Genomic DNA, 115,343 nt, shown 5'->3' with positions numbered 1-115,343 from the left:
AGCGTCGGGATAATTCAACCTATTAATATTCTTCATCAATTTCCTTTAGCATAATCCCCAATTCGTCAAATTCCTTGTCAAATGCTATCATAAAAATTTCAGCATCCTTTTTGCCTAAAAGTTCATTGTTTTCATACCAATTTCCCATCTGTTCTAAAATGTAATAAATATTGCCTAATGTGTATTCCACACTTTCAGGTATTGAGCTTCTGAACCTTTTTTTTAGTTCTTCTTCAACTTCTTTCATTTTTGAAGTGACTATTTTAATATTTCCTTCTGCTTGAAATGCTCTTTGCGTATCTGAATAGCCCCTTTTAATCAACTGAATTGAATAGTTTAGAGTAGATACAATTGAGTGAAGACTTTCGCTTTTATGTTTTTCTTTATGTTGGTTTATCTTTTCGTTAATCATTTTAATTACTTTAATTAATACGTTATTTGCCAAGTTATTTTGTTCGTCAATAATTTTCTTTAAGTCTACTTTTTTAACTACGAAATCTGGCGAATAACCTGCATAACTGAATTTATATTTTGAATTTGGTCCCTTATCAATGAAATAAAATTCTGGTTTACCATTTACTTTTCTTGTAGATGGATGACCTACAATATCATTTCTTATTTCTCTGTTTTTATTATCAAAGTCAAATTGGGTAAAGAAGTCACTAATACTTTTGAATTTCTTTCTTGAAATATTTTGGTACAAGCCATATAGACCATCTTGTTGACAAAATGTAGCTTGCAGAACGCCATAAATATTTAAAACAGAACGGTTCGGTATTTTAGTCTCTGGAATTGCTTTGAATTCATCTATTGCATCTTGACAATCTTCTATTAAGTCTAAAGACGTAAAGCACTTTTCATAATCACCAAAAACTTCTTTAAAGTGATTAGGTTGAAACATTCTGTTGTGAATGTCATTATTTATTTTTCTACTTAACTCCTGAACGGTCATACTATCTCAATTTCATCAATCTCCTTCATCAATCGGTCTGTTTCGCATAGCGCCACAATGATTTTTTGATAGTGCAGAATATCGTCAAACTCTAATTTGCGGCCTTTACGGTCTTTGAGCCATTTTTGAGCGGGTTGATAACCGCCAATATAAAACTCCCAAGCTACTTGCGGAACATTGTCAAAATATTGCGTGTCGTTGATGTAAACTTTACCGTCTTGATATTTGAGTTTGCCAACCACATTATCGCCATCTATAGGATATTGCGTAATATATTGCTCAACGGTTGGACTTTCTAACAAATGAATTTGGCGAATTTCTCCGCCTAATTTTACCAATTGCCAAAACGTGTCTTGGTCTTTTGGATATGGCACTCTTGGAAAATCTATTTTTAAAAACTCTTTGTATTTCTCTCTATAACTTGGCGAATGCAAAACCGCATAGATGTAGTCTAAAATGTCAATTGGGGCAAAAGTGTTTTCGGTGGTTTCTTTCTCGTTGGTGAAAGTTAAAGCCAAATTATCTGCAATTTGCCTTACAATTTCAGCTTTTAGATTTGGTGTTCTTTCTGTTGATTGGTCAATGGTTTGTTGTCCGTTGGTTTCGGGATAGATATAAAGTGGGAAAATAGCCGATTGCGTAGTTCTCTCACCGCATTTGGTTTCCATTATATTTTTTGAAATATAAAAATGGTCACAACTTTCAGATTTATTGCTTCTTGCAGTAACTAAGCCAATATTTTCACCATTGATAAAGTGTTGCATGACCTTTCTTACTGTTCGCCAAACCAATTTATCTTCATAAAAAACAAAGCGGTTATCAAAAGGTCGATAAGAAATAGGTTCGATATACTTACTTAAATCAGTTTCATTTTTTATGTTGTCATATCCTTGTAATATATCCCAACCTGTCTTTTTTCTTACGTTGAATTCTTTATGCAAAAATTCGGCATCTCTTGGTGAAGATTGGAATCTTTTATAAAATTCTAATAATTCTGCTTTGTTTTCTTGTATAACAAAATCATCGTGTGCAGTGGTTAATCCAACTCCATTAATTATAAATAAATCATTAATTGAAAATCCCTTGTCATAAGCTGCTTTTGCTTCAAAATCCTTTTGCACCATAAAATACATTGGTGCTACATTTGGTAATTCATTAAATTCAATAGATTGGATGGAGTTTTCATTTAGAAAATCGTACTTAAAATCACGTTTTCCATAAAGGTCATAATGGAGCACTTTACCTAATTCGTTAGCTTTCTTTTTTCCTGTTTTTACAAAAACATTAATAGACACGCCTTGTTGAATATCAAAAACATTAATGTCTGCACTTCCGTCTGGTGCAGTTTCTTTTTTCTTGCTATTCCCGTGTAAATCTATTGTATAAATTTTGTCATAGGTTTTCAGTAAATTCCAACGCATTCCCCTAAAAGTTGGATTGTCTAAAAATCCGTGTGGATTGATAAAAGCCAAAACACCGCTTCCATTTTTTTCAATAAAATGCTGACCATATCTCAAAAACTTTACATAATCATCATTTATCCATTTTGGGTTTCGTTCTTTTAATTTTTCTTTTCCACCTGGTTCTTTTTTGTAATCATCCATTAGGCTCATAATCCATTCGCCTTTATTGGCACTTTCTCCGCTATATGGCGGATTTCCAATCACACACATTACAGGTGTATCTCGTTTGATGTGGTTGGCTTCATTGGCTTCTGTACTCAACCAATTTGCAAATAGAGTTCCTGTGTCTTGGTGGTGTTCTTCTAAACTATTTGTTAGGTAAACTCTAAATCTTTGGTTGGTGGTAGGTTTGTAACCTGTTTCGGTTAAAAGCAAATCCAATTTCAAATGTGCCATTGCATAACTAGCCATTAGCAACTCAAAACCGTTCAAGCGTGGCAATAAATGCGTTTCTACATAGTTGCTCCAAATGCCTTGTTGTCCTTGAAATTTTTTGTGAATGTGTTTTACTACTTCTGCCAAGAAAGTTCCCGTTCCTGTGGCAGGGTCAAGAATTTGTACTTTGTGTACTTCTTGTTCCATTTGTTTGTAACCTGTTGCTGAACGCTTGTCTGCGGTTTGGGTGTTTACTTTTATGCTTGTTTTGCTAGTGTCAGCAAGACCTTGCGGTAAATCAAATTCCGTTTTCAGAATGTCGTCAACTGCCCGAACAATGAAATTTACAACGGGTTGCGGTGTGTACCAAACGCCACGAGATTTACGCAATTTTGGGTCGTATTCGCTTAGAAATGTTTCATAAAAGTGAATAATCGGGTCTTCCATTTTGGTGGCTTTCCCGTAGTTCTTTAAAATGTCGCTGACGTTACAAGCCAAGAAGATTTCTGAAAGGTTTTCTACAACCCATTTAATTCGGTCGTCAATGTCTGGTCCGGCAATGTAACCAAAGAGTTTTCTTAAAAAAGGATTTGATTTTGGAATCAGTTCAGCCGCTTCTTGTCTGCTAAAATTATCCAAAGTTGGGTCGTGCAAACGAGCTGCAAACATTCCGTAAGCAATGGTTTGAGCGTAAACGTCTGCAAAACCTTGTGGTGTAATGTCGTGAATCAGAATTTGCTTGAAAGCCAACATTTGCTCTTTTAGCGTACTGTTCTCTTGATTTTCTTCATCACTGGTCAACGACTTTTCAATAATATCAGAAAGAAGGCGGGCTTTGCCCGCCATCATTTCTGCTAATTTTTTTGAACTTTTTATTGTTTGCCCAACGTGAACGCAAAAGTCTTTGATTAGATTTTCAAAGTTTACAAAGTTCTCTGGCAAAGGTTTTATGCCTTTGTCGGTTATTTCAGCAATGGCAATTTTTGTAATGAATTCGCCTTCTCGGTACAGATGAAAGTTGATGTAGTCCGTAAAAATCAAATTGTTTAGAGAAGCTTTGTATCGGTCAAACTGCTCTTTGTTTCCTGTTTTCTTTGTTCCGTCAAGGTCTTTGTCCCCAATGTCTTTAGCTTCTATAAATCCAACAGGAATATCTTTTTTAGTCAAAATGTAGTCAGGTGCACCGCAACTCTGTCTTTTCGGTTCGTTGGTTGCTCTGATAGTCGGCACCAAACTTTCCAAAAGTTGTTGTAAGTCGCCACGAAAAGTATGTTCGGTTGCGTTTCCGAGTCTGTACCTTTTGTCTAAGTTGTCAATATATTGTTCTAATGTCATTTATTCTTTCAATTTCTGTCAGAGCGTTGGCAAAAAACAGCTCTTTTGGTTTTTTTAGCGTTAGCTCTTGTGTCGGCAAAAACCAAATGTGCTGTTTGTGCGGTGGGCTTTTTGTATGTTGCCCAACTAGTAAATATCCTCAACCACTTGTACTTTTTTATAGGTTATCATAAAAGATTGCAGTAAAAAGGCCAGTTGAATTGGTTGGTCGGTATAAACATACACATTTAAATCCTAATATATACGGTTGAGGATAAACTTATATGGATGTGATTGGAGTCAACAAATGTCCACCACCTAAAGCTTTAATTTTTTTCTTTTTCAGTTTTAAGTAACGAGAGGTATGCTTTTACAAGAATAAACGTATTTAGCAGCCAAAATGCCGTGTAAAACCAAATACTTATAGAATAGCCGAAAAAAGTTTTAGGATCCGTTTCGCTAAGCATTCCAATAAAAAGTAGCGCCGATACAATTGCACAGATTAGGAATAAAGTCTTTCTTTTCATAGTTTTTTCTCGCTCTCGTTTAATTCTATTTCAACATTCAGATTATCTCTTGTTAAAATCACAGAGTTTGGTTTTCCATCTTTTATGTTGAATGTTAAGAAATTTGGATTAAAAAAGATGATGCGATTACTAAAAATTTGCCAGGACTATAATAATACCCTCTGAATCCTTTCCAATAATTTAGTATAAGTTTTTGTGGTCTTAATAAAGCAATTTTAATGTTCTTAAAAAACGATTTTTCTAATGAAAAAAGATTGCCAAACAAATCTTCTAAAATCGATTTGGTAGAAATCCTTTCACTTTTCAGATGCTGCCGACATTTGAAACAATATTTCTCATAAATTTCATTGGAGCATATCAAACATTTCATTTTCTTTTTTTTCGTCCGGAAATTATTTATAACAGCGTTATGTATGTTTAGTTGCGTGGTTAAGCACTTAATTAAGTAATTCCAAGTATTTACCTGTCAGCAAACAGGGATTCGAACGTTGTCGAATCTGCCGTGATTGCGGTTATAATTTGTTATAGGCAGGTTTTAGTTTATAGTTAAATTTAAAATATTTAGGTAATTCTAATTTAGAGTTGAATTTCTCTCTTAGATTTGATATAAATTAATTACCCTGTACATCAAATACAGGGTAATTTTAGGAATAAATATTAGTCAAGAAATTCAATCACTTGTGCCGAAACCGTCACAGTTTTCTTTCCCACAAAAGGGAAACTTGTCCCTTTAATTTCAACCGTTTCATTTATAATTGCTTTAGCACTTCCTTCTAAATTTGCTTTCTCAAGCATTTCTTTTCTTGCTTCCGCTATTAATGCTTTTTTAGATAAACCACCGATACCAAGAATATATGTAACGCTTGCGTCACCAGATACACTGCTAATAACTTTAAAGTTATTATCTGCTAAAACAACCTCAGTTGTATGATTGTTAATATTGGTTGTTAAACCATAATGCCCCGCGCAACTCGTGAGAAGAACTGTGCTTACTAAGCCAGCGATAATTGTAAATTTTTTAATCATTTTAATTTATTAAATTTTTACCTACTCCTATTTTTAGTCTTTTTTCGGTTTATTCAGACTTTAATTGTTATTATATTTCAACTTGCTTATAACTAATAATATCCTCAACCACTTGTTCTTTTTTATAGGTTATTATATAAAATTCCAGTAAAAAGACCCGTTATGTTGATTGGTGGGTATAAACATACACATTTAAATCCTAACAAATACGGTTGAGGATAAACTTATGTAAATTTAAAAATATTAATATTCATAAAAGCTACAAGCCATCTTCTCCACTTCAGTTGCCTCGCCGATCCCAACTGGATCTTAAAGCTTCCTCAATTGCTTTAAGCAATGTATCTCAGGGCGTCAAGTTTACGTAAGCAAATTCAGTATAAATTATTCACTAGCCAGTGCAGGTGGTTTTAAAAGGGGTCTGTATTTATTTTTTAAAATAATTAAAACTAATTTCTATTTTTATCCAAAATCAATAGAATGAAAATAGTTCTCAAGTTACTGAAATGGTTGGCGGGTATCCTCATCCTCATCGTTATTGGACTGTATGCCACAGGCTATGGCTATGTGCTTAAAGGCGTTCGCGTGGTTTATCTCACCGGTCATGATACTGCCTTTATTGACGATTATCCCTATTTTGATAACCGGACAGTGGCGAATGCCAATCCACAGCCCCTAGCCAAGCATGAAGATTACAAAAGCGTTGAAATGCCAGAAGAGCTGAAACAGACGCATGAGACCTATGGCAGCATCGCCTATTTGATCTTTAAGGACGGGCAGCTGTGGCATGAATATTATACTGAAGGCTATGGCCCCAACTCGCATACCAATTCCTTTTCTATGGCTAAAAGTATTACCACTTTGCTTTTAGGTAAAGCCATTGAAGAAGGCCACGTGGAAAGTTTGGACCAAAAGGTCACTGACTTTTTTCCCAACCTGAAAGGGGAATATGCCGAGCAGGTCACTGTAGGCGACCTGGCCTCGATGGCCTCTGGACTCAATTGGAATGAAAATTACTACTCTCCTTTTTCGGTTACTGCCCAGGCTTACTACAAAAGCAATGTAAGAGAGTTAATCCTGGACTTATCTGTAGACGAACAACCGGGAGAAGCATTTAAATACCTCAGTGGCAATACCCAGCTTTTGGGGATGGTGATAGAAAAGGCGACTGGTCAGCATTTATCCAACTACCTTAGCGACAACTTCTGGAAACCCATGGGAATGGAAGAGCCTGCCTACTGGCAGCTCGACAGTGAAGAAAGCGGTATGGAGAAATCCTACTGCTGCCTGGCCTCCAATGCTCGCGATTTTGCCAGAATGGGATTACTGGTCATGAATCAGGGCCAATGGAACGGAAAGCAGCTGCTTAACTCCAATTTTATAGAAAAAAGCATACAACCCCGCTTTAAAAATGATCCTGAATACGGGTATGGTTTTTGGCTGGAGGAAATTGGCGGTAGGCCTTTTTTCGTAATGCAAGGCGTTCTAGGACAGTACGTTATTGGCGATCCCAAAAATGATGTGTTAATCGTTCGCTTAGGCCATCATCGAGCGTCTAAAACCGATAAGGCTGTGTTTCCCGCCGATTTTTATAAGTACCTGGAAGGGGCTTATACAATGCTGGAAGACGCTGACTAGTTTTTCTGGTTCTGATTCACCAAATCCATTAGATCAACGTCATTACCTAACAAAACCTCCTGAGAATTGATTCGCCCAGCTGGGGTGTCGTTTTCTAATTTTAAAACGCCTCTTGGGCACACTGAAGCGCAAATGCCACAACCCACACAAGAGGATCTGACGATATTTTCTCCTTTTTGGGCGTAAGCTCGCACGTCGATACCCATTTCGCAGTAAGTCGAACAGTTGCCACAGGAAATGCACTGCCCGCCGTTGGTCGTGATTCTAAATTTTGAAAACAAGCGCTGCTGAAAGCCTAAAATCGCGGCCATGGGGCAACCAAATCGACACCAGACCCGATTTCCAAAAATAGGGTAAAAGCCAACGCCTACCACCCCAGAAAATATCGCGCCAATCGCAAACCCGTAACTAGACCTTAAAGTTTCTGCTTCAAACACAAAGATTTTATCGGTCATTCCCGAAAAGTGTAAACCGATTAAGGCTAGAATCAACACCAAGAATCCGATAGCAGCATATTTGGCATCCTTTTGTAATTCTTGGCGTTTGTAAATCATCACCCAACTGAAAACTATCGTCAATAAAGTAGCGACGCTAATTAAAAACGCCGTTCCTGATAACCAGTACTGATCGGTCTTAAGATAAGAGTATACCACAGCGGTTGTCGAAATCACCACAAATACCACCACGGTATGCACCAGCCAACGCTCGAGTTTCCAGGCGTTTTGTGACTTGTCACTCAAATGACGGAAGGGATCGCCAGCAGTTTCAGCCAGACCTCCACAGCCACAGACCCAGGAACAGTACCAGCGTTTACCGTATTTGTAAGTTAATATAGGGGTAATCACCAAAATCGAGAGCACTCCAAAAATCAGTAAGCCAATGCCTACAGAACCAGCGCTGATGAATTCATCGACCCGGTATTGCTCGAAGTTGTAATAGTTCAAAGGCCAGATGTTGACCAGGTTATAATAAGGCAAAGAAAAATCGTCTCCATTGAGTCTGGCCATAACTTCCGGAATGATAAAGGCAAATCCCAGCTGAAAAAACATCACCGAAAAGGTCCTTAGGCGCTGGTAGCGGTTATGTCTGTATTTCCAAAGAAACTTAATTCCAAAACCAAGGATAGCCAGCGTATACAGAGTCCCATACACAAACCACTGGCTGGCGGGATTACCGCTCAAGGCTTGACTTAACGGATCGAACAATGCCACGATTCCCGTATTCTCCCCTTCGCTATTAAGCCCCAATAAACTCGGGTAAAAGTATAGCACCACGTAAAATCCTGTGAGAAGTAAACCTAAAATATAGGCCCATAATCCCCGATTGGTCAGGGACTTAAAATACACCCCATCATTTTTAATGCCTTCAGGCAAATGCGCATAACTGGCTTTGCTGTACCAAACAATTCCCGCAGCTACCATCCCTAACGACAGACTTAACCAGAGCGTTTTGGGCTGGAAACCGATATCGGTTATAGACAGACTCATGATCAAAAGTCCTGCAAGACCAAGCGCACTAGATAGTTTTTGTTGAATAGACAAAGCCTCTGGAGCATTCCCGGTGACCGACATGTTTAAATTTGCACTCATAATTTTAGTTTTTAGACCTCACAGGTTTTGGATGCTTGTGAAGTTTTGTTTTTTTCGAGACCTCAAAGTCCCCAAAGCTTTGGGGACTTTGAGGTCTGGTTCATATATTATACTTCAGCTTTTTGTGTTCTAAAGACGTTGATAATCTCATTCTCATAATGTTTATAAAACTCGGGATCAAAATTAGCTAGCTTCAAGTTGTCAATCACCTCATCTACCGTCGCCTTTTGGGTTAGCCAGTGGTCAAACACCTCATGCCGAAGTCGTATTCCAAAGGTATTGATACCCTTAAACTGTCGTGATCCTTTTTCGTATTGGATATGGATGCATTTTTTGCCATCCTCGTGTTCCCAGTAGAAATCGGTATGTCCTTCGGGAGGTTTGGGAAATACCCAGCCGTAAGTCTGGTACTCGATATCAAAAAACTTAGCAGAGTTAAACCAATGTCCCGGTTTGTACTCCATAGGATTGCCACAAAGCGTCTGCGCCAAAGTTTCTCCCATCATCCTTCCGGTGTACCAAACAGCTTCCACCGCAGGTCTGTTGCCGATAGGTTCGCGTTGCTCGGCACAATCACCAATAGCGTACACATCAGTCACGCTTGTTTCCAAATGTCTATTGACTAACACCCCTCGATTCAATTCGATGGCACTGTTTTTCAAAAACTCAACATTGGGAGAAACTCCGGGGGTTAGGCCTACGACATCACAGTCCACAACTTCGTCGGTTTCTTTGATTTTCACCCCTTTCACTTTGCCCTGTTCGTCGGTTAAAATCTCATCGAGATTGGAACTTAAACGAAGATCGATGTGATGCTCTCGGATGTGCCTGTCGATGAGCTTAGCTTCTTCATCTGGCAGGACATTATTCCAAAAATGAGGCTCACGGACTAGAAATGTCACGGGTATATTTCTGGTGGCCAGCATTTCGGCTAACTCCACACCAATTAAACCACCACCCACAATCACAGCACGTTTGCAGACTTGGTTGTTGGGAGCCAATTCTTCTAGCTCTTCCAGATCCTGCTTGCTTACAAGCCCAAGGACTCCTTTAGCGTCCTGTCCCGGCCAGCCAAATTTATTGGATTTGGAACCACAGGCAATCACCAGTTTATCGTAGGCAAACAGCTCCCCGGACTCCAGCTTTAGTCGTTTTTGGTCGGTGTTGACCTCAGTGACATAAGCCTGTTTTAACTCTAATCTGTTTTTTTTCCAGAATTTATCTTCATAAGGCTTCAGGTGATCCCATTTCATATGTCCCATGTACACGTACATAAGCGCCGTACGTGAAAAGAAATGTTCACTTTCAGAAGAAATCAAGGTGATCCGTTTATCGGATAGCTTACGGATATGTCTGGCCAAAGTCACTCCAGCAATTCCATTTCCGATGATGACGATGTGTTCTTGTTTCAAACCTTTTAATTTTAGTTAGGGTAATCTGCAGATGAATGCTGAATTTACTAAAGTTTATCCAATCCGATCATGGTCAATGACTTTTTCATTAAAAGTCATTGAACTTAACCTCTGTTTTTATTAGATGTTTTTGATACTGAAGTCATTACTTTCAAAACTATATCAAAACCTTTGTATGGCAGACAAACGATGCTACTGCCCGTTTAGCTCCCAAGAATAGGTTAAGTAATCGATAGACGCGTCTTCATCGATGCTTGTGTCTGCATATTGATTGATGAATTGGATGACTGATGTTCCTTCAGATTCAAAATCGGAAGCATACCACTTAAAGATTTTTGATAATTTGACTTCTGAAGCAGATAATTGGTTTTTATCAGAATTGACGAAGTCATAAGCAGCCTGATCTAATTGCTGGTCTAATGTAGTCGCCAGAAAAGCTTCATCGGCCAGTTTTGGACAAGACTCTGAGGCGCAGTTGACAGCAAAATGCACTCTGGGATCCCCCATTTTCAAAAGCAATCCTTTTTCGATATCGTCTAATGAATATGCTTTATCCCCAATTTTAGCAAAAGCCGTTGTAAAGGGTTTACTAAAACGGCCATCGATCGCTCTTATGCTCTCCACCGGATAATGCTTCACGATCAGTTTTACGGTAAAAGCATTATAGGCATTGATCAAATAAGCTTTCTTTTGATTCGTGGTCCAGGACAATTTTGGAGGGTTTTGTTCCAATACCCTTAAGTAAGCATCTAAGGCCTTTTCATTGCTTTTAAAAGCCTTATAATCAACGTTACCTTCGTTATCGACGTGAGATTTCACCAGCTGATCCCATTGCAGATGTTGATGAATATCTTGAGCAAATCCTGTAGTTCCTAATGACGAAAGAAGGCATATAATGAATAAATGTTTTAATGTTTTCATGTTGTTTTTTATTACTTACGATAATTGAAAAGGCGAAGTTCATTCATCGTCGACAAACATCGTTCAACTTATATCAAAGTCAGGAGAAATTTAACAGAGAATTCATTGGATTCAAAAATGAATAGTCTACCAGATTGGTAGAAATTATATACTTTTGCCGAATATTTATATTAAAAACTACAACTACTTGACTTATAGGCTAAAAAGTCGATTTTAAACCATATAACCAACCCCATCATTGATGAACGAAAACCAAATAAAAGCCATTGAAGCTTCCATAAAAGGAGGGGAAGCCATCATGGAAATTTATAAAGAGGATTTTGATGTAGAATATAAAGACGATGCGTCTCCATTAACTCTGGCCGATAAAAAGGCAAACGCCATCATCATGTCGTTTTTGGAAACCACCTCTTTCCCCATAATAAGTGAAGAAAATAAAGAAATTGAATACAATGACCGTCAATCCTGGAGCCAGTGCTGGATTGTAGATCCGCTGGATGGCACCAAGGAATTTATCAAGAAAAACGGCGAATTTACAGTGAACATTGCTTTGATAGATCAGCAGCGACCTGTGTTTGGAGTCATCTATGTCCCAGCTCAACGCTTGCTTTATGTCGGAGATGTAGCCTCTAAAACCACGTATAAAGTAGAAGTTCCACATCAGGATTATACGGTTGAAGCGCTGCTAAAAAACGCTGAGCTTTTGAAACCAAGTCAGAATTCTAATCCTATTCGGGTGGTAGGTAGCCGATCTCACATGAATCAGGATACTCTGGATTATATTAAAGACCTCAAAACGAAATACAGCAAACCGGTGGATATTGTTTCTAAAGGAAGCTCCTTAAAATTTTGTTTGGTCGCCGAAGGAAATGCCGATGTCTATCCTCGCTACGCGCCTACGATGGAATGGGATACAGCCGCTGGACAAGCCATCTGTAAAGCGGTTGGATTGGACGTGATCAGCTTAGATACCAACGAAGAAATGCTTTACAACCGGGAAAATTTACTAAACGGATACTTTCACGTTAAAACTAAACTATGAGCGAAAATATAGTCATTCACGATTATGAGATTTCCAGAGCTAAGCGAAACAAAGTCAACGGACACGAGTCCTTTGTACTTTGGTTTACAGGACTTTCTGGGTCTGGTAAATCCACTATTGCTAACAAAGTGGAAGAAGAGTTGTTCTATAAAGGCATCAGCACCTATGCCCTGGACGGAGATAACATCCGCAGCGGAATCAATAAAGGACTTGGGTTTACCAAAGAGGACCGACTGGAAAACTTAAGACGTATTGCTGAGGTTGGGAAATTATTTATCGACGCTGGCATAGTGACCATCGCTGCATTCGTTTCGCCTTTGATTTCTGATCGAGAGCAGGTGAAACAAATCGTTGGCGAAAAGGATCTGATTGAAATTTTCGTGGAAACCTCCCTGGAAGAGTGCGAAAAACGAGACGTTAAAGGGCTCTATAAAAAGGCCAGAGCTGGAGAAATCAAAAATTTTACGGGAATTGATGCACCATACGAGGCTCCAGAATCTCCAGAACTTCATATCAAAACTGAAACCACCCAAGTGGACGAAGCCGTCCAGCATATCATTAGCTATTTAGAAGAAACCCATAGAATATAATTTCATGAGCACGTATTATTTAAATTATTTAGAAGAGCTTGAGTCTGAAGCCATTTTCATCTTAAGAGAAGTCTGGGCTCAGTTTCAAAACCCAGTCATTTTATTTTCTGGTGGAAAAGATTCTATCCTGGTCACGCATTTGGCCAAAAAAGCCTTTCATCCAGCCAAAATCCCATTTGCTTTGATGCATGTGGACACTGGCCATAACTTTCCGGAAGCCATTCAATTTAGAGATGATTTAGTGGAGAAACTAGGGGTGAATCTTATCGTAGGCTCAGTTCAAAAATCGATTGACACGGGACGGGTTGCCGAGGAAAAAGGAAAAAACGCCACCCGTAATGCACTGCAAATTACCACCCTACTAGACACCATCGAAGAGCATAAAATCGATTGTGCAATTGGCGGTGGACGAAGAGATGAAGAAAAAGCTAGAGCTAAAGAGCGCTTCTTTTCTCATAGAGATGAATTTGGACAGTGGGACCCAAAGAACCAACGCCCGGAACTGTGGAACTTATTAAATGGAAAGTACTTTGAAGGCGAGCATTTTAGAGCTTTCCCCATCAGTAACTGGACCGAAATGGACGTGTGGAATTACCTCACTAAGGAGGGTATTGAAATCCCTTCACTTTACCTGGCTCATGAACGTGAGGTCGTAAAAAGAAACGGCTCTTGGATTCCTAATTCTGAATTTCTTGTTCTGGAATCTAACGAAGAAATTGTCAAGAAAAAAATACGCTTTAGGACCCTTGGGGATATCACCATTACTGGAGGTATAGAATCTGAAGCGGATACTATGGAAAAGATTGTCGAAGAAGTGTCTACCATGAGAGAAACCGAACGCGGCAACCGAAGCGATGATAAACGTTCTGAAACCGCCATGGAAGACCGTAAAAAAGACGGTTACTTCTAGACTTTTTTCAATTCAATATTTTAAATTCTGATTACAAAACTGACTCATACGATGAAAATAGATACAAATCAATTGCTAAGATTCACTACTGCAGGTAGTGTAGATGATGGAAAAAGCACACTTATAGGACGATTACTTTACGATTCCAAGTCCATTTTTGAAGACCAACTGGCAGCGGTTGAAAATTCCAGCAAGCAAAAAGGAATTGAAGGCGTAGACCTGGCCATGTTTACTGATGGGCTTAAGGACGAAAGAGAACAAGGTATTACCATAGACGTAGCCTACCGTTATTTTACCACTCCCAAACGAAAGTTCATCATTGCCGATACGCCTGGTCATATTCAGTACACTAGAAATATGGTGACCGGCGCTTCTACAGCCAATGCGGCTGTAGTGCTCATCGATGCCAGACACGGCGTTATCGAGCAGACGAAGAGGCATACCTTTATCGCCTCCTTACTGAATATTCCTCACATTATTGTGTGCGTGAATAAAATGGATTTGGTAGATTATTCTGAAGAGGTTTTTAATTCTATTATTGAACAGTTTGAAGAGTTCTCCTCTAAGTTATTGATCAAAGACGTACGTTACATTCCTATCTCTGCCCTCAATGGTGACAATGTGGTGAATCGGTCTGAGAACATGTCCTGGTTTCAAGGATCTCCAATGCTTCACGAATTAGAAACCCTTCACATCAGCAGTGATATCAATAAAATCGATGCGAGATTCCCAGTGCAAACTGTGCTAAGACCTCAGCGTCCTGGCTTTGAAGATTACAGAGGTTATGCCGGCAGAATTGCCAGCGGCATTTATCGTGTTGGTGACGAAGTATCGGTCTTGCCTTCTGGATTCAATTCAAAAATCAAAAGCATAAATGCTGGCGAAGCAGAAGTTGAAGAAGCCTTTGCACCAATGTCTGTGGCTATGACGCTGGAAGATGATATCGACATTAGCCGTGGAGATATGATTGTGAAGAAGAATAACCAACCTGAGCTTTCTCAGGAATTTGATGTGATGCTATGCTGGTTGAATAATTCACCAGTAAAACCAAGAACCAAGTATAGCATCATGCACACCTCTAATGAGCAAAAAGCCGTGATCAAGGAAGTGGTGTACAAAATGGATGTCAACACCTTCAAAAGAAATGATGAAGACAAGGATCTAAAAATGAATGATATTGCTCGCATAAAACTAAAGACCTCACATCGTTTGATGCTGGACAGCTATAGAGACAACCGCAATACTGGTAGTATTATTCTTGTTGATGAGTCCACTAAAGAAACAGTTGCTGCAGGAATGATTGTGTAAATTCAAAGTATAGTCTTGTTATTTTGAAAAAGACCTCACAGTCCCGAAACTTTGGGACTGTGAGGTCTTTACTTTTTTTATAAATAATTGAGAAACAACAATTAGTTATTCCTTAACAAAGTCCTACTTTTGCAGCATCTAAAAACGTATCTCAAAAATGGCTCAAGACAAAGGAATTAAATCAGCTTTGATCTCTGTTTTTCACAAAGATGGCTTACAACCAATTGTTGAAAAGTTGGATCAGCTTGGTGTGCAAATTTACTCCACTGGTGGAACAGAAAAATTTATAAAGGATCTTGGAATTGACGTTATTCCTGTAGAAGATATTACCTCTTACCCATCCATTCTTGGAGGACGCGTCAAAACCTTACACCCTAAAGTTTTTGGTGGGATTTTAAATCGTGGCGATAACGCTCAGGATCAGGAAGAATTGAAGTCATTTGACATCCCTCAAATCGATCTCGTTATCGTAGACCTATACCCGTTTGAAGATACCGTAGCTTCAGGGGCAGATGAACAGGATATCATCGAAAAAATAGATATCGGTGGGATTTCTTTAATCAGAGCTGCGGCCAAAAATTTTAAAGATGTGCTTTGTGTCTCTTCCAGGGCAGATTACACTCCCTTTTTAAATATTTTGAATACCTCCAAAGGAACAACTACACTTGCCGAGCGAAAGAATTTTGCAGCCAAAGCTTTTCAAATTTCGTCGCATTACGATACTGCTATTTTTAATTACTTCAATACTTCGGAGCAGATTCCGATCCATAAGCAAAGCTTTGACAAAGGCGTTGAACTGCGTTATGGAGAAAACCCACACCAACAAGGCTTTTTCTTTGGAGATTTTGATAAGGTGTTCGACAAGCTTCATGGCAAAGAATTGTCTTACAACAACTTATTGGACGTGGATGCCGCCGTCAATTTAATGTCTGAGTTTACCGATGAAGCTCCCACGTTTGCCATTTTAAAACATAACAATGCCTGTGGCCTGGCGCAAAGAGAAACTATACATCGAGCTTACTTAGATGCCTTAGCCGGAGATCCCGTTTCAGCTTTTGGAGGAATTCTCATCGCTAATACTGAAATTGATAAAGCGACAGCCGAAGAGATTCACAACTTGTTTTGTGAAGTGGTCATCGCCCCTGGCTTTAGCGAGGACGCCAAAACTATTTTGACTCAAAAGAAAAATAGAATACTACTGGTTCAAAAGATCACTCAATTTGACGATAAAATCGTCAGAACCTGTCTTAACGGGGTCTTAGTTCAGGACCGCGACATTAAAACTGATGCGAAAGCTGATCTTAAAACAGCAACGACTTTAGCGCCAAGCGACGAACAAACGGAAGATCTGTTATTTGCTTCAAAAATCTGCAAACACACTAAGTCCAATACTATCGTCTTAGCGAAAGATAAGCAACTTCTGGCTAGTGGTACTGGTCAAACCTCCAGAGTAGATGCCTTAGAACATGCTATTGAAAAAGCGCTCAACTTTAAATTCGATCTTAAAAATGCGGTCATGGCCAGTGATGCTTTCTTTCCATTCCCAGATTGTGTAGAAATTGCAGGTAAAGCTGGAATCACTTCTGTCATCCAGCCCGGAGGCTCTATTAAAGACCAGTTAAGCATCGATTATTGTAACGAAAATAAAATTTCTATGGTAATGACAGGAACACGTCATTTTAAGCATTAAATAATTAACTTTATCCTTCATAAATAATACGCACATGGGATTTTTTGATTTTCTAACTGAAGACATCGCTATCGACCTTGGAACCGCTAACACTTTGATTATTCATAACGATAAGGTAGTCGTAGATAGCCCTTCCATTGTGGCCCGAAACCGCTTAACCGGTAAAATCATTGCTGTAGGAAAAGAGGCCTCTATGATGCAGGGTAAAACCCATGAAAATATAAAAACGATTCGTCCCTTAAAGGACGGAGTTATTGCAGATTTCGATGCGAGCGAGCAGATGATCAGTATGTTCATCAAGGAAATTCCAGCGCTTAAGAAGCGCTTATTTACACCCTCGCTTAGAATGGTGATTTGTATTCCGAGTGGAATTACCGAGGTAGAGATGAGAGCGGTAAAAGATTCTGCAGAACGTGTGAATGGAAAAGAAGTGTATTTGATTCACGAACCAATGGCGGCGGCCATAGGTATTGGAGTAGATATCATGCAGCCCAAAGGAAATATGATCGTTGACATCGGGGGAGGAACTACCGAAATTGCAGTCATTGCTTTAGGAGGAATTGTTTGCGACAAGTCAGTAAAAATTGCAGGAGATGTTTTTACCAATGATATCATTTATTTCATGCGTACACAGCATAACCTATTTATTGGAGAACGTACAGCAGAAAAGATAAAAATACAAATTGGTTCGGCTACAGAAGATTTGGAAACCGCTCCTGAGGACATGAGTGTTCAGGGAAGAGATTTGCTCACTGGAAAACCAAAACAGGTGGATATTTCTTTTAGAGAAATAGCAAAAGCACTGGATAAATCTATTCTTAGAATCGAAGATGCGGTCATGGAGACGCTCTCTCAGACCCCACCAGAATTAGCTGCAGATATTTACAACACAGGAATCTATCTCGCTGGCGGTGGATCCATGCTAAGAGGTCTAGATAAACGTTTATCTCAAAAAACAGATCTGCCTGTCTATATTGCTGAAGATCCTTTAAGAGCTATTGTAAGGGGAACTGGAATTACTCTAAAAGATTTGGTAAGATATAAAGCTGTCCTTCTAAAATAGAATTAAGCTATGCAGCAAATCTTATTATTTCTTATCAAAAATAAGACGGGTTTGGTGTTTATCGTATTGATGACTGTTGCCTTAGGCCTTACCTTCAATGCTCATACGTATCATAATAGTAAATTCATTTCTTCAGCAAATTTTATAACAGGTAATGTCCTGGGGACTTCTGAAAGTGTTTCTCAATATTTCGATTTAAAAACCCAAAATGAAATACTTTCTGAAGAAAATAAGACTCTAAGAAATATTCTTTACAATTCTAAATCGGTTCAGGATTCATTACCGAATGATTTAGAGTTTATTGAGGACAGCCTCTACAGAGTACAGAAATCGACGGTAATTTCTAATAACTACGATAAAATCGATAACTTTTTATTGATTGAAGGAGGACTCAAAGACAGTATTAAGCAAGACTTGGGTGTAATTTCCAGCAAGGGTGTGGTTGGGATTATACAGGATGTGAGCCAGAACTTTTCGAGAGTGATCTCCATCTTAAATACAAATACTTCAATCAATGCTAAATTGAAAAAGACATTCCATTTTGGAACCTTAACCTGGGACGGAAAAGATCCAAATGTAATGAAACTTGTGGATGTTCCTCGATCTGCGCCTGTTAAGAAAGGAGACACAATATCGACTGGTGGGCGCTCTCTGGTGTTTCCAGAAAATATACCTATTGGTATAATAGATGAATTTGAACTTGATGAAAACGTTGGCTACTATTCGATTTCAGTCAGGCTTTTTAATGACATGACCAATCTGAAGCATATCTACGTCATTGAAAATACCAAACAAGATGAAGCCTTTGAACTATTAAACCAAGAGCAGCCTTAGATGAAGACGTATTTGATTAATATCATTAGGTTTATTGTTCTGGTTTTGGTTCAGGTATTGATCTTAAGCCACTTTGAAATTTTTGGTTATATCAACCCTTATATTTATCCCCTGTTAATTATCCTATTGCCCTTCAATATTGGTTCCGTTCAAAAACTATTTCTCGCTTTTGCCTTAGGAATTTTTATTGATTTTTTTGAAGATAGCGGAGGCATCCATGCCGCTGCAACATTAACTATTGCTTACATAAGACCAATTTTACTTCGAAATGCCTTCGGTTTGAGTTACGACAATCAAACCTTAAAGTTTTACGATGCCCCTTTTAAGTCTCGATTAGTTTACGTTACCCTAATGATCTTTATACACCATAGCGTTCTTTTCTTACTAGAAATCTTTAGCTTTAATCATTTAATTTATTTGATAGAAAAAATTATTTATTCTTCAATTTTCAGTATTCTATTAAGTATAATCACCTTAAATTTGATTAGAAAGAACAGTAAATGAGAAAGTTGCTCCCTATCATACTTGTAAGCTTTACCGCCTTCCTCTTCTTAATTCGATTGTTTTATCTACAAATTCTTGACGAAAGTTATGATGAAGTCTCTACCAATATTTCGGTAAGAAAAGTTTATGACTACCCCCAACGAGGCTACATCTACGATCGTAATGGGGAACTGATGGTTGGAAACCAGCCGGCCTACGATGTGATGGCTGTTCCGCTTGAGGTTAAAGAATTTGACACTCTGGAACTAGCCAGCTTGTTAAAACTTTCTCCAGATCGCCTTAAGACTCAGCTCGAAAAAGCCTGGCGATACTCACCTAGATTAGCCTCGGTTATCACACCGCAGCTTACCAAAAAAGAATACGCCTTTTTACAGGAACGAATGCATAAGTATCCCGGCTTTTATATTCAGAAACGAGCCCTGAGAGATTATAATGTCGATCATAGTGCCAATATTTTAGGTTACATCGCTGAGGTTGGAGACAGGGAAATCGCTCAAAACCCTTATTATCAATCCGGAGACTTGAGAGGTAAACAAGGCGTCGAGGAACAATATGAAGAAGAGCTGCGAGGAGAGCGTGGTGTAAAACATTACTTAAGAGACATCCACAACAAAAACATCAAGCCTTTTAAAGAAGGGAAATTTGACACCCTATCTAAAAAAGGAAGCGACCTGCAATTGACAATCGATTCTAAGCTTCAGGCTTATGGTGAAAAATTGATGCAAGGAAAACGAGGGGGCATCGTAGCTATAGAACCAAGTACTGGAGAAATACTGACCCTGGTAACTGCTCCTTCTTACGATCCCGATTTATTGGTGGGTAGAAAGCGTTCGAGAAATTTTACTGAATTATATTACGATACGATTCAAAAACCACTTTACAACAGAGCCTTGCAGGCCATTTATGCCCCTGGCTCACCCTTTAAAGCCTTAACTGGGCTGGTGGCTCTACAGGAAGGAGTGGTTGGTTTAGAAGAAAAATTCAGGTGTAACGGGGGTTATACTTATGCCAGGGGAAGACGCATGGGCTGCCACCATCATCCAAGTCCAGTTCAGATGATCACAGGTATTGCCCACTCTTGTAATTCTTATTTTGCTCAGGTGTATAGAAGAACCATTGAAAAATACGATACTCCACAAAAAGGCATAGATGTATGGAATAAACACATGTCTAGCTTTGGCCTTGGGGACTATTTAGGTTATGATTTACCTGTAGGAAGGGCTGGACTCTTACCCGATGCTGAGTATTACAATAAGGCTTACGATTTTCCTACTTATAAATGGTACGCCAGTGCAACCCTTTCTAATGCCATAGGACAAGGAGAGGTGCTCACCACTCCCATACAATTGGCCAATGCTACCGCAGCCATTGCTAACAAAGGCTGGTTTTATCGCCCCCATATCATCAAATCTATAGATGACCAACCAGTTCAAGAGGAAAAATACACCACTAAGCAGGTGACGACTATCGACAAAAAACATTTTGAGCCCATCATACAGGGAATGCACGATGTATTTAATTATGGAACCGCATCCTTTTTAAGAGTACCAGGAATAGAGGTTTGTGGAAAAACGGGGACTGCAGAAAATTACGTTAAAATTGATGGAGAGCGTATGCAACTTACCGATCATTCCATCTTTGTGGCGTTTGCCCCCAAAGAGAATCCAAAAATTGCCTTAGCCGTTTTTGTAGAAAATGGTTACTGGGGCTCTAGATACGCCGGACGTATTTCTAGCTTAATGATTGAGAAATACCTCAAAGAAAACATTGAGCGTAAAGATTTAGAGCGCTGGATTCTGGACCATACGCTTGAAGATGAATACGCTAAGCCTTACTCTGGAGAACCTTTTAAAATCAACCAGTAAATATGCCTAAAACCTTAGTGCAAGTTGATTGGCTAACCCTTCTTATCGTAGCAGTTCTCATAGGGTTTGGCTGGGCTAATATTTACTCCACAACCTACATCAGTCCGGAAGAACCCGTCCTGGATTTTACTAAGATTTATGGAAGACAACTGCTTTTTATAGGCTTGGGAATCATCATCTCAGTGGTTGTTTTAGCCCTGGAGAGTAAGTTTTTTGAACGCTTTGCCAGTGTGTTTTATGTTATAGGAATAGTGTCTCTTTTAGGTCTTTTTGTATTTGGAAAAACCATTGCAGGTCAAACCGCCTGGTATTCTTTCGGAGCCTTTGGTTTACAGCCTGCAGAATTTGTTAAGACAGTCGTCGCTCTTGCCTTAGCCAAATACATCAGTGATTTTGGGAGTGATTTAAAGAAAATTACAAATCAACTCAAAGCCTTTGCTATTATTGGCCTTCCTCTATTACTCATCATGTTACAACCCGATGCGGGAAGTGCTCTCATCTATTTATCCTTTGTCATTCCGCTTTACAGAGAAGGTCTACCGCATGCCTATATCAGCACAGGATTTATGGCAGCAGCTGTGTTTATGCTAACACTAAAATTTGGGTTTATAATTTTTGCACCCATTTTTACAGTCTTATTGATTATCGTGTATCTGTTCAATAGGAGAAAAAAGCCAAAGTTGTGGAAGTATTTCTTGGCCTTTTTCTTTGGAGTGGGATTTTCTTATTCTGTCAATTTTATTCTGAATTCGGTATTGCTGCCGCATCAAAAAGAACGATTTGATGTCCTCATCGGGGAAACCAATGACATTAAAGGTTCTGCCTTTAACCTTTATCAAAGTGAAGTAGCCATCGGTAGTGGCGGCTGGACTGGCAAAGGCTGGTTAAAAGGATCCCAAACTCAGGGGCGTTTTGTTCCAGAACAACATACCGATTATATTTTTAGTACGGTTGGTGAGGAATGGGGATTTATAGGGACTAGTCTGGTAGTTATACTATTCACCTTATTAATCCTAAGGCTATTCCATCTGGCCGAGCGTCAAAAAAGTCAGTTTAGCAGGGTGTATGGCTACTGCGTCATGTCAGTGATTTTCGTTCACTTTTTTGTAAATGTTGCAATGGTGATAGGTTTATTCCCAACTGTAGGGATACCCTTACCTTTTTTTAGTTATGGTGGTTCTGGACTTTGGGGATTCCTAATCTTAGTTTTGGTGTTCTTGAAACTGGACGCAAAGCGGAATAGCTTGAACTGACAGTTGAGAGCAAATAAAGAAAAGCAGTAGAAAAAAAAGAGCTTAGAAAAAAGGACATAGAAACAAGAGTCAGGAATCAGGAATAAAGACAAGCTGAAATATTGGGACTTGAGAATCTATTTTCTCATTAGGATAATATGATTTAAATCAATTTTAAATTCAAAATTCCTAATTTTTAATTTATTCCTCCAGATACATATCGATAAGGCCTTCTGGCGTTTCAAAATAGATAATCTTCTCGTCCTTGTCTACTTTGGTAATGAATCGATCATTGACAGGGATAATGATTTCTTTGCCGTTGAAATCAATAAAGAAAAGTGCCTGCATAGTCTGATCGTTCACAAACTTAATCTCACCAATTTCACCTTTGGAAGCATCAATAGCTTTATAGCCGATGATTTCGTGATAGTAAAACTTGTTCTCACCAAGTGGCGGTAGTTCTGTAAGAGGTAAGTAAACATCCCTTTTGAGAAGATCATCCGCATCAGCTTCTTCATCGACTTCTTCAAGTTTGACGCGGAGTAGATTGCTTTTCTGCAGGTTAGATTTTTCCACAAAAAAAGGAATCAATTTATTGCGGTAATCCACAAAAATTGATTCCAGATGTTCATAGAGTTCAGGTTCGTCGGTATCGAGTTTGATTTGCAACTCCCCCTTGAAACTAAATTTACTCACGATGTGACCTAAATAAAAGCACTGGTCTTTCGTCATCGTAATCTAAACTTGATTAGTCCTCTTTTTTAGTGTCTTCTTTAGAAGCAGCTTCATCGGTAGCTTCTTCTTCAGTAGGAGCTTCGGCTTCCGCTTCTGCAGCAGCTTTCGTCTCTGCTTCTTCTTTTGCTTTTGCTTCTTCCTCTTCCTGTGCAGCTTTCGCTTCAGCTTCACGCTTCGCATTCACTTCGCGTTCTGCTTCTAAGGCTTTTTGTTTTTCTGCTTCTTTAGCTTTAGCAGCTTTATCAGCAGATGTTGATATTTTATCTTCCTTTTCAGATAACCAAGCTTGGAATTTCTTCTCTGCTTCTTCCTCCGTTAGCGCTCCTTTGTCCACACCTGCAAGCAAGTGCTTTTTCATCATAGCGCCTTTGTAAGATAAAATACGTCTTGCAGTATCTGTAGGTTGTGCCCCGTTTCTTAACCATTTTACAGACGAATCTACGTCTAGCTCAATGGTGGCAGGTTGAGTTACAGGATTGTAAATCCCTAATTTCTCCAGGTATTTACCATCTCTTTTTGCACGTACGTCTGCAGCAACAATCCAGAAGAAAGGTTTTCCTTTCTTACCGTGTCTTTGTAATCTTATTTTAACTGGCATAAAAAATTAAATTTTGGAGTTCCCGACTCCCGTTATTAATAATGAGGTGCAAAAGTAAGTTTATTTTTTGAAATACAGAGGTTTGGGTTGAGGATAATTGATCTAATCTTGAAATTGACTAGAACAATCGTTTAGAGTACAATTTAAATTCCAATTTCTTCAAATAATTCCTAACTTAGTTATCCTTAAATTACATCCTAAGTATGCTCCACCAACTCAACTTAGAACACATTCTTTTTCTGGACATAGAAACCGTCCCGGAAGAGGACGCCTTTGAAGACTTGTCTCCGGTCAAACAAAAACTTTACGCCGATAAAACGCAATATCAACGCAAAGAGGAATTTACTCCAGAAGAGTTTTATGATCGGGCGGGCATCTGGTCGGAGTTTGGGAAGATCGTGTGTATATCAGTGGGTTACTTTAATTTTAAAGGCAGCGAACGCAAATTCAGAACCACTAGCTTTTTTGGTGAAGAAGAAGATTTATTAAAACGCTTTAAATTCCTTGTAGAAGATTATTTCAGCTTACCTCAACACCTCATGTGCGGGCATAATGCCAAGGAATTTGACTTCCCCTATATCGCCAGGCGTATGCTTATTCATGGAATTTCGCTGCCAGAAAAACTTCAACTCTTTGGGAAAAAACCCTGGGAAATTCCTCATCTCGATACCTTGGAATTATGGAAATTCGGGGATTACAAACACTACACCTCCTTAAAGTTGCTCACCGAATTGTTTAATATTCCTTCCCCTAAAGACGATATAGACGGTAGCCAGGTCCGGGATGTGTATTATAAAGAAAAAGACATCGATAGAATTGTGACCTACTGCGAAAAGGACGTTATTGCGGTAGCGCAGGTGATTTTAAAACTGCGTCTGGAACCACTTCTGGAAGACCATGAACTTATCTCGGTGTAATGCTAAACATTAAAAACCTTCACATTCACTTCGGTGATGCCCATGTCATCAAAAACCTCAACTTTGAGTTGCAGCCCAACCAAATTCTGGGAATCGTAGGGGAGTCTGGCTCAGGAAAATCAGTATCTACCTTATCCATTTTGGACTTATTAGGTGAGAAAGCAAAAGTAGAGGGCAGCATTATGTTTCAAGACCAGGAGCTTATCACCTGTAGCGAAAAGCAATTTCAACAGATTCGAGGGAATGAAATTTCGATGATATTTCAGGAGCCTATGAGTTCGCTGAACCCCTCCATGCGTTGCGGCACTCAGGTCGAGGAGGTTTTGATTCAGCATAAAAAATTGTCCAAATCACAAGTCAGGCAGGAGGTGTTAGATCTCTTTAAAAAAGTTAAGCTTCCCAGACCAGAAGCGATATTCAAAAGTTATCCACACGAGATTAGTGGCGGCCAAAAGCAACGCGTGATGATCGCGATGGCCATTGCCTGCAAGCCCAAAATTCTTATTGCCGATGAGCCAACCACTGCGCTAGATGTAACTGTTCAAAAAGACATTTTGAAACTGCTCAAATCCCTTCAAGAGGAAACTGAAATGAGTATCATCTTTATCTCTCATGATTTGGCTTTGGTTTCAGAACTAGCAGATCGGGTGGCAGTGATGTATCAGGGAGAAATCGTGGAGCAAAACGATGTCGTTTCTATTTTCAAAAATGCCCAGCACCAATACACCAAGGCTCTTTTAGCCTCTAAGCCTTCTACTAGACATCGGCTTAAAGCTTTGCCTACGGTTAAAGATTATATGCAGGAACTTCCAAACTCTGAAGTGGAAACTTCAGAAGAAAGACAAAAAAGACACAAACTCATTTACTCCAAACCACCTTTGCTTGAAGTAAGAAACGTGAAGAAGACCTTTATTTCCAAAGCGGGTTGGTTTGCAAATACTGAAAAGGTGAATGCGGTAGATGATGTGAGTTTTAAACTCTATGAAGGTGAAACTTTAGGACTGGTTGGTGAATCTGGCTGTGGAAAATCCACGCTTGGGAACGCCATCTTAAGGCTGGATGACCCGACTGAGGGCGACATTTTATATCAGGATAAATCGATTACTCAATTGAAAGGTGAGGCATTACGTCAGTTGCGAAAAGACATTCAACTGATTTTTCAGGATCCGTTTTCCAGCTTGAATCCCAGGCTTTCGGTAGGCAAGGCCATCATGGAGCCCATGAAAGTTCATGGCTTGTACGGTAATGCTGAGTCCAGAAAACAAAAAACCATCGCGCTATTAGAGCGGGTAGGTTTATCAAGCGCGCATTTTGATCGCTATCCCCATGAATTTAGTGGAGGCCAGCGCCAACGCATCGGGATTGCGAGAACCATCGCCGTGGAACCTAAATTGATTATCTGCGATGAGTCGGTATCAGCGCTGGATATTTCGGTGCAGGCGCAGGTATTGAACTTACTCAACGAATTGAAAACTGATTTTGGATTTACCTATATTTTTATTTCTCACGATTTGGCGGTGGTCAAATACATGGCCGATCAATTACTGGTTATGCATCAGGGTAAAATCGTGGAACGTGGCGAAGCCGATGCGGTTTATGCCCGTCCTCAAAAAGACTATACACGACAATTGATCGAAGCCATCCCAAAAGGAATTTAAATTCAACGCAATTTCTTGGTTATTTTAGAGTAGCTGTAATAAAATAGAATCACAAAGTCACAGAGGGCACTAAGCAATTTTTGCAGTGCATTCCCTATTTTTGTACATGGATTTTCGAGATCATCTCCGCAAAATTATTCACGTCGATATGGATGCCTTCTATGCCTCTGTAGAGCAACTGGACGATCCCAGTTTGCAGGGAAAAGCCCTGGCGGTTGGCGGTAGTTCCAAACGCGGTGTGGTAGCGGCTGCCAGTTATGAGGCCAGAAAGTACGGCGTCAAAAGTGCCATGAGTGGTCGACAGGCTGCTCGTCTATGTCCGCACTTGATTTTTGTGAGGCCTCGTTTCGACCGTTACAAAGAAATTTCACAACGCATTCGTAAAATCTTCTTTGAATACACCGATTTGGTAGAACCGCTCTCCCTGGATGAAGCTTATTTGGATGTGACCGTCAATAAATTTGACTTCCCCAGTGCAACGGTCTTGGCCAGGGAAATTCGAGAGAAAATCAAAACTAAAACTGGACTCAATGCTTCGGCGGGCATCTCCATCAATAAGTTTATCGCAAAAATCGCTAGTGACATCAATAAACCTAATGGGCAAAAGACTATTCCGCCCGAAGAGGTAATCGAGTTTTTAGAAGAATTGGATATTCGTAAATTTTATGGCGTTGGGAAAGTGACGCAAGATAAAATGTACCGTTTGGGTATCTTTACGGGTGCTGACCTCAAGTTAAAATCGCTCGAGTATCTTCAGGAGTATTTTGGGAAGAGTGGTTCTCATTACTACAACGTGGTTCGCGGCATTCATTTAAGCGAAGTGAAGCCAACCCGCATAAGGAAATCTCTCGGCGCCGAGCGCACCTTTTCTGAAAATATCTCTTCGGAAATATATATGTTGGAAAAGCTGGAAGACATTGCCGAGGAAGTGGAACGCCGACTTCAAAACAGCAAAGTCGCGGGAAAAACCATCACTTTGAAACTGAAATACAGCGACTTCAGCGTACAAACCCGAAGCAAAACCTTAAAGCTGTTTATCGCCTCTAAGGCCTTGATCATGGAAGAAACCAAAGCTTTGCTTTATCAAGAACCTATCAAAGATTCCATAAGATTGTTGGGGATTTCATTATCTAATCTTAACACAGAAGATCAAAAAACAATTAATTCAACATCTATTCCTAAAGAGGAGCAACTGAAACTGCCGTTTTAAACTTAACATAAAGATTTTCTCTGTGTCCTCTGTGACTTTGTGGTGAGTTTTTCAACCACGGAGGCACAAAGAACACGAAGAATAAAGAAATTTAAACTAGTAACATCCAAATTGCCATCACCAGCATGATGGTGTTTTCTATAAACGTGGCTTCTGTCATCGGCAAATTTAGCGCCGTTCCCAAACAGGCACATTTGATCACTTTTTTGGAAAATAATGATCGAGTTACTCCAATGGTAGTGATTCCTAAAACGACAATGGTAGCCACCAAAGCAATATCAATTTCGAACCTTAAAAGGAACATCAAACCCAAGGCTGTTTCTATAAAAGGATAAATCCAACCGTAGGCTGGTAAGGCTTTGGCCAACGGATCGTACATTCTAAATGAATCGGGAAATCCAGTATAGTCCAAAAATTTAAAGAAGCTGAATACAATGTAGAACAGACCCATAAAATCGAACATAAAGCTACTGAGTTCCCAGTTACTATAGTTCAAGAGGACAGAAGCAATAGTGATATAGCCAAAAATTAAAAACAAAGGAAACAGCTGCTGAACTTTGGATTGTTCCTGAATGTTTTCTCCGGATTTGGTCTCAAAATCGGATTGCTTGGAAATGGTATATTTATCTTTAAGAGCCTCTTGAAGGGTCTCAACGTCGATATGTTGTTCCATATCAATTTTGGCCTCTTCCGCCTCTAAATCAACACTCACATAGGTGACATTTTCTAATTTTTTTATGCTGTCTTCCACACTGGCTCGGCAGTGCTGACAGGTCATTCCCGAAACTTTATACGTATGCGTCATCATCCTTCAATTTTGATATAGATTGCAAAGTTACTTATTGTATAGAATCTACAACACTTCCACATTTCAACATCGCATCACCATAGTAAGGGTTTTTAATCTGATTGGAAAAACTCAACCATCGGGCGCCTTCTCCTCTATCGGCCATAGGACATCGCTGTACATAAAGTTTGCTACCGGTTGGATTAGACGTCTGGGCAATGGCAATCATTTCTTCAGAAAGCAAAATGAATTCTTCTCGAAGTTCATCGATAGTTTTGATCTGTTCTGTAGCCTTAATGTCATCGATATTCAATTCTGCTAGCAATGAATTCACTTGTCTATAAGCTGAAAGCGAAGCCTGAAAATCACTTAAAACCAAAGCCTCTTTTAAATTCGTATAGCGATTGATGAGTTGTTTGACTACCTGTGTTTGTTCTGAAACACTTTCCTCTGAAATTTTAATTTTCTGAGGTTCAACTTTTGGATTCATCATGCTAGGCTTGCCTGCGAGTTGAGCTTCAGAATCTATACTGAAGGCGCCCTGAGATACGATCTCATCTCCTGATTTTAAACCTGATGTGATTTCAATATAATCTGATGAAGTTTTGCCGGTTTCAACTTCTATCATTTTAAAATAAACCCCGCTTTTATTGTCCAGTTGAAGATAGACAACTGAGCGTTTCCCGGTCCAAAGCAATGCCGATTTTGGAATCATCAGCGATTCCTCAGTTGCAGTTTTAGATGTTGAGTTGTACAAGTCTGCCGTTATGAATACACCCGGTTTTAAAGTGCGATTCGGGTTCTGAATCACTACTCTTGCTTTGGCTGATCTGGAATTCTCATCCAAAACTGGGGAAAAAAAAGTGACTTTTCCTGTGACATTCTCCTCGTTAGGAATAGTAATGTTGAGTTGATCTCCTACCTTAATGCTTTTTAGGCTGCTTTCATAAACATCAAGAACCGCCCAAAGTGATGACAGGTCGGCGATAGTCATGAGGTTTTGATCGGCACTGACATTATCCCCTTGTTTCACCTTCAAAGCAGTAACGTATCCACTAACGGGTGAGGTCAACTTCAACCTTCCATTCTTCATCGACTGAACATCATTAATAGATAATTCGTAGTTTGAAATTTTAGTAGCGATACTTTCAATAAGCGCTTCATTCTCTTGACTGTTCGCCAACTCCAATTCTTCCTTGAGGATTTGAATTTCAGGCGCATACAATTCGGCAATCACCTGGCCTTTTTGGACCTGCTCACCTTCATCATTGACGTAAAGCTTTTCAATTCTGGCTTTAAAATTTGCCGTCATTGTTGAAGTTTTATCTTGATTGATTTCCAAACGACCAGATAAGTTTAAGCTTGACCCGCTAGTTTGACTTCCCACCACTATGGTTTCCACCTGAGCCAGTTTCCTGGCTGTTTTACTCATTTTGATGGCATTTGGGTCTAGGGTTTCGTCCATTTGACTAGCGGGTATGAGGTCCATCCCACAAATAGGGCAATCGCCTGGTTCTTCATTTCTAATCTGAGGATGCATAGAACAAGTCCAAACCTGTCCTTCAGCCTGTAATTGTGAGTGATCGTGAAGTTTTTCTTTCGAATAATCGTTTGCAAATGATGCACCTATTAGTACACCTATGATAAATAGTAGTAAAAATCCTAAATAATATTTGTATTGTGTTTTCATAAGTCTGTATTTGAAGTGAGGTAACGTATAGTTTCGCTGGTCTTTAAAAGGTTTGCTAAAGTTTTGGTTCGTTGCTTCTCGTAAAGCAACCGCTCTTCCTGTAAGTCTAATAGTTCTTCTATTCCCACAGATGCATTAGATAAAGCTACTTCTGAAAGCCTTAAAATGTCCTCTAATTTCAGCAGTTGCTCATTATATAAATCCAGAAGGCTTAAAAGTTCATGTTGTTTATATTGAGCCACCTGAATTTCGGTTTCAAGTTTAGTTCTCTCGTGTTCCAACTGAAATTGCAGAGATTCGCCTTGAAGCGAAGCTGCTTTTTTTCTGGATGCATTCTTCTTTCCAAAAATAGGCAGACTTAAAGAAAGCATAGGCATGAGCGCATCTTGTCCAGCATCTGCATTCATCACATTGCGATCTTGAATGATGGCATAATCCAGGCCGAGACCAAATTGTGGCAGGGCTTGTTTCCGAGCAAGCAGACGTTCAGCTTTGTTAGATTTCTGAAGCTTCCGAATAGATTCCAGTCGCGGATGATTTTTAGATATCGTATCGATGGGCTGAAATTCCTTTTGTTCCAGAATATACTGTGGATCAGAAATTAGGATAGGCGTGTTTAGCGCTCGGTTCATCAACTGGTTAAGTTGAACTACCATAGCCTGGTCTTGGTCATCCAAAATCTGAATGACGCTCATTTGTTCGTCGATTTGGAGTTCAACTCTCAAGACGTCAACCAAATTCGCCTGATTGTTTTCATAATTCGCTTCTACAATCGATTTCAACTCATTCAGAATTTGAAGCTGTTTGGCTTCAAGTGCTTCGATGTGTCTTAAAGCCGAAAGATCGTAATACTGCTTGGCGACTTCTAAAAACAACTTCAATTTTTGATCCTGGAAGTTTTCAAATTCAGCTTCTGCTCTGTAAGCTGCGATGTCACCTTTAGCTTTGTAGGTGCCAAACCAGGGTAGCATTTGTGTGAGCGAAAATCTGGCGATTTGCGGACCTACTCGGGTTTCAATAGGGCTGATGAAGTAGCCAAAACTCAGATTGGGGTCTTGCCAGGATTTGGCCTGCGTCACCCCTTCCATTTCGGCTTCAAAAGCTTTGAATTGGGCTTTCAGTTGTAAATTATTTTCCGCAGCTATCGTTTTTAATTCTTCAAGGCTTTGTGCTTTCAGGTTGATTCCAAAGCATAGCATAACGCCAACCAACAAAAGTTGAGTTGAGCTTCCAATGGGTGTTATATGTTCTGTTTTAAACATAGATGTATCTTTTATGAAATTCAGTTGAGATCAATTTCAGACCTGTTTTTTAAGGCTCTGCTGTAAACGATGTAAAATAAAATCGGTAGTAAGAAGTAAGTCAAACTCGCCATCAACATGCCTCCAAAAGCTGGGATCGCCATAGGCACCATGATGTCTGAGCCTTTACCGGTGGACGATAATACGGGTAAAAGAGCAATCACGGTAGTGACTGAAGTCATGACGGCAGGTCGAATCCTTTTTAGCCCGCCTTCCATCACGGCTTCACGCAACTCTGCCTTGGTTTTGGTGGGGTTGGCTTTAAATGATTGCCTCAAGTAGGTTGCCATCAATACGGCATCATCGGTGGCAATTCCAAATAAAGCAATAAATCCCACCCAAACGGCCACACTTAAATTGATGGTTTTTATTTGAAAAATATCTCGAAGGTTTTCTCCAAACCAGCTTAGATTAAAAAACCAATCCTGACCGTAAAGCCACAACATGATAAATCCACCACTAAAGGCTAAGGCGATAGAAGAAAAGACCATCAAACTGATGCGCAACGACTTAAATTGAAAATACAGAACTAAAAAAATCACCACGAAAACCACTGGTATGATAAGTGACAAGCGTTTTTCAGAACGGACTTGATTTTCAAAACTTCCTGCAAATCTGTAGCTGACACCACTTGGCACTTTTAGGTTGCCGTTGTTGATTTCAGTAAGAATGGCGTCTCTCGCAGACTCCACGGCAGTGACTTCGGCAACGCCCTCGGCGCGATCGAAGAGCACATAGGAGTTCAAGAACGTATCTTCGCGTTTGATCATTTGAGGACCGGGTTCGTATTCAATATCGACAAGCTCTCCCAAAGGAACCTGAGTGCCAGAAGATGTGGAGATTAGCATGTTTTCAATAGCATCAGGGGTATTTCTTAACTCTCGAGGATAACGAACACGAACGGCATAGCGTTCTCGGCCTTCGACCGTTTGAGTAAGGGTTTGACCTCCAATAGCAATTGAAATATAATCCTGAACCTCATCGATGCTCAATCCATATCTCGCTAAAGCTTCCCTATTGAGATTGAGGTGTAAATAAGGTTTAGCTACGACTCTATCTGCAAAGACGGCTTGGGTTTTGATATCGGGAACTTGTTTCAAAATTTCTTCTAATTTTTTTCCAAAGGCTTCGATGGTTCGCAAATCGGGGCCAGACACTTTTATGCCCATGGGCGCACGCATCCCCGTTTGTAGCATAATTTGACGAGTTTCAATTGGTTGTAATTTGGGGGCAGAGGTGATTCCAGGAATTTGTGTGACCTCAGCAATTTCAGTCCAGATATCGTCTGGCGACTGGATGTGTCGTCGCCAATTTCTGAAATAATTTCCATCGTCATCTTCGATCATGAAATTTTTGAAATTGTGTTCAGTTTCATAAAACAATTCAGACTGAATTGAATCTGAAAATACTTCTCCTGAAGCATCCAGAAAAACATATTCAGACTTATCGAACCAAATTATATCGTTTGCATTTTTAGTGATTTCAATCTTATCGTTCTTAATTTTTAAGCCCTGAATCTTGAAGTGCCCCTCCTCATTCACTTCGAACGCCTGGCGTTCACCCTCTGCGTTTAAAATAAATTCTGTTTTATAGGTAATCAGGTTTTCAAACATGGAAATAGGCGCGGGATCGATCGCTGATTCTACTCGACCTAACTTTCCGACTACCGTTTCGACTTCAGGAATTTGCTTTACCAGCATATCCATCTGCTGAAGCTTTTCTTTATTGAATTCGATACCAGAATGCGTCATACTGGTCGGCATCAAGATAAAACTACCTTCGTCTAAACTGGGCATAAATTCTTTACCGATGCCAGGAAACGTTTGATCCATCGACTTCCAGAACCCTGTGTCTTCAATTGCGAGGCCAACAGTATTAGAGGCTTGTTTTGGCCAGTGAAATAGGTTTGAAAAACCAAGCCAAATCAACAACCCTGTAAAAATCGCCAGCACAGGTAGGACTAAAAACGCCTTAACGTGTTTTATAAAGAAGGTCAAAATTTGAGCGTAATAGGTTTGGAGCAAAAGATAAAATGCCAATAAAACACCCACTAAAATCCCAACAAAAATAACATTAGATACCATGGATTGTTGAGGTCCTAAAGGCAGCCAGAGATTGGAAAGCAAGACCAAAACGCCAGCCACCAACACATAAAAGTGCAGGTTTTTGAAGCGTAATCTTTTGTTGAAAGATTGGTAAGAACTAAAATAACTGATGGCATAAACGAGAATAAAGAAGCCTAACCAGAATTCATTGAATATCGTCCAGATTCCTAAAAAACCAAGGAAAGCATTAAGGTAGTAAGCCGTTTTTTCTTTTTTTATTTTTACGTTGAATACCACATACATCAAAGTGGGTAATACCAGAACAGTGACCAAAAAGGCTGCGATGAGCGCAAAAGTTTTGGTGTAGGCCAGAGGAATAAAGAGTTTCCCTTCGGCAGCTTCCAAAGCAAACACAGGCACAAAACTGATGACGGTGGTCAACACCGCCGTCAAAATCGCTGAACTGACTTCTGAAGACCCTTCATAAATAGTTTTGACCAATGATGTATTGGGAGAGTCTTCCAGTTTCTTAAGTACATTTTCAGAAAGAATAATGGCCAGATCGATCATGGTACCAATAGCAATCGCAATGCCCGATAAGGCCACAATATTCGCCTGGATATTAAAAAATTTCATCGCTATAAATACCAGTAGAACAGAAATGGGTAATACGGCAGAAATGACTATGGAAGCCCTTAAGTTGAACACAATAATAATTACCACTAAAAGAGCGATGATCAATTGAAGACTGATGGCGTCTTCCAGAGTATTGATAGTCTCATTAATCAATTTGGAACGGTCGTAAAATGGAACAATTTTCAACTGACTTTTGGTCCCGTCTGCTAGCGTCTTACTGGGTAAGCCTGGAGAAATTTCTTGAATTTTTTCTTTGATGTTGGTAATCGCTTCCATGGGATTAAAGCCATCTCGAGCCACTACCACTCCTCCAACAACATCTGCTCCGGCCTTGTCGAGTATTCCTCGTCGCTGAGCTGGTCCGGTTTTGATTTTGGCGACATCTTTGAGGTAGATAGGAACGTTTTGAGACTCCTCTACCACAATAGATTCAAAATCCTCGAGATTTTCTAGATACCCCAAACCTCTTACGATATATTCAACCTGGTTGATTTCTAAAGTTTTGGCACCAACATCACGATTGCTTTCGTTGACTGCTTTGGCCACTTGCATTAAGGAAATACCGTAAGATTTAAGCGCATCTGGATTCACATCAATCTGGTATTCCTTCACAAATCCGCCGATAGAAGCAACTTCAGAAATGCCCTGGGCACTGCTCAGACCATACTTGACATAAAAATCCTGCACGCTTCGGATTTCATCTAAACTCCAGCCACCAGTAGGTTCATTATCTTGATCTCTAGGTTCTAAGGTATACCAAAACACCTGACCTAAAGCGGTGGCATCTGGTCCCAAAGTAGGCTTAACTTCGGCAGGTAAAAGTCCTTGGGGAATGGAGCTGAGCTTCTCAAGAATACGTGAACGCGACCAGTAGAATTTCACATCTTCCTCGAAAATGATGTAGATGCTGGAAAATCCAAACATAGAATTACTTCGCACTGATTCTACTCCTGGTAAGCCTAATAGGTAAGTCGTGAGCGGATAAGTAATTTGATCGTCTATATCCTGAGGCGAACGGCCAGGCCATTCAGTAAATACGATTTGCTGATTGGCCCCCGTATTGGGAATAGCATCTACAGAAATTGGAGTTCTAGGTAACAGATTATCTGCCCACTGGAAAGGGGATACCATCAAGCCACCAATCACAATACCAGCTAAAAGGATAAACGAGAGCAGTCGCTGATTAAGAAAAAACTTAATAATAGTATTCAACATAACATTTGATATTAAAACATACACATTGGTTTTGATGTCAGCCTGAATGACATTCAGATTGAATCAATGGAGGTAAGTTTTAAAGTATCAAATGAGAAACACCTGGTGAAGCACCAGTAAATCCTGGAAATATTGGGGTGGAACGTATAATTCAGTAGAAGCGGCTTCTTTAGCAGAAACATTAGATGAACTAAAATGTATAAAGCTAAATACTGCTAACTCATAAGGCATATCGAAATCGAATTCAGCCTTAGACAAGTGTAGGATATCCTGACCTTTTATGATGTCTAGTTCGTCATCACAGCAATCTGACTTTTCATCTGATGGCATTTCCTGATGCATGGCACAGGTTTGCGCAGGAGATAAAATGGCTTTATCAACCATAATGTTACCACAGTAATGGGTTCCCACCGTGAAGGACATGGTTGAGAATAGCACAAGCAATGCTAGAGAAAGGGACGCTATTTTTGAGATAACTGAATTCACTTTACAAAAGTAAGCAATTATTTGATGTGCTGAATTTTCTTTTGGTAGTAAAAAGCTGGAAGTAAAATCAATACGAAAATGGGCTGTATTAAAAATCGCCTAATGTAAAATATAAAAAGATGAACTTCTGAGGTCATATCTGAAATAAAATACCAGAACAGTGAGATTAAAACGACGTAGGCAAAACCGAAGAAAGCAAGGCTAAATAACAGGTTTTTTTTGGCTGGAAAAGCTATCCAAATTATCAGTATTGAAATTGCAGAATTGAGGAAGTATCTCCATGAGGTAGTCCTTAAAACTTGTATAATGTTGAATTCTGGCGCATCAACCTGATTAAATTCTGTCTTGAAAAACGCCAGTAATGGATCCGAAAAAAGATCCTGCTCAAAGAAACGCACCATAGCTAAAGCTATAATGAGTAAGCCAATTAGACAAAATCTTAAATATCTATTCATTTACCCGTTTTGGCTGAATTTTATAGCTTCGAATCCAAAATATCCAAAGTAGAAATACAAATCCATAGATGAATAAAGGAAAGAGCGTACCGTGCATCAATTCCAAGTGCTGAGGTATTTCATAAATACCGATGGTAAGCAGCGCAATCCTCAACACATTAAACGCATAAATCAATACGCTTCCGGCAAAGATAAAGAGAAGAGTTGTTTTCCAATCTTTCTTAAACGCCAGAATGAATGACAAAAAAAGTATGATGACACTCATTGCGTTACAACCTTCTATGACTCTAACAAGGTAATTTCCATTAATACCGATACGCATAGAGGGGTCATACTGACTAGGAATCATTTTTGTGTCGTAACCAAAAAAGCTGATTAAGCTTTCTGTCTGTAAGGCTACGATATGGGTTATAGGCTCCGGATAATAAACCTGAGAGTCTGCTGTGTTTAAGTATACCTGATAAAGTAGAGTCAAGAGGATATAAGTCCCGAAAAAAATTCCGAGAAAACGAAGGACAGCTCTGTTTTTTTTTAATAATTCCAAATGATATCAGTAATGGGCCTGAGACACGGGCAGATGTAACTCTATTTTTAACAAATTTATAGAAATTGGATTATCTATAATGCTTTTATAATAAATACTTTTACCCCAAAATTAATACCATGAATTTAGAAGATTTAAAACCTCGTTTAAAAGAATTAATTACACAAGAAAATCTAGATATCAATCACAGATTGACAGAGGTGTGTGATCTTCTTCAAACCAAAGTTGATACTTACGACTGGGTTGGTTTTTACTTTAAAAATGGCGATAAACGAGAGTTAATTCTTAAAGCCTTTGCCGGTGAACCTACAGACCACACCACCATACCGTTTGGTAAAGGAATTTGTGGACAGGTGGCAGAATCCAACCAAAACTTTGTGGTAGATGATGTCACTGCTCAAGACAATTATATCGCTTGCAGCATTCATGTTAAATCTGAAATCGTGATTCCTCTATTTGTTAAGGGTGAAAACATTGGCCAAATCGATATTGACTCTCATACTAAAAATGCGTTTACCCAAGCAGATGAAGATTTTTTAACCTGGATTAATGCGCAGGTAAGCGGGCAGCTAGAAGCCTAATTTAAACTACGTTACGTTGCTCGCTGGTCTCAGTAAGTGGCTTAAATTCTGGCACAAGCTCTTTGAGTACTTCAATAGACTTGAGCTCGATGTTGTTTTTGATTTGATTTTGAAGATTTTTAAGTAGAATTAATTTTTCTGCGTCAAACTCATAGCTAGCTTTAGCAATTAATATTTTTTGATGGTGAGTGGGTAGGGTGTTTTCCTTGTCTGCTAAGAGTTCTTCGTAAAGCTTTTCTCCTGGCCTTAAGCCCGTGTAGATAATGTCGATATCTTTAAAAGGAATAAATCCAGACAGTCGAATCATTTGTTTGGCTAAATCCGTAATCTTTACTGGTTTTCCCATATCAAAGACATAGATTTCACCTCCGTTGCCCATAGCTCCAGCTTCTAACACTAGTTGACAGGCTTCGTCTATGGTCATGAAATACCTGGTAATGTCTGGATGAGTAACTGTAACAGGACCAAGATTTTCAATTTGTTTTTTAAAATGTGGGATCACAGAACCATTAGATCCCAAAACATTCCCAAACCTGGTGGTGATAAAACGCGTTGATATTGACTTATTTCTTGTGAGTGACTGAAGGTAAATCTCTGCACTTCGTTTGGAAGCCCCCATGATATTTGTAGGGTTTACCGCCTTATCTGTTGAAACAAACACAAATCTAGATATCTTAAATTTTAATGACAGATCGGTTAGATTTTTCGTCCCCATAAAATTGACGTCTAAGGCTTCAATAGGATTGGCTTCCATCATTGGCACATGCTTATAAGCAGCACCATGAAATACTATTTCAGGCAGGAAGTGTTCAAAAACAAATTCTAAACGTTTTGAATTTCTAACATTTGCAATAACGGCTTCAAAATTTAAATCCGGATGGTTTTTTGATAGTTCCAGACACAACTCGTGCAAGGGGGTTTCTGCCTGATCCAGCATCAAAATTTTCTTAGGCTCAAAACGAATCAATTGCCTTACAATATCGCTTCCAATAGATCCTGCGGCTCCTGTTACTAAGATGGTCTTTCCTTTGTAAATCGATCTCAGTTTTTCTCTTTGTAACTTGATGGGTGTACGTTGTAATAGGTCTTCTAAATTTACTTTTTTTATCTCAGACGCAATAGATTCACCACTCCAATCCTGGAGCTCGGGGAGTTTATAAATTTTAAAATTAAGCTCTAATAATTGATTTAAAATGTTAGAATCTGCAGTAGCAAGTTCTCTCAATTTCTGACTGGAAACAATCACAGATGGACTCTCTAGCAAGGCTTTATTCTTAATTTGTTCAATTGTAAAAATAGGAAGAGTCAGTATTCGTGTGCGCTTTAAATTGTCTGTTTCGCTGATGAAACCTATGATGTCGAAACTGGTTCTCGTATCAGAAATAATACTTTCTGCTAAGGCAACATCCGTCAAGCTTGTGCCTAGCAAAAAGGCCTTTGTGGATGAAGACTCCGCATTGATAAGTTGATAAGCTCTTTTGACTATTACTCTAAACAAAAATAAAAGGGAAAAAGCGATAAATCCGTAAATGATTGCTCCCCCATTCACCAGAATTTTAACCTGGTAAATGTTATAAATGAGTTCGTTGATTAGCAAGAGAGCTGCCACCGTAGAAATTGTGGTTTGTAATTGCTTTATAGAATCTTTAAATCCAGTATACCTTACCACTCCAGAGTAGGATTTGAAAATAATAAAGAACAGAATTTGAATGGTCACCAGGCTTACAAATTCCCAATTGAGATGAATGAATTTGAGTTTACCTTCACTTACAGAAGAAATTAAAAAGAAAGTAAATTGAGCGGCGAATATTGAAATCGCAACATCGATAATGAAAATGACACCCCTCGGCACATAGTTGCTGGCCATCTGTTTAATGAGCCTTAAAGCATAACGCTTAAGAGATAGGATAGTCATCATTTCAATTGGTTAAGATTCAAATGGATAAGCAAATCTAAGGATTTAATCAGTAATTAAATAAAATTGTCAACTATTTCAAGACTAAATACGTATTTACGGTGTTTAAGGAGTAAAAGTTTTTTGATTTGAAAAAAATTTATGCTTCTTTGTATTAAATTTGATTAACAAAATTTTAAATGAAAAAATTCGTCCTGCTGCTTTTTTCGTTCCTGCTCTTAAGCTGCGCTAGCAGGAAAGATATCGTCTATTATCAAGATATTGATCAAAGGGAATTTTTGTCGATTGAGGAGATTAATTCTCATCCAAAAATACAAATCAACGATATTCTTAGCATCTCAACGGCCGCTTTAAACCCAGAGAGCGTCATCCCCTTTAGTTTCAATACTGGGGAAAACAACAATCAAAACAGACAGGTAGAGTTATTGAAGCTTACAGGCTATCTAGTGAATAGTGAGGGTGAAATCAATTTCCCTCAACTTGGAAAAATTAACGTGAAAGGTAAAACCACTCAGGAAGTACAGACTATTCTTGAAGAAAAATTATCTATTTATATCAAGGACCCTACTGTGAATATCAGAATTATCAATTACAAGTTTACGATACAGGGTGAGGTAAAACAGCCGGGCACTTTCGAAATCATAGAGGAAAACATGACTCTCCCGCAGGCCCTCGGTCTTGCTGGGGATTTAACCATCAATGCTAGAAGAGATAATATCATCATTTACCGACAGGAGGGAGAAGAACGAGAGGTGAAACGTATCGACCTTACCCAAACCGACTGGATGAATACAGACTATTTTTTTGTCAAACCGAATGACATTATCTATGTTGAACCAAACAATCCTAAAGTGAAATCTGCAGGGTTTGTAGGAAATGTCGGCACATTATTATCTGTCGTTTCCATTTTGTTTTCTACAATTGTATTATTGGTTCGTTAATCAACACCTATGGAAAATCAGAATTCACACCTCAATGTTAATTCCACCTCAGAAGATAGTAGTGAAGATCTTAAGAAGATTGTACTGCAGTATCTCAAATACTGGCCCTGGTTTATTATTTGTGTGATCATATCGGTATCGATAGCTTTTATCTATTTACGCTATTCAACCAATATCTATCAAACCAATGCTCAGGTTAAAATATTAAAAGATCAAAGTGGGCTCGATCTTTCTGGATTAAGCGGTGGTTCTCCTCTCATAGATATGAGTAAAGTCAATCTTGAAAATGAGAGAAGTGTACTGAAGTCAAGGCGAATCGCTCAAAAAGTAGTTGAAACCCTGAATCTAACCAGCAGTTATTATAAATCTGGAAGCATAAAGTCCTTAGAAATTTGGGAAGCTGAACGCCCTTTTACTGTATCCTGGATTGAAAATGACAGTGTTTTTGATGTTCCAACCCCTTTATATTCTGTTGAGTTTAGATCCATCAACGAATTTGAAATTCAAAATCCAGAAACTAAATTTTCAAAAGTATTTACTGTTGGAGAGCCTATGCTAGTAGAAGGTTATCCTCTTATCTTAAGCTTTAATCCTGACTATAATGGGGACATCACCCAACTTCAAGGATCAACTTTTAATTTTAAATTTCGATCACTATCCCAAGCCGTGAGTTCACTTTCTGGGAGAATCAGTGTTGAGCCTTTAGGCGATCGAAGTGAAATTCTTGACATTTCCATCAAAGGGCAAAACAAGCAAAAAAATGAAGATATTTTAAACGCCCTAATCGAACAGTTCAACTCCGATGGGATTGACGACAATCGGTTAGTCGCTAAGCGAACTGAAGAGTTTGTGATTGAACGTTTAGAATTCCTGGTGAGTGAACTCGATACTGTGGAGGGTGGATTAGCTACTTTTAAAAGTGAAAATGATATTGTTGAAATCGAAAATAACGCAACTGCCCTATTTAGCAAAAGCACAGAAGCTGAGTTGAGGGTTTTTGAAATAAGTAATCAATTGTCTTTGACCAAAAACTTTAAAGACGAATTGCTTGAACAAGAAAAATACGAACTGCTTCCCGCCAGAATTGGGATCACCAATGATAACATCAATAGCTTTACTGATACCTATAACGAAAAGGTCTTAGAACGTGAACGGCTGTTGATTTCTTCGACCTTGGAAAATCCTAGCGTAAAAGAAATAGAAAAAATTATTGAGCAACTGAGAAGGAATATCCTAACCACCATTGATAATTACATCAAAAGCCTTGAAATCTCCCTCAGGGAAGTAAAGCGACGTGAAAACGAGTTCGACTCAAATATTGGTAAGCTTCCACAGCAGGAAAAAGAGATTAGGAATATTAAACGCCAACAGGCTGTAAAAGAAAAACTATACCTGTTTTTGCTTCAAAAAAGAGAAGAAGCTGCTCTGTCCTATGCGATTACAGCACCAATAATTAAGGTGGTGGACTATGCCTACACCCAACCTTCACCAGTGAGTCCAAAGTCACAAATTATACTGTTATCAAGTCTTGTGGCTGGTCTTGTTGTTCCTTTAGGTGTACTTTACATTCTATTTTTATTTGATACCAAAATCAAAACAAAAGATCAAATCAAAGCATATTTGCCTAATATGCCTATCGTGGCTGAAGTACCTCAGCATCAGGATAAGCAAAATAAAATTATTCTGCCCAATGACAGATCTTCACTGGCTGAGTCCTTTAGGATTATGAGAACTAATCTCAATTTTATGCGTCTAAAGGACCATGAACATTCCTCGGCAAGTTCTGAGGTTGTATTTATTACTTCAACCACAAAAGGAGAAGGAAAAACCTTTGTCGCCATCAATTTGGCCTCTACTTTGGTAACGGCTGGAAAAAAAGTCTTACTAATGGGCTGTGATCTTAGGAACCCACAGATTCATAATTATTTGAATTTAACAAAGGACAGAGCTGGTGTGTCTAATTACCTTTATAGTGATGAACTCAGTTTTGATGATCTTGTTATCAGAAATTCTATTGAAACCTTAGATCTAGATGTTGTCCTATCAGGAGATATTCCTCCAAATCCAGCTGAAATGCTCATGAGTTCAAAATTTGATCAGCTGCTTCAGGAAGCTAAAAATCAATATGATTATGTGATTATAGATACGGCACCTACCATATTGGTGACCGATACTATTTTGATATCTCACCATGCTGATATTACCCTCTATATTACCAGGTCTGGATATACAGATACTCGTTTATTACCTCACATCCGTGATATACAGGAACAGAAGAAATTATTAAATATGGGGGTTGTCATTAATGGGCTTGATGAAAGTGGCATCAATGCTTATAATTATGGTTATGGCTATGGCTACGGAGAAAAACATCAAAAGAAAAAATCCTGGAAGTTTTGGTAAATCAAATGCAAACTTACTCTGTTAGATTACTCAAGCTATCGACTATAGTACTTGTCTTGTTACTCGTTTCTTGTGGCAGTTCTAAAAGAGCTAAGGAAGCACAACTGAAAAGAGAAAATACTGTAACCAGTATTGTTAACTATTCTAAGACATATCTCGGTACCCCATATCGATATGGAGGTATGAGTCCATCTGGTATAGACTGCTCTGGATTATTACACCTTTCTTTTATACGCTATGGAGTTGAATTACCAAGAACGGCAAGAGCCATGTCTAAACAAGGGGATAAGGTGAACTTAAAGCAAGTGGATGTTGGAGATTTGGTCTTTTTTAGAACCTCCAAAAGCAGTAGAAGAATCAATCATGTAGGGCTTGTGGTTCACAAAACCAATAAAACCATAGATTTTATTCACGCCAGCACCTCACAAGGTGTCATGATTTCCTCCATCAACAACCCCTATTGGAAGAAAAACTACGTAAAAAGCAGGCGTGTGATTAACTAATCTTAGCAAACATATCATGAAGTATGTAAACCACCCTTTATTACAAATCTGTTTGGTGTTCATACTTGGAATATGGTTTGGTTTTACAGATTTCAACTTCGAGTTTAGGCTATATGTTTATGTTAGTGTAACTATATTCTTACTTTTCTCTATTTCCCTCTTACTTGCTCGTAGATTCTCCTCATTTAAGATTGTTTACACCGTCATAGCCATTTTACTTGTCTTTAGCCTGGGAGTGTTTAATACTAAAGTGCATGAACCCGAGAACCAACCTAATCATTTCACGCAACAACTAGAGGAAGAAGCTTTGGATGATAATAGCTTAGTAAGCTTTAAAGGTAATGTAGTACGCCGCTTAAAATCAAATGCCTTTAAAGATAAATATGAGCTCAGTTTAGTCACTTTAGAAGGAAGAAACATAAAGGGAAAGCTTCTGCTTCAGGTGGAGGCTTCCCAACAGGTGGATATCAGGTCTAATTCTGTAGTTTTTGGTTTGGGCACCATAAAAGCATTTCAAGACCCATCCAATCCTCAACAGTTCAACTATAAGGACTATATGGCTACTTTACAGATGAGTCATGTAATAGATACAGAGCGGGATTTTATTCAAGTAGAAGATCTGGTGAGTTTTAGTATGATTGGGTTTGGTGAAGCAGCAAGAGAAGAAATTATATCAGCTTTAGGTCGACACGAGTTTTCTCAAGAGCAATTAAGCCTAATACAAGCGCTATTGTTAGGTCAAAAACAAAATATAGATCCAGACACATACAATGAATTTTCAAAAGCGGGTGTCGTTCATATATTAGCAGTATCTGGGTTACATGTGGGTATAGTTTTAATCATTCTTCAATTCATCACAAAAGCTTTGCTTCGAGTTAGAAACGGTAAAATAATTAGGACTATACTGGTTGTCATAGGGATTTGGGGGTTTGCAGCTCTCGCCGGTTTCTCAACTTCTGTACTTAGGGCTGCGGTGATGTTTTCTTTATTAAGTATTGCTCTGAATAGCAGAAGGAAAACCAGCACTGTCAATACACTTGCAATTTCTGCGGTAATATTATTAATCTATAATCCCTACTTTATTTTTCAGGTGGGTTTTCAGTTGAGTTATCTTGCGGTGATTAGCATAGTTACGCTTCAGCCAAGACTTTTCAAATTATACAAACCAAGGTATATCATCGATAAAAGAATTTGGGAGATTGTAACAGTAACTGTAGCAGCACAGGCAGGGGTTTTACCTTTGAGCCTCTATTATTTCCATCAATTTCCTGGATTGTTTTTACTTAGTAATTTAGTAATTTTACCTGGTTTAGGACTTTTGCTTGGTGGAGGAATACTCATCATCTTCTTAAGCTTGGTTGGCCTTTTACCTGATCTACTAACAAAAGCCTATGGGTTTCTATTAGATCTTTTAATCGCCTTTGTCAATTGGATAGGTTCTAAAGACGACTTGATTTTTTCAGATATCTTTTTTACCAAACCCATGCTGATATCGAGTCTAATGCTGCTGCTTAGCTTGTTTGTTTTTAACTCGAAACGCAAGGGGGTGAGCTATGTCTTTCTGAATTTATCATTGCTGGCTTTAATGCTCTGTATGTTTATAGAAAAGCAAAATCAGCTTCAACAGGAAGAAGTAGTAATATTTCAGGCCTATCAACAGTCTCAATTAGGAATAGTAAAAGGAAAACAATTGCAATTATATACAGATCAGCCTTTACTTAAAGATTCAATCATGGAGCAATACCACATAGCTAACTATAAAACTCTAAGGGGTATTAAAACAATAAGTATTAGTGATTTTGAGCCTGTCTATGAGTTGAACCCTAAAGAATATTTACTGGTACTCGATAGTTTACCTGCATATCCAAAAAACTCATTTCAACCTGCCTACCTCTTGCTGAAAAACTCTCCTGATATCAATTTAGACCGTGTCATTTCTGACTTAAAGCCGAAACAAATCATTGCGGACGCCAGTAATTATAAATCGGATATAGACCGCTGGAAATGTTCAGCAAAAAAAGCAGGAATCTCCTTGCACTCCACCTGGGAAAAGGGTGCTTTTAAGCTCGTAAAGGATTAGTTGGTAAAGCTACCTTCAAAATTAGACTTATAGTCCTGCCAGGCTTCTTGTGTGGTCAATCGCTTGTACTCATCAGAAGCAATCATTTTAAGAAAGATTTCCAGCTGCTCTGCGGTTCTATAACCAACAACAGGAGAAATAACATCTGCATTCTCATCGAAAAAAACGACTGTTGGATAAGCCGAAACCTTTAATGCGTTAGCAAAAAAATGCTGTGCATTTCGTTTTCCTTTGCGCTCTGGTTTATAATTGGGGTTCGTATACTCAAAACCTTTATAATTAACGATTTCGGTACCTTCTGCATTGAATTTTACCGGATAATAATGTTTGTTGACGTATTTGACTAAGTCTGGATTGGTAAAGGTGTTTTTATCCATCATTTTACACGGTCCACACCAGTCTGTATAAATATCAGCAAATATTTTTTTTGGCTCCTTTTCTTGTGCTTCTAGAGCTTCATTCATGGTCATCCATTCAATTTGAGCTTGAATGGAATGCACCATAAAACAAAGCATTATGACATAGGTATACTTCATACTATTTTTTTACTTCATCATCTGCAAGCTCGAAGCCTTCTGCTTCCAAACCTTCAATTTCTTTTTCTTCGGCTCCATGCGTTAATCGTTTCAATGGTTTGAGAAGTAATATCACAAGAACACCGAAAGCTACAGTAAAGACAATAATCCCAGAAAAGGTCTTAAATTCTAAATCTGTCTGAAACTGATCTACATCTACTCTACCTACATAATTCCCTTCTTTATAATCGAATTTTAGAAAGGTGAGTAATTTGTCTTCTTCAGAGGGTGAATAAGTGTCAATTCTATCTCTAAGCTCTTGTTGAGCATTTTCTCCCTGATAGGTAAAAAGCGAATTTATTTTTTCACCTGTAGTTACTTCCTCAAAAATAAGTTCATCTGAAGCATTAATGTAAAGCTTGGTATCTAGCGTAAAAGCTTTATTACTGATGAAGGTACTATCAGCTTCATGATTCGGCACAAAACGCTTAAGTTCTTCTTGAGTGGAAGACAACTCGATGTTAATTCGTTCGGCTTGAGATGATTCTCCAATAATACCGGCCACTTTATTCCCTAAGCCGGTTGCAGCAAAATACAGTCCCATCATTAAAGCTCCATAACGCAGTGGCGCAAGTTTAGTGATAAATGAAAGGGCTACTGGTGAGGCTGATAGTTCCCCGATAGTATGTAACAGATAAGCAAAAATGAGCCAGTAAATTGCAGATTCACCGTTGGCTTCATAATCCATAGTCGCAAAGACCATAAACACAAAACCCAGTCCCATGATAATAACTCCCATCGCCATTTTAAAAATGGAAGAGGCTTCTTTACCGTTACGCTTCATCCAGGCCCAAAATCCAGCTACCGGAATACCAAAAATGATGATATAAGACGGATTGAGCGATTGGAAAAAGGCTGCTGGAACTGTATAATCAAAGGCTGGTAAAAAGCGATCTGTTTTTTGTTGAGCATAGATGTTTAGCAAACCTCCTGCCTGTTCAAAAGCTCCCCAGAATACAATCACAATTAAGAAAGAAAGCAACAGAACTATAAAACGATCTTTCTCTACTTTACCATTCAAATCTTCGAAAACCGTCATCATAAAGCCAACGACAACTGATAAGAAAATAAAGAATATAATATAGGCGGTCACCTCGGTTTCCATGAATTGAATAGGAATGACAAAAGAAAGTGCCACTAAGAGAATAACCACTGCTAGTGACTTTTTGGTAGACAGCATGCGTTGGAAAATTTCTTTAATAGAGACCGATTGTTCGTCTGCGTCGATCAGGCTACTAGGCTTATTGCCTACATGCGTTAAATACCGCTGACCAAAGATATAGACCAACTGGCCTAAGACCATACCAATGGCAGCCAGTCCAAATCCGTAATGCCAGCCATATTCTTTAGCTACAAGACCTACTAAAATAGCAGCTACTGCAGCACCAACATTTATACCGATATAAAAGATTGAGAAGCCTTTATCTCGTCGGGGATCTCCCTCTTTGTAAAGTCCTCCTACCATCGTAGAAATATTGGGTTTCAACATCCCAACCCCTAAAACGATGAGTAAAAGCCCGCTAAAAAAGGCCCAGTCTTGTTCGATCGAAAGCACACCGTGACCAGCCACAAGCAACCAACCACCAATCATCACTGATTTCTTTTGTCCTAGTATTTTGTCGGCTATAATCCCTCCGGGAATAGATACGACATAAACCAACATGGTATACCAGCCGTATGTGGCTAAAGCTTTACCCTCTTCCCAGCCAAGGCCAGGATTATCTGAGCTTACTTTGGCTAACATATATAAGGTAAGAATAGCACGCATTCCATAGTAGGAAAAACGCTCCCATAACTCTGTAAAAAATAAAATATAAAGACCTGCTGGATGGCCAAATAGCTCTTTTTGATATGCTGGTTTAACTGTGGCTTCCATAGAGTCTATAAGTTTTCTTTAATAAAATTAGTCATTAATGTATAGAGGTGAAGACGGGTATTACCGCCATAGATACCGTGATTTTTGTCTGGATAGATTCTCCAGTCAAATTGCTTGTTGGCCTGTACCAAAGCTTCAATAAGCTGCATGGTATTCTGAACGTGCACATTATCATCTGCACTACCATGAATCAATAAATAGTTGCCTTTATCGAATTTATCGACGTGTGTAATTGGTGAGTTATCGTCGTATCCAGAGGCATTTTCCTGAGGCGTGGTCATGTAACGTTCGGTATACACCGTATCATAAAATCTCCAGCTCGTGACAGGCGCCACAGCGATAGCTGTTTTGAAAACGTCATTGGCCTGAAACATGGCATTGGAAGCCATAAATCCGCCATAACTCCAACCCCAAATTCCTATTCTGCTAGCATCAATAAAGGGCTTATTTCCAAAATATTTCGCAGATGAAATTTGATCTTCAAGTTCATATTTACCAAGTTCTTTTTGCGTTACTTTTTTAAAGTCCCGGCCTTTATAACCTGTTCCTCTTCCGTCTACGCAGGCTACGATATATCCTTGCTGTGCAAGCATCTGGTACCAGTAATCATTGGTGCCAAAAAAGGTGTTAGAAACCGACTGAGAGCCTGGTCCAGAATACTGAAACATCAATAATGGATAGGTGTTCTCAGGATTAAAGTTGGGTGGCTTAATCATCCAGGTGTTTAACTCATTGCCATTAATTTGAATGGTAGATAACTCTTTTTTAGAAAGCTCATAATTGTCAAGCTTATCTAGCAAAGCTGAATTATCCTTGATCTCTCTTACCAGTTCTCCGTTGCTGGCTTTATGTAAAGTGTAGACCGCTGGGGTTGATGTATTGGTAAAGGTGTTGACGAAATAGGTGAAGTCTGCACTAAAATCTGCACGGTGGGTTCCTGTTTTACGGGTTAGTCTTAGTTTGTTTTTACCATTAGCCAAAACAGAGTAGACATCTCGGTTAACACTTCCGTTTTCTGTACTTTGGAAATAAATTCTTCCAGACGTATCGTCAAAACCATAGTAATTGGTAACCTCCCAGGCTCCATCCGTAACCTGATTGATCAATCTACCGTCTTGTGCATAATGGTAAATATGCTTCCAGCCATCCTTTTCACTGGTCCAGATAAAGCTATTATTGTTTAAAAAGGTTAAATCGTCTGTCACATCGACGTAGGCATTATCCTTTTCAGTTAAGACAAGCTCAGGTGTTTTGGTGTCTGCATTAACAAGAAATAATTTTAACTCGTTCTGGTATCTGTTTAAAGTTTGAACACTGAAAAGGTTTTCATCCTGAGTCCAGTTTAATCTTGGAAGATATTCGTACTCTCCTAAGTCAATCTTTGAATTTGTTTCGGAGTCAAAATCAAAAAGATGAAGACTTACTTTGGCGTTATCCTCCCCTGCTTTGGGGTACTTGAAAACCTCCTGAGTAGGATATAAATCTCGGCCATATGAACCATAGAGATCCATTGAGAACTCCTTTACTTCGCTTTCATCAAATTTTAAATAAGCAATTTTATCGCCGCCTGGACTCCATTCAAAAGCTCTTACAAAAGCAAATTCTTCTTCATACACCCAATCCGTTACTCCATTGATGATTTTATTCTTCACTCCATCGGTAGTGATTTGGACTGTAGATTTGGTGTCCAAACTCATTACAAATATATTATTATCCTTTACATAGGCTACTTTATTGCCTTTAGGTGAAAAACTCGGTGACTGAATTTTAACCTCATCAATTTTAACTAGAGACTTGTTATTCAAATCATACACATAATACACCCCTCTTCTGGACCTTCTAAAAATTGATTCTACTTCGGTGCCTAAGATGACCTTTTTCTCATCTTCACTTAGTTGAAAGGTCTGAAAAATCGAAAGACCAGGAATAGATTGACTGCTAAACATGGTCCCAGTTTTTTCGCCAGTTTCATAGCTGAAAATATCTACGCTCATGTTTTGAGATGCTCTGTCATAGTCCTGTACGATGTAGGATTTACCGTCTTTCAATGACTGTAAGTTTTGCATACGCTCCTGGCTAAACTCTCCACTCCAAATATCCTCAAGGGTAATCTGTTTGGTTTGAGCATAATTTGGTGATGCTAGACTTATGAATAAGATGACAATGAAACTAAATACAAGGTTCTGACTTTTCATGGTTTTCAATTTGAGGGTCAATTTTACTAAAAAAAGACCAAAAATCACTTACTTTTTTTATTAAAACTCCAATCTATATTTGATTTGAAAGGTCATAAGGTGCAAAAGCTGCCTAAGCGATATCAGAAAATTGAAATCTGAGATTCAAGTTTGTTATTAATTATGAAGTGTATCTTTGTTATTCATCTTTTAAAAGATTCTAATGTCACAAATTTCTGGCTTCTCAAAGTTGTCCAAACCTGAAAAAATAGACTGGCTCGAAGAACACTATCTATCGGATTATCCTTCTGCTAAAAGAATTATTAAGCAGTACTGGAATTCAGATGAAAAACTTCAGAAACTCCACGACGAGTTTACAGAAAACACCATATCCAATTACTACCTCCCATTAGGGATCGCACCTAATTTCAGCATCGATGGAGATCTTTATGCCATCCCTATGGCTATCGAAGAAAGTTCCGTTATCGCTGCAGCAAGTAAGGCTGCAAAGTTCTGGCTGGATAAAGGTGGTTTTAAAACCAAAGTTATAGGAACAACCAAAGTGGGTCATGTTCATTTCAATTTTAAAGGAGAGCCTAAAGATCTAGAAGCCTTCTTTGAAAGCAATAAATCTAAATTTTTAACAGAGACGGCTTCCATTACTAAAAATATGGAGAAGCGAGGTGGTGGTATTAAAGACATCGTGCTTATAGATAAAACCAATGAGCTGGATAATTATTACCAGCTGTATTGCACCTTTGAAACTGTAGACGCCATGGGAGCCAATTTCATCAATTCGTGTCTGGAACAATTTGGTCAAACTCTGGAAAAAGAGGCGACAACTTATGAAGCCTTTGCAACTCGTGCGATTTATCCAGAAGTGATTATGTGTATCTTATCTAATTACGTTCCAGAATGTCTGGTGAGAGCGGAAGTATCCTGTCCTGTAAGTCAGCTAGGTGAAACTGAAAAAGAAGCGCAAGAATTCGCGAAAAAATTTTCCCAAGCTATCAGAATTGCAGAAATAGAACCCTACAGAGCAGTCACTCATAATAAAGGCATCATGAACGGAATTGATGCAGTGGTTTTGGCCACGGGTAATGATTTTAGAGCTATAGAAGCAGGCGTTCATGCTTATGCAGCAAGAAACGGACAGTACAGTAGTTTAACTCATGTAACTGTTAAAGAGGATGTATTCAGGTTTTGGATCGAGCTTCCTTTAGCATTAGGAACCATCGGCGGCTTAACAAGCTTACACCCACTGGTGAAATTATCTCTAGGCGCTTTAGGACATCCATCGGCAGAAAAATTAATGAAAATCACTGCTGTTGCAGGATTGGCCCAAAATTTTGCAGCTGTCAACTCGTTGGTCACCACCGGGATCCAAAAAGGACATATGAAAATGCATCTGATGAATATCTTGAATCAGTTTGAAGCCAATGAAGAAGAACGTAACAAAGCTGTAGACTATTTTAAAACCCACACGGTTACTCATTCAGAAGTCATTCAATTACTTGAAAAATTACGCTCCTAGTGCACACAGAAACCTTTTACAGTCACGGAAAATTATTGCTAACCGGAGAGTATTTGGTATTAGACGGAGCCAAAGCCTTGGCCATACCTTGCAAGTTTGGGCAGACCTTACATGCGACTGCCACCCAAAACTTAAACTCCAGTTGGACCAGTTATGATGATAAAAATCAAATTTGGCTGAACTTAGAATTTAAGATGCATGAGGTCCTTTCTAAGATGAATATAGGGAAATCTGAACCCGAAGCTCGATTATTCGAAATCTTGTTGGCAATAGATCAATTAAATCCAGAGGCTTTAAAATCAAATTTTGACTTCGAAACCAGACTTGAGTTCCCAAAAGAATGGGGACTTGGTAGTTCCTCAACGCTTATTTCAAACCTTGCTCAATGGGCTAATGTGGATGCCTATCAGCTGTTGAAACTCACTTTTGGTGGAAGTGGCTATGATATTGCCTGTGCCATGTCAGCTTCTGCACTTTGCTTTCAACTGGTAAAGAATAAGCAACCTAAAATTGAATCTGCCTCTTTTCCAGATGCCATCAAGCCTTACACCTATTTTGTACACTTGGGACAAAAGCAAAATAGCAGATCTGCCATTATACATTACAGAGCTAATCCCCCTAAGGATCTAAACGCTATTATTTCTAAAGTAGATCAACTTACTCATCAGTTTCTACAGGTCTCATCTTTGGAGGAAGCCCAGTATATTTTGGAACAGCACGAAAACCTGCTTTCAAAAGTGTTACAAATGAATACTATCAAATCCTCTAAGTTTTCTGATTTTGACGGCGCTATCAAAAGCCTCGGGGCCTGGGGTGGAGATTTTATCATGGTCTTATCTCAACACAACCCAACATCTTATTTTGAAAAAAAGGGTCTTGAGACCATACTTTCTTACCAGCAAATGGCCTTGTAATCGTTGGTCTAATATGCCTTCAAAAGCTTATTCTAAAACTCATCATGCTTAAGGTAATGTTCTTCACTTAATTTTAAAAATGAGGTATAAAAAAACCGATGCTATACGAGGTACAGCTCCGGTTTTAAAAATCATATAGTTGGACCCTTAATAAATAAGGTGTCTGTTATCTTCTATCTCCTTGCTGTTTTTCAAAGCTTCAATGATAGGACTTGTTCTAGGATTCATCAGAGAACGTGTTCTCTTTTCGGTTTCTTCTTTTGCTACACCCCTGTAAGATGGAAGCGGCTGTGCTTCATTCTTTTCTAAAAGTTGAATGACATACACCCCTGTATTCCCCTGTAAAGGCTGAGAGGTATTTCCCTCTTGCATTGCAAAGGCAGCTCCAACTATTTTAGGCTCTCTACCAGCACCTGGAACAATAGGGTTGCTCATGTTAATTGAGCTAGCCTTTTGTTTAGTGACTCCAAAACTTGAAGCAATAGAAGTCAAGTCTGTACCTGTAATCTCAGATTTGATCTGTTCAGCTTGTTTCTGTTTTTTTAGAATTGGTGTGACTACAGCAGAAGCTTCTTCAGGACTCATTAATCCTTTCTTGCTTTTCTTAGTTACTCTGGCTACAATATAACCACTTCCAGTATCAAAGCTTTTGACGTCACCTACTTTAGTTTCTTCTTCGAAAGCCCACTTTACGATGGATCGTTGTCTGCCTGCACCTGGAATACTTTCGTCTAGCTTATTGATACCATTAACAGGTTTCACTGTTTTATTAAGAGAATCTGCTTCGGCGCGGAAATCTCCTTCCTTAGCAGCTAGCTCAAACTTACTAGCAGCACGATATAATTCGTTTAATGTTTTTTCTGAAGGCTCAACAGTTTTTGTCACTGTCGCCAACTTAATCACATCTTTAGGTGAAGTTCTATCTTCCACGTAAATTACGTGATATCCGAAATCTGTTTCAACGACCCCATAACTATCAACTCTAGCTTCGTCAAAAACATAATCATTAAATGCTGGCACTAAAGCTCCATAAGTAATCCAATCTAAATCTCCTCCATTGGCCGCACTTTGTCGATCTGAAGAAAATTCTGAAGCTAATTCTGAAAATTTACTAGGATCTCTTTTGATTACTGTGGTAAGGCTATCAGCAAGACTCTTAGCCTCTTCCTGTGTTCTGGTCACTGAACCATCTACCCGAGTCCCATCATAAGTTACTAGTATGTGACTAGTCTTTACAGAATCTGGTTTTTGGGATCTTTCCAGAAGTTTTGTCAACTTATAGTTTTCGTTTTCAAAATAAGGCCCATACACCTCATTAAGATCTAAATTGAGAAGTTCTTCAGCAAATTCTCCTTGCACGTTGTATTCAAAAATATAGTTATCGTTGAAGGGAGTTTCAGAATTAACTGCTAAAAACTCTTCAACGTTATCTGTTGTATTGAAATTTTGTTCTTCGCCAGATATCAATTTTTCAATTTCAGACTTTACAGCTGCATTATCATCTTCAGAAGGCTCTTCGTTAAAAGAAACGTATTCAATGTTTCTTTTAGCTTCTTGCTGAAAACGTTCTTTATGAGCATTGATGTAATCTTGAATATCTGCTTTAGAGATTTCAACATCATCAGCTTTGTTAAAAGGAATTTTTACGAATTCAAAGGTCAGGTTATCGTTTTCCTGATGGTACACCTGCTGTCCTTCTAAAAGGGTAGCCTGAACACCAGCTCTTACCATATTGAAGTAAAGCTGAGATTTGGCATTCACCTCCATAGATTGTTCGAAATTCATCCATTGTTGGTATTGCTCTGGTGAAGTCACCTTTAATTCTGCAATAAATTGCTTCAATTTTGCTTCATCAAAAAAGCCAGCTTCATTAGAAAATCTAGGATCTCCAGCAAGTTGTTCTGCCATGGCATCAGTTATTTGATCGGCACCAACTTCCAGACCTAACTTTTCAAACTCCTGCTTAAGCAGTTTTCTTCTTAAGTTATTTTCCCACGCTTGCTTAGCAGCTTGTAGTGAACTCACTCTTCCCTGGCTTTGTTGTACAATAGTTTCAACTTCGGCAGCAAATTCTTCTCTACCGATCTCTTCATCACCAACTACACCCACAGTATTTGACGCTTTATCTGAGGTAAAGCCACCGTTTCTAAACAAGTCTGTCAACACAAAAGCAAAAAGTGCTAAAGCGATGATAACTATAAGAAAAACTGTACGTTCTCTAATTTTACTAAGTATTGCCATTTTAGGATATTTTAAGAAATATAGGGGGCGAAAATAAGATAATTAGCCCATATATAAAACCTTGTTGTTCAAAATATTTATTTCAATTAACAAAGTAGAAAAACACATCTGGACAAGAGGAAAAGACTTCTATTTTGAACGCTATTCACCGGTGTCCACCTTCACAGATACGAGTTCAATTTTTTTATTAGAAGCCTCAATAATTTTTATGGTGAAATGATCTATGCGCACCTCTTCGCCTTCATCGGGAATTTCTTCTGTGGTGTTAACGATCATCCCTCCTAAAGTTTCGTAGTTTTCACTTTCAGGAAGGTTTAAATCATATTTTTCGTTGATGTAATCCACATCCAGTCTTGCAGAAAATTTAAACACATTATCTCTAATAATTTCTTCAACCAAAATAACGGAGTCGTGCTCATCTTCAATCTCCCCAAAAAGTTCTTCAACAATATCTTCTACGGTCATCATACCACTTGTTCCACCATATTCATCTACCACTACAGCAATACTTTTTCGCTTTTTGATTAACGAATTTAAAATCTCTTTCACCAACATGGTTTCTGGTACAAATACTACTGGCATTAATATACTCTGTATATCTTTAGGTTGTCGAAACATTTCGAAAGAATGGATGTAGCCAACGATATCATCGTTGCTTTCTTTGTAAACCAGAAGCTTAGATAGCCCGGTTTTTGTAAAGATTTCAGTTAGATTTTTGGTGTCTTCAGATATATCTACAGCAACAATCTCATTACGAGGAATCATCACTTCACGAGCTTTCACATCTGAAAACTGAAGAGCGTTTTGAAAGATTTGGATCTCAGAATCAACATCCTCTTTAGACTCTAAGGTTTCCATTTGTTCATTGATGTAATCCCCAAGTTCAACCTTACTGAAATTGAGCTGAACTTTATCGCCTTCAATCTTGAAAATATTTTTAAGAATTATATCAGATACCCAAATCACAAAGCTGGAGACAAAGCTAAAAAGGTAATAAAATACAAAGGCAGGAAGACTAAATACCTTTAGCAAGACGTTAGCGTAAATCTGGAAAAACACTTTAGGAAGAAACTCTGCAGTAAAGAGGATGACTAATGTAGAAATTAAAGTTTGTGTAAATAGGCTGGCATCCGTGATGAGATAACTTAGAAATTCATTTTGAACTGGCTGCATAGTTGTAAACCATTTCATAATGAGGTCTCCCATAAAAAACCCGTAAACAACTAAAGCTATATTGTTACCAACAAGCATCGTAGCGATAAACTTTGATGGCTTTTTGGTTAAGGTTTTGAGAACACTCGCAATGAGGTCTGTCTTGTTTTTCTGAAGCTCAATATGAACTTTATTGGAGGAGACAAAGGCTATTTCCATTCCAGAAAAAAAAGCCGAAAGGAGTAAACACAAGATAATAATGAGGACTTCAGAGCTCATTACTTGTTGTTTTTATTTTCAATTTTTTTTCGAAATCTTCTTTTGAAAAAAAACATAAACACAGCTATTACAGAGAAGAAAAGGTAAAGATAAGCTCTGCTTTCGCTTTCTGCCCATACGCGAATAGCTTCTATGATAAAAAATATAGCAAAGGCTATATAAGCAAACTCAAAATATTTGAAAAACTTCATTACTCTTCTATGTATTGGATTCCTGTATTGGATCTGGAATTAAAAGTACTAAATTTCTGATCGGAATCAAACCCTTCGCCCTGGTTTCTAGCTCCGTTAGGAAGTTGTAAATTATAAGAATAGTCGGTAAATAACCATTCCTGCTGTTGATCCCAATATAACTGAGGTCCTGTTAAGATTGTACTGTCTGAGGTGACGATTTTCACATTGGTTCTCAGGTCAATGAGGCCAGTTTCTAAATATTGAACGGCATAATCTGAATACACCGTATTTTTACTAGAGTCGGCTTCAAAAAAATCCAACTCGATGCCTTTTGGAAATTCTCGAAAGGGAAATGTTCTATTGGAATAATCCAGCATGACGGGACTTCTTAAGTTGGCTTTCACAGCTCCACTGTCTGTATAGAACAAATTAAGATCGTAAACTTTAGATTGGGGCTCAAGAAAGTCTTTCTCCATGTCTTTAACGTTCTGGAGATTTCCTTCACAAGCAAAAAGCATTGCTGTAAATAAAACTACAGCAATGCTTTTTAAATAAACTGAGTGATTCAATGTCATTTTAAAGGTTTGGAACCGTCACGCTCTCACCAATCCAACAGTTTGAAAATGATATTTTCTTACCTGCAGCATCTTCCTGGAAGATGTCAGATTTTTGTGGCGCTCTACCTTGATAACTTTCTACAGTTGCAGATACAGTTGAACTTAGAGAAGGATCTACACGACCAGCTCTTTTCGCATAATCTGCTGCCAACCAGTACACCGCTCTTTTCTCGAAGACAGATGTTCCACAATTGTTGGCACTTTTCGCATACATTTCTGCAATTTTTAAATAAGCTACACCCATAGATGGCTTGTTGTCCAATGCTCTTCTGTAGTAAGATCTCGCCTGAGAATAACTTCCCTGAGCCTTATAGTTATTGGCGATTCTATAGTAAATTCTAGATTTTCTAGATTTATCTTTAGCTAGCTCTGCTGCCTCGTTTAAGTATTTTAGGGCTTTAGCTCTATCACCCTCAGCTTCTGCTAACTGACCTAAAGAATAAGCAGAGTTTGCCGATGGCTCCATTTTGTGAAGGGCTTCAGATACTTTGAAGAACAAAGGATCTTCTGTACAGTCTTTTGCCGATAATCTGGCGTTAGCATTTCTTAACCACTTGACATCAGACTTCTTCTCGTCAAAATCTTTGTTATATAGAGGGATTAAGTTATCACAATCGGCTTTAGATCCTAATAAAGAATTCACACTGCCTTTAATCTTAGTGTAGTTTCTCAAGTAGATCTCAGAATTCTTAAGGATTCTAGATTCTCTTGAGGTCAACTCTTCCTGTGCTTCTTGCTTTTCGATAAGTGGTCTGGCTTCAGCAGCCTTTTCGTTCTCTTGAGTTTCGATCAAGTCGATTACCTCGTCATACTTATCAAATAAGAATTGAATATCTCTTTTACCTGCATCATTAAGCTCATTGGCGATTCTAAAATAAGCGTAAATGGCAACAGGAGATGCAAAATTCGCTTTGTCCGCCTCCGTAACATCTTCAAACGCTTTTAATCTGTCTTCCAGAGTTCCAACTTCATTTTTGTACTTGATCATGGCGATGTCAGAATAGACATCTCCTTTCTTTGTTTTTTGTGGAAACTTTTCCAGACGCATCATTTGGTTATCGATGTATTCCTGAACCAATTCCATTTTTCGTTCTTTAGTTTCAGCATCATCAATCATTCCTTCCAGCATCTTCTCTCCGCGTTGATAAATCAAAATGTTGGCATCTGAGCAGTTTTCTAACAACTGCTTATATTTAGGGTAAGCATCGCTAAAGTTATTGACTTTGGCACTTTCGTTAAACAAACTCAGTGTCACATTACAATCTTGAGCACTAGCCACGTTGAAAGCGAAGCATACTCCTAAAAGTGTAAAAGCAATTTTAGACTTCATAATTTTAAGTATTTAATTATATTTAGATTTAATGAACCATTTGTCGTTAAAAGAGAAACTCATGAAAACGCTAATAAAGTTTTCCTGAATTAACCCGTTATCTGTTGTCCCTCTTTCAAAATATTCAACTCCTATGTTGGCATTGGTAAATACCCGACCGGCAGGTAAACCTAAACCAAATGATATGCCAAACTCGTTTATATCCTGTCCCTGATACTCCAATCCTGTTTCTTCATACCTCATTCCTGCTCTGTAAACGATTCGTTTAAAGTAACTTACAGGGTCGTTATACCTTGGAATAAAATATCCTCCAAATTTAAACACATTGGATTCGTTTTGGACTACCTCGGGACCAAAATTGTAAGCTAAAGCTGAAAAATCACCTGCGGAATAGTTTTCATACTCCAGTCCTGCATACCATTTTCTATCCTGACCTATTCCAAGACCAAAGGCATACATCTCTGGCAATTCAATTTGAGAGTCTTCTATTTCTGCTTCAAATTGTTCAACTACAAGCTCTGCTTCATTTTGCCCAAATTGAATAGTCGCTAGTTCTCTCCTCCTGCTTACATCTAGAGATGAACCTGCTTCATACCTCCCCGAAGCTTTAAGCGTTAGTTTATCAGTGATGTCCAAATCGTAAAGCGCACCTGCATCAAAAGAAAGACCGCTGATATCGGTAAAATTTGTTTCCCTGGAAGAAAACTGAACGCCATCTCTAATCAGAAGGGCCTTATTTTCTATATCTCCAAAATTATAATTTGCTGTGGCACCCAGCCTTAAGTTTCTAAGAGGCTCAAAGCCTACAGAAAAATAAACCGTATTGACCCCACCCCTTCCATCAAATCTGGAAATTCGGGTAGTCGTTACCTCTTCTAATTCGTATCCTACTGCACTTTTTGGCTTCACACCAAAACCTACGCCTAATAAATTAAAAGGAAGGCCTATGGCTACATAATCTAGGGTTATATAATCTAAGTTGGAAGAAGCGGACTCTGTCTCCAAGTTTACATTATTGTAAGTACCTCCGGCAGTAAAAGTAGTCAGTTTCAAGTCTGAATAGGCCGCAGGATTTCTTAAATTAAGGTGAATAGAATCTCCCAGTGTAGAAAGGCCACCCATGGATCTGTTTTCTACAGTTCCTCTAAAGGCTTTGGTACCTATTCCTAAAAAAGAGTAGGGTGATGATGAGCCTTCCTGTGCTGATACAGAAGTGACACCAAATAAAATTATCGAGACAAATAGAGTAAACCTTGTGAACATTAATTTGAGTTGAGTTGTAGAATTTTATTTAATCCTTTCAATAAAAAATTAGGAGTCGCAAATATGCTATTTTTTATAGATGCTGACAACAAATAATAATCCCCACCTGTTAAAACCACTGTTAAATCTTCATAATCAGCAAGATAATCGTCAATATATCCATCTATTTCATAGCAAATGGATTTAAAAACTCCAATTTGCATCGCTTTTTTAGTCGATTTACCAATGTAATTAGAGTCTTGAACGCTTTCGGTGATCAAGGGTAATTTTCCTGTAAAGGTATGCATAGCCTTAAACCTCATTTGTAAACCAGGAGAGATCGCTCCACCATGGTATTTGGAATTTTGGTCTATAAAATCATAGGTAATACAGCTGCCTGCATCGATCACCAAAACATTGGACTTTGGAAACTCACCAGAGGCAGCAGCAACAAGTGCAATCCTATCCAGACCAAGTGTAGCAGGTGTGGTGTAAGTGTTGATGAAGTTGAGCTGACTTTCATGCGAAAATTTTATTACCTTTAAATGACTTGCGAGAAAGTCCTCAAGTTTAGGAAAAGGCTTAGCAGTAGAAGAAATAATAGCGTTTTGGAGATGAAAGTCAGGATTGTTGATTAGATCCTGAATCTGATCTTCCAGATCCTGATGATCTAAGGTAAGTTTAAGAATAAGTTCATCGGCATTGAACACAGCGAGCTTCGCCTGTGAATTGCCGATATCAACGATTAGATTCATACTTAAATTAAAGCTCAAAGATAAGGATAAGAATATTTCATCTTTTCTTTTGTTTAATTAAATAATGGTTTTATATTTGCCCCCGCAATAAAACTGGTGCCTTAGCTCAGTTGGTAGAGCAAAGGACTGAAAATCCTTGTGTCCCTGGTTCGATTCCTGGAGGCACCACCTTTTAAACCTCAACGTTCACTCGTTGAGGTTTTTTTTTGTTTTCAGCTTAAAATGTCTATAACTATATCTAGCAAGGTATTCTCAACAAAGATCGGTTCCTGATTCTCCTAAAGCTCTAAAAATTAGAGCAATTACATAAAAAGTCCCGTCTCAAAATCTTCATGATTTTCATATTTTGAGACAGCTTCATTTAGTTTTGAAAATCACCACTCCCATAAAACGTGTATAGATTTGTAATTAAAAATTATTTAGACAAAGCTTCCTAATCGATTCCAGGCTAAAGAATTCCAAAAAAATATCTAAAATAGATAAGTCTAAAACAATATGTTCTATCTGGCGTGATTCAAATGTGTAAGTTTATCGCTACGTAATGTAAGATTAGCTCTGCGTAGGACCTCAGCTGCATTTTAACTAAGAAACTTCTGGTGAAGCGTTTTAAAATCCCTCATATTTTTATTTTCCTTTTTTGGATTATTGTTAGTTGTTCTTTGCTAACCTATGTCATACCCAGCGGAAGTTTTGAGCGAGAACAAAAAGACTATGGTGAACTAACACAAACAGTTATTGTACCTGACAGCTACAAAGAGATTCCAAAAAATTACTCATTACAAGCTGCATTGGTGAACGAGACCGTAGAAGGTAAATCCTCACCTGTTTCTGTATTAGGCACTTTTAGCGCCATACCAAAAGGACTTGCAGACTCGGCCGTACTTGTCTTTTATCTTTTTATAATTGGCTCCGTGTTTACAGTTGTCCAATACACTGGAGCTATTAATGCGTTTTTATTTGCACTGATTGCAAAGTTCAAAAACAAGCCAAAACTACTATTGTTCCTGGTCTATATGACGGTCTTTTCTGCATCTTCTTTTATGGGGATATTAGGTGAATCTATCGCCCTGATTCCAATTTTTTTGTTTTTGTCTAAGAGTTTAGGATACGATCGCCTCTTTGGTTTCGCCCTCATCAGTATACCTCTTTTTTTAGGCTGGAGTTCTGGGGTGACCAACCCCTTTACGGTCCAAATCTCACAAATAATCGCAGAGCTCCCCATTGGTTCGGGTATGGGGTTTCGATTCTTCATTTACTTAGTGTATGCAGGCGTTGGTTTTTACTTCATCATTCGCTACGGTAATAGAATTAAGAAAAACCCCTCTATGAAATCGATGAATAATGATGACTTTAATTTAGCTGAATTTGGGTCGTTTGAAAAAGGGAAATTGGAACTAAAGCATATTTACATTCTACTTTTCTTTGTCTTGTCTTATGCCGCCATACTCCTTGCTGTTCAGTTGATAGGCTGGGGATTGATTGAGATGAGTGGGTGTTTTATAGGGATGCTCATCGTTATCGCCATGATAGCAGGAATGTCTGGCGATGAGTTGATGAAGGCCTTTACCAAGGGCCTTAAAATCATGATTGTGCCTGCACTAGTCGTAGGGATAGCTCGCGGTATTTCTGTCGTTCTTGAAGAAGGGATGATTATTGATACAATCTTGTATCATTCCAGTGAAGCACTGTTGACTATTCCGACAGTCTTTGCAGCGGAAGGCATGTTGTTTTTTCAAACCTTGTTGAATTTCTTTATCCCATCAGCATCTGGTCAGGCCTTAGTCTCAATGCCTTTGATGACACCACTGTCCGATATTTTAGGAATATCAAGGCAAACGGCCGTGTTGGCTTACCTGCTCGGCGACGGACTTTCCAATCTTATTATCCCTACCAACGGAATACTGATGGCTATGATAGGAATGGCTGGAGTTTCCTATCAAAAATGGCTTAAATTCATTTTTACCCTATTTATTGTCGTTATGATTTTAGCCCTGGTGTTCATAGTTATTGCAGTCCTTATGGGTTATTAAGGTTTAAAACTTACAGATGGAAGATTTAGAAAGCTCAATTACCATAAAAGACATTGAAACAAAAGCTTCATAACAAGTTGTTCATTGTGAGGTATATAAACTGTATTTCGAGTGATTCCTACGAATATCGGGATCGTATCGAGAACTTATTCATATCGAAAAATTCTTATTCTCGATACAAATCTCACTCATTTCACTTGTGAAATTCACTCGAATTGACAGAATTTTTAATAATCCGAAATAGCTATCATTCATTATAAATTTAGGATACAACTAAACTCTAAAAGGCAGCATTAAATTATAGGTATAAAAAAATCCCCTGTTGAGATCAACAGGAGATTTTTTATAGCTTAGAAATTGCTTATAATTCCTCGTAGCCCATATTATAAAAAGTAAAGGCAAAAATATCAGCGTATTCCTGAATGATTTTAGAAGTTGGTTTTCCGGCTCCATGACCTGCATCGGTTTCGATACGAATCAAAGTTGGGTCGCTACCAGCCTGCTTGCTTTGTAATTCTGCAGTAAATTTAAAACTATGTGCTGGTACTACTCTGTCATCGTGATCTCCGGTAGTCACTAGAGTTGCAGGATACTCAGTTCCTTCTTTGACGTTATGTAATGGTGAGTAACCTTTGAGATACTCAAACATCTCTGGATTATCTTCTGACGTTCCGTAATCGTAAGCCCATCCAGCACCTGAGGTAAAGGTGTGATAACGTAGCATATCTAAAACTCCTACTGCTGGTAAGGCGACCTGCATCAAGTCTGGGCGTTGCGTCATAGTTGCGCCTACCAAAAGTCCTCCGTTGGACCCTCCGCGGATGGCTAATTTTTCTGACGACGTATACTTTCCATCAATAAGGTATTCTGCCGCAGCAATAAAATCATCAAATACGTTTTGCTTCTTCATTTTAATGCCTGCATCATGCCACTCTTTGCCGTATTCACCACCACCACGTAGGTTGGCCACAGCATAAATTCCTCCGTTTTCTAACCAAACGGTGTTAGCAGTGCTAAACGAAGGCGTCAAAGAAATATTAAAGCCTCCATAACCATATAGCATGGTAGGGTTTGTACCATCAAGCTCAATTCCTTTTTTATGGGTGATGATCATCGGAATCTCAGTGCCGTCTTTAGACGTATAAAAAATTTGCTTGCTCTCGTAAGCTTCAGTATCAAAGTCGATGTTTGGCTTTTGATAGACCTCGGCAGAGCCATCTTCAGGATTGAATTTGTAGATGGTTCCCGGAGTGGTATAATTAGTAAATGAAAAGTAGAGAGCATCAGCTTCTTTTTTTCCTCCAAAACCACCAACAGAACCAACGCCTGGAAGCTCAACCTCTCTCACTAAATTTCCTTCATAATCGTATTGTTTGACTTGCGATACGGCATCTACCATATATTCAGCAAAGAAATACCCAGCTCCTGTAGACGGGGAAAGCACATGCTCGGTTTCCGGAATAAAACCCTCCCAGTTTTCAGGTTGAGGAGCGCTGGCATCTACGGTTACGATCTTACGGTTAGGCGCGTTCATGTCGGTCACGATAAAAAGCTTACTACCCTCGTTTTCTATGATAGAAACATCATTATCGTATGAATCGACAACATCGACAAATTCTGAATTGTCCTGAGTTAGATCTTTGATCATTAAACGGTTTCCAGAAGTAGATTTAGATGCAGAAACAATTAGATAGCGATTGTCTTCGGTTACACCACCAGACACATACCTGTGTTTTTCTTCCTCTGTTCCCCCGTAAATCAATAAATCATTATCTTGAGAAGTACCTAGTTTATGGTAGAATAATTTATGTTGATCTGTTTTCGCGGACAGCTCACTGCCATCTGGTTTATCGTAGCTAGAGTAATAAAAGCCTTCGTTTCCTTTCCATGAAATTCCACTGAATTTGACGTCTACAATCGTATCTCCCTTTTGTGCTTTAGTTTCAGCGTCAAGAATGATAATTTTTCTCCAATCGCTTCCTCCTTCAGAAATGGAATAGGCAAGCAACTCACCATCTTCTGTAAAGCTCATGCCTGCCATAGAGGTGGTTCCATCTTCGCTGAAGGTATTAGGGTCTAAAAAGACTTTTGCATCCTCTGGAGATTCATCATTTTTATAGCGGTAATACACATACTGATTCTGTAAACCATCATTTTTAGAAAAGTAAGTATACTCTCCTCTTTTAAATGGTGCCCCAATCTTCTCATAGTTCCAGACTTCAGATAAACGCTCTTTTAAAGAATCCCGGTAAGGAATGCTTTCCAAATAACCAAAGGTTAACTCGTTTTGAGCTTTCACCCACTCTCCAGTTTCGTCACTTCGGTCATTTTCTAACCAGCGATAAGGATCTTTTACTTCGGTGTCAAAATAGGCATCTACCGTATCGACTTGTTTGGTTTCGGGATAGGTCAATGTGGCTTGATTTTTTTCGCCTTCGCTACAGGAAGCCAAAAAACAGGCTGCTGCAACAGGCATGAGAATTTGTTTCATAGGATTATATTTTGAAGTAAATATAAATAAACCTCAAAAATATATCACTCTCTCGTTTTAATGTGTAATTCTGATACAATAAACGCCTTTCAAATAAACAGGAAAGGCGCTTACATTACTCCGTATATGTCGGTTATGCTTTAAAGCGAGTATCTACTAAGAATTCGGCGATTTGAACTGCATTAGTAGCTGCTCCTTTCCTTAAATTATCAGAAACAATCCACAGGTTAAGCGCATTGTCTCGGGTGAAGTCTCTACGAATTCTACCAATAAAGACATCGTTTTTACCTTCAGCATAAATCGGCATCGGATAGGTATTCACACTAGGATTATCCTGAAGCGTAATACCATCGGTTTCGCTTAGTAGTTTTTTCACATCAGAAACTTCAAAGGCGGTTTTGAATTCGATGTTCACCGATTCCGAATGTCCACCAACCACAGGAATTCTCACCGCAGTAGCTGCTACTTTCACACTATCGTCTGATAAGATTTTTTTGGTTTCATTAGTCAATTTCATCTCCTCTTTGGTGTAATCATTATCCATAAAGACGTCACAATGCGGAATAGCGTTTTTATGAATAGGGTAAGGATAGGCCATTTCACCGGTTTTACCAGCGTATTCGTTTTCTAGCTGCTCGACAGCCTTAACTCCGGTTCCTGTGATCGACTGATAGGTAGAAATCACTACTCTATCGATTTGAAAAGCTTTATGAAGAGGCTGTAAAGCCATGACCAATTGAATTGTAGAGCAATTAGGATTAGCAATAATCATATCCTCTTTAGTAAGTTCTGAAGCGTTGATTTCGGGGACAACCAGTTTTTTGGTAGGATCCATTCTCCAGGCCGAAGAATTATCGATCACGGTAGTACCAACCTCAGCAAACTTCGGTGCCCATTCTGTGGAGGTGTCGCCTCCAGCAGAAAATAAGGCGATTTCAGGTTTTCGTTTCACTGCGTCTGCAAGGCTTACAATCTTGTAAGTTTTTTCCTTATAAGTAATGGGTTTACCAACAGACCTTTCGGAGGCCACTGGAATTAACTCAGTTAAAGGAAAATTTCGCTCCGCTAAAATCTGGAGCATGACTTGGCCTACCATCCCGGTAGCACCGACTACAGCTACTTTCATTTGAATTTGCTTTAATTTAAGGTTATAAAGCCGCAAAAATAATCTTTATAAAAGAAGTAAATACTGGTTTTTGAAATAATATAGAGTCTATTAACAACCTCTGAATCGGAGAATTAGTTTGTTCAGCTCGACTTAAGTACTTTTGCAAAAAATTATACGCTTTGAATTATTTATCAGTAGAAGAAGTTTCTAAGTCTTATGGCATGCTTGAATTGTTTGACAACCTTTCATTCGGTATAAGCCAGGGACAGAAAATAGCCTTAATTGCCAAAAACGGAACAGGTAAAACCACCTTACTAGATATCATTTCGGGCAAAGAAGCGCCTGATAGCGGGCAGGTAGTTTACAGAAAAGGAGTGAAAGTAGGGTTTTTACCCCAGGAACCTGATTTGGAGCCCACATTAAGTATTGAGGAGACCATCCTTTCTTCTGATAATGAAATTCTTGGCATTATCAACGCCTACGAAAAGGCTCTTCAAAATCCAGATGATACTGAAGCTTATCAAAAAGCTTTCGACCAGATGGAGGCCAAACAGGCCTGGGATTTTGAAACTACTTACAAGCAAATCTTATCCAAACTAAAGTTAGACGACCTCAGCAAAAGAGTTGGCGACCTGTCTGGTGGACAAAAGAAACGCCTGGCTTTAGCCGACTTGTTACTTGGAAAACCTGACCTACTGATTTTAGATGAGCCCACCAATCACCTGGATCTGGAAATGATTGAGTGGCTGGAAGAGTTTTTGAGGAGTGAAAATCTAACCTTATTTATGGTGACTCACGACCGGTATTTCCTGGACAGAGTCTGTAACCATATCCTAGAACTCGAGGATAAAACGCTCTATAGCTATAAAGGCAACTACAGTTATTATGTTGAAAAAAGAGCCGAACGTATTGAAGTAGAGCAAACCACGACGGCCAAAGCCAAGCAACTCTATAAAAAAGAGCTAGACTGGATGAGACGACAGCCGAAGGCAAGAACGACCAAGTCCAAATCCAGAATAGAAAGCTTTGGAGAAATAAAAGAACGCGCCAGCAAACGCCGGAATGACCACAAAGTCGAGCTGGAAATCAATATGGAACGGCTCGGTTCCAAAGTGTTGGAGATGCACAATATTTCCAAAAGCTTTGAGGACAAAACCTTGTTTAAAAATTTTGAATACATCTTCAAAAAGAATGAGCGCATCGGAATTATTGGTAAAAACGGAACAGGAAAATCTACGTTTTTAAACGTGTTAACCGGTGGCATCGCCCCAGACCAGGGTAAAGTCGTTCATGGAGAAACTTTAAAAATCGGTTACTACACCCAGGGGGGTATTCAGGCTAAAGAGGGCCAGAAAGTAATTGATGTCATTAAGGACTATGGAGACTACATACCCTTAGCGAAAGGACGGCAAATCTCGGCTTCTCAACTGCTGGAGAAGTTTTTATTTGACCGTAAAAAGCAATACGATTTTGTCGAAAAACTGAGCGGTGGTGAGAAAAAGCGGCTTTACCTCTGTACGGTTTTGATTCAGAATCCTAACTTTTTGATTCTGGATGAACCGACCAACGATCTTGATATTGTAACGCTGAATGTGCTGGAGAATTTCCTCCTGGACTTCCCCGGCTGCTTGATTGTCGTGAGTCACGACAGGTATTTCATGGATAAAATCGTAGATCATCTCTTTGTATTTGGGGGAGGTAAAATCACTGATTTCCCTGGAAACTATTCAGATTACCGAGAGTTGAAAGCCCTGGAGCTGGAAGCAAAGTATGAAGAAAGCAGTCAGTCTTCTTCAGATGCTGGCACCACGAAATCCAAGCCAACTACAGATCCTAAAAACAAGCTCAGCTTTAACGAGCAAAAAGTGTATAAAAAACTGGAAAAAGAGATCAACACTCTGGAAAAGAAAAAAGAAAAGCTAGAAGCCGAATTTTTAAAAGATTTGACTCCCGAACAAATTAAGGAGAAAACCATTGAGCTTCAAAATCTCTCTAACGAGTTAGAAGATAAAACGGAGCAGTGGTTTGAATTATCGATGAAAATGGAAGCTTAAGCGTTTTCCTTTTTTTGCTTTTCTTCTCGTTCTTTCTTCGCGGCTTTAGAAATATAATAGATCACAAAACCTACCAAGCTAGCGATCACCAAGCCAAAAATAGCCGTCATGATAAAGGCACCATTGGACCAATTAACGAATATTGTTTGTAAAAGCATGTCTGTAAATTTTTTTACAATTTTACGCTGATGATGCTTCAAAAAGTATGATTTTTGTCAGTTAAAATCAACTTAAACAGAATGTGGTTTAAAGCAAAAGCCTATTTAAAATTTTTGTGGCATTCCAAAAATCAGCACGGCATCCACTCCCCTTTTGTCTATCATTTAATTACAAGATGTTTTTACAACAGAGATGATTTAAAAGTTTATAAGCTTTGGGACACCGTGCAAAAACAAGCTCTAAGTTCGGAAGAAATTCTTGAAGTTGAAGATGTTGGGGCTGGGTCAAAAGTTTTTAAAGGCAGCGTGAGGCCTGTGTCTAAGATAGCAAAGTACGTTTCGATATCCAGAAAACGAGCTCGGCTAATGATTCGCTTGGTCGATTATCTTTCTGTAAAAAATGCCTTGGAGCTAGGCACCTCCATTGGATTAGGAAGTGTAAGCATTGCTGGAAATGAAAAAGTAGATTTAAAAACTATCGAGGCGTGTTCGGCGACTTCAGTATTTGCTCAACGCCAATTTGACAAGTTGAAACTAACTAAAATAACCTCAGTTAATTCTTCTTTTGCTGAAAGTCTAGTGGAGCTAAAATCAGAAGAAAAATTCGACTTAGTCTTTATCGACGGGCACCATGATGGTGAAGCCACATTAAGCTACTTTGAAAGTCTCTTGAAGCACAAACATAATGATACCTTGTTTATTTTTGATGATATCCACTGGTCGCCATCAATGGAGAAGGCCTGGGAGATGATAAAAGCACATCAGGAGGTCCAAGTCACAATCGACACCTTCCAGTGGGGACTTGTTTTTTTTAGAAAAGAACAGGTAAAACAGCATTTTGTAATCCGGGTATAATTTTCACTTTTGTTGAAAACTGACTATGTTTACAGCATAATCTAAGTTTATGCTCGATCAATTTTCACCAGATATGCAATTCATCATCGTTATTGTGATGATTTCGATTCTATTTCTTTTGGTTTTGTTGAATAACAAACGCAATAGGACGAAGCGATACGATAGAAAAAACAGGAATTTTAGAAGGAATTTTTACGAGAAAAAACAAAACAAAAAGGAAGATTAAAAAGGCTTTACAGCGATAGATCTCTCCTGAAAATCTGAGTTTTTCTAGTATCTTTGCGCGCAATGACAAAAGCTGAACTCACAGAGAAGATCTCAAAACACCCCGCTCTACTAGAGCTAAGAGAAACACTGGTTTCTAGTGAACGTACTCAAATCCATCTCAAAGGCCTTATCGGTTCCGCCACTTCCTTCGTACAGGCCGATGCATTTCATGCCTCCGAAAGTCCTTTTCTTTTAATATTTGATGATAAAGAAGAAGCAGCCTATCACCTCAATGATCTCGAACAGCTGGTCGACGAAAAAAATGTGCTATTCTATCCAGGAAGTTACAGAAGGCCTTACCAAATTGAAGAAACCGACAATGCAAACGTCTTATTGAGATCGGAAGTACTCAACCGTATCAATTCCAGAAAAAAGCCGTCCATTATTGTTACCTATCCCGAAGCCCTTTTTGAAAAGGTAGTCACCAAAAAGGAGTTGGACCGTAGCATCCTTAAAATAAAACTGAACGACGAACTTTCACTGGATTTCGTCAATGAAGTCCTTTTTGAATATAAATTTAAACGTGTCGATTTTGTAACAGAACCTGGAGAATTTTCGGTGAGAGGAGGTATCATTGATGTGTTCTCATTTAGTAACGATGAGCCCTATAGGATTGAATTCTTTGGTGATGAGGTGGATAGTATTCGTGCTTTTGATGTAGAAACTCAATTGTCTACCACGCAAAAGAAACGGATCGACATCATGCCCAATGTGGAGAAAAAACAGCTGGATGAAGTCAGACAATCTTTTTTAGATTACATCAGAGATTCCACTACTGTATTTATCAAAAATGTGGATGTACTGACTCAAACTTTAGACACGCTTTTCTCTAAAGCTGAAAAAGCTTTTTCAGAACTTTCGGAAGACATAAAGCACAGTAAACCCGATGAATTGTTTTGCAAAGGATCTTTACTAAAAAAACAATTGCTTGATTTCACAGTGGTTGAATTTGGAACTCAGGCTTTACTTAGTCCTAAAGAAACCATCCTTTACCCTACAACTCCGCAGCCCTCGTTTAACAAAAAATTCGATTTGCTCATCGAGGATTTAAATTCAAAGCATGAAAAGGGCTACGAAAATATCATTCTCTGCACCAGCGACCAGCAGGCTAGGCGTTTCAAGGATATTTTTGAAGATCAAGAACAGGCTGTACATTATAAGACCTTAGTCCATTCCATGCACCAGGGCTTCATCGATGAAGTGAATATGCTGGTGTGTTATACCGATCATCAGATTTTTGACAGATATCATAAATTTCATTTGAAGAATGGTTACGCCAAGAAACAAGCGATCACACTAAAGGAATTAACCAGTCTCGAGATTGGAGATTATGTGACCCATATCGATCATGGGATTGGAAAGTTTGGCGGACTTCAAAAAATTGATGTAGAGGGCAAAATGCAGGAAGCTGTCAAATTGATTTATGGCGATAGAGACATCCTCTACCTCAGCATCCATTCCCTGCATAAGATTTCAAAATATAATGGAAAAGACGGTAAGCCCCCTCAGGTTTACAAACTTGGAAGCAAAGCCTGGAAAAGCTTAAAGAAAAAAACCAAAGCCAGGGTAAAAAAGGTGGCTTTTGATTTGATCAAGCTCTACGCCAAGCGACGCTTGGAGAAAGGGTTTCAATATGGTCCAGATTCTCATTTCCAACATGAGCTGGAAGCCTCTTTTTTATATGAAGATACACCAGACCAAAGTACTGCTACTCAGGATGTGAAATCCGATATGGAAAAGGAACAACCTATGGACAGACTGGTCTGTGGCGATGTAGGTTTTGGTAAAACTGAAGTAGCGATTCGTGCGGCCTTCAAAGCGGTAGATAATGGAAAGCAAGTCGCTGTTTTGGTACCTACTACCATCCTGGCATTTCAGCATCATAAAACCTTTTCGGAACGCTTATCCGAATTTCCTGTGACCGTGGATTACCTCAACCGATTCCGAACAGCTAAAGAACGCAAAGGCGTGTTGGAAGGCTTGGAAAACGGTAGTGTAGATATTGTAATTGGCACTCACCAGTTGGTGAATAAAGCGGTAAAGTTTAAAGACCTTGGACTTTTAATCATTGACGAAGAGCAAAAATTTGGCGTCTCTGTAAAAGACAAGCTAAAGACCATCAAGGCCAATGTAGACACCCTTACATTGACGGCCACGCCGATTCCAAGAACGCTTCAGTTTAGCTTAATGGCCGCGAGAGATCTATCTACTATCAAAACCCCACCTCCCAATCGTTACCCGATAGAAACTCATGTGATTCGGTTTTCTGAAGATCAGATTCGAGATGCGGTGTCATATGAAATTCAAAGAGGCGGCCAGGTCTTTTTTATCAATAACAGAATAGAAAATATCAAAGAAGTAGCGGGACTTATTCAGCGCTTGGTTCCCGATGCCAAAATAGGAATAGGTCATGGACAGATGGAAGGCAAGAAACTGGAAGACCTGATGCTTAGGTTTATGAACAATGAGTTCGATGTTTTAGTGTCCACCACGATTATTGAAAGTGGTTTGGATGTGACCAATGCCAACACTATTTTGATTAACGACGCCAATAATTTTGGCATGTCCGACTTACACCAGATGCGAGGTCGGGTTGGACGAAGCAATAAAAAAGCCTTTTGCTACCTCATCACTCCTCCTATGACGATGATGACCGATGACGCCAGAAAACGTCTAACGGCCCTGGAACAGTTTTCAGATTTAGGAAGCGGGATAAACATTGCCATGAAAGACCTTGAAATAAGGGGTGCAGGAGATTTGCTTGGTGGAGAACAAAGCGGTTTCATCAGCGATATTGGTTTTGATACCTACCAAAAGATTCTTAACGAAGCTATACAGGAGCTGAAAGACAATGAGTTTAAGGAGGTTTATCAGGATGAAGAAAATGAAGAGGATAAAGTCTACGTGATAGATGCTCAGATCGATACCGACTTTGAGATTCTGTTTCCAGACGATTACATCAACAGCATCAAGGAGCGATTGAGCCTCTACACCAAACTCAATGGCATTTCAGATGAAACCGAGCTTCAGAAATTTGAAGACGAACTAAAGGATCGCTTTGGAGAGCTCCCAAAAGAAGCGCAAGATTTGGTAAATAGTGTCCGTTTAAAGTGGATTGCTGCCAGTGCTGGCTTAGAAAAATTGGTCTTGAAAAAAGGAAAAATGATAGGCTATTTCTTATCTAATCAGGATTCCGGATTTTATAATTCAAAACGCTTCAGAGACATCCTCACCTACGTTCAGGCTCGTCCAAGACAGTGCCAAATGAAGGAAAAAGAAACCAGAAACGGACTGAGATTACTCCTTACTTTTGACAATGTAAACTCAGTTGATAAAGCTTTGCAACTATTGCAACCCCTGGAGCAAAAAGAGGAAATCTTACCCTAAATCTTCTAAGTAGATAAACTGTAAATAAAATTTTGTTCAATCGTTGTTTTTTAAAATTAAAGCGGATTGTACTGGTAGACTGGTAAACTGGTAAACTGGTCAACTGGTCAACCAGTCCACTCCTCTTCCTTCAATAGACCAACCAGACTTTCTCGCCAATGAGGGACTTTACATTTGAAAATCTCTTCAACTTTGGACTTATCTAGTACACTAAATTTAGGACGTTTCGCTTTGGTTGGATAAGAGTACGTCGCTTTTAAATTTACTTCTTTGTCCAATTGTTGTTCTTCCAGGATAAGTCTGGCAAAGTCATACCAAGTTGCTTCGCCCGTGTTGCTATAATGGTAAAATCCAAACGCATCAGACTGGGACTGAATTAAATTCAGAATAAATCTTGCCAGATCGTTGGCATTGGTAGGCGTACCGATTTGCTCGGTGGTGATATTCAATGCTGCTCCTTCATTAGCTTTCTTCAGGATGGTATTAAAAAAGTTGTGGCCAAATTCAGAATAGAGCCAACTCGTTCTTAGAATAAAATAATGTTCCAAGTGTTCAGAAATCATTGCTTCCCCCTGAAGCTTAGAGTCCCCGTATACATTAATAGGATTTACTGAATCTGTTTCTGAATACGGACTCAGTTTTAAACCGTCAAATACATAATCAGTAGAGATGTGAATAAGTTTGGTGTGAGAAGCTTTACATTGTTTCGAAAGTGATTCAACTGCTTCAGTATTAACCTGAAAAGCTAAGTCTTTTTCTTCTTCTGCCGCTTCCACATTGGTATAAGCCGCACAGTTAACACAATAATCAATTTTTTTTGAGCTGAAGTAAGTTCCCAATTGTTCGTGGGAAGTAATGTCTAAGGTTTGTGAAGACTCGAATAAAAACTCAAAGTCCTGAAACTTATCCGCGTGCTTTTGAAGGCATTTACCTAATTGGCCGTTGGCTCCTGTCACTAATATCCTCATGAGTTTAAGTAAGAGTCAAGGGTTGGAAGATTTTGATCTTTATCTGAAACGATCTGCTCTTTCTTCGGAATATGCCAATCGATAGCTAAGGCTTCATCCTTATATGAAATACCGCTTTCAGAAGCTTTATGATAATAATTATCGCATTTGTAAACGAAAATAGCTTCAGAAGACAAACAGGCAAAACCATGCGCAAAACCTCTTGGAACAAACAATTGGTGATTGTTCTCTCCTGTCAAAATATAACTGAATTGTTTGAGGTAAGTTTCTGAATTTGGCCTCATATCAACCACTACATCCAAAACTTTACCTTGAGCGACCCGTATCAGTTTAGCTTGAGAAAATTCGCCCGTTTGAAAATGCAGGCCACGAATAGTTCCATATTGTGAAATTGACTGATTGTCCTGTACAAAGTCAATGTCTAAACCTGTGTGTTTTTTAAACGTATTATAATTGAAGCTCTCAAAAAAGCTTCCACGTTCGTCTTTAAAAACTTTTGGTTCTATAATAAAACAATCCTTGAGCGGGGTTGGCTTAACGGTCATTTACTTTGGGTTTATATTTTTAGCATAGCCACTTTTCAAAAAGGGCTCTGTAATGTTATGCAATTGATCTTTAGAGATAAAGCCCATTTTGTAAGCCGTTTCTTCAATAGAACCAATTTTAAGGCCCTGGCGTTCTTCGATGACCTCTACAAATTGTGAAGCCTGCATTAGAGAATTGAATGTTCCAGTATCCAGCCAGGCCGTCCCTTTATCAAGAATACTCACGCTCAATTTACCGCGTTGAAGATAGGCATTGTTAACATCAGTAATTTCAAGCTCTCCTCTATCACTAGGCTTAATTGATTTTGCAATATTAACTACGTCATTATCGTAGAAATAAATCCCTGGAACTGCGTAATTGGACTTAGGTTGTTTTGGTTTTTCCTCGATTGAAATGACCTGACCTCGTTCGTTAAAATCGACCACACCATAACGTTCTGGATCGTGAACGTGGTAAGCATAAATGATACCTCCATCTGGATTGGTATTGTCTTGCAGTAGCTGCTCCAGGCCTGTTCCATAGAAAATATTATCTCCTAGGATTAAAGCCACTTTGTCATCTCCTATAAATTCTTCTCCAATCACAAAAGCTTCTGCCAGTCCATTAGGTTCAGCCTGAACTGCGTATTCAAATTTGCAACCAAGGTCAGTACCATCTCCTAGGAGCTTTTCAAAAAGTGGTAAATCGTTGGGGGTAGATATAATTAAAATCTCTCTTATTCCCGCCGACATCAACGTCGACAAGGGATAGTAAATCATCGGCTTGTCGTAGATCGGCATCAATTGTTTACTCACAGCCAGAGTTAGAGGGTGTAATCGAGTTCCAGAGCCTCCTGCTAATACGATTCCTTTCATAAGACAGGTTTATAGTTTATTATATTTGTTAAGATACCATTTTACGGTCTTTTGAATACCAGTTTCAAAAGTTTCATTGGCACTCCATCCTAAATTATTTTCAATTTTGGAAGCATCAATCGCATAGCGGAAATCATGTCCGGGTCTGTCTGTTACATATTCTATCAACTCTTTATGAGGCGCTTGCTCTGGTCTTAGGTCGTCTAAGATTTCGCAAATTTTGCTGGCGATGTAAATATTTTGTCTTTCGTTTTTACCACCAATATTATAAGTCTCACCCAGTCTGCCTTCATGTAAAGCCAAGTCAATTCCTTTACAATGGTCATCGACATAGAGCCAGTCTCTTACATTTTTACCATCACCATAAATGGGGATAGGCTGTTTTTGAATGGCTTTTCGTATGATGGTAGGTATTAATTTTTCATCATGCTGGTGAGGTCCGTAATTGTTGGAGCAATTAGTGGTGACTACAGGAAATCCATAAGTATGGAAATAACTCCTGGCTATCATGTCTGATGAGGCCTTGGAGGCACTATAAGGACTGTTTGGAGCATAGGGGGTTTCCTCTGTAAACAAGCTGTCGTCATCTTCAAGGGTGCCGTAAACCTCATCGGTAGACACATGAAGAAACCTAGCGTTTTCAAATTCTTTTTTAAGTTGAAACGGTGATTTCATCCATAGGCTATAGGCCTGATGAAGCAGATTAAAGGTCCCAGTAATGTTGGTTTTTATAAACGCATCGGGGTTGGTAATAGAGTTATCGACGTGAGACTCTGCCGCAAAATGAAATACATATTCGAATTTGTACTGAGAAAACAATTCGCTTAAGAGTCTTGTATCACAAATATCACCTTCAATAAATGTGTAGTTTTCATGATCTGAAACTTCAACATTATCTAGGTTTCCGGCGTAAGTCAGTTTATCAAGGTTAACAAAGTGGTATTCCTTTTTAGGAACATAAAGATTTAGGAAATTAGATCCTATAAAACCGGCCCCACCAGTGACTAATACAGTTTTCATATATTTTGATTTTTATTCTTGTGTAGCGTTATTAAATATTTGCTCAAGGATCTTCTCTGTGATTAAGTAAGTAGGTTTCACCCCTGCAGTTCCTAATCCGCCCGAGGCTAAAGTACTTCCAGTTTCCAACGGATTATCACTGGCGTAATACGCATACCTTAATTTAACTTGATCTGATATATTACCTCTTAATTTGGCAGCTGCCTGTATCGCCTTTTGATAATGGGCTCCTTCCATTTCAAGACCGATCACATTCCAGGTGGAGTCGTGGAAGAATTTCAATAAGTCTTTGTTTTGTAGCGAAGTTCCTAATACGGTAACCATAGATCCATCGTAGACTCCCAAGCCTTGACCCTCAAAGTCAGAGGTTTTTAATTCGTTAGGAAACGGATAATTATCTGCCGTACCTTCAAATAAATGGGCATCCGGTATCATTAAATCTCCTTTACCTCCTTGTAGAATACCAGCTTTACCCATAATGGAAATAGAATCCACATTCATATAGGTTTGCTTGTCTTCGACTTTATAAGGTTTCAAAAGCTCATCCATAGTTTCGTAAGCTTGTTCACCAAAAGCATAATCCATCACAATAATTACGGGAGCATCTTCTTTTCCATGAAGTTCAGCATTCCCTTTGTAGTGACTTAGTTTAGCAAGATCAAAAATCTGAACATCGATATTCGTTCCACTATTATCTTTTAGTTCGATCATGCCTTCTTCAAGCGCCTTATCGTTTACTGTTTTCCTTAGTTTCACATTTTTGGGGCTACTCAACTCTTCGTAGACTTGAAAATTTGATTTTTCTTTGAGTGTATCTTCAAGTGCAATTGGCGAAAAGAGGGTATTCATGACAGAGTGCATATTTGCACTGATAATATGAACTTTTCTTTTTAATAAATCATGTTGATGTAATGTCTTTTTAATGGTGTTAGCCCAGACTTCGCCGTGGATATGATGACCCAGACGCTCTCTTACGATAGGGCTAAAAGTGATGACACGCTTATCACCATGAACCGCTTCACGAATAGCCAGTTTTCCGAGACTATGAATCAGATGCAAGAATTTATTAGGATTGTCTTTGGTTGCAAAGCGATCGTATACCTGATTGATTTCTGCAAAAGTTCGTCCCAGTATGTTGGCGGTGTGGGTTATGGCAATTTCTCTTTCATTCTGGGTTAAATCTCCCTCTTTAGAAACTGCTGCTGTCAACTTAACCCAATCTCTTGAGGTTTGTCCTGCTTCGTTGATGACTACCGCCTGCATGATTTTATGAGACTCTATGAACATAAAAGTAAGGTGAGTCAGAATATCATAAATTTCTGAACGTCCTCGAGTAATTTCAATATTCATCTGCTCCTCATCTATCCTGTAGCAATTTCGGCGACGCTTAGGAGGTATAATAGGCTTAAAGTGAGAATTAGAATAGCCTTCATCACTGGTAAGATTGATAAAGCTACATTCCTCAATACCTTCAGGAAGCCTTTCAATAATATACTGAAGGCCACTCAGTTCTACTTTGGACTCGGCAATCGTCCCGTAAATTTCTGGTCTAAGTGTGAGTAAAGCCTCCCTCAGAGTTTCTCCGGAAACCCCCATAGGCTTATAAAAGCCCCTAATAAAAAGGTGACGCATGGTAATGTACATGCGCTCTATGGCGTTGGTGCTTTCCTGCGCTCTATTTCTTCCTATATTTAAAGGTTCTGTCATATCTTTATTATTGTCTTATTAATCTAAATCTGTTTTACTAACTCGTCTGCAATTTTTCTATCATTGGAAAGTCTGGGCACTTTATTTTGTCCGCCAAGTTTTCCTACTGATTTCATGTACTCTTGAAATCCATTTTTAGGAACTTTAGTTATCACTAGAGTCTTAAGCATTTTTCCGCTTATTAAGTCTTTATAATAGGCGTTCTGTTCCTGAACTAATTCATCAATTCTTATACTAAAAGCCTTCAGGTCATCCGGTTCTTTTTGAAACTCAATGAACCATTCGTGATAAGGTAATCCTTCTTCAGGATTGATTTGGGGCGCTACCGTAAATTCATTGATTTGTACATCAAATTCTTTTGAGGCTGAAATTATGGACTTTTCAACTTCCTGAGCAATAACATGCTCACCAAAAGCAGAGGTAAAATGTTTGATTCGACCAGAAACTTTTAAGCGATAAGGGCTTGTATTGGTAAACATTACCGTATCACCCACATTATACCGCCATAAGCCTGCATTGGTCGATATTATCATGACGTAATTTACCCCAACTTCAACATCTCCAATAGTCAGTATTTGTGGGTCATGCTCAAAAAATTCGTCTGCTTTGATAAATTCATAAAACATTCCAGAATCCAGTTGCAAAAGCATTCCTTCTTCATTTCTAGTGTCCTGAAAAGCAAAAAAGCCTTCAGAGGCTGGATAAAGCTCGATACTGTCTACAGAATCCCCGATCAAATCTTCAAACTTAGACCTATAAGGCTCGTAATTGACTCCGCCATAGATAAACAATTGAAAATTCGGAAATAGCTCACTTATAGTTTTATCTGTTTTTTGATTCAATTTTTCAAAATAGGTCTGCACCCAGGAAGGGATACCACTAATGATGGTCATGTCCTGATCATAAGTCTCTTCGACGATGGCATCGATTTTTTTATTCCAATCGGGTATAGAATTAGTTTCCCAGCTTGGAAGACGGTTTTTTTGTAAATAAGCAGGAATGAAATGAGCTACAATACCCGAGAGTCTTCCAAAGTAAATCCCGTTTTTCTTGTCAAGCTCCGGACTGCCCTGGAGAAAAATCATTTTACCATCTACAAATTTAGAATTCCCTGTTTCAGCAATGTAACACAAAATGGCATTTCTGGCTGCATTGGTATGGTTGGGTATAGACGCTTTCGTTAATGGAATATACTTCGCACCACTGGTAGTTCCCGACGTCTTTGCAAAATATAAAGGTTTACCAGGCCATAAGACATCTTCTTCTCCATCTACAGCTCTATCGACATAGGGTTTCAATTCCTCATAATCCTGGATAGGAACTTGATTAAAAAAATCATGAAAGTTTTCTATGGAATCAAATTTATGATCCTTACCAAACTTTGTTTTTCTACCCTCAGCCACGAGCTCCTTAAACACTTTTAACTGGGTTTCCAAAGGACGTGAAGACCAGCTTTTGATTTGTGATGCTATGTATTTAGCAAATAGCTTTGCTCCAAAGGATTTTAATGACATAGACTATTGTTATTCAAAATTAATGTAATCTGAAGGATTTACTGGATATCCATCTACCCATAATTCGAAATGCAAATGAGGACCGTAAGAAAATTCTCCTGTATCGCCCACTACTGCAATAGCTTCTCCTGCTGTCACAAGTTCACCCTGAGTTTTTAATAAAGAATCGTTGTGTTTATAAACAGATATCAACCCAAAATTATGCTCAATGATAATCACATAACCAGTCTCTACGGTCCATTCTGCAAAAATAACTGTCCCGTCTAGAGTAGCTTTTACGGGCTCGTTTTTCTCAGTTACGATATCCACAGCATAATGCTTTTGCTCTGCATTATACACTTCAGAAATTCGGCCAGTTACCGGTGGAAATAAAGTAAAATTTGTACTAAAAGTTGCTCTTTCCAGTAAACTGTATTTATCTTCTTGTTCCACTTTGGCTCTCAAAATAGAATCCTGTTCTGAAGCCGATAAATTAACAGATTCGGCTTCAACTTTTTTAAAATCTTTATCCAGATTCATAGTCTGAGTGTCTAATGAATCGATCTGACCTGAGAGGATATTTCTGATGGATTTAAAATAAGTCGAATTCTGGTTGACAACAGCCGTTAAGGAATCCACTTTGAGCGTTAGTCGAGTTGCTTTGTTTTTTAATGCTGTAGAAGAATATCCTGGAATGTATTCTCGTATAGGGGTAAAAGCAATTAAGAGAGCTGTCCCAGAAACCAAAATTAAGGCAGAAAAAGCAGATAGGATGATCACATTTAGTTTGGAAAGTTGAAAAGATAAGCGCTCTTCAAACGTATCCTCGTTTAAAATCACCAAACGGTATTTATGAAGCAGTCTTTGCTTTATTTTTGGCTTGTCTTTTTTTGATGATTCCATAAGTATTAAACTCGTGCAAAGATAGAATAAAGTTAATTTATGTAGGTTTTAGATGCATAAACCTTTGAATTAGATTTTTATCACTAATTTTGTATTAAATTTAAAGTTATGAATGCACTTAATGTAATAATGGGAATGGTAGGTCCATGGCAATGGGTTATCATTGGTATTGCGATTCTTCTTTTATTTGGTGGAAAGAAAATACCAGAATTGATGCGTGGCTTGGGAAGTGGTATTAAAGAATTTAAGGATGCTTCCAAAGAAGATGAAACCAATGAAAGTAATAACGAATCGAAGTCTATAAAATAGAATTAGATTCTGTAGCTTAAGATACACCCTGTTTACTTTGTATACAGGGTTTTTTGTTGGTCAAGTTTTTTTAAGCTAAATACTTTTCCATCGAAAACTCCGTAGGTATAGTGTACAATCCAGTCTCCAAGATTGAAATAAGTTGAGTTTTCCCCCACCTCTATTTCCATAGGCAAATGCCGGTGACCAAATACAAAATAATCGTAATGTTTGTTTTCCAATTTTCGTTTGGCATAAAGGGCTAACCATTCATTATCATCTCCTAAGAACTTTGAGTCCTCATCTCCAGAGATTAGCTTATTTTTTACAGAAAGGTGTCTTGCCAGTCGAACTCCCAAGTCTGGATGCAACCATTTGAACATCCATCTCGACAAAGGATGAACAAATACCTTTTTCATGCGTTTATAGCCTTTATCTCCGGGACCTAAACCATCTCCATGTCCTAGAAAAAAAGATTTATCATTAAAACTGAACTCTTGAGGTTTGTGAAAAACTGGAATATTAAGCTCTGTTTCAAAGTAGTCTTTCATCCACAGGTCATGATTTCCAACAAAATAATAAATCTCTATTCCAGAATCTTTTAATTCTGCAAGTTTACCAAGTGTTCTTACAAAACCTTTTGGGACGACTTCTCTATATTCGAACCAAAAATCAAATAAATCGCCAAGTAAAAATATAGTATGCGCGTCTGCTTTGATCTCATCGAGCCAGTTGATAAAAATCTTTTCTCGCTTTAGGCTATCAGCATGGGTTGGAGCCCCTAAATGATTATCGCTGGAAAAATAGATTTTTTTACCCTCAGGAAGTTTCATGCAGTCATATTATGCTTCAAATATACTGAAACCCAAATTATTCATTAGAACTTGTTCCAATGAATAATCGAATAAGAAAATTCTACCATTTCTATGTTTCTGCAAAACACCAAAATGGTGATTTTCTAACTCGGGGTTAACCCTGTCTAGATGCAAGTTGTTCTGATCATTCTTAGCTTTCTATTGCATAAGTCGGATTAAACCTTAAAAATACAGATGATGAAGTTTTAGCTAAAATTTAATGACCCTAGAATCTAGAATCTATTACATTTGAAATTCGACCAAATTACACATACCTATGAAAACTAAAATTAACTATGCAGTTTTTTTGTTTATTATCACCTTAACTACTGGTTTTGCGCAGGTAAAATCCATTACTCCTGGTCAAGACTTCACATCTATTAAAGTATCTACAGGTTTGTTTGTTGATATTATTACTGGGGCTGAAGAGAAGAAAATTGACATTAAAGGTTCGGCTAGAGATAAAGTTGATGTTGAAGTAGATGATGGTGAATTACAATTAAGTTTACCCGTAGGACAATTGTTTACTGAAGCTGAAATCTTAATTACGGTATATACAGATGTGGTTGAGGAGCTTAAAGTGAGAAGCGGCTCTGAAGTAGAATTCAATACCACAGTAGATCAGAAAGAATTAACGCTTATTGCTTCTGAGGGCAGTTATATTGGCGGCGAGTTAAAGCTCAAAACCTTATCAGTAAAATCTGTTACCGGAGCGAGTGTTAGTGTTGTTGGATCTGCAACCACAACAAGTGTTGAAGTGAAAACAGGAGGTTCTTACGATGGAGATGGTTTAACAACTGAAACGACTAGCGTAAGCGTAAGTTACGGAGGAGAAGCTACTGTTCATGCTACAGACACATGCTCTGCTAATGTAACGGCAGGAGGGTCTATAGAGATTTTTGGTAATCCGTCAACCTTAAGTCAAAAAACTAAGCTGGGTGGTAACATTAAAGTTATTGAATAAAAGGATGATAAGTTTATGAAACAGCCCTTATTGGCATTTAATCCTAACGGAATTTATTGTGCTGAAGCCGATGTCTACCTAGACCCTTGGAGAAAAGTTGATAAAGCAATAATATCTCATGGCCATGCCGACCACTCGCGCTGGGGCAACAAAAAATACATCACGCATCATAATAATATTCCTATCATCAAACACAGGCTTGGTGATATTGATGTAGAGGGTAAGGCTTACGGTGAAACCTTTGTCATTAATAACGTCAAGTTTAGCTTGCATCCTGCCGGACATGTGATTGGAAGTTCTCAAATACGTGTAGAACATAAGGGCGAGGTTTGGGTGTTTTCTGGAGATTATAAAGAGGAGGTAGACGGTGTATCTACACCTTTTGAACCTGTAAAATGCGATACCTTTATCACCGAATGTACCTTTGGCCTTCCTGCTTTCAAATGGAAGCCTCAAGCTGAAGTGATGCAGGACATCAATCAATGGTGGGCAGACAATAAAGCAGATGGACGAACTTCTGTCTTGTTTGGATACTCCCTAGGAAAAGCACAGCGACTTCTGAAGCACTTGAACCCGAAAATAGGAAAAATTTACACTCATGGAGCCATCGAGAATATGACTGAGGTCCTAAGACCGATGGTCGATTTCCCAGAAACGATTAGGGTCACCCGGGAGACTACAAAAAAGGAGTTGAATGGCAATTTAGTCATCGCTCCGCCAAGTGCGCACGGAGGTACCTGGATACGTAAGATGGTGCCTTATGTGACCGCTTCTGCCAGTGGATGGATGACCTTCCGTGGCGCAAGGCGTCGACGGGCCATAGATAAAGGCTTTGTCATGAGCGATCACTGTGACTGGGATGGTCTATTGAATAGCATTAAAGCTACCGGTTGCGAAAAAGTGATTTGTACTCATGGCTATACCGATATTTTCTCTAAATACCTTCGTGAACTCGGTTATGATGCCAGAACAGAGGCTACGCAATACGACGAAGAATCTGCCGACTCGGATTTGTAAATACTTTTTGATAACTCATTGTAGTTTAGACGAGACTATTCTATCAAAGAAAATATTGTACTCAATTTAAAGTTTGTTCTCAAGACCTCACAGGTTTTAAAAACCTGTGAGGTCTTGAGATAAATTTTTAAAATTGCTTATCAAAAAACGATTTCAATTTTTTTAAGAAACCTGTAACATTTCAGCAAAAATCTGACATATAGATAATGTATAACTAAAATCTATGTTCAGATGAATACACTTCGCCTACTTAATGTTTCCAAAACCTATAAAAACGGTGTTAAGGCCTTAGATAATGTCTCCATTGAAATCAACTCTGGGATGTTTGGGCTTCTAGGTCCTAATGGAGCTGGAAAATCTACGCTAATGCGAACCATCGCCACCTTACAACAACCCGATCGTGGAGAAATTCATCTGGATGACATCGATATTTTAAATCAGAAAATGGATTTGAGAAAAGTCTTAGGCTATCTGCCTCAGTCTTTTGGGGTGTATCCAAAACTCTCTGCCGAAAATTTACTGCATTATTTTGCTGAATTGAAAGGGGTTGCCAACAAAGCAGACCGGAAGAAAATTGTAGATTATGCTTTAGAAGTGACTAATCTATACAGCGTCAAAAACAAATATGTGGCCGGCTACTCTGGCGGGATGAAACAGCGTTTCGGTATTGCCCAGTTATTGCTGAATAGCCCTAAGCTTATAATTGTTGATGAGCCTACTGCCGGCCTAGACCCAGCAGAACGCCACCGTTTCCTCAACGTTTTGAGAGAGATAGGGACCAATCATATCGTGATCTTATCCACTCACATAGTAGATGATGTCAAAGAACTTTGTACCGATATGGCCATCCTGAACGGAGGTAAACTTTTATGCCATAAAAAACCAGCTGATGCAGTTCTGGACCTAAATGGCAAGATTTGGGGACAAACCATAGATCGAGAAGAGTTAGAAAACTTTGAGACAAGGTTTAACTTAATTTCTTCAAATTATAATCAAGATAATTCTTTGAATATTCGCGTTTACGGAGACGTAAAGCCCGGAGAAGAGTTTGTGCAAGTCCAGCCAGATCTAAGCGATGTGTATTTTGTTCACCTCAAAGCAGACGAAACCGAAGCTGTTAACTCTTAATCTTAATTCACATGTTTTCTACAATCTTTTCCTTTGAGATTAAGTCCTGGTTAAAAACACCTATTACTTATATCTATTCTATCATCATGTTCCTGTTTGCCTTTTTTACAATGGCTGCAGCTGGAGGGCTCTTTGATAATTTTACTGTAACGACGACCTCACCTACATATCAAAATACGGCCTTAGCTATTAATGATCTAATCAATAGCTTGTCGGTATTTTTATACTTTTTACTGCCGTCCATCATTGGAGCCTCGATTAGTAAAGATTTTAAATATGAGATGCATCAAGTCTTGTATTCTTATCCTATTTCGAAGGGCAGCTATTTGTTCGCCAAATTTTTGAGCGCCTTGAGTATCATTATTCTAATCATTTTTTTCATCTGTTTTGGGGTGCATCTGGGGACTGTTTTTCCAGGCACCAATCCAGAATTATTTACAGAGTTTGATGTTTGGAATTACATTCAACCGCTCTTGCTTTTTGTACTTCCAAACATGATATTTTTTGGGGCTGTGGTCTTTGCGGTTGTCACCTTTTCAAGAAATATATTTATAGGCTTCATCAGTGTTTTGATTTTAATTATCGTTCAAGGTTTGGCGCAAACGCTTACGGCAGATATCGATAATAAAGCCTTAGCTGCCCTTATCGATCCACTTGGAAGCTCGGCGCTTAGATTTGAGACTGAATACTGGACCGTTTTTGATAGAAACAACAACTATCTGCCCTTTCACGGTTACATCGTTTACAACAGAATACTTTGGTCTGCTGTGAGTCTCTTGATCTTTGCATTTGTCTTTTTCAAATTCAAATTCAATCAGCAGGCTATACAATTTAAGCTGTTCAAAAGCAAAGCTGAGCGTGTTATCAAACGAAATTTTGGAAGTTTAACCCAGATCAAGTTACCACAGGTTAGCAAAGCTTATCACTTTAAGCACTGGCTTAAAATGGCCTGGAAACATAGCCGCTTTGAAGCCGCTTATATCTTCAAAAACTGGGTGTTTATTTCCTTTGCCTCTGTCACTGTTCTTATCACTCTTATCACTCTGGCTGTAAGAACTCCTATTTACGGCACCTCAACGTATCCTGTGACAAGGGAGATGATGGACAATGCTTCAGGGGTGGTAAGTGGATTTATGATCATCATAACCTTTTTGATTGTAGGAATTCTAATTAATAGAGCGAAAAGCACCAACATGAATCAAATTATAGACGTGACGCCTTTCCCTAACTGGTCATTCTTGCTAGCCAAATTTATTGCTGTTTTCAAAATGCAGGCCTCTTTTTATTTCCTGGCTTTAGTCTTGGCTATTGGTGTTCAAATCTATAATGGCTACTATAAATTTGAAATAGACTTATACCTGTTTCGATTTTTTGCAATCGATTACCTGAGGGTTTTATCATGGACGATTATGGCATTCCTATTCCATACGCTTATCAGAAATCATATCGTCGGGTTTGTGTCCCTTCTTGCATTTCTGATTCTACTTTCATTTTTTCCACAGCTGGGGATTGAACAAAGTATTTTTAGATATGCGAGCGGTGGAGGAGCTACCTACTCCGACATGGCAGGCTACGGCCCGGGACTCACAGTATTCTACATCTACAGACTATACTGGCTGGCCTTAGGTGTCGTACTCTATGTCCTGGCGGTTTTATTTTACCGGAGAGGTGTTGCCTATTCTGCTAAACAGCGCTTAGAACGTTTTCAGAAGAATTTGAGCTCTTCTTACAAAGTAGTTATAGGTCTAGGACTTTTAATCTTTATAGGAATAGGCTCCTGGATTTATTATAATGATAATATTTTAAACGACAGGTATACAGGTAAAGAGCGAGAGCAGCTTCAGGTCGATTATGAAAATCAATATGCTCATTTAAAAGATCTCGATCAACCTAGAATTACAAGTGTTTCAGTAGATTTAGATTTATATCCTGAAAAGCGTGATCTGAAGGCGAAAGGAGTGTATTTATTAAAAAACAAAACCCAATTCCCTATCGATTCTGTAGTTATTTCATTGAACGACTATAAACAATCCTACAGCTTCGACAGAGAGGGCAAAGTCGTTCTAAAAGACAGTTTGTACGATATAGAAATTCTCAAATTTGATGAAGCTTTAGAGCCTGGCGAAGAAGTCGTATTTAGGTTTGAGATGGAGAACGAACCCAACACGATATTGAATTCGAATTCTCCGGTAAGAACCAACGGAATCTTTATCAACAATAGGATTTTTCCAAGTTTTGGATATAACGATAGCTATGAGATTCAGAACAATAAAACCCGAAAGAAATACGATTTAGAGCCCAAGGAAAGAATGATGTCTCCTTACGACTCTACTGCTTTAGGGAATACTTATATTTCTGATGACGCCGATTGGATAGATTTTGAAACGACGATATCGACTTCCAAAGATCAAATAGCTATTGCCCCAGGATATTTACAAAAAGAATGGGTAGAAGGTGATAGAAAATACTTCCATTATAAAATGGACAAAAAAATACTAAATTTTTACGCCTTCAATTCAGCTGAATATGAAGTCTACGAAGATCAATGGAAGGATGTTAAGCTTCAGATCTTCTATCATAAGCCACATGATTATAATGTAGAAAGAATGGTAAATTCTGCTAAGAAATCGCTGGCTTATTATTCTGAAAATTTTAGTCCTTATCAGTTCAAGCAACTTCGGATTTTAGAATTTCCTTTAACCTCGGGCAGTTTTGCACAATCTTTTGCAAATACGGTTCCCTATTCTGAAGCCATCGGTTTCATAGCCAAAGTGGATGAGGAAGATGATGAAAGTGTAGATTATCCCTTTAGTGTGACTTCTCACGAAGTGGCACACCAATGGTGGGCGCACCAGGTGATTGGAGCCAATGTAAGAGGAGCTACATTACTGTCTGAAAGCATGTCTGAATATAGCTCCTTGAAAGTATTGGAGAAGGAATACAGCGCAGAGCAGATGCGTACCTTTTTGAAAGACGCCTTAGATAAATATTTGAGGGGGCGCCGTTTCGAAAACCAGAAAGAACTACCCTTGATGTTTAACGAAAATCAGCAGTATATTCATTATAGAAAAGGCTCTTTAGTCTTGTATGCCATGAGTGACTATCTGGGTGAAGAAAAAATGAATTCCATTTTAGCCTCTTATATCGATAAGGTCGCTTTTCAGGAACCTCCTTATACGACTTCGGTTGAGTTTGTTGGTCTTTTGAAAGAAAACACACCAGACACACTGCAGTACCTCATCAAAGATATGTTTGAAACTATCACATTGTATGATAATGAAGTGACTGAGGCTGCTTACAGAGTGCTTGATGATGGTAGATACGAAGTCACTTTTAATGCCAACGTCTTAAAGTACCGATCTGACGAAAAAGGAGAGAAAGAGTATCTTAACAGTGAAGGTGAAGGCTTGAATCTAGAAACTGAGGAAGATGAAAAAGAATTGAAATCTTTTCCTCTTAAGGATTATATTGAAGTTGGAGTATTTGGTAAATCTAAAGAGTCCATTGACGGTTTAAAAAAAGAGAATGTCCTTTACCTGGAAAAAAAGTTAATTTCAGAAATTCAAAATGAGTTTACCATCATTGTTGAGGAACTACCTATAGAAGTCGGTATCGATCCTTACAACAAATTGATCGACACCAATTCTGGAGATAATCGAATGGAGTTAAAGGTTGAGAAATAGAGATGAATGCTGAGAACTTTGTGAGTTAGGGGGCTGTCCTGCTTGGATGATTTGGTATGCAGGAGCACTAAACTAATATACTATAAAAGAATTCATTAAAAAGAGGTATCAACTGGTCATTCTGCCAGACTAACGTCAGTCAGGCGGACTGGTCTAAAATTAAATTTTCTAAGGTGAAATGTCAAGTTTTGAAATTCAATTGTTTACGTTTCACCTGTTTTCATTTGAATGGTTTAAGTGAAGAGTAAGGAGGTGTTCGTTTACAGATCTAAAATGTATGTGGGGAGCTAAAAATTAGAGGAAATAAATCTGGAATAATTACAATTTGGATCTCGGTATTTATCAAACGTAGCATTAACTTAGAATCGAAAACAATATGCAGAAAAGACTATTCCTCGTATTTCTCTTTCAGTTTGCGGGAAAGTAGGAGAATAAATAATAGGACGATAATACAGAGGCATACCAAAATACCTAAAATGCCTGTAAAGCTTTTTTTATCTCCAACAAGATCGTCGGGGTTGACGAGAGTCCCGCTAAAAATGAGCAGGCCTATTGCCGAAACGATTAGAAAATAAATAAAATACTTCATATGGCGTTTAATTAAACAAGCCTTGGATATTGGCAACAAATAGCTTCACTGCTATGGCTAGCAAAATTACACCAAATATCTTCCTTACCACAGAAATTCCCTGTTTTCCCAGTATTTTTTCAATTTTTTTGGAGGATTTTAAGACTGCATAAACAACAATTACGTTTAAAACAATGGCTACGATGATATTGGGCGTATCAAATTCAGATTTAAGAGACAGGATAGAAGTCATAGTTCCTGCGCCGGCGATTAAGGGGAAAGCAAGAGGAACAATTGCAGCTGTTTCTGGGGCATCATCTTTGTAAAGCTGAACACCGAGAATCATCTCTATAGCAAGAAAGAAGATGATAAACGCTCCGGCCACCGCAAACGAATTCACATCTATCCCAATAAGATTAAGAATGGTTTCCCCTACAAATAGGAACACAATCATCAAAATACAGGCGACTATTGAAGCCTTTTCACTTTGAATGTGACCTACTTTTTTCCTTAGGTCTACTATGATAGGAATGCTTCCTACAATATCAATCACAGCAAAGAGAATCATGCCTGCGGTAAAAATTTGTTTAAAATCGAACATAAGGTTTATTCTGAAATTTTTTGCAAAAGTAATTCGGTGTTATGGATTGACAATCGCCTAAATATCAATTAAAAACAAATTTGTGTTAAATAATTGTTGCTGAATTTCATTTTAGAAAAGACCTTTAAATAAAGGAATTGAATCTTATAATTCCACTAACTTTGCAAAATGATTAAAATTGACAAAACTCTCATTTCAGAATCTATTATTGATACAGAATTTGCCTGTAACTTATCGGCCTGCAAAGGGGAATGTTGTGTTGCTGGAGACGCCGGCGCTCCTTTAGACCAGGAAGAATTAGCGATTTTGAAAGACATCTACCCAAAAGTAAAACCTTTTCTTAGAGCTGAAGGCATCCAGGCTATCGAAGAACAGGGGACTCATATTATGTCAGATTTTGACGAACCAGAAACGCCTCTGGTGAAGGGTAAAGAATGTGCTTACGTCAATTTTACTGAAAACGGTACAGCCCTCTGTGGCATCGAATCTGCCTACCGTGCTGGCGATATCGATTTTAAAAAACCAGTTTCCTGTGAGCTCTACCCTATTCGAGTTCAAAAACTCTCCGAGTTACAAGCCGTAAATTACGACAGATGGGATATTTGCAGTGATGCCTGTACCCTTGGTAAAAGTTTAGAAATGCCTGTCTATAAATTCACTAAAAACGCATTGATTAGAAAGTTTGGCCAAGACTGGTATTCAGAATTGGAACAACGAGCAACCGAAATCAATTCATAGCACTTCTAATGTGCTACCGTTTGAGCTTTAAATTCAACAAATCATAAAATTGAATTTTGTAACTATTGAGAGCTTACTATTGATAAGCCTCAACAGCAATTGTGGAAAACTTTGTGGATAACTTTTAGGGGAATCCAAGTCTTTTTTAGTGTTTTATTTTCATATTTGTTTAGAACTAATTTAAATACCAAACCTCTCAAAATCATAATACTATGGCGCAGATCGAACCTATCTTAGAAGAAAATGAAAATAGATTTGTACTCTTCCCAATCAAACATCACGACATCTGGGAGTGGTATAAAAAATGTGAAGCAAGCTTCTGGACTGCGGAAGAAATAGATCTCCATCAGGACCTTTCCGATTGGAAAAATAAGCTCAATGATGATGAGAAGTATTTCATAAAACACATCCTTGCGTTCTTTGCAGCTTCCGATGGGATCGTGAATGAAAACTTGGCTGAAAACTTCGTGAATGAAGTTCAATATACAGAAGCTAAATTCTTCTATGGCTTCCAAATCATGATGGAAAATATCCATTCCGAAACTTATTCTTTATTAATAGACACGTATGTGGATGATGATAAAGAAAAAGACAAGCTTTTCAAGGCTATCGAAAATTTCCCTGCCATTAAGAAAAAAGCTGACTGGGCTTTAAAATGGATTGAATCCGATTCGTTTGCGGAACGTTTGATCGCTTTTGCTGCGGTAGAAGGGATTTTCTTTTCTGGAGCCTTTTGTTCTATTTTCTGGTTAAAAAAGAGAGGTCTCATGCCGGGACTTACCTTCTCTAACGAATTAATTTCAAGAGATGAAGGTGTGCACTGTGACTTTGCAGTTCATCTTCATAACGAACATTTGGTAAATAAGGTACCTAAGGAGCGTATCCGTGAGATTATTGTGGATGCACTAAACATAGAAAGAGAGTTTGTTACAGAATCTCTACCAGTAAGTTTAATCGGTATGAATTCTAACTTAATGACGCAATACCTGGAGTTTGTTACTGATAGATTGCTCGTAGAGTTAGGTTGCGACAAAGAATATGGAACTTCCAATCCATTTGACTTTATGGACATGATTTCTCTGCAAGGAAAAACCAACTTCTTCGAAAAACGTGTTGGAGAATACCAGAAAGCAGGCGTCATGAACAAAAATAAAGAGGAAGACAGTAAAATTAGTTTCGACGCAGATTTTTAAATGAATCATCTATTGTTTCTATGGTTGCTATTGCCTCTATAGCAGCCATAGAAACCATAGCAGCTATAACGACTAACAAAATGCTGAGTCTGTGAGCTATCGTAAACTCGAAATATGGCAATTAGCTCGAGATTTAACGATTGAGGTTCATAAAATGACCTTGAAGTTACCTAAAATATGAAATGTATGAGGAGGCTAGTCAAATAAGAAGATCCATGAAATCGGTAAGATCTAATATAGTTGAAGGGTATGGAAGAAGACGTTATAAAAATGATCACATAAGATTTATAGTTTATGCTCTTTCCTCTAATGACGAAACTGTAGATCACTTAGAAATGTTATACGAGACGGGGTCTTAAAAAGACAAAGAATTATTTTACAACCTGCGAGAGCGTATTCAAAAGTTAGGAATAAAGATCAATAATTTTTTACAAGCAATAGAAAAAGTTAACTAGTATATATAAAGTCACGAAAACTTTAGATACCATAGGAACAAAAGAAACAATAGCAGCTATAGTAACCATAGAGAAAAGAGACTATAGATACTATTAAAATAAATGAATTCACAATAAAACTACTTCATTATGCACGTCATCAAAAGAAATGGACAAAAAGAGCCTGTAATGTTCGACAAAATTACAGCAAGAATCAAGAAACTTTGTTATGGACTTAATCCTCTTGTAGAACCTACAAAAGTTGCTATGCGTGTAATAGAAGGTTTGTATGATGGGGTAACCACAAGCGAACTGGATAATCTTGCCGCAGAGGTGGCGGCAACCATGACCGTAAGTCATCCAGACTATGCGCATCTAGCTGCTAGAATTTCGGTGTCGAACCTTCACAAGAACACCAAGAAAACCTTTAGTGAAGTAATGACAGACCTTTATGAGTATGTCAACCCTCGTAACAATAAAAAGTCTCCTCTTATCGATGATGAAGTTTACAACATCATTCAGGATAATAAGGACCTCATCGACTCTAGAATCATCTACAGTAGAGATTTCAACTACGATTATTTTGGATTTAAGACTTTAGAACGTTCCTATTTACTTAAACTGAACGGAAAAATTGCTGAACGTCCACAGCATATGTTGATGCGTGTCTCCATAGGTATACATGGTGAGGATTTAGAATCTGCATTGCAGACTTACGAATTGATGTCCAAAAAGTACTTTACACACGCGACACCAACCCTGTTTAACGCTGGGACACCAAAACCGCAGATGTCTTCATGCTTCCTCTTAACCATGAAAGATGATAGTATAGACGGGATCTATGATACTTTAAAGCAAACAGCTAAAATTTCTCAATCTGCAGGTGGTATTGGTTTATCTATTCATAACATTAGAGCGACTGGTTCTTACATTGCCGGAACCAACGGGACTTCCAATGGTATTGTGCCTATGCTGAGAGTCTTTAATGATACGGCAAGATATGTCGATCAGGGAGGTGGTAAGCGAAAAGGCTCTTTTGCGATGTACGTGGAGCCATGGCATGCCGATATTTTTAGCTTTTTAGATCTTAAGAAAAATCACGGAGCTGAAGAAATGCGAGCACGTGATTTATTCTACGCCATGTGGATTCCGGATTTATTCATGAAGCGAGTGGAAGAAAACTCTACCTGGACGTTAATGTGTCCAAACGAATGCCCAGACCTTTACAATGTACATGGTGAAGAGTTTGAAAAACTATATACCAAATACGAAGAAGAAGATAAAGGTCGTAAAACCATCAAAGCAAGAGAGCTGTGGGAGAAAATTCTAGAATCTCAAATTGAAACTGGAACCCCTTACATGTTATACAAAGACTCTGCTAACCGCAAGTCGAATCAGAAGAATTTAGGAACCATCAGGTCTTCGAATCTATGTACTGAAATTCTGGAGTACACCAGTCCTGATGAGGTTGCAGTATGTAACCTGGCTTCCATCGCCCTTCCTATGTTTGTGAAGAACGATAGTTTTGACCACAAGGAGTTGTATAAAACGACTAAGCAGGTGATCAAAAACCTTAACAAGGTCATTGATAGAAACTATTATCCTGTGAAGGAAGCTGAAAATTCTAACATGCGTCACAGACCCGTTGGTTTAGGAATCCAGGGACTTGCCGATGCCTTTATCATGCTAAGAATGCCGTTTACTTCGGATGAAGCTAAGAAGCTGAATCAGGAGATTTTTGAGACCTTATACTTTGCTGCCGTAGAATCCTCTATGGAGCTGGCCAAAGTAGAAGGACCTTATTCGTCTTATGAAGGCTCACCAATTAGCAAAGGAGAATTTCAATATAACTTATGGGGTTTAAAAGACAAAGACTTAAGTGGTCGTTGGGACTGGAGTAAATTGAGAGATAAGGTCATGAAACATGGCGTACGAAACTCTTTATTAATGGCCCCAATGCCTACCGCTTCTACGTCACAGATTTTGGGCAACAACGAAGCCTTTGAGCCTTACACGTCTAATATTTACACCAGACGCGTACTTTCTGGAGAGTTTATTGTCGTGAACAAACACTTATTGAAAGACCTGGTAAGCTTAGGCCTATGGAATGATGATGTGAAAGATGCGATTATGAGAGCCAATGGTTCTGTTCAAAACATCGACATTATTCCAGATGATATCAAAGAACTGTACAAAACGGTTTGGGAGCTTTCTATGAAAGATATCATTGATATGTCCAGACAACGAGGATATTTCATCGATCAGTCTCAGTCGCTTAACTTATTTATGGAAGGAGCCACCTTTGCGAAGCTGACGTCAATGCATTTCTACGCCTGGAAGAGCGGTTTAAAAACAGGTATGTATTACCTCAGAACCAAATCTGCTGTCGATGCGATTAAGTTTACGTTGAAAAACGACAAGAAAGAGAAAGAAGTCCCTAGCCAGGTAGCTGAAAAAGCGGCGAAAACCTATCAGGAAGCCCAGACGCAACAAGTCAGTGTCTCTGATGATTCGTCCTTGAGCCCAGAAGAGCTCAAAGCCCTAATCAAACAATCCAAAGAGTCTGAAGGCGACGACTGCTTGATGTGCGGATCTTAATCAAGAAGAAGTTTATTAAATAATAAAACCCCCAGTTCATGAGTGATGACTGGGGGTTTTTAATTTTAATATTAAGAGATCACATAAAAAGCCTGGCCAAAGAGGAAGGTTTTGTCTTTAGAAACTGGAGCTATTGTGACCTGATGACCAAAATAAAATACAAAGCTGAAAAGGCAGGTATTGAATTAATCATAGATTGATGATCTAAAAAAAGAGGGGGCTTGTACACTCGCAGGGTGAGGTTGAAAACTAACACTCACTAAATGCAAATAGCATATACAACGCGTGGGTTTTTCTTATTTTAAAAAAACTTACTTCATTAGCAATAATAATGAAGTAAAGACAGCATAAATAAAAGTTAAAACTTAAATATTTAACACTTTACACCTAGAAGTTACTTTATTTCTTTTTAAATTAATCTCGTTAATTTATCAACTTCCAATTTTGATGAGTAAATAACAAGGTGTTGCAACACCAGCTGTACAGTTTGTATGGATTATAAAGTAAATTGGATTTATAACTCCATCTTCTTAAAACAAATGTTTAACTGAACTCAAATTCTGAGTTCATAAATTTTAAATTATGAAATTATTAAAAAATCCTTTTTTGGAACAGTATTTTTATTGGCTTTAGGATCAACCTCTTTCGCTAGTTCTAATTCATCTGAAAATATAGATGAAGCTTTCGAATACGACTGTGTGGCTGTCACTCTATCGTGTGGCGTTTCAGGTGATGCTTGTGGCGTATCAACCGAACAGATTTTAACTCAAGTAACTTACGCTGAAGAATATTGGTGTGGTGATTAAACTTTCAATTATTAATTTAGGGTAAGTATATAATAACTCACCCTTTTTTATAAATGAGATCTAAATTTAAATTATGAGAAAAGTATTTGTAAGTTGTTTATTGTTAGTTGTTAATCTTGTTTATAGTCAAGCAAAGGAAAATTCTAATGAAAATGTTTCAGATTATAAGATAGAATATCAATTAAATTATCAACCTAATAAGGAAGATAAAGATATTAGAGAATCTGAAATCATGTATCTATATATTTCAAATGGTAAGTCCAAATTTGGGAGTGAAGGGAAAATAAAAGGAGACTCTATAATGTCAAGTCAAAAAGGTACTAACAAAAGTAGGTCAAATTTTATGCAATTAATGTCTAAAATCCCTGAAACCAAATTTGATTATATTGTATATAAAAATGTACCTAAAGGAAGTATTACTTTTATTCAAAATATTTTTAAAGATTGGTACAAGTACGAAATAGACAAGAAAATATTTGAGTGGGAAATCTTACCTGAAACTCAAAATTATAAAGGATTTAAAGTTCAGAAAGCAAAGACTAATTTTGCAGGAAGAAAATACGAAGCTTGGTTTACAACTGAAATTCCAATTTCAGAAGGACCTTATAAATTTAATGGACTCCCAGGTTTAATTTTAAAATTAAATGACCAAAAAGCACATTATGTTTTTGAGATGATTGGTGTTAAAAAATTAAATAGAAAATTGAATTTAGAAATTCCAAACAAGAATTTCATAAGTGCTTCAAAAACAGAACTTAAAGAATTAGTAGAGGATGATAAAAACAATCCTATGAAAGCCATTGAAAGTTCAGGAATAAGTATAGGGTTCAGTGAAAAGCAAAAGAAGGAATTAAAAAAATCAAGAATGTTTAGAAATAATCCCATTGAATTGGAGTAGTTTGATATGAGAAAGTTATACTTATCATTTTTATTCACACTCATATTTGCTTTTAGCAATGCTCAGAAACTAGTTTGTCAATTTGAATATAATACCCCCGCCAAATTCGAACCATTATTTAAGTTCTAAACAATTAACTTTAAACAATGGAAAACACGAAAAAGCACAACGTAAATTCACCTCAAATTTTATGAAAAAGTATGTATTCATATTTTTTATATGCTTGATTGTTTTTAAGGTAAAAGGTCAGGATTTAGAAAAATTCAACGCTAATTATAAAGTTACATATAGACTTAAATATAGTCCAGATTCTACGAATATCGATTACAAATCAACTGAAGATTTTTATTTATTCATTGGTGATAACAAATCTAAGTTTTTGAGCATCAATAAAAAAAGAAAAGATTCGATTAGGGGTGAAATGATAAAAAACTTTAATGGTTCTATAGATTTAACTCAGATTAAAATACCAAAGACTAAATTCAATGAAATTATTTTCAAAGATTATATAAGTGATCAAATTAAGGTGACAGATAGAATTGGAGGTGACGTATTTTTATATACTGAAAATATTGCACCATATACTTGGGAAATTGGCCAAGATGTAAAAATTATCAATGATTTTAAAGTTCAAAAAGCTATAACTGAATTTGCAGGACGTAAATATGTGGCCTGGTTTACAAAAGAAATATCTATACCAGAAGGACCTTACAAATTTGATGGTTTGCCTGGTCTAATTGTACAAATAAATGATAATGAAAACCATTATAGCTATCAACTAATTTCTTTTGAGAAATTGAAAGAAAAAAAGGGAATTGAAGATTTTGATAGTACTAAAAGTTATATAAAAACAACTAAGAAAGGTTTAAGTCAAACTAAGCAGGATTTTTATGATAACCCAATACAGAGAATAAAAGAAAGTGGTTTATCTTTTAATTTGACTCCTCAGGATAAGCGAAGAATAAAAGAAAAATATAGGAAGCTAAACAACCCCATAGAACTGCAATAATTTGAGGAAAGCTTTTCTTTATGTGTTGACATTAGCAGTCTTTTCAAGTTATGCCCAATCCCATCTTACAGGAAAAGTGCTTAATGAAAATGATCAAGGATTAAGCGGAGCTACGGTGATGGTCAGTAAAGATTCTACAGGAACTATTCTAGCTTATGGCATTAGTAGTGGGGAAGGGAATTTTAAAGTGAAGCTGAATTCAGAATTAGATAGCCTTTATCTAAAAATATCTTACATAGGCTATAAATCTAAGTCACAGGTAATCCAGAATACAGACCAAAAACTAGAGGTGCAGCTATTTCCATCTTCAGAAGAGCTTAAGGAAGTCTTAGTCAAGTCAAAAGAAATAGAACAAAGAGGAGATACCCTCAATTATTCAGTTTCAGCTTTCACTGACCAAAAAGATCGCGTCATTGCCGATGTACTCAAAAAAATGCCAGGCATAGAAGTTATGCCCGGAGGACAAATCAAATACCAAGGAGAGCCTATTGAAAAATACTATATAGAGGGTTTGGATTTATTGGAAGGACGTTATAGCCTTGCCAATAATAATATTGCTGCTAAGGATGTGTCTCAAGTCCAAATTCTGGAAAATCACCAACCCATCAAAATGCTGGATAGTCTTGAATTTTCGGAACGTGCATCACTTAATATCAAACTTAAAAAAGAAGTGACTGTAAGCGGAAATGCAGAGCTTGGATCAGGATTTTCACCTTTGTTATGGAAAGCCAGAGTTACGCCCATGCTGTTTACCAAAAAGAATCAGGCTATTGTGACTTACCAGGCCAACAATACAGGAAATGATGTCTCTGCAGAAATAAGAGATTTTACAATAGAAGACTTTGGACGGGAAGAGTTTGATATTACTAAGAAAGATTTACTTTCTATCAGGCAACTTGCAGAACCTCCTTTCTCTCAAGAACGCTGGCTGGATAACAATGTACATCTAGGGTCTGTCAATTATTTAATCCGGCTAAAAAAAGATATTGACTTAAAGGCAAACGTCTCTTATCTTAATGACGCCCAAAAACAAATCGGAAATACTCAAACTCGCTTTTTCACGCCAACAGATACCATTGATTTATTAGAAAACACTAGCAACGATTTGTTTATAAATTCCTTGCAGTCAAAGTTTACATTGGAACGAAATACAAATGATAATTATCTAAAGAACAAACTTGAAATCAATGGATTTTGGAATACTCAGCGAGGATTTATAATCAATAATAGCACTGAAGTCCAACAGCAATTGACCAATCCCTATTCTGCTATCAGAAATAAATTACAATTTCTAAAGCCACTGGGTAAACAACTGGTGACATTTAGATCCAATACAGGCTATACTGAAGCTAACCAAAGCCTACAAATATCTCCTGGACAATTTGAGACTTTATTGAATGATGGCGAAGCCTATCAGAAACTACAGCAAACCGTCGAAACCAATACTTTTTTTACAGATAATACAGCTGGATTCACCAAAAAAATTAAAGGTGTAGCGGTTTCTCCTGAAGTTGGTATCTCAGTCAAAAATGAATTCTTGGGAAGTCAGTTAAGGGTTTTAGATACCAATAGGCAAGAAACATTAGGAGGTGATTTTGAAAACAAACTTGATGTTTTAAGTTCACGCTTTTATCTTACAAGTAAATTCATTTACAAAAGAAATAATTGGAATATAAGGTTGACCACTCCAGTCAGTTTTAGAAGTTTTGATATTGAGGATAGGTCTTTAAATGAAAACCAAGATCTAAGTCGCCTTACTTTCGAGCCAAACTTATATATTAGAAAAAAAATTTCACCCTTTTGGAGAACTAGTATTTCTGCTAATCTCAGCAATGATTTTGGTGACATCCAGCGCTTATATTATGGATTTATTCTTAACAACTACAGAAATTTACAGCGCTACAATTCTCCGATACCAGAAAATTTTAGCCAGAATTACTCTTGGCGGTTGAGGTTTAGAAACCCCTTAAAATCGCTATTTGCTAATCTTTCTTACTCTTTTAATCGGACAAAACGAAATTTGCTTTATAGTAACGAAATTGGACTTAATGCTGCTACAATTTTCGAAGCCATAGAGCAGGATAACTTTTCTAATTCTCATAGGATCAACACCAAGGCAAGTAAATATTTCAGAACTATAAGTACCACTTTAAGTATTGGAGCCAATTACATTTTTTTCAATCGTGAACAAATTTTAAACTCTAATTTAGCTGATGTAAAAAATCAGAATATAGGTTTCAATTTCGATCTAGAATCTGAAATTACGGACTGGTTAAGTTCTAGCTATACAGGGAATATTAATTATCTACAAACTCGATTTGAAACCAGTACATTTGATGAAATACAAACCCAACAACATGAAATAGATCTCTTTTTTTATTTGACAGATAATCAATATTTCAGTTTAAATTCAGAATACTATTACAACAACATTTCAGAAGACAACCAAGAGAATTACTTTTTGAATTTCAACTACCAATATACCTTTGAAGAACTAGGCTTAGACCTCAATGCAAGTTGGAATAATGTTTTGAATACTGATGAATTTGTAAGAGTTTCCAACACCGAATTTTCCTATGTGCAAAGTACTTATCTTTTGAGACCTTCTCAATTTTTAGTATCAGTTAAGTTTTTATTTTAGTGCTTCAATTGAGACTGAATAACGAGTTCATTTTAATGTCCAACCTTGAAACTAATAAAAGCAATTCTATCTATTTTGATCAAAAAAAATTCTTTGGTTACATGAAAAAGGTTAATATTTGACATTGATAGTGTAATTTTTTTTTTACATTCCAGTGAAGGTAAAAGCGATAACATTTGACTGAATACATAACCTGCTAATAGATATATACGCTTGAATCTATGGTAGGTTTCCGCTTCTAAAAATAGCTTATAAATGACCCAAAAGAGCTTTAGAATAAGAGAAGCCTTAGCCAAGTAAATAAATAAATCCATTAGCTTTTGTTTTTGATGAGTTCTAAGATATCTTCTAGATCTTTCTCTGAAATCTTATCCTGCTGGGCAAAAAATGACACCATGTTTTTATAAGATCCGTCAAAAAAGCGAGAAGAGGTGTGTTCCATAATTTTCTCGCTGTAAGTTTTTCTATCGATGACAGGAAAGTATTGATGGCTTTTCCCAAAGGCTTGATGGGCCACATAGCCCTTATCCTCTAGCAGCCTCACCATGGTCGACACGGTGTTGTAATGCTGCTTGCCTTCAAGCTCACTAATGATTTCTTTGACAAAAGCTTTTTTAAGTTTCCACAAAACTGCCATGACCTCCTCCTCTTTGGCCGTTAATTTCTCTGATGCTTTCATAGATAATCTAATTATAAAAACAAATATAAACTAAAAAAACAGTTATGTAACTAAAAAAGCAGTTTTTAACATTTTGATATTCAGGTATCTTCTGTTTTTAAAAGATCTTGAGTCCTTTTAATGCAATTGGCTTTACTTAAGGTTACTACTGTAGAACAAGAATTCCTTACATTTGAACCAAAACCAAAGACATGCCTACCTGGGAAACTCTTTTATCTTTAAAGCGCCAAGGCGATACCAATAAACGTATTCGTAAAGAACAGGACGATACTCGCCTGGGATTTGAAGTGGATTACGACAGGATTATATTTTCTTCAGAATTTAGGAGTTTACAAGATAAAACCCAGGTCATACCTTTATCGAAAACCGACTTTGTGCATACCCGACTCACTCACAGTCTGGAAGTTTCGGTGGTGGGCCGATCCTTAGGGAGACTGGTGGGTAAAAAGGTCTTGGAAAAGCATCCTCAGTTGAAAGCGACCCACGGTCATCACTTTAATGATTTTGGCGCTATTGTAGCCGCAGCCGCTTTGGCTCACGATATTGGTAATCCTCCTTTTGGCCATAGTGGAGAGCGAGCAATAGGTGATTATTTTAAGTTTGGGAATGGCAAACGTTTTCAATCACAGCTCTCAGACCTGGTGTATCAGGACCTCACAAAGTTTGAAGGCAATGCCAATGGTTTTAAATTACTCACCGATGATAATTACGGGTCTCCTGGAGGCTTAAGGTTATCTTATGCCACCTTAGGCGCCTTTACCAAATACCCTAAGGCTTCTTTACCCCATAAACCTACTAAGCAGGTAGCGGATAAGAAGTTTGGTTTCTTTATTCAGCAACAAGAAAAATTTAAGGATATCGCCGAGGAACTCGGACTTGAAACCAATTCTGATCACGGCGAAGTCCGATACAAGCGACACCCTTTGGCCTTTTTAGTAGAAGCGGCGGATGATATTTGTTATACCATCATCGATTTTGAAGACGGGATCAATCTGGGATTGATTCAGGAAGACTATGCTCTGGAGTACCTTTCTAAAATCGTCCATAAAAACATCAACACCGATAAATATTCAAAACTGTCCACCACCAAAAACCGAATCAGTTACTTACGATCTTTGGCTATTGGAGCACTTATTGAAGATGCCGTGCACATCTTTATGGAGAATGAGGAGGCTATACTGAATGGAGACTACCATTTTGCACTGATGGATCAATCAGCTTATAAAGTACAGATTGAAGATGTGATCAACATCAGTGTCAAGAATATCTATCAGAGTCAGGAAGTACTAGATAAAGAGATCGCTGGCTACAAAATTCTGACTCAGATTTTAGATGATTTCACCACTGCTGTGGAACACGAGCATGCCGGTAAAGCTTCCAATTTCGATAAGCTCATTCTCAAGAATTTTTTGAAGGACTTCAACTTCTCTACTAGCGCTTTGGAAGACTGGCTAATCAATGTCTGTTCTTTCGTGGCATCTCTCACCGATAGCAATGCCTTGCGAACCTATCGGAAGTTGACGGGGAGTGATCTTTAGAAAGATCGAATGACGAATACAAAATAAAGAATATTGAATAAAGAGCAACGAATTTTGAATTAAACTCTCCTACTATCTCCTACTTCCTAAAACCTATTCCCTACAACCTCATTAACTCATCGACTTAAAAACTCCTGAACAGTCTTCAGTAACATATCAGGAAACTCCATATGACTCATATGTCCTCCGGGTAGAATTTTCAAGGGAACACCTTCTTTTTCTGCTATAGCTTTAGTTTTTTCAAAATTCACGACCTTATCTTCTTCGCCTAAAACAATGAGGCTTCTCTCTAACATTTGCCGAAGCACTTCTGTCCTATCTTTCCGATCCCGCATACCCTTTAACGTATTGATGATACCCTGTTGAGAGCATTGTTCTGCTTCACTTATAGCCAAATTAATTTCAGCTGATAAACGTTTTTGATCTTCAGGTAAAAACAAATGTTTCACCGCCATTCTCACAAAGGCTTCTGGATGCTTTTGGATCATGGTGATCGCTCGGTTACGTTCTTTCTTTTTGGATTCTGAATCTGCCAGCGGACTTGAATTTAAAAGGATGAGCTTTTTAATTCGTTCTGAACCTGACCCTCCAAGGCAAGCATGCGGGTTGGGTTCAGCTAAAGCTAAAGCCACGTAACCTCCCATAGAATGTCCTATCACACTAAAATTATCCATTTTTTGATGGTCTGCAAAGGCCAAAACCAGAGCGGCATACTCTTCCATCGTATGGATATAGCCAATAGCTTCAGTATTGCCATGACCTGGTAAATCTAAAGCAAAAACGCTATGGGTTTCTGATAACTGCTGCTGTAAATCTTTCCACATGCTCGAATTTTCTAAAAATCCATGAAGTAAAATTATGGGCTCACCTTCTCCCGAAGAGGTGAAGTGAACCTTAGTTTGTTTGTATGTAAAGGTCATGTTCTTAAATAAAACTAGTCAACTGATAAGAACCAGTTGACTAGATAAAAGTTCATTTTTTAAATTTAGACTTCTAGTTATTCATCAAGTCTTCAATTTCTTCAATTTCAATTGGGATATCGGCCATCAAATTTTTTGGCGATCCTTGTTCCTGAATGACAACATCATCTTCAAGTCGGATACCCATGTTCTCATCTGGCAAGTAGATCCCTGGTTCTACGGTGTAGACCTGATTGGCTTTCATCGGTTCGTGTAACAAACCATAGTCGTGAGTATCTAAACCAATGTTATGAGAGGTACCGTGCATAAAGTATTTTTTATAAGCAGGCCAGTCTGGATTTTCGTTTTGAACATCGGCTTTGTCCAGGAGTTTAAGATCCAACAGTTCTGAAGTCATCAATTTTCCGACTTCCACGTGATAATCTTTCCAGATTGTCCCTGGCACCAACATATCGGTGGCCAAATTTTTGACCTTGTTCACCGCGTTGTAGATCTGCTTTTGACGATCGGTATATTTTCCAGAAACCGGAATAGTACGTGACATATCGCTAGCATAGTTGGCATATTCTGCGCCTACATCTAGTAAGATTAAATCGCCGTCTTTTAGCTGATGTTTATTTTCGATATAATGCAATACGGTGGCATTTTTTCCTCCTGCAATAATCGGAGTATAAGCAAATCCCCTCGATCTGTTTCGCAAAAACTCGTGCATGAATTCTGCTTCGAGTTCATATTCCCACTTCCCTGCTTCAGTGAAATTCAAAACTCTTCGGAATCCTTTTTCAGTAATATGACAAGCTTGTTGCATCACCTCCAGTTCTAAAGGGTGCTTCACTGAACGCAGTCTTTGTAAAATAGGATTGCTTTTGGCCACTTGATGAGCCGGATAATTTTCTTTGAGCCAAATATTGAATCGATCTTCACGGGTTTGGGTCGCATGAGCAGCTCTGTAATGCTCGTTAGTGTTCATATAGACGATTCCCGTCAACGCCATCAATTCATTAAAAACTTTAGTAAAGTCTTTAAGCCAATAGACGGTCTCTATTCCAGAAGTTTCAAGTGCTCGTTCTTTATTGAGTTTTTCACCTTCCCATACAGCGATATGCGGATTGGTTTCAGTGAGGAATAGAATTTCGCGGTGTTTTGGATCGGGAGCATCTGGAAAAAGCACCAGAATGCTTTCTTCCTGATCGACACCTGAGAGGTAATAGATATTTCGGTCCTGCTGAAAAGGAATAGTGCTATCTGCTCCAATAGGATAAGTGTCGTTAGAATTGAACACAGCCAGGCTTCCAGGCAGCATCTGACTCATAAAGTTTTTTCTATTTTGAATAAACAGATCTTTAGAAATAGGGTCGTAACGCATAACTTTTTTAATTTCTTCAAAGGTATGAAATGGGAAATGAAAATAAAGTTTAGGCTAATATTGCAACATTATTTTAGGTTATTAACTATAAGCTTTGAGTAAAATCATTGATTACGCTTTAAAATTGTTCTAAATTATATGTAAAACCTTGAGTTCATTTGTTTCAGAGTAAGCTGTGGCGTATTTTTGCACAAAATCAAACTCAGAATAATGGCTGGAATAAGCAAAACATCAATAGCAAGGAAAGTTGCTATGGCTCTTTCAGGACTTTTTTTAGTCCTTTTTTTAGCTCAACATTTTACAATTAACTTCACATCCGTGGTGAGTCCCTCAACCTTTAATGAGATTTCTCATTTCATGGGAACCAATTTTGTAGTGCAGGCGATTTTACAGCCTATACTTATCGCAGGAGTGGTTTTTCACTTTGTGATGGGATTTATACTGGACATTCGTAACAGAAAAGCTAGATCGGTTAGCTATGCTAAATTCAACGGTGGAGCTAATGCACCCTGGGTGTCTAGAAATATGATTATTTCTGGAATCGTAGTACTAGCCTTTTTAGGACTTCACTTTTACGATTTTTGGATTCCAGAACTCATTCACAAATACGTAGAAACACATCCCGACGACCCCTTTAGATATTACGATGAGACGGTGGCTAAATTTGCTGGAGATCCAATCCGAACGGGGCTTTATGCCTTTGCCTTTGTGTTTTTAATGTTACACTTGTTACATGGGTTCGGTTCTTCATTCCAGACCATGGGGGTGAACAATAAATATTCAGGGGCTATCAATATTTTTACGAAAGCTTTTGCGATTGTTATTCCAATGGGTTTTGTTTTTATTGCGATATTTCACTACTTTAATAACTTATAAGCGAAAGGATTATGTCAGTTTTAGAATCAAAAATACCAGAAGGTCCAATAGAGAAAAAATGGACTAAACATAAAAACGAAATTAATCTTGTTAATCCTGCTAACAAACGTAACATCGACATCATCGTTGTAGGTACGGGATTGGCAGGTGGAAGTGCGGCTGCTACCTTAGCAGAACTTGGCTATAACGTAAAGACATTTTGCTACCAGGATTCTCCAAGACGTGCGCACTCCATTGCAGCACAAGGAGGAATCAATGCTTCCAAAAATTATCAAGGTGATGGTGACTCCGATTACAGATTGTTCTACGATACTGTAAAAGGTGGGGATTACCGATCCAGGGAAGCTAACGTATATAGACTTGCAGAGGTCTCCAGTAACATCATCGACCAGTGTGTGGCTCAGGGAGTTCCTTTTGCCAGAGAATATGGTGGTCTCTTAGACAACCGTTCGTTTGGTGGTGTTTTGGTTTCCAGAACATTTTATGCTAAAGGACAAACCGGACAGCAATTGTTACTCGGTGCTTATTCAGCAATGAACCGACAAATTAATCGAGGCAAAATCCAATCCTTCAACAGACACGAAATGATGGATTTGGTATTGGTTGATGGAAAAGCCAGAGGAATTATCGCTCGTGATTTGGTGACAGGAGAAATTGAAAGACATTCTGCGCATGCCGTGGTTTTAGCTTCCGGTGGATACGGTAATGTATTTTATCTATCGACTAATGCTATGGGAAGTAATGTCATGGCGGCGTGGAGAGCTCACAAAAAAGGAGCCTTTTTCGCTAATCCATGCTTTACTCAAATTCACCCCACCTGTATACCTGTTTCAGGAGAGTTACAGTCTAAACTGACCTTGATGTCTGAATCCTTAAGAAATGACGGTCGTATCTGGGTGCCAAAGCATAAAAAAGATGCAGAGGCGATTCGCGAAGGTAAGTTAAAACCTACTGAAATTGCTGAGGAAGATAGAGATTACTATCTAGAACGCAGATATCCTGCTTTTGGTAACCTGGTTCCACGTGATGTGGCTTCCAGAGCAGCCAAAGAACGTTGTGATGCGGGTTATGGCGTCAATAAAACCGGACAAGCTGTATATCTGGACTTTAAAGCAGCTATTGAGCGTTACGGAAAAGAAAAGGCCTTTACTTCAGGTCATAAAAACCCAATTAAAGAAGAAATTATAAAATTAGGTGAAGAGGCTGTAGAAGCTAAGTATGGTAACCTTTTTGAAATGTATGAGAAAATTACAGATCAAAATCCATACAAAACACCGATGATGATTTTCCCTGCGGTTCACTACACGATGGGAGGACTTTGGGTAGATTATAATCTAATGACGACTATCCCTGGATGTTATGCAGCTGGAGAGGCAAACTTCTCAGATCACGGTGCCAACAGGCTTGGAGCATCTGCATTAATGCAAGGTCTGGCTGATGGATATTTTGTACTTCCTTACACCATCGGTGATTATTTAGCAGCCGATATTAGAACTGGAGCCATTTCAACAGAATCGGAAGAGTTTGAAACTGCTGAAAAAGAAGTGAAAGACCGTATCCAAAGACTGTATAATACCAATGGTAAGAATCCAGTGGATTATTACCATAAAAAATTGGGTAAAATCATGTGGGACAAATGTGGTATGTCTCGTAATGAGAAGGAACTAAAAGAGGCGATGGAAGAAATAAAAGCCTTGAGAGAAGATTTCTGGGAAAACGTAAGAGTCACAGGAAAAGCTGAAACCAAGAATGCGGAACTTGAAAAAGCAGGAAGAGTTGCTGACTTCTTAGAATTAGGTGAACTTTTTGCTAAAGATGCTTTAGAACGAAATGAATCTTGTGGAGGTCACTTCAGAGAAGAATACCAAACTGAAGATGGTGAAGCCTTGAGAGATGATGAGAACTTCAGATTTGTTTCTGCTTGGGAATATGTAGGTAACCCTAGAGATGCAAAACTCCATAAGGAGCAGTTGGAGTTTGAAAATATTGAATTAAAAACTAGAAGCTATAAATAATCGAATTATGAAGCTTAAATTAAAAGTATGGCGTCAAGAAGATGCCCAAGATAAAGGAGGATTTCAAAATTACGATGTGGACGGCATTGATGGAGATATGTCATTTCTTGAAATGATGGACGTTCTCAACAATAACTTGGTGAACGAAGGCATTGATCCGGTAGAATTCGACCACGATTGCAGAGAAGGTATTTGTGGGTCTTGTTCACTACAGATCAATGGTGAGCCTCACGGACCAGACAGACGTATTACGACCTGTCAATTACACATGAGAAAATTTAAAGATGGAGATGAGATCGTCATTGAGCCTTTCAGAGCGACTGCGTTTCCGGTTATAAAGGATTTAGTGATCGACAGATCAGCTTTTGACAGAATTCAGCATGCTGGAGGATATATCTCGGTTAACACCTCCGGTAATACTCAGGATGCCAACTCTATCCCGATCGAAAAGCAAGATGCAGACGATTCATTTTATGCAGCCACCTGTATTGGTTGTGGAGCATGTGTTGCGGCCTGTAAGAATGCCAGTGCAATGCTCTTTACCTCTGCTAAAGTATCTCAGTTTGCATTATTACCACAAGGAGAAGTTGAAGCTCATGAGCGAGTGATCAATATGGTGAATCAAATGGATGCTGAAGGTTTTGGTAACTGTACCAACACTGGTGCCTGCTACGTTGAATGTCCAAAAGGCATTTCTTTAGAAAATATTGCCAGATTAAACAGAGAATATTTAAGCGCCAGCGTATTTAGCTAAAAGGTAGATCATAAATATAAAAAAAGCGTTTCAATTGATTTTGAAACGCTTTTTTTATACAATTGCTTATATTCGAAGCCGGTTTATTTAAAAAAAATATGTAAATTCAATATATACAAAAATATTTTTATGAAACTGATCTTACTAACCTTCTTATGCTTTTTCATTCTGTCGGTAAATGCACAAGAGTCATATATAGAAAAACATCATCAGTATTTCAAATTACCACGTGAATCTATATTTGTTCATACTAATAAGTCAATATTTATGGCAGGAGAATATTTATGGTATAAAGGCTATGCAATTGATAGATCTACGGGAAAATTAAGTAAGGATGTAAGAAATATTCAGGTCTTTGTTTATGATAGTATAGGGGGCTTAATTGAAGAATCTATGGTATTAGCTAACGAGGGTATTTTTTTTAATCAAATCAAAATAGATAGTACTTATACCCCAGGCCGCTATTATTTTAAGGCTATGACCAACTACATGAATAATTTTAAAGAGCCTGATGCTTATTTACAAAAGTTTGAAGTTATAGATGAGATAAAAAAAACTACAAAAAAAGCTAAAGACCTTAAAATTACTGTTCAGCCTGAAGGACAAGAAATAATTTATGGTTTAAATACTAATTTAGGTATAAAAATAACCAACGATTTAGGATACCCTGAACAATCAAACCTAAAATTGCTAGAAGATAACATACCTAAATGGGAAGTTGAAAGTAGTAAGTCTGGCTTGGCAAAAATCAATTTTAGACCCATTAAAGGTAAAGCTTATAAAATAAAAGTAATCACACAAGGAGGCTTTGAAAAGGAAATACCAATTCAGGATATAAAGTTTGAAGGTACATCTCTTCAACTTAACGATTTAAAAAAATGCATTAATTTAAATATTGAGAGTACAGATTTGAATAAAAATGAAATCTGGCAATTGGTCATTTTTCAAGAGAAAAACATTAGTACTGTTAATATCAAAATGAATTCTTCTAAAAAATCGATTATATTAGAAAAAGACAAACTCTTTGATGGAGTAAATACAATTCAACTCTTGAAAAATGGTAACCCTATATTAGAACGCTTGTTTTATAATGAAGCTAAAGATGAGACGAGGTTTCAAGGAGACTACAGAATGAAAGAGATTGCTAAAGAAGATTCGATAGTTTTAAATTTAAACTTCAAAAATAAAAGTAAATTAATACTTAGTGCCTCTGTATTGCCAAAAGAAAATATTACATATCAATCACAAAAATCTATCATCAAAACATTAAGATTAAGACCTTATATTGAATCCGATGATTATGATTTCTTTTTTAAGTCTGCTGATTTACCAAGTTTAAATGAATTAGATGTAGTTTTATTAATGTCTAAAAGTCGCTATCGAAAAAGCTTAAATTCATCAAAACCTCCAGAAAAAAAATATAAACGTGAAAATGGTTTTGAACAAACTTTATACTTAATTGATAAGATAGAAAAAGAGGACCTACTTCTGGTGGGTATGAAATCTAAATTCAATAAGGATATTGATTTTAAACTGGATAACTCAAGAGCATTTTTCTTAAAAAACAGATATCCAGTAATTGGTGAAAAGCTTGACTATTATATTACAACCGAAGATGGTAACTTCAAAGCACCAAAATTGACTTTAGAAACAAAAGTGAATTTTAATGATCAACATCCAATATCATTTCAAAAACTAGATTCTTCTCCATTTAGAAAAGATATTACATTATCTACTTTTAAGTTAACCTCTAATTTTTCAAATATAAATCAGCTAGATGAAGTCACTGTGAAAGCAGTAAAAGGAGAAGAAAAGAAAGGGGTATTCTATTTAGAAAGAGGAGAAAAAGAGATTATTACTCCCAAAATTGAACGTGACTATATGACGCTTTCCTCTTATTTAACTAGCAAAGGGTTTAGGGTAACAGAAACCTCCAGAACTTTCGTTGTTCAACGATACAATACCTTGAATAAAAAAGCTTCTATTTTTTTAGATGGCGTCAGGATGAATCCTTTTAATACATCTCTTGCCTCTATTCTTTCGTTTACTCGATTAAATCAATATGAATCGGTAACAATTAATAGAAATGCCTATGGTGCAGGACCGGATAATGATGGTGGCCTTATAATAATTAAAAGCCGAAGAAACAATTTAAATCTTAAAGATGATACGGAAATGTATACCTCTATTGAAGTAGTTAAAGGTTATAAAAAAATAAAAAAATACATTAATCCATACTATGGCTTTTACGAAAGCGAAATGTTTAAAAGCCTCGGTTCTATAGCTTGGTTTCCGAACATAGTAGTTAAAGATGAAGCACAGGAAAACAATAGCGTAGAATTGAAAATAATAGATACTGGCCTTGAGCAGGCTATGATCTATATCGAGGGAATTTCAGAAGATGGTCAATTGCACAGTTATAACTTTCCAATTGAATTAAAAAAAGATTAAACGAGGTGTATACATAAAAAAAGCGTTTCAATTGGATTGAAACGCTTTTTTTTGTGTAGGCTAAAAAAGTTTAATTCAATTTACTTCTTCCAGCGATTTAACCCCTTCGAGCATTTCTTTCACAATCATTTCAAGGTTAAAATCATGTGTCCACCCCCAATCAGTTCTAGCTTCTGTATCATCGATACTATCAGGCCAGGAATCGGCAATCGCTTGCCTGAAGTCGGGGTTATAGTTCATTTGAAACTCTGGGATTTGATTTTTAACCTGCTGAGCCAGTTCTTCTGGAGTGAAACTAACACCAGACAAATTATAAGACGATCTGATTTTGATTTTATCTGAAGGAGCCTCCATGATGGAAATTGTAGCATGAATCGCATCGTCCATATACATCATAGGTAATGCAGTATCTTCAGAAAGGAAGGATGTATAAGCCTTAGATTTAAGGGCTTCATGAAAAATCTCAATCGCATAATCGGTCGTGCCGCCTCCTGGTGGTGTTTTATAACTGATTAAGCCAGGATAGCGTATACTTCTTACATCCACACCATAACGTTTATTATAATAGGCGCACCAGCGTTCTCCAGCTTGCTTACTAATGCCATAGACAGTCGTAGGTTCCATAATGGTCTGCTGTGGCGTATCTACTTTCGGTGTTGTGGGGCCAAAAACCGCAATGCTGGAAGGCCAGAAGATTTTGGAGATCAGCTCCTCTTTCCCAAGATTCAAAACGTTAAACAGAGAGGTCATGTTTAAGTCCCATCCCTTTTCCGGATATTTCTCTGCCGTACCACTCAGCATAGCAGCCATCATGTAGACTGTATCGATTTGATGTTTGGAAACAAGCGTTTTAAAGTCGTCGTAATTTGTCGCATCCAGAACTTCAAATGGACCTTTTGAGAGTAAAGCAGAGCTAGGAGATTTAATATCACTTGCTACAACGGCATCATTTCCATGAATGTCTCTAAGTGCGAGTGTAAGTTCAGAACCGATCTGACCACAGGCTCCAACAATTAATATCTTTGAGGGCATATTTTTCAATTTTATGCAAATTTAAGCTTTGATTTAGATATCATAATAAAAATACTGTAATTATGAAAAACTTAAATAATATCCTCTACTTTTGATTTGTAAAACAAATGTGATGAAATTAAAATCTTTACTTGGAGTCCTTTTACTCTTGATCACGACTGTTGGAATCCTGTCTTGTTCTAATGGAGATAAAAAAAATCAAGAATTAAATTCGAGGCCGAGTGTCCCCTCAGAATTACAGGATAAAATTAAGCTAGACAGCATCAGGCTTGTGGGACTATCTCAAGAGGCTAAGGCTGGAACTGACGAGTGGATGATGTACATCGCCCTTAATTCTGAAGTGAAAAGACTTGAAGAGTATACCATTGCGGACCTAGTCAACAATGCAGAAACCATTAATAATGTTATTGATTCATTAGCTCAAACTGTTCCAAAGCCATTTGAAACCAATGCCGTTGAGGCACGTATCAGAACCTTAAAAACACATTCAGAATTACTTTTGGATAACTCAAAGAGAATGGAACCAGAAGCTTCAATAATCGAAGAATTAAGTATAAAGCTAAAGCTAGATTTCAACAACCTCAACATACAGTTGAATGAGGTCTATATTATGGATAATAGTAATGAAGTCACTAATTGATATTCGTATATGAAACCAATAACCTCTTTCTTCTTATGTTTGATCGCATTAGGGAGCTTTTCTCAGACAAAAAGTATTCAACACACCTTAGACACGTGGCATAAGGCCGCTGCCACGGCAGATTATGACACTTACTTTAGCCTCATGACCGAGGATGCCGTTTTTGTAGGTTCTGATGCCTCAGAAGTCTGGACCGGTGAAGCATTTAAAACCTTTGCTAAACCGTATTTTGATGCTGAAAAAGCCTGGACCTTTTTTCCTGTCAACAGAAATGTGTATACCGAAGGTAACTTTGCCTGGTTTGATGAAGTATTAAATTCAAACCACATGGGATTGTGCAGGGGATCGGGTGTACTCATTCGGAATGAAGATGGACACTGGAAGATTAAGCATTACGTTTTATCTTTAGCCATACCAAATCCTTTAGTTAATAAGATTGTTAAGGAAAAAAAGGACTTGGATGTAACTTTTCTTAAAACACAAAACTAATTTATAGTTCTGAATAAAATCCGTATTTTTAAACCCAATTAAATTCAAAAACTTATGAACAAAGTGAAATTGATGTTTGTCGCTATTGGAGCGTCAACATTATTTTTTTCGTGTCAGGATTCTAAAAAGGAATCGAACGACGAGAGCAGAGGTATAGCCCTGCAATACATGGACACCACAGTTGCACCAAAAGACGACTTCTATAGTTACGTCAATGGAGGATGGATGAAAACCGCAGAAATTCCAGATGACAGGACCTCATGGGGTGGATTTCAAATTTTAAGAAAATCAACCGACAATGATGTGTTGGAGATTTTAAAAACTGCAGAAGAATCTGGAAAGTACAGTTCAGACTCAGACCAGGGAAAAGCCATTGCGGTTTTTAATTCGATAATGGATACAGTGTCGAGAAATGTTGCAGGCGTAGATCCTATTATGGACAAACTGGACCGTATTGAAGAGATCCAAGCCAAAGAAGAGATACAAAAACTGATGGCTGAAATGCCAACATCTATTTCTACTCCATTTTTTGGAGTGTCTGCCTACTCAGACCCAGACGATAGTAATACCAATGTTGCTTACGTAGGTACTGGAGGCTTAGGCTTACCAGACAGAGATTATTACTTAGATCAGGATGATAAATCCAAAGAAATAAGAGAACAGTATAAAGAGCATATCGTAAAGATGATGGCTTACTTTGGAGGCTCTAAAGAGGATGCCAAATTTAAGGCTGAAACCATCCTTGCCTTGGAAACTCAGCTCGCTGAACCTAGATTGGATAAAGTGGCTCGAAGAGATTTTAGAAACTACAATAACCGTTATGCGGTAAGCGACTTAGATCAGGTGACACAAAATATAGATTTAAAAGCTTACATGACTGATTTAGGGGTTGAGAGCCTGCCAGATACGGTTTTGGTAATGGAACCTAAATACATGGAAGCTTTAGATCAAATGATGGCAGAGACTTCATTAAACGATCTTAAAACCTTAATGACCTGGTCTACCATCAACGATGCTGCTAACCAGTTATCTACTGATATTGCTACCACCAACTGGGAGTTTTATAGCAAAACTTTGAGCGGTGCTAAAGCACAACGTCCTCTGGACGAAAGAGCGTTATCTGTAGTAAATGGTAGTATCGGCGAAGCTGTTGGTAAATTGTACGTGGACCAAAAATTCCCGCCAGAAGCTAAAGAAAAGGCTGAAAAAATGGTTGGAAATGTCATTACAGCCTTCAAAAACAGAATCAACGACTTGGAGTGGATGCAGGACTCCACCAAAACCAAAGCTGTTGAAAAACTAAATAAATTCACAGTAAAAATTGGTTACCCAGACGAATTTGAAGATTACAGCGACTTAGAAGTGACTTCAGATAAGACGTTTTATGAAAACATGCAGGCAGTAGCCATGTGGAACTATAAGGATAACCTTAGCAAAATCGGTGAGCCTGTAGACAAAACGGAATGGGGAATGTCTCCGCAAACCGTTAATGCTTACTTCAACCCATTATACAATGAAATCGTTTTCCCAGCTGCCATTTTACAGCCACCTTTTTACGATTACAAGGCAGATGATGCCGTGAATTATGGAGGTATTGGAGCTGTGATTGGCCATGAAATCTCTCATGCTTTTGATGATAGCGGTTCTAGATTTGATGCCAACGGTAACCTAAAAAACTGGTGGACCGATCAGGATCTCGAGAAGTTTACAGAGCGTGGAAACAATTTAGCTGAATTATACAGCAGTATTGAAGTTTTAGATAGTGTTTACATCAACGGTAAATTTACCCTAGGTGAAAACATTGGAGACCTTGGTGGAGTGCTTGGGGCTTATGACGGGTTAATGCTTCACTATGAGAACACTGAGAAGCCTGGTAAGATCGATGGTTTTACCCCAGAACAGCGTTTCTTTATGTCTTGGGCTACGGTTTGGAGAACTAAAATAAGAGATGAGGCCTTAAGAACTCAAGTCAAAACAGACCCACATTCTCCTGGACAGTACAGAGCTTACGTCCCACTTCAAAATATAGATGCCTTCTACGAAGCTTTCGATATCAAAGAAGGAGATGACATGTATATTGCTCCAGAGGACAGAGTAAGAATCTGGTAAAATACATTATAGATGTAACTATAATATTTTCTAATGAAAACCACCTCACCCTGAGGTGGTTTTTTGTTTTTCTAAAGTTAGAGCTAAGCCGAACTTTAAATCAATTATTTTCAATTCACCCTCCTCAGTCCCTGCCTTTGCCAAGAAACGCAAGGCAGGCTCCCTCTAGGTAGGAAATATAAATCTCGTTATCTAAATGTTTAAGTTTTCCCTTCTTGCATCCGACGAGTGGAACGAGAGGAATGCATTATGCCGATAGGCAAAATATGTTTATGTTCGCCAAGCCCAATTTTAAATCTAAAAAAATTGCTTGGCACTAACTTAAATTATATAATTATGAAAAATTTAGAATTAACTCAGATGGAAGATTTGAGTGGGGGGTGCTCAGCAGCACAAGAAGAAGCCTTGCTTTGGATTGGTGGAGTAGCATCAGCGGGATCTTTAATACCAGGTGCCAATTTAATATTTGCGCCCACAGCTATTGGAGCATGGATTGGTTCAGCTTATTGCCACTACAATTAAAATAGCTTAATTATGAAAACCGATATTAACATTACTTTAAAAAGATATATATTACCATATGGTACTATAAATGTTTTTATTAATGGAGATAATTATTCACTAAAGCCAGGTCAAAAATTAAAGTTAAACCTGCCTAAAAAAGGAGAATATAATATAGCGATTAGCTCATTTATACACCAAAAAGAAAAGAAAGTTTTTCTTACTGATGGTTCAACTCTTAATATAAAGCACCTATTACCAATGTCATATTATCTTTTTGGTGTTTTTATTGGTCTGATTCTTTTTGTATTAGGTACTGTAGATATTGTACCTGTTTTTTATGTAACTACTTTTGTGTTAATATTTTACTTACCGATTATATATTATAATTTTATAAACAGAAAGAAATTTTTTGAGATTCAGATATTTTAGAAGAATTTAATAAATTTTTAAAACCACCTCCCACTTGAGGTGGTTTTTGGTTTTCTAAAGTTAACACCAAATTGAATTTCAAGTTTCTTACTTTCAACACCCTCCTCAGTCCTCCCTCAAGGGAGGAAGCTCAGGTTGGGTTTTTCCCTTTAGGGAAATGCCTCAGGCAAAGGGTGTTTCTATACACCAAGCCCAATTTTAAATCTTATAAACTTGCTTGGCACTAACTTAATATTTATGTTTATGAAAAATTTAGAATTAACACAGATGGAAAACTTGCAAGGAGGTTTGGATGGTGGTGACATTATGTGTGGCTTCGCAATTGCTAGTTTTGGCGTGTCGGCAGCCGACCTATTCAGTACTGGAGTTCGAGCACCTGTTGCTTATGCTGCCATAAGTTATGCCCTTGCAACTCCTGCTTTGATTGGCTGCTTTCTATAATTAAAATTTTAAATATGCGAAAAGT

General features: G+C 38.1%; 93 protein-coding genes and 1 tRNA gene. 52 read left to right on the top strand and 42 right to left on the bottom strand.

The genetic code is table 11. The features are described from left to right. Nucleotides 1-22: 22 nt before the first annotated feature. The 3 genes from F598_RS0102550 to F598_RS0102535 form a co-directional block, all read right to left on the bottom strand. Nucleotides 23-952: a hypothetical protein gene (locus F598_RS0102550; protein WP_019037452.1), complete on the bottom strand. Its 930-nt coding sequence runs from the start codon at nucleotides 950-952 to the stop codon at nucleotides 23-25. Then, nucleotides 949-4,125: a type ISP restriction/modification enzyme gene (locus tag F598_RS0102545; RefSeq protein ID WP_019037451.1), complete on the bottom strand. Its 3,177-nt coding sequence runs from the start codon at nucleotides 4,123-4,125 to the stop codon at nucleotides 949-951. The genes F598_RS0102550 and F598_RS0102545 overlap by 4 nt, the downstream gene beginning before the upstream one ends. Nucleotides 4,126-5,288: 1,163 nt before the next feature. Continuing rightward, the gene (locus F598_RS0102535; protein ID WP_019037449.1) at nucleotides 5,289-5,657 is read right to left on the bottom strand and encodes a DUF6567 family protein; all 369 of its coding nucleotides are present in this window, start codon (nucleotides 5,655-5,657) and stop codon (nucleotides 5,289-5,291) included. 477 nt (nucleotides 5,658-6,134) lie between these two features. Here F598_RS0102535 and F598_RS0102530 point away from each other — a divergent pair, with 477 nt between their 5' ends. Beyond that, the gene (locus tag F598_RS0102530; RefSeq protein ID WP_019037448.1) at nucleotides 6,135-7,292 is read left to right on the top strand and encodes a serine hydrolase domain-containing protein; all 1,158 of its coding nucleotides are present in this window, start codon (nucleotides 6,135-6,137) and stop codon (nucleotides 7,290-7,292) included. On the opposite strand, the gene F598_RS0102525 is transcribed toward F598_RS0102530, so the two are convergent. The 3 genes from F598_RS0102525 to F598_RS0102515 form a co-directional block, all read right to left on the bottom strand. Continuing rightward, entirely contained in the window at nucleotides 7,289-8,881 is a 1,593-nt protein-coding gene (locus F598_RS0102525; protein ID WP_026302470.1) for a 4Fe-4S binding protein, read from the bottom strand. The two genes, F598_RS0102530 and F598_RS0102525, sit on opposite strands and share 4 nt — an antisense overlap. Nucleotides 8,882-8,988: 107 nt before the next feature. Continuing rightward, nucleotides 8,989-10,293, bottom strand: a complete 1,305-nt coding sequence (locus F598_RS0102520) for an NAD(P)/FAD-dependent oxidoreductase (protein WP_019037446.1) — start codon at nucleotides 10,291-10,293, stop codon at nucleotides 8,989-8,991. Nucleotides 10,294-10,485: 192 nt separating this feature from the next. Beyond that, nucleotides 10,486-11,214, bottom strand: coding sequence for a DUF547 domain-containing protein (locus F598_RS0102515; RefSeq protein ID WP_019037445.1), 729 nt, complete (start codon nucleotides 11,212-11,214; stop codon nucleotides 10,486-10,488). A 241-nt stretch (nucleotides 11,215-11,455) separates the two neighbouring features. On the opposite strand from F598_RS0102515, the gene cysQ reads away from it, so the two are divergent. The 10 genes from cysQ to rodA all read left to right on the top strand — a co-directional run bounded on the left by cysQ (nucleotide 11,456) and on the right by rodA (nucleotide 22,273). Further along, the gene (gene cysQ / locus F598_RS0102510) at nucleotides 11,456-12,256 is read left to right on the top strand and encodes a 3'(2'),5'-bisphosphate nucleotidase CysQ (RefSeq protein ID WP_019037444.1); all 801 of its coding nucleotides are present in this window, start codon (nucleotides 11,456-11,458) and stop codon (nucleotides 12,254-12,256) included. Further along, a complete protein-coding gene (gene cysC, locus F598_RS0102505) occupies nucleotides 12,253-12,846 on the top strand; it encodes an adenylyl-sulfate kinase (protein ID WP_019037443.1) in 594 nt (197 codons plus the stop codon). The genes cysQ and cysC overlap by 4 nt, the downstream gene beginning before the upstream one ends. Nucleotides 12,847-12,850: 4 nt before the next feature. Next, nucleotides 12,851-13,756, top strand: coding sequence for a sulfate adenylyltransferase subunit CysD (gene cysD / locus F598_RS0102500; protein ID WP_019037442.1), 906 nt, complete (start codon nucleotides 12,851-12,853; stop codon nucleotides 13,754-13,756). Between the two features lie 51 nt (nucleotides 13,757-13,807). After that, nucleotides 13,808-15,064, top strand: coding sequence for a sulfate adenylyltransferase subunit 1 (locus tag F598_RS0102495; RefSeq protein WP_019037441.1), 1,257 nt, complete (start codon nucleotides 13,808-13,810; stop codon nucleotides 15,062-15,064). A 157-nt stretch (nucleotides 15,065-15,221) separates the two neighbouring features. Further along, nucleotides 15,222-16,754 carry a bifunctional phosphoribosylaminoimidazolecarboxamide formyltransferase/IMP cyclohydrolase gene (gene purH, locus F598_RS0102490; protein ID WP_019037440.1) on the top strand — a complete coding sequence of 511 codons (1,533 nt, stop codon included), beginning with the start codon at nucleotides 15,222-15,224 and terminating at the stop codon, nucleotides 16,752-16,754. Between the two features lie 34 nt (nucleotides 16,755-16,788). After that, nucleotides 16,789-17,817: a rod shape-determining protein gene (locus tag F598_RS0102485; RefSeq protein ID WP_019037439.1), complete on the top strand. Its 1,029-nt coding sequence runs from the start codon at nucleotides 16,789-16,791 to the stop codon at nucleotides 17,815-17,817. 9 nt (nucleotides 17,818-17,826) lie between these two features. Next, nucleotides 17,827-18,651 carry a rod shape-determining protein MreC gene (gene mreC / locus F598_RS0102480; protein WP_019037438.1) on the top strand — a complete coding sequence of 275 codons (825 nt, stop codon included), beginning with the start codon at nucleotides 17,827-17,829 and terminating at the stop codon, nucleotides 18,649-18,651. Beyond that, a complete protein-coding gene (mreD, locus tag F598_RS0102475; protein WP_019037437.1) occupies nucleotides 18,652-19,155 on the top strand; it encodes a rod shape-determining protein MreD in 504 nt (167 codons plus the stop codon). Then, nucleotides 19,152-21,020 (top strand): penicillin-binding protein 2, encoded by a 1,869-nt coding sequence (mrdA, locus tag F598_RS0102470; protein WP_019037436.1) that lies wholly within the window; start codon nucleotides 19,152-19,154, stop codon nucleotides 21,018-21,020. Before mreD ends, mrdA begins: the two co-directional genes overlap by 4 nt. A gap of 2 nt (nucleotides 21,021-21,022) precedes the next feature. After that, nucleotides 21,023-22,273: a rod shape-determining protein RodA gene (rodA, locus tag F598_RS0102465; RefSeq protein WP_019037435.1), complete on the top strand. Its 1,251-nt coding sequence runs from the start codon at nucleotides 21,023-21,025 to the stop codon at nucleotides 22,271-22,273. Between the two features lie 180 nt (nucleotides 22,274-22,453). On the opposite strand, the gene rimM is transcribed toward rodA, so the two are convergent. Together rimM and F598_RS0102455 are read right to left on the bottom strand one after the other, a co-directional pair. Beyond that, the gene (gene rimM, locus F598_RS0102460; RefSeq protein WP_019037434.1) at nucleotides 22,454-22,984 is read right to left on the bottom strand and encodes a ribosome maturation factor RimM; all 531 of its coding nucleotides are present in this window, start codon (nucleotides 22,982-22,984) and stop codon (nucleotides 22,454-22,456) included. A 16-nt stretch (nucleotides 22,985-23,000) separates the two neighbouring features. Beyond that, nucleotides 23,001-23,585: a 30S ribosomal protein S16 gene (locus F598_RS0102455; protein WP_019037433.1), complete on the bottom strand. Its 585-nt coding sequence runs from the start codon at nucleotides 23,583-23,585 to the stop codon at nucleotides 23,001-23,003. A 203-nt stretch (nucleotides 23,586-23,788) separates the two neighbouring features. On the opposite strand from F598_RS0102455, the gene F598_RS0102450 reads away from it, so the two are divergent. The 3 genes from F598_RS0102450 to dinB all read left to right on the top strand — a co-directional run bounded on the left by F598_RS0102450 (nucleotide 23,789) and on the right by dinB (nucleotide 27,370). Beyond that, the gene (locus F598_RS0102450; protein WP_019037432.1) at nucleotides 23,789-24,502 is read left to right on the top strand and encodes a 3'-5' exonuclease; all 714 of its coding nucleotides are present in this window, start codon (nucleotides 23,789-23,791) and stop codon (nucleotides 24,500-24,502) included. Beyond that, complete coding sequence (locus F598_RS0102445) at nucleotides 24,502-26,160, top strand: ABC transporter ATP-binding protein (protein WP_019037431.1); 1,659 nt, start codon at nucleotides 24,502-24,504, stop codon at nucleotides 26,158-26,160. The genes F598_RS0102450 and F598_RS0102445 overlap by 1 nt, the downstream gene beginning before the upstream one ends. A 106-nt stretch (nucleotides 26,161-26,266) precedes the next feature. Next, the gene (gene dinB, locus F598_RS0102440) at nucleotides 26,267-27,370 is read left to right on the top strand and encodes a DNA polymerase IV (RefSeq protein ID WP_019037430.1); all 1,104 of its coding nucleotides are present in this window, start codon (nucleotides 26,267-26,269) and stop codon (nucleotides 27,368-27,370) included. Between the two features lie 91 nt (nucleotides 27,371-27,461). Here the strand turns inward: dinB and F598_RS0102435 are convergent, their stop codons facing one another. From F598_RS0102435 to xrtF, 7 genes are all read right to left on the bottom strand, one after another. Next, nucleotides 27,462-28,175 (bottom strand): heavy metal translocating P-type ATPase, encoded by a 714-nt coding sequence (locus F598_RS0102435; protein ID WP_026302469.1) that lies wholly within the window; start codon nucleotides 28,173-28,175, stop codon nucleotides 27,462-27,464. A gap of 34 nt (nucleotides 28,176-28,209) precedes the next feature. Then, nucleotides 28,210-29,847, bottom strand: coding sequence for an efflux RND transporter periplasmic adaptor subunit (locus F598_RS0102430; RefSeq protein WP_019037428.1), 1,638 nt, complete (start codon nucleotides 29,845-29,847; stop codon nucleotides 28,210-28,212). After that, complete coding sequence (locus F598_RS0102425; protein ID WP_019037427.1) at nucleotides 29,844-31,109, bottom strand: TolC family protein; 1,266 nt, start codon at nucleotides 31,107-31,109, stop codon at nucleotides 29,844-29,846. Before F598_RS0102425 ends, F598_RS0102430 begins: the two co-directional genes overlap by 4 nt. Before the next feature lie 20 nt (nucleotides 31,110-31,129). Next, a complete protein-coding gene (locus tag F598_RS0102420; RefSeq protein ID WP_019037426.1) occupies nucleotides 31,130-35,044 on the bottom strand; it encodes an efflux RND transporter permease subunit in 3,915 nt (1,304 codons plus the stop codon). A gap of 87 nt (nucleotides 35,045-35,131) precedes the next feature. Then, a complete protein-coding gene (locus F598_RS0102415; RefSeq protein WP_026302468.1) occupies nucleotides 35,132-35,530 on the bottom strand; it encodes an HYC_CC_PP family protein in 399 nt (132 codons plus the stop codon). A 17-nt stretch (nucleotides 35,531-35,547) separates the two neighbouring features. Continuing rightward, nucleotides 35,548-35,985, bottom strand: coding sequence for an exosortase F system-associated membrane protein (locus tag F598_RS0102410; protein ID WP_019037424.1), 438 nt, complete (start codon nucleotides 35,983-35,985; stop codon nucleotides 35,548-35,550). Further along, the gene (gene xrtF / locus F598_RS0102405; protein WP_026302467.1) at nucleotides 35,978-36,529 is read right to left on the bottom strand and encodes an exosortase family protein XrtF; all 552 of its coding nucleotides are present in this window, start codon (nucleotides 36,527-36,529) and stop codon (nucleotides 35,978-35,980) included. Before xrtF ends, F598_RS0102410 begins: the two co-directional genes overlap by 8 nt. Nucleotides 36,530-36,648: 119 nt before the next feature. Here xrtF and F598_RS0102400 point away from each other — a divergent pair, with 119 nt between their 5' ends. After that, complete coding sequence (locus tag F598_RS0102400) at nucleotides 36,649-37,110, top strand: GAF domain-containing protein (protein ID WP_019037422.1); 462 nt, start codon at nucleotides 36,649-36,651, stop codon at nucleotides 37,108-37,110. Nucleotide 37,111: 1 nt separating this feature from the next. On the opposite strand, the gene F598_RS0102395 is transcribed toward F598_RS0102400, so the two are convergent. Further along, nucleotides 37,112-39,028, bottom strand: a complete 1,917-nt coding sequence (locus F598_RS0102395; protein WP_026302466.1) for a polysaccharide biosynthesis protein — start codon at nucleotides 39,026-39,028, stop codon at nucleotides 37,112-37,114. Nucleotides 39,029-39,204: 176 nt separating this feature from the next. On the opposite strand from F598_RS0102395, the gene F598_RS0102390 reads away from it, so the two are divergent. The 4 genes from F598_RS0102390 to F598_RS0102375 are packed head-to-tail and all read left to right on the top strand — an operon-like array spanning nucleotide 39,205 to nucleotide 44,952. Next, entirely contained in the window at nucleotides 39,205-39,966 is a 762-nt protein-coding gene (locus tag F598_RS0102390; RefSeq protein WP_019037420.1) for a polysaccharide biosynthesis/export family protein, read from the top strand. A 9-nt stretch (nucleotides 39,967-39,975) separates the two neighbouring features. Next, complete coding sequence (locus F598_RS0102385) at nucleotides 39,976-42,369, top strand: GumC family protein (RefSeq protein WP_019037419.1); 2,394 nt, start codon at nucleotides 39,976-39,978, stop codon at nucleotides 42,367-42,369. A 5-nt stretch (nucleotides 42,370-42,374) separates the two neighbouring features. Further along, nucleotides 42,375-42,872: a C40 family peptidase gene (locus F598_RS0102380; protein ID WP_019037418.1), complete on the top strand. Its 498-nt coding sequence runs from the start codon at nucleotides 42,375-42,377 to the stop codon at nucleotides 42,870-42,872. 16 nt (nucleotides 42,873-42,888) lie between these two features. Then, on the top strand, nucleotides 42,889-44,952 hold the full coding sequence (locus F598_RS0102375) for a ComEC/Rec2 family competence protein (RefSeq protein ID WP_033408234.1): 2,064 nt from the start codon (nucleotides 42,889-42,891) through the stop codon (nucleotides 44,950-44,952). Here the strand turns inward: F598_RS0102375 and F598_RS0102370 are convergent. From F598_RS0102370 to F598_RS0102360, 3 genes are read right to left on the bottom strand one after another with little or no spacing between them, the layout of a single operon-like run. Beyond that, complete coding sequence (locus F598_RS0102370) at nucleotides 44,949-45,488, bottom strand: thioredoxin family protein (protein WP_026302465.1); 540 nt, start codon at nucleotides 45,486-45,488, stop codon at nucleotides 44,949-44,951. The two genes, F598_RS0102375 and F598_RS0102370, sit on opposite strands and share 4 nt — an antisense overlap. 1 nt (nucleotide 45,489) lies before the next feature. Then, complete coding sequence (locus F598_RS0102365) at nucleotides 45,490-47,403, bottom strand: peptide MFS transporter (protein WP_019037415.1); 1,914 nt, start codon at nucleotides 47,401-47,403, stop codon at nucleotides 45,490-45,492. A gap of 5 nt (nucleotides 47,404-47,408) precedes the next feature. Next, the gene (locus F598_RS0102360) at nucleotides 47,409-49,598 is read right to left on the bottom strand and encodes a S9 family peptidase (RefSeq protein ID WP_026302464.1); all 2,190 of its coding nucleotides are present in this window, start codon (nucleotides 49,596-49,598) and stop codon (nucleotides 47,409-47,411) included. A gap of 202 nt (nucleotides 49,599-49,800) precedes the next feature. On the opposite strand from F598_RS0102360, the gene F598_RS0102355 reads away from it, so the two are divergent. Together F598_RS0102355 and F598_RS0102350 are read left to right on the top strand one after the other, a co-directional pair. Next, a complete protein-coding gene (locus F598_RS0102355) occupies nucleotides 49,801-51,111 on the top strand; it encodes a hydroxymethylglutaryl-CoA reductase, degradative (RefSeq protein WP_019037413.1) in 1,311 nt (436 codons plus the stop codon). Then, nucleotides 51,111-52,025, top strand: a complete 915-nt coding sequence (locus F598_RS0102350) for a GYDIA family GHMP kinase (protein ID WP_019037412.1) — start codon at nucleotides 51,111-51,113, stop codon at nucleotides 52,023-52,025. The genes F598_RS0102355 and F598_RS0102350 overlap by 1 nt, the downstream gene beginning before the upstream one ends. A gap of 147 nt (nucleotides 52,026-52,172) precedes the next feature. Here F598_RS0102350 and F598_RS0102345 read toward each other — a convergent pair whose 3' ends face one another. The 7 genes from F598_RS0102345 to F598_RS0102315 form a co-directional block, all read right to left on the bottom strand. Then, entirely contained in the window at nucleotides 52,173-54,266 is a 2,094-nt protein-coding gene (locus F598_RS0102345) for a peptidylprolyl isomerase (RefSeq protein WP_019037411.1), read from the bottom strand. Nucleotides 54,267-54,407: 141 nt separating this feature from the next. After that, complete coding sequence (locus F598_RS0102340) at nucleotides 54,408-55,697, bottom strand: hemolysin family protein (RefSeq protein WP_019037410.1); 1,290 nt, start codon at nucleotides 55,695-55,697, stop codon at nucleotides 54,408-54,410. Further along, the gene (locus F598_RS15785) at nucleotides 55,697-55,888 is read right to left on the bottom strand and encodes a hypothetical protein (protein ID WP_019037409.1); all 192 of its coding nucleotides are present in this window, start codon (nucleotides 55,886-55,888) and stop codon (nucleotides 55,697-55,699) included. The genes F598_RS0102340 and F598_RS15785 overlap by 1 nt, the downstream gene beginning before the upstream one ends. Continuing rightward, entirely contained in the window at nucleotides 55,888-56,445 is a 558-nt protein-coding gene (locus F598_RS0102330) for a hypothetical protein (RefSeq protein ID WP_019037408.1), read from the bottom strand. The genes F598_RS15785 and F598_RS0102330 overlap by 1 nt, the downstream gene beginning before the upstream one ends. 1 nt (nucleotide 56,446) lies before the next feature. Then, nucleotides 56,447-57,817, bottom strand: a complete 1,371-nt coding sequence (locus F598_RS0102325) for a tetratricopeptide repeat protein (protein ID WP_019037407.1) — start codon at nucleotides 57,815-57,817, stop codon at nucleotides 56,447-56,449. Between the two features lie 12 nt (nucleotides 57,818-57,829). Continuing rightward, nucleotides 57,830-59,080: a BamG family beta-barrel-assembly machinery protein gene (bamG, locus tag F598_RS0102320; RefSeq protein WP_019037406.1), complete on the bottom strand. Its 1,251-nt coding sequence runs from the start codon at nucleotides 59,078-59,080 to the stop codon at nucleotides 57,830-57,832. After that, nucleotides 59,080-59,814 (bottom strand): type III pantothenate kinase, encoded by a 735-nt coding sequence (locus F598_RS0102315; protein ID WP_019037405.1) that lies wholly within the window; start codon nucleotides 59,812-59,814, stop codon nucleotides 59,080-59,082. Before F598_RS0102315 ends, bamG begins: the two co-directional genes overlap by 1 nt. Nucleotides 59,815-59,909: 95 nt before the next feature. Between F598_RS0102315 and F598_RS0102310 the strand changes: the two genes are divergently transcribed. Both F598_RS0102310 and F598_RS0102305 read left to right on the top strand, forming a co-directional pair. Then, nucleotides 59,910-59,982: transfer RNA gene (locus tag F598_RS0102310), tRNA-Phe, on the top strand. Nucleotides 59,983-60,410: 428 nt separating this feature from the next. Then, the gene (locus F598_RS0102305) at nucleotides 60,411-61,844 is read left to right on the top strand and encodes a YfcC family protein (protein ID WP_019037404.1); all 1,434 of its coding nucleotides are present in this window, start codon (nucleotides 60,411-60,413) and stop codon (nucleotides 61,842-61,844) included. Between the two features lie 361 nt (nucleotides 61,845-62,205). On the opposite strand, the gene F598_RS0102300 is transcribed toward F598_RS0102305, so the two are convergent. Beyond that, nucleotides 62,206-64,335: a prolyl oligopeptidase family serine peptidase gene (locus tag F598_RS0102300; protein WP_019037403.1), complete on the bottom strand. Its 2,130-nt coding sequence runs from the start codon at nucleotides 64,333-64,335 to the stop codon at nucleotides 62,206-62,208. A 133-nt stretch (nucleotides 64,336-64,468) separates the two neighbouring features. Then, nucleotides 64,469-65,461 (bottom strand): aspartate-semialdehyde dehydrogenase, encoded by a 993-nt coding sequence (locus tag F598_RS0102295; protein ID WP_019037402.1) that lies wholly within the window; start codon nucleotides 65,459-65,461, stop codon nucleotides 64,469-64,471. Nucleotides 65,462-65,622: 161 nt separating this feature from the next. Here F598_RS0102295 and F598_RS0102290 point away from each other — a divergent pair, with 161 nt between their 5' ends. Next, on the top strand, nucleotides 65,623-67,497 hold the full coding sequence (locus F598_RS0102290) for an ABC-F family ATP-binding cassette domain-containing protein (protein WP_019037401.1): 1,875 nt from the start codon (nucleotides 65,623-65,625) through the stop codon (nucleotides 67,495-67,497). On the opposite strand, the gene F598_RS15415 is transcribed toward F598_RS0102290, so the two are convergent. Then, the gene (locus F598_RS15415; protein ID WP_169334098.1) at nucleotides 67,494-67,655 is read right to left on the bottom strand and encodes a hypothetical protein; all 162 of its coding nucleotides are present in this window, start codon (nucleotides 67,653-67,655) and stop codon (nucleotides 67,494-67,496) included. The genes F598_RS0102290 and F598_RS15415 overlap by 4 nt on opposite strands. Nucleotides 67,656-67,736: 81 nt before the next feature. On the opposite strand from F598_RS15415, the gene F598_RS0102280 reads away from it, so the two are divergent. From F598_RS0102280 to mfd, 3 genes are all read left to right on the top strand, one after another. Beyond that, complete coding sequence (locus tag F598_RS0102280; protein ID WP_019037399.1) at nucleotides 67,737-68,510, top strand: O-methyltransferase; 774 nt, start codon at nucleotides 67,737-67,739, stop codon at nucleotides 68,508-68,510. 49 nt (nucleotides 68,511-68,559) lie between these two features. After that, the gene (locus F598_RS15410; RefSeq protein WP_169334097.1) at nucleotides 68,560-68,736 is read left to right on the top strand and encodes a hypothetical protein; all 177 of its coding nucleotides are present in this window, start codon (nucleotides 68,560-68,562) and stop codon (nucleotides 68,734-68,736) included. A 62-nt stretch (nucleotides 68,737-68,798) separates the two neighbouring features. Beyond that, complete coding sequence (gene mfd, locus F598_RS0102270; protein WP_019037397.1) at nucleotides 68,799-72,164, top strand: transcription-repair coupling factor; 3,366 nt, start codon at nucleotides 68,799-68,801, stop codon at nucleotides 72,162-72,164. Nucleotides 72,165-72,271: 107 nt separating this feature from the next. Here the strand turns inward: mfd and rfbD are convergent, their stop codons facing one another. The 7 genes from rfbD to F598_RS0102235 are packed head-to-tail and all read right to left on the bottom strand — an operon-like array spanning nucleotide 72,272 to nucleotide 79,655. Continuing rightward, nucleotides 72,272-73,132: a dTDP-4-dehydrorhamnose reductase gene (rfbD, locus tag F598_RS0102265; protein ID WP_019037396.1), complete on the bottom strand. Its 861-nt coding sequence runs from the start codon at nucleotides 73,130-73,132 to the stop codon at nucleotides 72,272-72,274. Continuing rightward, nucleotides 73,129-73,677, bottom strand: a complete 549-nt coding sequence (gene rfbC, locus F598_RS0102260) for a dTDP-4-dehydrorhamnose 3,5-epimerase (protein ID WP_019037395.1) — start codon at nucleotides 73,675-73,677, stop codon at nucleotides 73,129-73,131. Before rfbC ends, rfbD begins: the two co-directional genes overlap by 4 nt. Next, entirely contained in the window at nucleotides 73,678-74,532 is an 855-nt protein-coding gene (gene rfbA, locus F598_RS0102255) for a glucose-1-phosphate thymidylyltransferase RfbA (RefSeq protein WP_026302463.1), read from the bottom strand. 9 nt (nucleotides 74,533-74,541) lie between these two features. Beyond that, entirely contained in the window at nucleotides 74,542-75,552 is a 1,011-nt protein-coding gene (rfbB, locus tag F598_RS0102250; protein ID WP_019037393.1) for a dTDP-glucose 4,6-dehydratase, read from the bottom strand. 12 nt (nucleotides 75,553-75,564) lie between these two features. Then, nucleotides 75,565-77,259, bottom strand: coding sequence for a DUF6909 family protein (locus F598_RS0102245; RefSeq protein ID WP_019037392.1), 1,695 nt, complete (start codon nucleotides 77,257-77,259; stop codon nucleotides 75,565-75,567). Nucleotides 77,260-77,282: 23 nt separating this feature from the next. Then, nucleotides 77,283-78,773: a GH3 family acyl-acid amido synthetase gene (locus F598_RS0102240; RefSeq protein WP_019037391.1), complete on the bottom strand. Its 1,491-nt coding sequence runs from the start codon at nucleotides 78,771-78,773 to the stop codon at nucleotides 77,283-77,285. Between the two features lie 9 nt (nucleotides 78,774-78,782). Further along, a complete protein-coding gene (locus tag F598_RS0102235) occupies nucleotides 78,783-79,655 on the bottom strand; it encodes a M23 family metallopeptidase (RefSeq protein ID WP_019037390.1) in 873 nt (290 codons plus the stop codon). A gap of 108 nt (nucleotides 79,656-79,763) precedes the next feature. Here F598_RS0102235 and F598_RS0102230 point away from each other — a divergent pair, with 108 nt between their 5' ends. Next, nucleotides 79,764-79,964 carry a Sec-independent protein translocase subunit TatA/TatB gene (locus F598_RS0102230; RefSeq protein WP_019037389.1) on the top strand — a complete coding sequence of 67 codons (201 nt, stop codon included), beginning with the start codon at nucleotides 79,764-79,766 and terminating at the stop codon, nucleotides 79,962-79,964. A gap of 32 nt (nucleotides 79,965-79,996) precedes the next feature. On the opposite strand, the gene F598_RS0102225 is transcribed toward F598_RS0102230, so the two are convergent. Continuing rightward, a complete protein-coding gene (locus tag F598_RS0102225; protein WP_019037388.1) occupies nucleotides 79,997-80,776 on the bottom strand; it encodes a UDP-2,3-diacylglucosamine diphosphatase in 780 nt (259 codons plus the stop codon). A 298-nt stretch (nucleotides 80,777-81,074) separates the two neighbouring features. Between F598_RS0102225 and F598_RS0102220 the strand changes: the two genes are divergently transcribed. The 4 genes from F598_RS0102220 (at nucleotide 81,075) to F598_RS0102205 (ending at nucleotide 87,589) form a co-directional block, all read left to right on the top strand. Next, nucleotides 81,075-81,761 carry a head GIN domain-containing protein gene (locus F598_RS0102220; protein WP_019037387.1) on the top strand — a complete coding sequence of 229 codons (687 nt, stop codon included), beginning with the start codon at nucleotides 81,075-81,077 and terminating at the stop codon, nucleotides 81,759-81,761. A 15-nt stretch (nucleotides 81,762-81,776) separates the two neighbouring features. Beyond that, entirely contained in the window at nucleotides 81,777-82,778 is a 1,002-nt protein-coding gene (locus F598_RS0102215) for a ligase-associated DNA damage response exonuclease (protein ID WP_019037386.1), read from the top strand. 231 nt (nucleotides 82,779-83,009) lie between these two features. Then, on the top strand, nucleotides 83,010-83,906 hold the full coding sequence (locus F598_RS0102210; protein WP_019037385.1) for an ABC transporter ATP-binding protein: 897 nt from the start codon (nucleotides 83,010-83,012) through the stop codon (nucleotides 83,904-83,906). Between the two features lie 11 nt (nucleotides 83,907-83,917). Beyond that, nucleotides 83,918-87,589 carry a M1 family aminopeptidase gene (locus F598_RS0102205; protein WP_019037384.1) on the top strand — a complete coding sequence of 1,224 codons (3,672 nt, stop codon included), beginning with the start codon at nucleotides 83,918-83,920 and terminating at the stop codon, nucleotides 87,587-87,589. A gap of 596 nt (nucleotides 87,590-88,185) precedes the next feature. Here the strand turns inward: F598_RS0102205 and F598_RS0102195 are convergent. Further along, nucleotides 88,186-88,758, bottom strand: a complete 573-nt coding sequence (locus F598_RS0102195) for a MarC family protein (protein ID WP_019037382.1) — start codon at nucleotides 88,756-88,758, stop codon at nucleotides 88,186-88,188. 168 nt (nucleotides 88,759-88,926) lie between these two features. Between F598_RS0102195 and F598_RS0102190 the strand changes: the two genes are divergently transcribed. The 9 genes from F598_RS0102190 to F598_RS0102150 all read left to right on the top strand — a co-directional run bounded on the left by F598_RS0102190 (nucleotide 88,927) and on the right by F598_RS0102150 (nucleotide 99,075). Beyond that, nucleotides 88,927-89,496 carry a DUF3109 family protein gene (locus F598_RS0102190; protein WP_019037381.1) on the top strand — a complete coding sequence of 190 codons (570 nt, stop codon included), beginning with the start codon at nucleotides 88,927-88,929 and terminating at the stop codon, nucleotides 89,494-89,496. A 212-nt stretch (nucleotides 89,497-89,708) separates the two neighbouring features. After that, nucleotides 89,709-90,689 (top strand): ribonucleotide-diphosphate reductase subunit beta, encoded by a 981-nt coding sequence (locus F598_RS0102185; RefSeq protein ID WP_019037380.1) that lies wholly within the window; start codon nucleotides 89,709-89,711, stop codon nucleotides 90,687-90,689. 215 nt (nucleotides 90,690-90,904) lie between these two features. Then, nucleotides 90,905-91,048, top strand: a complete 144-nt coding sequence (locus F598_RS15505; protein WP_245539737.1) for a four helix bundle protein — start codon at nucleotides 90,905-90,907, stop codon at nucleotides 91,046-91,048. A gap of 225 nt (nucleotides 91,049-91,273) precedes the next feature. Beyond that, on the top strand, nucleotides 91,274-93,721 hold the full coding sequence (locus F598_RS0102175; RefSeq protein ID WP_019037378.1) for a ribonucleoside-diphosphate reductase subunit alpha: 2,448 nt from the start codon (nucleotides 91,274-91,276) through the stop codon (nucleotides 93,719-93,721). A 38-nt stretch (nucleotides 93,722-93,759) separates the two neighbouring features. Further along, on the top strand, nucleotides 93,760-93,921 hold the full coding sequence (locus F598_RS15235) for a hypothetical protein (RefSeq protein WP_019037377.1): 162 nt from the start codon (nucleotides 93,760-93,762) through the stop codon (nucleotides 93,919-93,921). A gap of 423 nt (nucleotides 93,922-94,344) precedes the next feature. After that, nucleotides 94,345-94,527: a hypothetical protein gene (locus F598_RS0102165; RefSeq protein ID WP_019037376.1), complete on the top strand. Its 183-nt coding sequence runs from the start codon at nucleotides 94,345-94,347 to the stop codon at nucleotides 94,525-94,527. Between the two features lie 73 nt (nucleotides 94,528-94,600). Further along, nucleotides 94,601-95,425, top strand: a complete 825-nt coding sequence (locus F598_RS14275; protein WP_019037375.1) for a GLPGLI family protein — start codon at nucleotides 94,601-94,603, stop codon at nucleotides 95,423-95,425. A gap of 190 nt (nucleotides 95,426-95,615) precedes the next feature. Continuing rightward, the gene (locus F598_RS0102155; RefSeq protein ID WP_026302462.1) at nucleotides 95,616-96,434 is read left to right on the top strand and encodes a GLPGLI family protein; all 819 of its coding nucleotides are present in this window, start codon (nucleotides 95,616-95,618) and stop codon (nucleotides 96,432-96,434) included. Between the two features lies 1 nt (nucleotide 96,435). Beyond that, on the top strand, nucleotides 96,436-99,075 hold the full coding sequence (locus tag F598_RS0102150; RefSeq protein ID WP_026302461.1) for a carboxypeptidase-like regulatory domain-containing protein: 2,640 nt from the start codon (nucleotides 96,436-96,438) through the stop codon (nucleotides 99,073-99,075). Nucleotides 99,076-99,388: 313 nt separating this feature from the next. On the opposite strand, the gene F598_RS0102140 is transcribed toward F598_RS0102150, so the two are convergent. Continuing rightward, nucleotides 99,389-99,754: a BlaI/MecI/CopY family transcriptional regulator gene (locus F598_RS0102140; protein WP_019037371.1), complete on the bottom strand. Its 366-nt coding sequence runs from the start codon at nucleotides 99,752-99,754 to the stop codon at nucleotides 99,389-99,391. 191 nt (nucleotides 99,755-99,945) lie between these two features. Here F598_RS0102140 and dgt point away from each other — a divergent pair, with 191 nt between their 5' ends. Continuing rightward, the gene (gene dgt, locus F598_RS0102135; RefSeq protein WP_019037370.1) at nucleotides 99,946-101,292 is read left to right on the top strand and encodes a dGTP triphosphohydrolase; all 1,347 of its coding nucleotides are present in this window, start codon (nucleotides 99,946-99,948) and stop codon (nucleotides 101,290-101,292) included. A 116-nt stretch (nucleotides 101,293-101,408) separates the two neighbouring features. On the opposite strand, the gene F598_RS0102130 is transcribed toward dgt, so the two are convergent. Together F598_RS0102130 and F598_RS0102125 are read right to left on the bottom strand one after the other, a co-directional pair. After that, nucleotides 101,409-102,212, bottom strand: coding sequence for an alpha/beta fold hydrolase (locus F598_RS0102130; protein WP_019037369.1), 804 nt, complete (start codon nucleotides 102,210-102,212; stop codon nucleotides 101,409-101,411). A 73-nt stretch (nucleotides 102,213-102,285) separates the two neighbouring features. Beyond that, a complete protein-coding gene (locus tag F598_RS0102125; protein ID WP_019037368.1) occupies nucleotides 102,286-103,578 on the bottom strand; it encodes an aminopeptidase P family protein in 1,293 nt (430 codons plus the stop codon). Between the two features lie 210 nt (nucleotides 103,579-103,788). Between F598_RS0102125 and F598_RS0102120 the strand changes: the two genes are divergently transcribed. The 4 genes from F598_RS0102120 (at nucleotide 103,789) to F598_RS0102105 (ending at nucleotide 109,674) form a co-directional block, all read left to right on the top strand. Next, a complete protein-coding gene (locus F598_RS0102120; RefSeq protein ID WP_019037367.1) occupies nucleotides 103,789-104,454 on the top strand; it encodes a succinate dehydrogenase cytochrome b subunit in 666 nt (221 codons plus the stop codon). 11 nt (nucleotides 104,455-104,465) lie between these two features. Next, nucleotides 104,466-106,469 carry a fumarate reductase/succinate dehydrogenase flavoprotein subunit gene (locus tag F598_RS0102115; protein WP_019037366.1) on the top strand — a complete coding sequence of 668 codons (2,004 nt, stop codon included), beginning with the start codon at nucleotides 104,466-104,468 and terminating at the stop codon, nucleotides 106,467-106,469. 7 nt (nucleotides 106,470-106,476) lie between these two features. Further along, a complete protein-coding gene (locus F598_RS0102110) occupies nucleotides 106,477-107,223 on the top strand; it encodes a succinate dehydrogenase/fumarate reductase iron-sulfur subunit (protein WP_019037365.1) in 747 nt (248 codons plus the stop codon). Nucleotides 107,224-107,352: 129 nt separating this feature from the next. Then, nucleotides 107,353-109,674: a hypothetical protein gene (locus tag F598_RS0102105; RefSeq protein ID WP_033408225.1), complete on the top strand. Its 2,322-nt coding sequence runs from the start codon at nucleotides 107,353-107,355 to the stop codon at nucleotides 109,672-109,674. A 75-nt stretch (nucleotides 109,675-109,749) separates the two neighbouring features. On the opposite strand, the gene F598_RS0102100 is transcribed toward F598_RS0102105, so the two are convergent. Then, nucleotides 109,750-110,706 (bottom strand): NAD-dependent epimerase/dehydratase family protein, encoded by a 957-nt coding sequence (locus F598_RS0102100; RefSeq protein ID WP_019037363.1) that lies wholly within the window; start codon nucleotides 110,704-110,706, stop codon nucleotides 109,750-109,752. Between the two features lie 112 nt (nucleotides 110,707-110,818). Here F598_RS0102100 and F598_RS0102095 point away from each other — a divergent pair, with 112 nt between their 5' ends. From F598_RS0102095 to F598_RS0102065, 6 genes are all read left to right on the top strand, one after another. Beyond that, a complete protein-coding gene (locus tag F598_RS0102095) occupies nucleotides 110,819-111,346 on the top strand; it encodes a hypothetical protein (RefSeq protein WP_019037362.1) in 528 nt (175 codons plus the stop codon). A gap of 9 nt (nucleotides 111,347-111,355) precedes the next feature. After that, nucleotides 111,356-111,835, top strand: a complete 480-nt coding sequence (locus F598_RS0102090) for a nuclear transport factor 2 family protein (protein WP_019037361.1) — start codon at nucleotides 111,356-111,358, stop codon at nucleotides 111,833-111,835. A gap of 54 nt (nucleotides 111,836-111,889) precedes the next feature. Further along, nucleotides 111,890-113,944, top strand: coding sequence for a M13 family metallopeptidase (locus F598_RS0102085; RefSeq protein ID WP_019037360.1), 2,055 nt, complete (start codon nucleotides 111,890-111,892; stop codon nucleotides 113,942-113,944). Nucleotides 113,945-114,280: 336 nt separating this feature from the next. Then, a complete protein-coding gene (locus tag F598_RS0102075; protein ID WP_033408224.1) occupies nucleotides 114,281-114,466 on the top strand; it encodes a hypothetical protein in 186 nt (61 codons plus the stop codon). 12 nt (nucleotides 114,467-114,478) lie between these two features. Beyond that, nucleotides 114,479-114,877, top strand: coding sequence for a hypothetical protein (locus tag F598_RS0102070; RefSeq protein WP_019037357.1), 399 nt, complete (start codon nucleotides 114,479-114,481; stop codon nucleotides 114,875-114,877). Nucleotides 114,878-115,120: 243 nt separating this feature from the next. Beyond that, nucleotides 115,121-115,318 (top strand): hypothetical protein, encoded by a 198-nt coding sequence (locus tag F598_RS0102065; RefSeq protein ID WP_033408222.1) that lies wholly within the window; start codon nucleotides 115,121-115,123, stop codon nucleotides 115,316-115,318. The last annotated feature ends 25 nt before the right edge of the window (nucleotides 115,319-115,343 follow it).

Origin of the sequence: Psychroflexus tropicus DSM 15496 (genome assembly GCF_000378765.1) — a bacterium.
In the GTDB taxonomy this organism is placed as follows: domain Bacteria; phylum Bacteroidota; class Bacteroidia; order Flavobacteriales; family Flavobacteriaceae; genus Psychroflexus; species Psychroflexus tropicus.
This window is presented reverse-complemented; position numbering and strand designations above follow the sequence as displayed.

What these genes read in the sequence shown, in the direction of transcription:
- F598_RS0102550 (WP_019037452.1), bottom strand. Translation starts at nt 952, where the DNA reads ATGACCGTTCAGGAGTTAAGTAGAAAAATAAATAATGACATTCACAAC.
- F598_RS0102545 (WP_019037451.1), bottom strand. Translation starts at nt 4,125, where the DNA reads ATGACATTAGAACAATATATTGACAACTTAGACAAAAGGTACAGACTC.
- F598_RS0102535 (WP_019037449.1), bottom strand. Translation starts at nt 5,657, where the DNA reads ATGATTAAAAAATTTACAATTATCGCTGGCTTAGTAAGCACAGTTCTT.
- F598_RS0102530 (WP_019037448.1), top strand. Translation starts at nt 6,135, where the DNA reads ATGAAAATAGTTCTCAAGTTACTGAAATGGTTGGCGGGTATCCTCATC.
- F598_RS0102525 (WP_026302470.1), bottom strand. Translation starts at nt 8,881, where the DNA reads ATGAGTGCAAATTTAAACATGTCGGTCACCGGGAATGCTCCAGAGGCT.
- F598_RS0102515 (WP_019037445.1), bottom strand. Translation starts at nt 11,214, where the DNA reads ATGAAAACATTAAAACATTTATTCATTATATGCCTTCTTTCGTCATTA.
- cysQ (WP_019037444.1), top strand. Translation starts at nt 11,456, where the DNA reads ATGAACGAAAACCAAATAAAAGCCATTGAAGCTTCCATAAAAGGAGGG.
- cysC (WP_019037443.1), top strand. Translation starts at nt 12,253, where the DNA reads ATGAGCGAAAATATAGTCATTCACGATTATGAGATTTCCAGAGCTAAG.
- cysD (WP_019037442.1), top strand. Translation starts at nt 12,851, where the DNA reads ATGAGCACGTATTATTTAAATTATTTAGAAGAGCTTGAGTCTGAAGCC.
- F598_RS0102495 (WP_019037441.1), top strand. Translation starts at nt 13,808, where the DNA reads ATGAAAATAGATACAAATCAATTGCTAAGATTCACTACTGCAGGTAGT.
- purH (WP_019037440.1), top strand. Translation starts at nt 15,222, where the DNA reads ATGGCTCAAGACAAAGGAATTAAATCAGCTTTGATCTCTGTTTTTCAC.
- F598_RS0102485 (WP_019037439.1), top strand. Translation starts at nt 16,789, where the DNA reads ATGGGATTTTTTGATTTTCTAACTGAAGACATCGCTATCGACCTTGGA.
- mreC (WP_019037438.1), top strand. Translation starts at nt 17,827, where the DNA reads ATGCAGCAAATCTTATTATTTCTTATCAAAAATAAGACGGGTTTGGTG.
- mreD (WP_019037437.1), top strand. Translation starts at nt 18,652, where the DNA reads ATGAAGACGTATTTGATTAATATCATTAGGTTTATTGTTCTGGTTTTG.
- mrdA (WP_019037436.1), top strand. Translation starts at nt 19,152, where the DNA reads ATGAGAAAGTTGCTCCCTATCATACTTGTAAGCTTTACCGCCTTCCTC.
- rodA (WP_019037435.1), top strand. Translation starts at nt 21,023, where the DNA reads ATGCCTAAAACCTTAGTGCAAGTTGATTGGCTAACCCTTCTTATCGTA.
- rimM (WP_019037434.1), bottom strand. Translation starts at nt 22,984, where the DNA reads ATGACGAAAGACCAGTGCTTTTATTTAGGTCACATCGTGAGTAAATTT.
- F598_RS0102455 (WP_019037433.1), bottom strand. Translation starts at nt 23,585, where the DNA reads ATGCCAGTTAAAATAAGATTACAAAGACACGGTAAGAAAGGAAAACCT.
- F598_RS0102450 (WP_019037432.1), top strand. Translation starts at nt 23,789, where the DNA reads ATGCTCCACCAACTCAACTTAGAACACATTCTTTTTCTGGACATAGAA.
- F598_RS0102445 (WP_019037431.1), top strand. Translation starts at nt 24,502, where the DNA reads ATGCTAAACATTAAAAACCTTCACATTCACTTCGGTGATGCCCATGTC.
- dinB (WP_019037430.1), top strand. Translation starts at nt 26,267, where the DNA reads ATGGATTTTCGAGATCATCTCCGCAAAATTATTCACGTCGATATGGAT.
- F598_RS0102435 (WP_026302469.1), bottom strand. Translation starts at nt 28,175, where the DNA reads ATGACGCATACGTATAAAGTTTCGGGAATGACCTGTCAGCACTGCCGA.
- F598_RS0102430 (WP_019037428.1), bottom strand. Translation starts at nt 29,847, where the DNA reads ATGAAAACACAATACAAATATTATTTAGGATTTTTACTACTATTTATC.
- F598_RS0102425 (WP_019037427.1), bottom strand. Translation starts at nt 31,109, where the DNA reads ATGTTTAAAACAGAACATATAACACCCATTGGAAGCTCAACTCAACTT.
- F598_RS0102420 (WP_019037426.1), bottom strand. Translation starts at nt 35,044, where the DNA reads ATGTTGAATACTATTATTAAGTTTTTTCTTAATCAGCGACTGCTCTCG.
- F598_RS0102410 (WP_019037424.1), bottom strand. Translation starts at nt 35,985, where the DNA reads ATGAATAGATATTTAAGATTTTGTCTAATTGGCTTACTCATTATAGCT.
- F598_RS0102400 (WP_019037422.1), top strand. Translation starts at nt 36,649, where the DNA reads ATGAATTTAGAAGATTTAAAACCTCGTTTAAAAGAATTAATTACACAA.
- F598_RS0102395 (WP_026302466.1), bottom strand. Translation starts at nt 39,028, where the DNA reads ATGATGACTATCCTATCTCTTAAGCGTTATGCTTTAAGGCTCATTAAA.
- F598_RS0102390 (WP_019037420.1), top strand. Translation starts at nt 39,205, where the DNA reads ATGAAAAAATTCGTCCTGCTGCTTTTTTCGTTCCTGCTCTTAAGCTGC.
- F598_RS0102385 (WP_019037419.1), top strand. Translation starts at nt 39,976, where the DNA reads ATGGAAAATCAGAATTCACACCTCAATGTTAATTCCACCTCAGAAGAT.
- F598_RS0102380 (WP_019037418.1), top strand. Translation starts at nt 42,375, where the DNA reads ATGCAAACTTACTCTGTTAGATTACTCAAGCTATCGACTATAGTACTT.
- F598_RS0102375 (WP_033408234.1), top strand. Translation starts at nt 42,889, where the DNA reads ATGAAGTATGTAAACCACCCTTTATTACAAATCTGTTTGGTGTTCATA.
- F598_RS0102370 (WP_026302465.1), bottom strand. Translation starts at nt 45,488, where the DNA reads ATGAAGTATACCTATGTCATAATGCTTTGTTTTATGGTGCATTCCATT.
- F598_RS0102365 (WP_019037415.1), bottom strand. Translation starts at nt 47,403, where the DNA reads ATGGAAGCCACAGTTAAACCAGCATATCAAAAAGAGCTATTTGGCCAT.
- F598_RS0102360 (WP_026302464.1), bottom strand. Translation starts at nt 49,598, where the DNA reads ATGAAAAGTCAGAACCTTGTATTTAGTTTCATTGTCATCTTATTCATA.
- F598_RS0102355 (WP_019037413.1), top strand. Translation starts at nt 49,801, where the DNA reads ATGTCACAAATTTCTGGCTTCTCAAAGTTGTCCAAACCTGAAAAAATA.
- F598_RS0102345 (WP_019037411.1), bottom strand. Translation starts at nt 54,266, where the DNA reads ATGGCAATACTTAGTAAAATTAGAGAACGTACAGTTTTTCTTATAGTT.
- F598_RS0102340 (WP_019037410.1), bottom strand. Translation starts at nt 55,697, where the DNA reads ATGAGCTCTGAAGTCCTCATTATTATCTTGTGTTTACTCCTTTCGGCT.
- F598_RS15785 (WP_019037409.1), bottom strand. Translation starts at nt 55,888, where the DNA reads ATGAAGTTTTTCAAATATTTTGAGTTTGCTTATATAGCCTTTGCTATA.
- F598_RS0102330 (WP_019037408.1), bottom strand. Translation starts at nt 56,445, where the DNA reads ATGACATTGAATCACTCAGTTTATTTAAAAAGCATTGCTGTAGTTTTA.
- F598_RS0102325 (WP_019037407.1), bottom strand. Translation starts at nt 57,817, where the DNA reads ATGAAGTCTAAAATTGCTTTTACACTTTTAGGAGTATGCTTCGCTTTC.
- bamG (WP_019037406.1), bottom strand. Translation starts at nt 59,080, where the DNA reads ATGTTCACAAGGTTTACTCTATTTGTCTCGATAATTTTATTTGGTGTC.
- F598_RS0102315 (WP_019037405.1), bottom strand. Translation starts at nt 59,814, where the DNA reads ATGAATCTAATCGTTGATATCGGCAATTCACAGGCGAAGCTCGCTGTG.
- F598_RS0102300 (WP_019037403.1), bottom strand. Translation starts at nt 64,335, where the DNA reads ATGAAACAAATTCTCATGCCTGTTGCAGCAGCCTGTTTTTTGGCTTCC.
- F598_RS0102295 (WP_019037402.1), bottom strand. Translation starts at nt 65,461, where the DNA reads ATGAAAGTAGCTGTAGTCGGTGCTACCGGGATGGTAGGCCAAGTCATG.
- F598_RS15415 (WP_169334098.1), bottom strand. Translation starts at nt 67,655, where the DNA reads ATGCTTTTACAAACAATATTCGTTAATTGGTCCAATGGTGCCTTTATC.
- F598_RS0102280 (WP_019037399.1), top strand. Translation starts at nt 67,737, where the DNA reads ATGTGGTTTAAAGCAAAAGCCTATTTAAAATTTTTGTGGCATTCCAAA.
- F598_RS15410 (WP_169334097.1), top strand. Translation starts at nt 68,560, where the DNA reads ATGCTCGATCAATTTTCACCAGATATGCAATTCATCATCGTTATTGTG.
- mfd (WP_019037397.1), top strand. Translation starts at nt 68,799, where the DNA reads ATGACAAAAGCTGAACTCACAGAGAAGATCTCAAAACACCCCGCTCTA.
- rfbD (WP_019037396.1), bottom strand. Translation starts at nt 73,132, where the DNA reads ATGAGGATATTAGTGACAGGAGCCAACGGCCAATTAGGTAAATGCCTT.
- rfbC (WP_019037395.1), bottom strand. Translation starts at nt 73,677, where the DNA reads ATGACCGTTAAGCCAACCCCGCTCAAGGATTGTTTTATTATAGAACCA.
- rfbA (WP_026302463.1), bottom strand. Translation starts at nt 74,532, where the DNA reads ATGAAAGGAATCGTATTAGCAGGAGGCTCTGGAACTCGATTACACCCT.
- rfbB (WP_019037393.1), bottom strand. Translation starts at nt 75,552, where the DNA reads ATGAAAACTGTATTAGTCACTGGTGGGGCCGGTTTTATAGGATCTAAT.
- F598_RS0102245 (WP_019037392.1), bottom strand. Translation starts at nt 77,259, where the DNA reads ATGACAGAACCTTTAAATATAGGAAGAAATAGAGCGCAGGAAAGCACC.
- F598_RS0102240 (WP_019037391.1), bottom strand. Translation starts at nt 78,773, where the DNA reads ATGTCATTAAAATCCTTTGGAGCAAAGCTATTTGCTAAATACATAGCA.
- F598_RS0102235 (WP_019037390.1), bottom strand. Translation starts at nt 79,655, where the DNA reads ATGGAATCATCAAAAAAAGACAAGCCAAAAATAAAGCAAAGACTGCTT.
- F598_RS0102230 (WP_019037389.1), top strand. Translation starts at nt 79,764, where the DNA reads ATGAATGCACTTAATGTAATAATGGGAATGGTAGGTCCATGGCAATGG.
- F598_RS0102225 (WP_019037388.1), bottom strand. Translation starts at nt 80,776, where the DNA reads ATGAAACTTCCTGAGGGTAAAAAAATCTATTTTTCCAGCGATAATCAT.
- F598_RS0102220 (WP_019037387.1), top strand. Translation starts at nt 81,075, where the DNA reads ATGAAAACTAAAATTAACTATGCAGTTTTTTTGTTTATTATCACCTTA.
- F598_RS0102215 (WP_019037386.1), top strand. Translation starts at nt 81,777, where the DNA reads ATGAAACAGCCCTTATTGGCATTTAATCCTAACGGAATTTATTGTGCT.
- F598_RS0102210 (WP_019037385.1), top strand. Translation starts at nt 83,010, where the DNA reads ATGAATACACTTCGCCTACTTAATGTTTCCAAAACCTATAAAAACGGT.
- F598_RS0102205 (WP_019037384.1), top strand. Translation starts at nt 83,918, where the DNA reads ATGTTTTCTACAATCTTTTCCTTTGAGATTAAGTCCTGGTTAAAAACA.
- F598_RS0102195 (WP_019037382.1), bottom strand. Translation starts at nt 88,758, where the DNA reads ATGTTCGATTTTAAACAAATTTTTACCGCAGGCATGATTCTCTTTGCT.
- F598_RS0102190 (WP_019037381.1), top strand. Translation starts at nt 88,927, where the DNA reads ATGATTAAAATTGACAAAACTCTCATTTCAGAATCTATTATTGATACA.
- F598_RS0102185 (WP_019037380.1), top strand. Translation starts at nt 89,709, where the DNA reads ATGGCGCAGATCGAACCTATCTTAGAAGAAAATGAAAATAGATTTGTA.
- F598_RS15505 (WP_245539737.1), top strand. Translation starts at nt 90,905, where the DNA reads ATGAAATCGGTAAGATCTAATATAGTTGAAGGGTATGGAAGAAGACGT.
- F598_RS0102175 (WP_019037378.1), top strand. Translation starts at nt 91,274, where the DNA reads ATGCACGTCATCAAAAGAAATGGACAAAAAGAGCCTGTAATGTTCGAC.
- F598_RS15235 (WP_019037377.1), top strand. Translation starts at nt 93,760, where the DNA reads ATGAGTGATGACTGGGGGTTTTTAATTTTAATATTAAGAGATCACATA.
- F598_RS14275 (WP_019037375.1), top strand. Translation starts at nt 94,601, where the DNA reads ATGAGAAAAGTATTTGTAAGTTGTTTATTGTTAGTTGTTAATCTTGTT.
- F598_RS0102155 (WP_026302462.1), top strand. Translation starts at nt 95,616, where the DNA reads ATGAAAAAGTATGTATTCATATTTTTTATATGCTTGATTGTTTTTAAG.
- F598_RS0102140 (WP_019037371.1), bottom strand. Translation starts at nt 99,754, where the DNA reads ATGAAAGCATCAGAGAAATTAACGGCCAAAGAGGAGGAGGTCATGGCA.
- dgt (WP_019037370.1), top strand. Translation starts at nt 99,946, where the DNA reads ATGCCTACCTGGGAAACTCTTTTATCTTTAAAGCGCCAAGGCGATACC.
- F598_RS0102130 (WP_019037369.1), bottom strand. Translation starts at nt 102,212, where the DNA reads ATGACCTTTACATACAAACAAACTAAGGTTCACTTCACCTCTTCGGGA.
- F598_RS0102125 (WP_019037368.1), bottom strand. Translation starts at nt 103,578, where the DNA reads ATGCGTTACGACCCTATTTCTAAAGATCTGTTTATTCAAAATAGAAAA.
- F598_RS0102120 (WP_019037367.1), top strand. Translation starts at nt 103,789, where the DNA reads ATGGCTGGAATAAGCAAAACATCAATAGCAAGGAAAGTTGCTATGGCT.
- F598_RS0102115 (WP_019037366.1), top strand. Translation starts at nt 104,466, where the DNA reads ATGTCAGTTTTAGAATCAAAAATACCAGAAGGTCCAATAGAGAAAAAA.
- F598_RS0102110 (WP_019037365.1), top strand. Translation starts at nt 106,477, where the DNA reads ATGAAGCTTAAATTAAAAGTATGGCGTCAAGAAGATGCCCAAGATAAA.
- F598_RS0102105 (WP_033408225.1), top strand. Translation starts at nt 107,353, where the DNA reads ATGAAACTGATCTTACTAACCTTCTTATGCTTTTTCATTCTGTCGGTA.
- F598_RS0102100 (WP_019037363.1), bottom strand. Translation starts at nt 110,706, where the DNA reads ATGCCCTCAAAGATATTAATTGTTGGAGCCTGTGGTCAGATCGGTTCT.
- F598_RS0102095 (WP_019037362.1), top strand. Translation starts at nt 110,819, where the DNA reads ATGAAATTAAAATCTTTACTTGGAGTCCTTTTACTCTTGATCACGACT.
- F598_RS0102090 (WP_019037361.1), top strand. Translation starts at nt 111,356, where the DNA reads ATGAAACCAATAACCTCTTTCTTCTTATGTTTGATCGCATTAGGGAGC.
- F598_RS0102085 (WP_019037360.1), top strand. Translation starts at nt 111,890, where the DNA reads ATGAACAAAGTGAAATTGATGTTTGTCGCTATTGGAGCGTCAACATTA.
- F598_RS0102075 (WP_033408224.1), top strand. Translation starts at nt 114,281, where the DNA reads ATGAAAAATTTAGAATTAACTCAGATGGAAGATTTGAGTGGGGGGTGC.
- F598_RS0102070 (WP_019037357.1), top strand. Translation starts at nt 114,479, where the DNA reads ATGAAAACCGATATTAACATTACTTTAAAAAGATATATATTACCATAT.
- F598_RS0102065 (WP_033408222.1), top strand. Translation starts at nt 115,121, where the DNA reads ATGAAAAATTTAGAATTAACACAGATGGAAAACTTGCAAGGAGGTTTG.